This is a genomic window from Curtobacterium sp. VKM Ac-1395, from assembly GCF_015350975.1.
In the GTDB taxonomy this organism is placed as follows: domain Bacteria; phylum Actinomycetota; class Actinomycetes; order Actinomycetales; family Microbacteriaceae; genus Curtobacterium.
The window spans coordinates 565,343-680,685 of record NZ_JADKRX010000002.1; the positions used below are offsets into that span (position 1 = coordinate 565,343).

Here is a 115,343-nt window from a genome sequence, read left to right on the forward strand (position 1 = left end):
CGGGCACGGTGAGGTCGTCCTGCTGGAAGTACAGTCCCGGCTCGATCGTGAAGACCATGCCGGCCTCCACCACACCGTCGATGTAGAGCTCGCGGCGGGCCTTCGCGCAGTCGTGGACGTCGAGCCCGAGGTGGTGGCTCGTGCCGTGCACCATGTAGCGGCGGTGGAACTGGTTGTCCGGCTGCAGGGAGTCCTCGGCCGAGACGGGCAGGAAGCCCCACTCGGCGGTCTTCCGCGCGATGACCTCCATCGCCGTGGCGTGCACCTGGCGGAAGGTGATGCCGGGCTTGACGATCGCGAACGCGGCGTCGGCGGCTTCGAGCACGGCCTCGTAGACCATGCGCTGCACGGGGGTGAACGTCCCGCTGACGGGCAGCGTGCGGGTGATGTCCGCCGTGTAGAACGAGTCGACCTCCACCCCGGCGTCGATCAGGATGAGGTCCCCGGGCTGCACGGCGCCGTCGTTCCGCGTCCAGTGCAGGATGCACGCGTGGTGGCCCGAGGCCGCGATCGTGTCGTACCCGACCGTGTTGCCGTCGGCGCGGGCACGGCGGTTGAAGGTGCCCTCGACGATGCGCTCGCCGCGGGGGTGTGCCAGCACGGCATCGAAGTCGGCGATGACGTCCGCGAAGCCGTGCGCGGTGGCGTCGACGGCCTTGCGGAGCTCGTTGACCTCGTACGCGTCCTTGACCAGGCGGAGCTCGGACAGGTCGCGCGACAGGACGTCCGCGGTCGCAGGAACGCCGTCGGTCTCGCCGGCACCGCCGACGGGGGAGCCGAGGCGCTCGTCGAGGGACCGGGTGAGTTCGGCGTCGGCGTCACGGACGAGGAGCGCCGTGTCGTCGAGGGCGTCGAGGACGGCGGGGAGCTCGGCGAGGTCGGCGGTCGCGACCCCGAGGTCCGCGGAGACCTCCTGCAGGGACGGACGCGGCCCGACCCAGAACTCGCCGATCTCCGGGTTGGCGTAGAACTCCTCGGAGTCCCGGCCGGCGGTGGCACGGAGGTACACCGTGGCGTCGTGCCCGTCGGCGGTCGGCGTCATCACGAGCACGGAGCCGACGACGGTGTCGGTGCCCCAGCCGGTGAGGTGCGCGAACGTGGAGTGCGGGCGGAACGGGTAGTCGCAGTCGTTCGAGCGGACCTTGCCGGTGCCGGCGGGCACGACGACCGTGCGGCCGGGGTGCAGCTCGGACACCCGGGCCCGACGCGCGGCGGCGAAGGGCGCCTGCTCGCGCTGTGCGGGCAGGGGGCGGTCGTGCTCGGCCCACTGGGACCCGATGAAGTCCTTGAACGTGGCGGATCCGGGAGTGGTGGAGCGGTTGCTCGTCGCGCGGGGAGTGGTGTCGGCCATGGACCCATCATCGCATCGAGGCCGGTCGGCGGTCCGTGCTTCCGTCGACCTGTGGATAGGATCAGCGGCGTGCCTGATCCGTTCATCGACCTGCACACGCACTCGAGTGTCTCCGACGGCACCGAACCGCCCGCAGCACTCGTCCGGGCAGCCGTCGCCGCCGGTCTCGACGGCGTGGCGCTCACCGACCACGACACCACGTCGGGGTGGGACGAGGCCGTCGCCGCCGTCCGCGAACTGCCCCTGACGCTCGTCCCGGGCCTCGAGCTGAGCACGCGCGTCGGCCACCGCAGCGTCCACGTCCTCGGGTACCTCGTCGACCCCGCTGACCCCGGCCTGGCCGCCGAGACCGGACGGATCCGCGAGGGTCGACTGTCCCGCGCGCGGCGCATGGTCGAACGCATCGGGCAGGACCACCCGATCACGTGGGACGACGTCCTCGCGCAGGCCCGCACGGGCGCGACGATCGGCCGGCCGCACATCGCCGACGCCCTCGTCGTGCTCGGCCTCGAGCCCGACCGGAGCGCGGCGTTCCGCGGGATCCTGCACCCGGCTTCCGGCTACTACGAGCCGCACGACGCTCCGTCGCCCCTGCGCGGCGTCGAGCTCATCCGCGCTGCCGGCGGCGTTCCCGTGATCGCACACCCGGCTGCGTCGTCCCGCGGGGTCGTCATGGACGAGGACGACCTCCGCGAACTCGTCGACGCCGGCCTCGGCGGTGTCGAGGTCGACCACCGCGAGAACGTCGCACACGGCAAGCGCACGCTCCTGGAGTGGGCCGACCGCTACGGTCTGTTCGTCACCGGGTCGAGCGACTACCACGGCACGGGCAAGCCCAACCGTCTCGGCGAACACCGCACGGCTCGGCGCTCCTTCGACGCCATCGTCGCGCAGGCCACCGGCAGCGCGCCCGTGGTCGGCCCCGGCTCGCGCCTGTCCTGACCCGACCGGGACCCGGCCCCGCGGACACCGTGCGGGCCCCGGCCCGCGTGCTCTGCCCGCCTGGGCGAGACTCGGTGCGCGTGGGGACGACGAAGGGCCCGTCGCGTCAGCGACGGGCCCTTCTGCCGGGAGGCGCTACTCGCCGTCCGACGCCGGCTGCGGCGACGAGGCGGTCGCCTCGCCCCCCGCGCCGGCTCCGCGACGACGGCGGCGGCGACGCCGCTTGGTGGCGGCTGCCTCGCCGTCCGTGCTGTCCGGACCGGTGCTCTGGGCTTCCGGCTTCGACTCCGGGGCCGACGCTGCGGGCCGGTCCGAGCCTCCTGAGCGGGTCCGACGACGGGGACGCGAGTCGCTCGACTCGCGCGACTCGCGCGGTTCCCGGGGCGGACGCGCGCTCCCCGTGCGCTGCGCGGGTGCACCGGCGGTGGCGGCGTGCGACGACGCGCCGGGCAGGCGGCCCTTCGTGCCGGCGGGGATGTCGAGCTCCTCGAAGAGGTGCGGCGACGACGAGTAGGTCTCGACGGGCTCGGGGATGCCGAACTCGAGGGCCTTGTCGATGAGCGTCCACTTGTGCAGGTCGTCCCAGTCGACGAACGTGACCGCGATGCCGCTCTTGCCGGCGCGGCCGGTGCGGCCGGCGCGGTGCAGGTACGTGTCGGGGTCGTCCGGGATCGTGTGGTTGATGACGTGCGTGACGTCGTCCACGTCGATGCCACGGGCGGCGACGTCGGTCGCGATGAGCACGTCGTGCTTGCCGGCCTTGAAGGCGGCCATGGCGCGCTCGCGCTGCTCCTGGTTCAGGTCGCCGTGGACGGCTGCGGCGTTGAAGCCGCGGTCCTTCAGCTCCTCGACCAGCTTCGCCGCCGCACGCTTGGTGCGGGTGAAGATCACGGTCTTGCCGCGGCCCTCGGCCTGGAGGATGCGGGCGATGACCTCGTCCTTGTCGAGCGAGTGCGCCCGGAAGACGAGGTGCTTGATGTTGGCCTGCATGAGGCCCTCGTCGGGGTCCGTCGCGCGGATGTGCACCGGACGCGACATGAACCGACGTGCGAGCGCGACGATCGGCGCCGGCATCGTGGCCGAGAACAGCATCGTGTGGCGCACGTCGGGGACGGCCTGGAAGATCCGCTCGATGTCCGAGAGGAACCCGAGGTCCAGCATGCGGTCGGCCTCGTCGAGGACGATCTCCTGCACGTGGGAGAGGTCGAGCATCCGCTGACGCTGCAGGTCGATGAGGCGCCCGGGGGTGCCGACGACGATCTGTGCGCCGGCCTTGAGCTGTTCGACCTGGCCTTCGTACGCCTTGCCGCCGTAGATCGCGGCGACCGCCGTCGGGCGGTTCGAGGTCGCGAGCTCGAGGTCCTCGGCCACCTGCACCGCGAGTTCGCGGGTCGGGACCACGACGAGGGCCTTGACGCCGTGCGCGGGGTCGGCGCCGAGGCGCTGGATGAGGGGGAGGCCGAACCCGAGGGTCTTGCCGGTACCGGTCTTGGCCTGGCCGATGATGTCCTGGCCGGTGAGGGCGAGCGGGATCGTCTGCTCCTGGATCGGGAAGGGCTCGATGATGCCCTTGCCGGCCAGGGCATCGACGATGTCCTGCTCGATGTTGAGGTCTGAGAAAGTCAAAAAGGTCACCCTGTCCTATCGGGGAGTCCCGGGCAGTCTACCGGCGCGCAGAGCCCTCCGGTCGTTCCCCCTATGCTGGTGGCGTGGTGTCGTGGTGGAACCGGAAGCGCGCGGCGCAGCTCGCGGCCGCGTGGCTCGCGTCGCGGAACCCGAAGAACACCTCCCAGGTGGAGCGTCTGCAGCTCGACGACGTCAGCCCCGAGCTCGACGTCTTCCTCGGCCAGGCCGCCTACCTCCAGCTCTCGCTGTACGAGACGATGGGCCGCGCCGGAGCCGGCGCCCCGACGCTCTCCGGCCGCCTGGTCACCGGCGTGCTCGCGACCACGGCGCTCGAACGCCACCGGTCGATCGTCGCCGAGATCGAGCAGATGGGGCAGGACCCCGCCGAGCTGATGGCGCCGCACCGGCAGGCCATCGACCGCTTCCTCGAACGGACGAGCGGCGCGGACTGGTACGAGTCGATGCTGACCGGGTACGTCACGGCGGGCATCCTCAACGACCTGTTCGCGAACCTGCTGCGGTCGTTGCCGGCCGACGTCCGCCAGCGGCTGCGTACGGTGTTCGACTCGCGCGAGGCCGCCGCCGTCGTCGAGGAGCTGAGCGCGCGCATCGACGAGGAGCCCCAGGTGGCGTCACGCCTGGCGATGTGGGGACGACGGCTGGTCGGCGACACGTTGCTCGTCGCCCGTTCGGCCCTGGCGTCCCACGCCCGGGAGGACCAGGAGCGGCTCGAGCCGGTCTGGACCGAGCTGATCGCGGCGCACACGCGCCGGATGGACGCCCTCGGGCTCACCGCGTAGGGCGGTCTGGCGCGCCGACAGCCGGGTCGCGGCCGACAGCTGCGTCACGGCCGACAGTCGCGTCGCGATCGACAGCTGCGTTGCGATCGTCTGTGACGGGTCCGTCAGGCGGTGCTGGCGCCGCGGGCCTTGGCGGCCTCGTAGTACGCGACGTCAGCAGCGATGCGGCGGCGTCCGAGCAGCCACTCCGCGCCGAGCGCGACGACGCCGGAGCCCACCAGCGCAAGGACCCAGATCCAGGTGGCGTCGTACCGCCACCCCGCCCAGGTCAGGACCTCCCAGAGGACGGCGGCCGTGATGCCGCCGACCACCGGGCCGAGCAGCTGTCCGCGCGTCGAGTGCCACGGCAGCACGAGGTGCGCGACGGCACCGCAGATGACACCACCGAGGACGGCGAAGAGGAGCTCCATGGGTCAGGCGGGGTCGGTCAGGCGACGAAGCCGATGCGACGGGCCTCTTCCGAGCCGAACTCGACGTAGGCGAGGGCTGCAGCGGCCACGACGTACTTGCGGCCCTTCTCGTCCTGGAGGGCCAGGTGCGTCTGGGAGGTGAGCGCCTCGGAGACGGCCTTCTCGATCTCCTCAGCGGTCTGCTTCGACTCGAAGGCGATCTCGCGGGGGCTGTTGATGATGCCGATCTTGATGTCCACGTGCTCACCATATCCGAGCACCTCCGACCGGTCCCGCACGTTCGCCGCGGGCGCACGGCAGGGCTCGTCACGGCCGTGGCGCGGTGCCCGGGGATGTCGGTCGCGCTCGGTACCGTACGCATGTGCCCACGACCACGCTGACGCCAGCTCCCGCGCCGACGCAGGTGTCGCGCGCGCTGGTGGACGACCCCGCACAGGCCGAGGTGCTGGCCCTGCCCGACGGGGTCCACGCGGCGGTCATCGGTGCCCCGGGGACGGGCAAGACCTCCACGCTCGCCCGGCTCGTCGCCGCCCGGCTCCGTCGTCCGGACGCCGTCAGCGCCGACGGCCACGCGACCGTGCTCGCACTGACGTCCGCACGCACCGCGGCGACCGGGCTGCGTGACCGACTGGCCGCCACGGTCGAGCGCGTGACCCCCGGCGCACTCGCCCGCACCGTGAACTCCCTGGCGTTCCAGATCGTCACCCACGCCGCCGCGCAGCAGGGCCAGCCGGCCCCGACGCTGCTGACGGGTGGGGAGCAGGACCGGATCCTCGGCGACCTGCTCGCCGGGCACGACGCCGACGGCACCGGACCGCACTGGCCGGACCCGATCACCGCGGTCGTCCGCGAGCGGGCCGGGTTCCGCACGGCGCTCCGCGACGTGATGATGCGCGCCGTCGCCGCCGGGGTCGAGCCGGACGACATGCGGGAGCTCGCGGACGACCACGGCCGACCCGAGTGGCGTGCCGTCGGGGACCTCGTCGACGAGTACCGCGCGGCGCTCACGGCCTTCCGGACGACCAGCCTCGACGCCGCGGAGCTCGTGGCCTTCGCGACCGCCGCCGTGCTCCGTGGGGAGCTGCCGCCGGCCGTCGCCGCACTGCGGCTGCTCGTTGTCGATGACACCCAGGAGCTCGTGGAGGGCGAGGTCGCGCTCCTCGGCGCGCTGGCCCGTGCCGGCGTGCAGGTCGTGGCGTTCGGCGACCCCGACATCGCGGCCTCGGCCTTCCGTGGCGCCGAGCCGGACGTGCTCGGTCGACTGGCGTCCCGCCTCGGCGTCGACCACGTGCAGGACGTCGTGCTCGGGACCGTGCACCGACACCCCGCGCCGATCCGCACGCTCGTCACGGGCATCACCGGGCGCGTGGGCGCGGCGGCGGCCGGGCGACAGCGCACCGCCCTCGCCAGCCGGACGGACGGTCGTGGGGACTCCGTCCTGCACCTCGAGGGCGGCAGTCGATCGGCGCTCGTCGTGGCGGTGGCCCGGCGGCTCCGTGAGCACCACCTGCTCGACGGGGTCCCGTGGCACGAGATGGTCGTCGTCACCCGCAGCGGTGCGGCGATCCCCGAACTCGTCCGGGCCCTCTCCGTGGCCGAGGTCCCCGCCACCGCCGGGTCCGCCCCCACCCGCCCCCGCGACGACTCCGCCGCGCGGTCGCTCCTCGACGCCGCCGGTGTCGCACTTGGCGTGCTGCCCCTCGACGCCGACCTGGCCACCGCGTTCGCGACGGGTCCGCTCGGTGGGCTCGACACCCTCGCGATGCGCCGACTCCGGCTCGCCCTGCGGCGCGAGGAGCTCGCGGGCGGCGGCACCAGGACCGCCGACGAGCTGCTCGTGGACGCACTCGGCGCCCCGGAACGACTCGCCACGGTGGACGCCGCCTTCGCCCGTCGTGCCACCCGGCTGGCGCGCAGCCTCGTGCAGGCCAGGACGGACGCCGACACCGGTGCGAGCATCGAGGAGATCCTCTGGGGCCTCTGGGAGCGCAGCGGCCTGGCGAAGGTCTGGGGCGGGCAGTCGCTCGTCGGCGGGGTCGGTGCGGCCGAGGCCGACCGGCACCTCGACGCCGTCGTCGGGCTGTTCACCGCGGCGAAGCGGTTCGTCGAGCGCACACCCGACGCCCCCGCCCGCGTGTTCGTCGACGACCTGCTCGGTGCTGACCTGGCCGAGGACAGCATCGGCCCCGACCGGACGGCGGGGCGGGTCCGCGTGCTGACGCCCTCCGCGACCATCGGTGTCGAGTGTGACGTCGTCGTGGTCCTCGGGCTGCAGGACGGCGTCTGGCCGAACACCCGCGTGCGCGGCAGCCTGCTCGACCCGGACGGCCTGGTCCGTGCCGCCGACGGGCTGGAACAGACCCCGGTGGACGACCGCGCGGCCGTCGTCGCCGACGAACTCCGACTGTTCGCCCGCGCCGTGTCCCGCGCCACCACGCAGGTGGTCATCGGCACGATCGCGAACGACGACGAGAGCCCGTCGCCGTTCGTCCGCCTGGTCCCCGTCCCGCCGGACCGGCAGCCGTCGGCCCACCCGCTCTCGCTCCGCGGCCTCGCCGGCACCCTCCGCCGACGTGTCGTCACGACCGGGGACCACGAAGCGGCGTCGGCCCTCGCCCGGCTGGCGGCCGAGGACGTCCCGGGGGCCTCACCCGACGACTGGTACGGCACGGCGGAGCCCACGACCGAGGACCCGCTCGTCGACCTGACCGCCGACCCCGAGCAGGACCCCGTGACCGGTGAGGACGTCGCCCCGACCGTCTCCGTGTCCCCGTCGCGGATCGGCACGTTCGAGGAGTGCCCGGTGCACTGGTTCGTGCAGACCTTCGGTGGCGGTGCCCCGAGCCCGGCGATGGGCATCGGCACGATCGTGCACGAGGCCATGGAGCACGCGACCGAGGTCGACGTCGAGTCGCTCTGGGAGCGCGTGGAGTCCCGCTGGGGCGAGCTGACGTTCGAGTCGCCGTGGATCGCCGACCGTGAGCGCGCCAGGACCCGACGGATGATCGAGGGCCTGAGTGACTACCTCCGGACCTTCGCCAGCGTCGGTCGTCGGCTGCTCGGCGCGGAGACCTCCTTCGCGCTCGTCACCGGCCCCGCCCGCATGCGCGGCAGCATCGACCGGATCGAGATCGACCCCGACGGCCGGGTGAGCGTCGTCGACCTGAAGACCGGCCGCGGCATGCCGAGCGAGAAGAACGACATGCCCGAGCACCCGCAGCTCGGCGCGTACCAGCTCGCGGTCGAGGACGGTGCCGTCGAGGGCGTGCCAGCCCGGTCGCCGATGGCCGATGCCCGCCTGGTGTTCGTGCAGAACCCGAAGGGCGGCCACGCCTACTCCGAGCGCACCCAGCAGGCCTTCGACCCCGACGCACGCCAGGCCTACCGCGAGCGCCTGCACGAGGTCGCCCGGGGCATGGCCGACCGCACCTTCATCGCCAACGTCGACGACCACTGCGAGAAGGCCCGCACCGGCGTCGAGTGCCGCATCCACGTCGTCGGGGAGGTCACCTGGTGAACGAGGACCTGGTCGTGACGACCGCAGCGACAGCCACGGAGTCGGAGACGACGACACCGCCCACGCGCGACGCGGACACCATCGCCGACGCACTCGGCCGCCCCCGCCCGACCGCGCAGCAGCGGGCCGTGATCGAGTCCCCCCTGGCGCCGGCGCTCGTCGTCGCCGGAGCCGGCAGCGGCAAGACGGAGACGATGGCGTCCCGCGTCGTCTGGCTCCTGGCGAACGGCCTGGTGCGCCCGGACCAGGTCCTCGGGCTGACGTTCACCCGCAAGGCCGCCGGCGAGCTCTCGATCCGCATCAACGACCGGATCCGCGCGCTCGAGGACGCTGGCCTGATCGCCCCGGGCGACGCCTTCGAAGCGCCGACGGTCTCCACCTACAACGCCTTCGCGAACAGCGTCTTCCGTGAGAACGCGCTGCTCGTCGGCCGTGACGGCGAGTCGCAGGTGCTCACCGAGCCGTCGGCCTGGCAGCTCGCACGCCGCGTGGTCGTGGCGGCGCGGGACGACCGCCTCGCCGGACTCGACCGGAACGTCGACACCATCACCGCGGCGGTCGTGTCGCTCGCCGGCGCCGCGTCCGAGCACCTCGTCGAACCCGAGCAGCTGCGCCGGTTCGCCATCGAGTTCTCCGAGCTGCTCGAACTGCCGGGCAACCGTGGCAAGCCCTACGCCGCGGTCACCGCTGCCGTCTCGGCGATCGGCGCGCTCGAGCCCCTGACCGACCTGGTCGCGGAGTTCCGACGGCAGAAGGTCGACCGGGGCTTCGTCGAGTTCTCCGACCAGATCGCCCTCGCCCTCGCCGCTGCCGAGGCGGCCCCGCGCGTCGTGTCGGACCTGCGGCAGCGCTTCCGCGTCGTGCTCCTCGACGAGTACCAGGACACCTCGGTCGTGCAGACCCGGTTCCTCGCCCGGCTCTTCCGCGAGCACGCGGTGATGGCGGTCGGCGACCCGCACCAGTCGATCTACGGCTTCCGCGGGGCGAGCGCCGCGAACCTCGCCCGGTTCCCCCGTGACTTCGGTGGTGACGGGGAGCAGACGGCCCACACGTTCGCGTTGTCGACGAGCTGGCGGAACCCGGTCGACGTCCTCGCCGCCGCGAACGCCGTCGTCGCACCGCTGTCCGAGGCCTCAGAGGTCGACGTCGAGCGCCTGTCCCCGCGGCCGGGTGCCGACGACGGCACGGTCGACGTCGTCTTCACCGAGACCCTCCCGGACGAGGCACTCGCGGTGGCCGCGTGGTTCGAGGACCACCGACGGCGCAACCCGTCCGGGTCGATGGCGCTCCTGCTGCGGGCGCGGAAGGACCTGGCCGCCTTCACCGCCGCGTTCACGCACCGTGGCGTGCCGTTCCACGTCCTCGGTACCGGTGGGCTGCTGCAGCGACCGGAGATCGTGGACCTGGTGGCGTGCCTGCGGGTCCTCCACGACCCGGCTGCCGGCAACGACCTCATCCGGTTGCTCGCCGGGGCCCGGTGGCGCGTCGGCGCTGCTGACGTGGCGGCGCTGCACGCGCTCGCGAGTTGGCTGTTCAAGCGCGACCACACCCAGCAGCGCCTCGACGACGACGTGACCGCCGCGTTCCGGGCCTCGGTCGCGGCGGGGGAGCACGGCTCCGTGGTCGACGCGCTCGACTTCGTGGCCGTCGCCCCCGACGACCACGGCGCCCTGCAGGGCATCACGGACGCCGGGCGTGACCGCATGCGTCGGCTCGGCCAGCAGCTCGCGGCGCTCCGGTCCCGCGCCGCGGGGGACCTCGTCGACTTCGTCACGCTCGTGATCCAGGAGATGCACCTCGACATCGAGGTCGCAGCGCACGAGCAGGGCAGCAGCGCCTACCTCGACGCCTTCGTCGACGAGCTCGCCGGGTTCGTCGGCACGGACGACCGTGCGGACCTCGGCGCCTTCCTCGGCTGGGTCGACGCCGCCGCGCGCCGCGACGACATGGGGCCGCGGTCCGAGGAACCCGAGGGCGGCACGGTGCAGATCCTGACGATCCACGGGTCGAAGGGCCTGGAGTGGGACGCCGTCGCGGTCCCCAGGATGGTCGAGGGCGCGCTGCCCGCCCGGCCGCAGGAGGGCTCCTCCGGCTGGATCGGGTTCGGACGCCTGCCGTACGAGTTCCGCGGCGACGCCGACGAGCTCCCACGACTGGCCTGGCGCGGGCACGACTCGCAGAAGGACGTCACCCTGGCGATCGAGGCCTTCAAGGACGAGGTCAAGGCCCGCAACGAGGACGAGGAACGCCGCCTGACCTACGTCGCCCTGACCCGGTCACGGCACGAGCTCCTGGTCAGCGGTTCGTTCTGGGCCGGCGGCGTGAAGCCCACGATGCCCAGCCGGTACCTCGCGGACCTCGTCGAGGCCGACGTGCTGCCGTCGTCGGCGATCCCGGAGACCACGACCCACGAGTCCAACCCCCTCGGGGACGCCGGCGCGACCCAGACCTGGCCGCACGTGCCGTTCGGCGACCGGGCACCTCGCGTGCTGGCCGCTGCCGACCGGGTGCGGAACGCGAACCCGGGCGCGTCCGGCCGGTACGCGGCGGACATCGACCTGCTGCTCGCGGAGCGCCGCGCGGCCCGGTCCGCCAAGCACCGGGTCGTGGTGCCGCACCGTGTCCCGGCGTCGGGCTTCAAGGACTACCTCACCGCCCCGGACGCGGTGGCCGAGCGGCTCCGGCGCCCGATGCCCGAGCGTCCCTACCGCGCCACCCGTCTCGGCACGCTGTTCCACCAGTGGGTCGAGACCCGCGGTCGGTCCGGCGGTGCGCTCGAGACCCTCGACGTGTGGGACGGCGAACTCGACCTCGACCCGGACGAGGGCACGACGACCCCGACGGACGCGGTCGTCAGTGACGACGACGCCCACCGGCTCGGCGAGTTCCAGGCCACGTTCGCCCGGTCGCGCTGGGCGGCGCTGACGCCGGTCGAGGTCGAGCGCGAGATCCACATCCCGTTCCTCGGCCACAGCGTCGTCTGCAAGCTCGACGCCGTCTACGAGATCGACGGCCGCATCGAGGTCGTCGACTGGAAGACGGGGACGGCGCCGTCCGGGGTGGCAGACCTCGAGCAGCGGCAGCTCCAGCTGGCGCTGTACCGGGTCGCGTACGCCGAGTTCACCGGACGCCCGATCGACCAGGTCGACGCCGTGTTCTACTTCGTGGCCGACGACCTCGAGGTCCGGCCCCGGGAACTGCTCGACCGCGCCGGACTCGAGCGGGCCTGGCAGCAGGCCGTGGGCTGACCGGACCGGCGGGGCGGACGCGCCCCGGGCCTCCAGGCCGTGCCAGCCGGACGGAACGTGTCAGCCGGAGGAACGGCGTCTAGCCGTGCCGACGCTCCGTCGACGTCAGCAGCTGCTCGACCTCGCCGATCTCCATCGTCTCGGGGGAGACCGACTGCAGCGGCGCCGCCGAGGGCGCGTGCACGGCGTCGACCAGGCGGTGCATCATCGCGACGGCGTCGTCGACCACCTCCGTGCTCTTCGCCTGCACCCCGTGCAGCAGCCACTGCGCGGTCTCGAGCTCGTGGTACACCCGCGCCCGCTGGGCGAGCTGGCGGTCGCGACCGCCACCGTTCGCCTCGTACGCGGCGAGGACGGTGGCGAAGGCCTCACGCCGGCCGGGGAGCACCCAGGCCAGGTCCTTGGCCGGGTCGCCGAGCCGCAGTTCGCCCCAGCCGAGCACGCCGGTGACCTCGTCGCCGTCGACGAGCAGGGCCTCGGTGCCGAGGGCACCGTGCACCACGGTCGGGGTGAACTGCCAGAGCTGCTGGTCACGGGCTGCGCCCTCCCAGCGCTCCTGCAGGGCGGCGGGGACGAGCTTGGTCGCGACCGCGCGGTCCATCACGGACACGGCGGAGCGCAGGACCTCGAACGGGGTGAGGGACGGCAGGCCGGCGTCGGTCACGAAGCTGGTGGGCAGGACGTGGACGGCGGCGATCGCGCGTCCGACGCTGGTCGCGAGCTCGGGACGCTCCGCGAGCGTGCCGAGGGCGGGGTGCGCGCCGGGGACGTACGTGGTGAGGATGGCGCGGGTCGACCCGACGGGCGCCTGTCCGCGGTACTCCGGGACGGCGAACGGGAGGCGCGACCTGATCCCGGCGCTCAGCGCCCGGATCGCGAGGAGGTCGGCTGACTGCCGGGCCTCCGCCCGCTGGTTGCGCGGACGCCGGATCACCGACGCGCGGCCCTCGGAGTCGTGGAGGAGCGCCGACTCGTAGTCGCCAGAGGCGACCGAGCCGAGCGTGCGTGTGCCCGTGACCTCGAGTCCGGGGACGGTCGTCGTCGCCAACGCCGCTAGAGTGAACTGGGATCCCGCCATGCCCCACAGGGTAGGTCCGCCGGCGTCACGAACGGTGCGCGCCACGCTGGCCCGACCGGATGCCCGCCGTCGGCTCGCCGAGTGCGAGCCGCTTCGATCCCGACCCGAGGAGCCACCCTGTGACCGAGGAGTTCGCCGCCCGGCTGCCGCTCGCCCGCAACGAGCTCGACCGCGATGCCGAGTACCGCAGCACCCCCGACCTCGGACGGGTCCTGCGCGAAGACCCCTCGACGCAGTTCCTGCCCGTGCACGGTGCCGCGATGCTGCGCAACGCCGACGGCACGCTGCGGTTCGTCCCCGCCGAGTCCGTCCCGGAGTCCGCGCCGCTGGTCTACCTCGGACGCTCCCTGTCCGACGCGGCCGACGCCCCCGCGGGCACCCGCTTCGTCGCCGCGCTCGTCGACGCCGACACCGCTGCCCGGATCGAGCCGGACACTGACGTCTGGGAGAACCTGCGGATGTTCGGCACGGAGCTGTCCGCTCGTGACCAGGGCCTGGCGGTCGAGGCCGTGGCGATGGCGAACTGGCACGCGGTGCACGGCTTCTCGCCCCGCACCGGCTCCGACACCGAGGTCGTCACCGGTGGCTGGGTGCGCCGCGACGACCAGGGCCACGAGCTCTTCCCGCGCACCGACGCCGCGGTGATCGTCGGCGTGACCGACCGTGACGACCGCATCCTGCTCGGCTCGAACGCCGCGTGGGACGACGACCGCTACTCGCTGCTCGCCGGCTTCGTCGAACCGGGGGAGTCGCTCGAGGACGCCGTCCGCCGCGAGGTCCACGAGGAGTCCGGCGTGCACGTCGAGGAACCCGAGTACCTCGGATCGCAGCCCTGGCCCTTCCCGGCGTCGCTGATGGTCGGCTTCCGTGCCAGGGCCCTCGACGGCGACCCGTCCACCGTCCGCCCGGACGGCGTGGAGATCCTCGACGTCCGGTGGTTCTCGCGGGACGAGATCCGCGAGCGCGCCGGGACCACCCTGATGCTGCCCGGTCGGACGTCCATCGCGCGGGCGATCATCGAGGAGTGGTACGGCGCCCCGCTGGACCTGCCGTGAACCCAGGCCCACCGTCGGGCGCGCAGCCGCAGTCCCAGCCGCGCCCCCTGCCACAGCCGCCGTCGCCCGAGGCCCTGCTCGCCGCGCTCGACGCGGAACAGCGCACGGTCGCGACGACCCTGCTCGGCCCGGTCGCGGTCCTCGCGGGTGCGGGCACCGGCAAGACCCGGGCGATCACACACCGGATCGCGTACGGGGTGGCGACGGGCACGTACTCGCCGAACCACGTCCTGGCGCTGACCTTCACCACCCGCGCCGCCGGTGAACTGCGTTCGCGCCTGCGGGCCCTCGGTGCCGGAGCGGTGCAGGCGCGCACCTTCCACGCGGCCGCGATGTCCCAGCTCAGCTACTTCTGGCCGGACACGGTCGGCGGGCACGCCCCGAAGATCGTCGAGTCGAAGGCGCGGATCATCGCCCACGCGGCGGACACCGTCGGCATGCGCGTCGACAAGCCCGTGCTGCGCGACCTGGCGGGGGAGGTCGAGTGGCGCAAGGTGCAGCGCCTGACGTACGACGAGTACGAGGCCGCCGCCGCCGACCGGGTGATGCCCCGCGAGACCTCGCCGTCCCGGGTCATCGACCTGATGCGCGCGTACGAGCGGTTGAAGGACGACCGCCGTCAGCTCGACTTCGAGGACGTGCTGCTCGCGACGCTCGGCATGGTCGAGTCCGAGCCGCGGGTCGCCAGCTACGTCCGGCAGCAGTACCGGTTCTTCGTGGTCGACGAGTACCAGGACGTCTCGCCCGTGCAGCACGACCTGCTCCGCGCCTGGCTCGGCGACCGGCAGGACCTCTGCGTCGTCGGGGACGCCAGCCAGACCATCTACTCGTTCGCGGGGGCGTCGAGCCGGTACCTGCTCGGGTTCGGCTCCGAGTTCCCGCGCGGGTCCGTCCTGCGCCTGGAACGGAACTACCGCTCCACGCGCGAGGTCGTGCACGCCGCCAACGCCCTGATGCGCGGGCGTCCCGGTGCGCTCGACCTCGCCGCGCAGCAGACCGAACCGGGCCCGGCGCCCGTCGTCCTGCCCTGCGTGCACGACGGCGACGAGGCCGCCACGGTCTCCCGGCACATCACCGAGCTCGTGCAGGCCGGGTCGGCGTACGGCGACTGCGCGGTGCTGTTCCGCGTCGGGGCGCAGTCCGCCGCGCTCGAGGCAGCGCTCGGTCGCGCCGGGATCCCGTACCGCGTGCAGGGCGGCACCCGGTTCTTCGACCGACCCGAGGTCAAGCTCGCCGTGCACCACATGCGCGGCGAGGCGATCCGCCAGACGGACGACGAGCTCACGCGCCGCGTCGGCCTGGTGCTGCAGGTCAGCGGATGGACCCCCACCGCACCCGAGGGCACCGGCGCCGTCCGCGAGCAGTGGGAGGCCCTGCAGGCGATCATGGGCCTCGCCGAGGACGCCCCCGCCGGTACGAGCATGCAGGAGTTCACGCAGGACCTGGTCGACCGCGCCGCGACGCACCACGAGCCCGAGCTCGACGCCGTCACGCTCGCGACGCTGCACTCGTCCAAGGGCCTGGAGTGGGAGAACGTGATGATCGTCGGCGCCGCCGAGGGCCTGCTGCCGATCTCGCACGCCACCACCGAGGACGAGGTCGACGAGGAACGCCGTCTGTTCTACGTCGGCCTGACCCGAGCGCGTCGCACCGTGACCGTCACGTGGTCACGGCAGGGGTCGTCGCGCGGGGGGTCCCGGGCGCCGAGTCGGTTCCTGGCAGCGCTCGACACGCACACCGCGGGTGCGGGCGCACCGGTCGGCGGCTGACCGACAGGTCGTCCCGCTCGAACACGAGCTGGTCGGTGCCCGGGGCCACCGTGGCGCGCGGCAGGAGCTCGACCACCGACCGCGTGACCGCCGCCGCGACCGCTCCGGAGCGCCACGGGGACAGCGGCGCCGCGGGACGTCCCCAGACCTGCGCGGCGATCGCGGGCCACGCCGGGTCGTCGTCGACGTGCGCGTACTCCAGGCACTGCAGGCACGGGCCGCTGCCCGGCACGACGAGCGGCCCCACGCGGACCCGACCGTCGCCCACCACGACCGGCAGGTGCGGTGTGCCGCGTCGTGTCCAGGCCGAGCGGAGGGCCGGGTCCACGACGTGGTCCGCGACGACGACGGCGACACGCGGTTCCGGGTCCGGCAGCGCGACGGGACCGCCGCGGGGAGCAGCGGTGCGGACGACGGTGATGCCCTCGCCCGTGAGGAAGGCGTCGAGGGTCGACGCGAGGTCACCGGTGCCGTGGACCTCCACCCGGGTGAGCGGCTCCGGCAGCATGTCGAGCACCGCCGGGGACGCCGCACCGAGCACCTGCGCCGCCACCTCGGGTCGACACCGGACACTCGCCGCGAGGCCGGAGAGGGCGTCTCGGCTGGTCTCCCGCCGGAGGGCGCAGAGGAAGCGCTCCTCGGCCGTGGTCGGCACGCCGATCACGGCACGCGGCGGGTCGACGCCGAGCTGGACGGTCGCCGGGTCACGCCAGACGAACTCGAGCGACGGGTCGATGCGGATGCCCATGCGTCCACCGTGGCGGACGCGAGGAGCCGACGGGCGGTCGCCGGGGGATCTGTGGAGAACCCGCCGGACCACCAGCCGACCGCCGGAGCCGACCAGGGCCTCCCGGTCGGGTCAGCGCGAGCCGGTGTCGGGCGCCGGACCGGTCGCGTCCGGACCGGTCGCGTCCGGACCGGTCGCGTCCGGACCGTCGCCGGGCTCGTCGTCGATCCCGCCGGACTCGTCCTCACGCGGACGGGAGCCGGTGGCGTCGTTCAACAGGTCCTCGAGCGCCCGGTCGAACTCGTCGTCCTCCTGGGTGTGCCCGGGGTTCCGGAGCCGCGCGACGAGCGCGTCCGGGGCATCGACGTCCTCGGACGTCGGCACCAGGTCGAAGTGCTCCCACAGGGCGTCCCGCTGCTCGGCGCCGAGCTCGTCGGTGACCCGCTGCCACATCGCCGCGGCCTCGCGCAGTCGACGGGGGCGGAGTTCGAGGCCGACCAGCGTGGCGAACGCGGACTCGGCCGGGCCGCCTGCTGCCCGGCGGCGGCGGACGGTCTCGGCGATCGCGCCCGACCGGGGCAGGCGCGCCGTGGCCGCGGCGGTGACGGTGTCGACCCAGCCCTCGACCAGGGCGAGCATCGTCTCGAGGCGGGCCAGCGCGGCGTCCTGCTCGGGGGTGCGCGGCGGGATCAGCGCGCCGGACGCGAGGGCGTCGCGGAGCTGCTCCTGGTCGGTGGGGTCGATGTCGGCCGCGAGCTCCTCGACCCGGTCGAACGGGATCTGGATGCCACGGGCGTACTCGGTGATGGAGGAGATGATGTGCAGTCGCAGCCAGCGCGCCGAGCGGAACAGCCGGGCGTGGGCGAGCTCGCGGACGGCGAGGTAGATGCGGACCTCGTCCTCGGGGACGTCGAGGCCCTCGGCGAACTCGGCGACGTTCTGCGGCAGGAGCGCGGCGACCTGCTCGTCGAGGAGGGGCACGCCGACGTCACCGCCGGACACCACCTCTTTCGAGAGCTGGCCGACGACTTGGCCGAGCTGGATCGCGAAGAGCGCTCCGCCGACGCCGCGCATGGCCTTCGAGACGTCGCCGAGCATCGCCTTCAGCTCCTCGGGTGCGCGCTGGTCGATCGCCTCGGTCAGGGCACCGGCGATGCTCGCGGCCACGGGTTCGGCGATCTGCGTCCACACGGGCGCGGTCGCCTTCGCCCACTGCTCGCGCGTGAAGAGGCTCGGGGTGGCGGTGAGCTCCGCGACGGTGGTGACCTCGTCGAGCCACAGCGCCGCGACCTGGAAGGCCTGCACGCTCGCCTGGCTGGTCGCCGGGTCGATGCCGTGGGCGCCGTCCTTCGCGATCGCGGTGGCGCGTTCGGCCGTCACCGTGAAGTCGATGCCGTCGCCGCCGTTCTGCGCCGCGCGCTGCAGCTGGCTCATCAGGTTGGCCACGAAGGCCGGGTCGTTCGGCAGGCCAGCGGCACCCGCGAGCTGCGACGGGTCGATCTGGCCCTCTCCGGCGAGGAGCTTGCGGAGCATCTCCTGGAAGTCGTCGTCCGGCCCCGGCTGCGGTTCATCAGGCATGCCGACTACGCTAATCGCTGCTCGTGGGACCGCGCCTGGGACGGCCCCGTGGGAACGCTCCTGCGGGTGCGCCCAGGGCGAACAGCCCGTCGACGACCGGTCGGTGACGACCGGGCCGACAGCTCCCGAGCACCCTGCCGGAAGGACCCCGTTGACCATCTTCGCGACCGCTCCCCGCCGCCGCTCCCGCCGTCGGACCATCGGCTGGACGTTCGTCGTCGGCGCCGTCGTGCTGGCGATCGTGGCGAGCGTGCTGCCGAGCCCGTACGTCATCGAGCTGCCCGGCCCGGTCTTCAACACGATCGGCACGCAGGAGCAGGGGACCGGCAAGGACGCGAAGGACGTCGAGCTCATCGAGGTCGACGGCCACCAGACCTACCCGACCGCCGGCGCGCTCGACATGCTCACCGTCAGCGTCCAGGGCACGGCGACACAGCGACCCCCGTGGACGAGCGTCATCCGCGCGCTCTTCACGAAGTCGCAGGCAGTGGTCCCCGCCTCGGCGATCTACCCGCCCGGCACGACGACCGAGCAGGTCGACAAGCAGGACGCCGCCGACATGACGAACTCCCAGCAGTCCGCCGTCGCCGCGGCCCTCATCCACCAGGGGGAGCGGATCCCCACCACGCTCGAGGTCGGCACCGTCGCAGAGGGCTCCCCGGCGGACGGCCCGATCCGCAAGGGCGACGTCATCACCGCGTTCGACGGCACGCCCCTGACGACGAACGCGGACGCCACGACGCTCCGCGGACTCGTCGCCGACCACGGGACCGCCAGCCCGGCCAGCGTGACGGTCCGTCGCGGCGACGCCACCCGCCAGGTCGAGGTCACCCCGGTCGAGCAGGACGGCACCGCCCTGCTCGGGGTCGGCGTCGTGGAGCGGTACGACTTCCCGTTCGACGTGACCATCAAGCTGCAGGACGTCGGCGGCCCGAGCGCCGGCATGATGTTCGCCCTCGGGATCATCGACGAGATCACCCCGGGCAAGCTCAACGGCGGCAAGCACGTCGCCGGCACCGGCACGATCACCGCCGGCGGCGAGGTCGGCCCCATCGGCGGCATCCGCCAGAAGCTCTACGGCGCGAAGGCGGCGGGAGCGACCGTGTTCCTCGCCCCGGCGTCGAACTGCGACGAGGTCGTCGGTCACGTCCCCGACGGACTCGACGTCTACGCCGTGAAGACCCTGGACCAGGCGGTCTCCGACCTCGGCACGATCGCGAGCGGGAAGAGCACGGCCGGCCTGGCCACCTGCGGTCGCTGACCGCCGGTCCCAGGCCGCGGGTCCCGTCGACGGGACCGGCGTCGGTGACATGCACCGAGCCTCCAGACCGGAGGGGAGGATCGGGGGGCCTTCCTGAGGTCGGGTACAGGTTCTCTGTCGGTGACGTCCCATAGGATCGTGGGACTGACGGCCCGGTGCGCCGGGCCGGCCGGTCCGACACGTCTGGAGCACATCACGTGACGACAACCTCGTCCACCTCGTCCACTGCGGGCCGGCGTTCGCCGCGTGTCCCGATCGTGGTCACGATCATCGTGCTGGCCGCACTGGTGATCGCCTTCTTCATCTTCGCCAGCCTGTACACCGACTACGCGTGGTTCGCGCAGCTCGGCTTCCAGCAGGTGCTGACCACGCGGTGGATCGCGGGGGCGGTGATGTTCTTCGCCGGGTTCCTGGGCATGGCCGTGCCGGTGTACCTGAGCATCCTGTTCGCGTTCCGGTTCCGACCGGTCTACGCCAAGCTCGGGTCCCAGCTCGACCGCTACCAGCAGGTCATCGAACCGCTGCGCCGTGTCGTCATGATCGGCATCCCGGTCGTCCTCGGCATCTTCGCCGGACTCGCGACCGCTCCGCGCTGGAGCATGGTCCTGGAGTACTTCAACCGGACCCCCTTCGGCAAGAAGGACCCGCAGTTCGGCCTGGACATCGGCTTCTACGTCTTCGAGCTGCCGTTCTGGCGCTCCGTCGTGGCCTACTCGTCCGCGGTGGTCCTCATCGCCGGGCTCGCCGCGCTCGCCGCGTGCTACCTCTACGGCGCCATGCGCTTCGGGGGGCGAGAGGTCCGGATCTCCCGCGCCGCCCGCGTGCAGCTCGCGATCACGGCCGCGCTGTACATCGCGCTGCAGGCCGTCAGCCTGTGGCTCGACCAGTACGCCGCCCTGACCAAGAACAACTCGCTCATCACCGGTGCGCAGTACACCGAGGTCAACGCCACGATCCCCGGTCGCGAGATCATGGCGGGCATCGCGGCGATCGTCGCCCTGCTCTTCATCGTCACGGCGGTCATCGGCCGCTGGCGCATCTCGATCGTCGGCACCGGGCTGCTGCTCGTCTCCGCGATCGTCATCGGCGGCATCTACCCGTGGATCGTCCAGCGCCTGCAGGTGGCCCCGAGCGAGCGGTCGTTCGAGTCCGCGTACATCCAGCGGAACATCGACGCCACGCGAGACGCCTACGACGTGTCCGGGGTGAAGGAGTCGAACTACGACGCCACCACCTCGCCGTCCACCGGAGCCCTCGCGCAGGACGCCCAGACCACGGCGAACATCCGCCTGATCGACCCGAAGATCGTGTCCGACACGTTCAGCCAGCTGCAGCAGTCGCGGCAGTACTACAAGTTCCCGTCGGAGCTCGACGTCGACCGCTACCAGATCAAGGGCCAGACCGAGGACACCGTGATCGCGGTCCGCGACATCGACCTCGACGGCCTGAGCGCCAAGGCGAACACGCAGTACAACCGCACGTTCGTCTACACGCACGGCTACGGCGTCGCGGCGGCCTACGGCAACCAGCGCGCCAGCGACGGCAAGCCGGTGTTCCTCGAGTCCGGCATCCCGTCCACCGGGGCCCTCGGCGACTACCAGCAGCGCGTGTACTTCGGCGAGACCTCGCCCGGCTACTCGATCGTCGGTGCGCCCGAGGGTTCGAAGAACGTCGAGCTCGACTACCCGTCCGGCTCGGACGACGACAACGGCGGCAACGCGACGACGACCTACAAGGGCGACGGCGGGCCGTCGATCGGCAACTTCTTCAACCGGCTCGTCTACGCGGCGAAGTTCCAGTCGGAGCAGATCCTGCTCTCGAACGCGGTGAACAAGGACTCGCAGATCCTGTACGACCGCAACCCGATCACCCGTGTGCAGAAGGTCGCGCCGTACCTGACGCTCGACAGCGACGCCTACCCGGCGATCGTGAACCACCGCCTGCAGTGGATCGTCGACGGCTACTCGACCTCGGACGCGTACCCGTACTCGCAGAGCCAGAGCCTCGCCGACAGCATCAACGGCACCGAGTCCTCGACGTTCCGCACCGACCAGGTCAACTACATCCGCAACTCGGTGAAGGCCACGGTCGACGCCTACACGGGCAAGGTGACCCTCTACACGTGGGACACGAAGGACCCGGTCCTGAAGACGTGGCAGAAGGTCTTCCCGACGTCGCTCAAGCCGGTCTCCGCGATGAGCGCCGACCTGCTCGACCACGTCCGGTACCCGACCGACCTGTTCAAGGTGCAGCGCTCGATCCTCGGGACGTACCACGTCACCAACGCCAACTCGTTCTACTCGGGTGACGACGCCTGGACGACGCCCACCGAGCCGACGAGCGGGTCGAACGACGCCGACACGACGGCGGCGAACACCACGACGACGACGACCGCGTTGGGCACCCAGACGTCCGCGGCACGGGCCAACCTGCAGGACCCGTACTACCTGACGATGAAGGTGCCGGGGCAGGGGACCGCGTACTCGCTCTACACGACGTACATCCCGCAGCAGACGGGCTCGAACGCGCGGAACGTGCTGACCGGGTACCTCGCCGTCGACTCCGACGCCGGCGGCGCCGGCGAGGGCAAGCGGGCGTCGGGCTACGGCAAGCTCACGCTGCTGACGATCCCCAAGACCGACAACATCCCGGGTCCGCTGCAGGTGCAGAACCTGTTCAACTCCGACACCACGGTGTCGCAGGAGCTGAACATCCTGAAGCGCGGCAACAGCACCGTCAAGCAGGGCAACCTGCTGACGCTGCCCGTCGGTGGTGGGTTCCTCTACGTGCAGCCCGTCTACGTGCAGTCGACGTCCAGTGGCTCCTACCCGCTGCTGCAGAAGGTCCTGGTGGCTTTCGGCGACAAGATCGCGTTCGAGGACACCCTCGACGAGGCGCTCAACCAGCTGTTCGGTGGTGACTCCGGTGCGGCCGCAGGTGACCAGGGCGCGGCTGCGGGCGGTTCCGACACCGGCACCGACAACGGTTCGGACAACGGGAACTCGGACTCCGGTTCGGGTTCGTCCTCGGGCACCGGTTCGACCGGCGGGTCGGCGTCCGACTCGGACAACCCCGCCGTGCAGAAGGCGCTCGCCGACGCCAGCGCTGCCCTGCAGGACCGCCAGCAGGCCTACGCCGACAACGACCTCGTCGCTGCCGCCGAGGCCGACCAGCGCCTGCAGAACGCGATCCAGGCCGCGGTCGAAGCCGAGGAATCGGGCTCGTCCGGCAACTGACGACACGGGCGGGGTGGCCGATTTGGCACCCCGCCCGTTGCCGTGTAGGCTTATCAACGTGCCGCGGGGTGGAGCAGTTCGGTAGCTCGCTGGGCTCATAACCCAGAGGTCGTAGGTTCAAATCCTGCCCCCGCAACCAGCGCGACACGAGAAGCCCCGGTCCTCACGGACCGGGGCTTCTTCGCGTTGTGGGGCGTGTTGCGTCCGGACGCCGTTCCGGACGGGAGGCTCCCTGCCAGCTGGTGGGGAGCCTCCCGTCCGTCTCCTGGTCGCGTCGCGCCTCGGTCTGTGGCTCAGCCGGTGGCGCGCCTGCCGCGGACCCCGTGCCCGAGCGTCGTGATCCGCTCGAGGTCCTCTGCGGTGAAGGTCACGGCTGCTGCGGCGACGTTCTCAGCGACGCGTCCGGGGTTCCGCGATCCCGGGATCGGGACGATGTCGTCCCGCTGCGCGAGGATCCAGGCCAGCGCGAGCTGTGAGAGCGAGATGCCCTTCGCGTCGGCCAGTTCGGTCAGGCCGGCGATCGGGTGGACCGCGTTCGCCCGCCGGATGTTCTCGGCGGCGTGCGGTCGTGGACCCCGGGCGTCGCGCGCGGTCGTGGCCCCGGTTAGCCTGGCTCGGTGACGACACTGACCATCGCCGCGGCGCAGTTCGCCCCCGTGGACGACCCCGCCGTGAACCTCGAGACCGTGCGGGCGGCAGCGGAGGACGCGGCGGCCCGTGGCGCGCAGCTCCTGGTGACGCCCGAGTACACGTCGTACTTCACGGCGGACATCGACGACCGGTTCGTCGCGGCAGCGCAGCCGCTCGACGGGCCCTTCGTCACCGGGCTCCGGCGGATCGCGCGGAGCACCGGGGTGGCGCTCGTGGTCGGGGTGGCCGAGGCCGGCCCGGACACCGCGCGGTTCCGCAACACGCTCGTCGCGATCGACCCCGAGGGCTCGCTCGTGTGCACGTACCGGAAGGTGCACCTGTACGACGCGTTCGGGTCGCGGGAGTCCGACCGGATCGAGGCGGGGGACCCCGAGCAGCTGCCCGTGTTCGAGCTCGGCGGCGTGCTGGTCGGTCTCGAGACCTGTTACGACCTGCGGTTCCCCGAGGTGACCCGGCGGCTCGTCGCAGGGTCGGCCGGTGCCGGTGCCGGTGCCGGTGCCGGTGCCGGTGCGGATGGCGTGCTCGCCGGTGGTGCCGCTGCCGACGTCGTGCTCGTGCCCGCCGAGTGGGTGCGTGGGCCGGGCAAGGAAGACCACTGGCGGACGCTGCTCACGGCACGCGCGATCGAGAACACCGTCTGGGTCGTCGGTGTCGGCCAGGCGCCGCCGATCGGCATCGGGGGATCGGTGGCCCTCGACCCGTCGGGTGTCGCCGTCGCCGCGCTCGGGTCGACCCCGGGGCTGCTCGTCACCACGGTGGACACCGACGTCACGGACGGGGTGCGGCGGACGAACCCCTCGCTGTCACTGCGGCGGTACGACGTGACGGTCCGAGGCGCCGCGGACGTGACCGCCGGGGCACCGCGGACGTGACGGTCCGGGGCGCCGCGGACGTCACGCCCGGCTGAGGGTGGCGAGGCGGCTGGCCGCGTCCTCGAGCACGGAGCGCTTCTTGCAGAACGCGAAGCGCACCAGCGACCGGTAGCCGGCGGCGTGGTCCGGGCGGACGAACGCCGACACCGGCACACCGACGACGCCCGCCAGGTGCGGCAGCTCGAGGCAGAAGGCGCGCGCGTCCTCGTACCCGAGCGGGGCGGTGTCCGCGATGACGAAGTAGCCCCCGTCGGGCCGGTGCACCCCGAAGCCCGCTGCGGTGAGTCCTGCCGCGAGCACGGCGTGCTTGGCCGCGAGGTCCGCGGCGATGCCGGCGAAGACCGTGTCCGGCAGGCGGAGGCCCGCGGCGACCGCCGGCTGGAACGGCGCTCCGTTGACGAAGGTCAGGTACTGCTTGACGGTCGTGATCGCGGTCACGAGCGCCGGGGGAGCGGTGAGCCAGCCGATCTTCCAGCCGGTGGTGCTGAAGGTCTTCCCGGCGCTCGACACCGTCACCGTCCGCTCCCGGGCGCCGGGCAGCGTGGCGATGGGCACGTGCGGCACGTGCGGCGCGTGCTCCGTCTCGAAGGTGAGGTGTTCGTAGACCTCGTCGGTGATGATGACCGCGTCGTGGCGCTCGGCGAGCTCGACGACGACACGCAGGACCTCGGTCGGCAGCACACGTCCGGTCGGGTTGTGCGGGGTGTTGACCAGGACCGCGCGGGTCCGGTCCGAGAACGCCGCGCGGAGCGTGGACTCGTCGGGCAGGAAGTCCGGCGCGGTCAGCGGCACCGTCACGTGGGTGGCACCGGCGAGGCGGATCAGGGCACCGTAGGCGTCGTAGAACGGCTCGAACGTGACCACTTCGTCGCCCGGCTCGACCAGCGCGAGGAGTGTCGCCGCGAGCGCTTCGGTCGCGCCGGCGGTGACGAGGACCTCCTGGTCGGGATCGACCTCGAGCCCGTACCAGTGGCGCTGGTGCTCGGCGATAGCCAGACGCAGGTCGGGGGTCCCGCGCCCCGGCGGGTACTGGTTCACGCCGTCGCGGATGGCCCGCACCGCGGCGTCGAGGACCTCGACGGGACCGTCCTCGTCCGGGAAGCCCTGCCCGAGGTTGACCGCACCCGTGCTGGCCGCCAGCGCGCTCATCTCGGCGAACACGGTGGGGGCGGGGACGCCGTCGGGGCCGAGGAGCATCGCGCCCTCCGCCGCTCGCAGCCAGGGTCCGGTGTGCCGCATGGGGTTCCCTCCGACGGGCGCTCGCGCTGGACGGTCCCCAACCTAGTGCGTCGGCGCTGCCGCTCCCGGGAGTGCGTCCACAGGTGACGCATAAGCTCACCTCAAGGCACTTGCAGGGTCGTCATCAGGACTGCCCAGGCTCGTGCGACAGACTGCACGAGCTTGAAAGGAGCACGTCCAGCATGACCGACACCACGCCCAACGGGCACGGCGACGACATCCGTCCGGACGACACGACCTCTGAGGTCGCCGCCGACGATGCCGCGCAGCAGACGGGCGACGCCGGCGCGTCGACGCCGAACGACGCACCGACCAGCGCGAGCGGGCAGGAGGCCCCCGGCGCGAGCACGGATGCCGACCACACCGACGTGATCCACCCAGCTTCCTCGGCCGGCGACACCGACCGCTACACGGCGCCGTACCCCACGGCGCAGTACGGCAGCGACCAGCAGTACGGGTCCGGCCAGCAGTACGGGTCCGACCAGCAGTCCGGGCAGGGCCAGTACGGACAACAGTCCGGGTACGGCCAGTCCGGGCAGCAGTCGCCGTACGGCCAGCAGTCGCAATACGGCCAGGGCAACACCGGACAGTACGGGCAGAGCCAGTACGGGCAGAGTCAGTACGGCCAGGGCAACTCCGGTCAGTACGGTCAGCAGTCGCAGTACGGTCAGCAGTCGCAGTACGGTCAGGCTGACCAGTACGGCCAAAGCCAGTCCGGCCAGCAGGACCGTCCCCGCTACGGCGAGTACGCCCAGGGCTCCGCGCAGGCTCCGACCTCCGCGTACGAGCAGCCGACGAACAGCCAGTACGGCTACGGCCAGTCCGCACAGGCGCCCACCTCGAGCGCCTACGCCGACCAGGACGGCGCATCCCGCAACGGCCACTACTTCTCCGGCGCCACCGCTGCCGGTGCGTCGGGCGCAGCGGCAGGCACCACCACCGAGCCGAAGCGCCGGTCGCGTCTGGTGCTGCCGATCGTCGGAGGCCTCATCGCCGCCGCCCTCGTCGGTGGCGCTGCCGGCGGCGGTTGGGTCGCGGCCACCTCGAACGGCGGCTCGATCGTCAGCTCGTCGGGCTCCGGCGGCGGCAACCTCACGGTCAACGACTACGACTCGGCGACCGTCGTCACCGCGGTGGCCGCGGCGGCGACACCCTCGGTCGTGACGATCAACGTCTCCGCCTCGAGCGAGGCCGGCACCGGCTCCGGCGTCGTCCTCACCAAGGACGGCTACATCGTCACGAACACCCACGTGGTGACGCTCGACGGCGACAGCTCTGGCGGCACCATCAAGGTGACGACGTCGAACGGCGAGATCTACACCGGCAAGCTCATCGGCACCGACCCGACGGTCGACCTCGCCGTGATCAAGATCGACGCCACCGACCTGAAGCCGATGACCTTCGCGGACTCGTCGGACCTCAACGTCGGTGACACCGCCGTCGCGATCGGCGCCCCGCTCGGGCTCTCGAACACGGTCACGGACGGCATCGTCTCGACCCTGAACCGCAGCATCCAGGTCACGTCGAGTGACCCGAAGGCCGGCGGCGACTCGAACGAAGGCCAGGGCAACAACGGCAACGGCCCGTTCGACTTCTGGGGCAACGGCGACAACGGCTCGAGCTCCGGCGCCTCCGCGACCGTCTCGCTCCCGGTCATCCAGACCGACGCGTCGATCAACCCCGGCAACTCGGGCGGTGCGCTCCTGGACTCCAAGGGCAAGCTGATCGGGATCAACGTCGCGATCGCCAGCGCCGGTGCCTCGGAGTCGTCCGGGTCGCAGGCGGGCAGCATCGGCGTCGGGTTCTCCATCCCCTCGAACCTGGTCAAGCGCGTCGCGAACGAGATCATCGACAAGGGCTCGGCCACGCACGGCCTGCTCGGTGCGACGGTCGGCGACGCGAACGAGGACACCAACGCCACCCAGATGGGCGCCCTCATCAAGTCCGTCTCCTCGGGCGGTGCCGCCGCCGGCGCCGGTCTGCAGAAGGGCGACGTCGTCACGAAGATCGGTGACGCCACCGTCGCGGACGCGACCGACCTCACCGCGCAGGTCCGGTTCTTCGCCGGAGGCGCAAAGACCACCATCACCTACGTCCGGAACGGCGACACCCGCCAGGCGGACGTGACCCTCGGGACGTACGACAGCAAGAGCTGACGCACCCCACCACAGACGGGAGGCACGGTGCCAGCTGGCACCGTGCCTCCCGTCTGTCTGCCCCTGCGCCGCCATGTGCCCGTTCCCGTCGTCGTCGCCGCACCGCCCACACACGAACGGGCGAAATGCCGGCGTGCGGGCCGGCCCCGACCCCGCGCTCCCGCCCGCTCGCCCTCGGAAAGTCGAACGGGCGAAATGCCGTGGTGCCCGCCGGACCGGACCCTGCGCTTCCGCCCGCTCGGCGGTGGCCGGGCCGAGCGGGCGAAATGCCGGCGTGCGGGGCGGACCGGACCCCGCGTTCCCGCCCGCTCGCCCTCGGGAAGCCGAACGGGCGGAATGCCGGCGTGCGGGACGGACCCGACCCCGCGCTCCCGCCCGCTCGCCCTCGGGAAGGCGAGCGGGCGCAATGTCGGCTTGCGGGGTGGACCCGACCCCGCACTTTCGCCCGCTCGGCGAGGGGGAGAGCGAGGGACGAACGGCGGGACCGGTGCCCAGGGCGGCGACAGGTGGGGGAGTCCGGGGATTGATAGGCTGCAGGTCGCTCACCGCCAGGACCCCGAGGGATCGCATGCAGACAGACGGACAGCGCCTGCCGGGCGTCTCGTACGTGATGCCCGTCCTGAACGAGGTGACCGAGGTGCGCGCTGCGGTCGCGAGCCTCCTCGACCAGGACTACGCGGGACCGTTCGAGGTCGTGCTGGCGCTCGGCCCCTCGATCGACGGCACGAACGAACTCGTCGCCGAGATGAGCGCTGCCGACCCCCGCATCCGCGCCGTCGACAACCCGGTGGGCTCGACCCCCGCCGGCCTGAACGTGGCGATCCGCGCCTCCGAGCACCCCGTCGTGGTCCGCGTCGACGCGCACTCCGTGTTGCCGCGGGACTACACGCGCATCGCCGTCCGGACCCTGACCGAGTCGGGCGCGGACAACGTCGGCGGCATCATGCGCGCCGAGGGTCGGACGCCGTTCGAGAAGGCGGTCGCCCTCGCGTACGGCAGCCGCGTCGGCCTCGGCGGCACGCCCCACCACGTCGGCGGCCAGGCCGGACCGGCGGAGACGGCCTACCTCGGTGTCTTCCGCCGTGACCGCCTGTTCGCGGTCGGCCTGTTCGACGAGGGCATCAAGCGTGGCCAGGACTGGGAGCTGAACCGGCGGCTGCGCACCACCGGTGGAACCGTCTGGTTCACGCCGGAGCTCGTCGTCACCTACCGGCCCCGGCCGAGTCTGAAGCGTCTCATTCGACAGTTCGTCGCCACGGGGCTGTGGCGTGGCGAACTCGCACGACGGTTCCCGGCGGGCAACGGCCTGCGCTACTTCGTGCCCCCGGTGATGGTCGCGGGGCTCGGCCTCGGGCTCGTCGCGGGGATCGTCGGCATCGTCGGCGCGGCTCTCGGCAGCGGTGCCGCCTGGGCGCTGCTCGGCTTCGTCGTCCCGGCGGTCTACCTGGTGTTCGTCGTCGTCGGGGCCCTCGCGGTGTCCCGACGTTCGGACGCGGCCACACGCGCGTGGCTGCTCGTCGTCCTGCCCTGCATCCACATCGGCTGGGGGGTCGGGTTCATCGTCGGGTTCCTGACGCGGACCTCCGAGCTGACGACCCACACCGGACGGTGACGCACGTGAGCGACCCCCAGCACGACCGCGGCGAACGCGGCTACGCCCACCCCACCTCCATCGCCGAGCTGCGGGCGGTCGCGCAGCCGGACGAGGTCCGAGCGCGCGCCAACGCGGAGCACTGGACCGCGTCGCTGTACCTCCGGGACATCTCGCCGTACCTGACGTGGGTGCTGCTGAAGACCCGTGTCAGCGCGAACCAGGTGACCGGCTTGATGATCCTGGTCGGGTGGTCGGTCGCCGCGGCACTGCTGATCCCGGGGTTCTGGGGCGCCGCACTCGCGCTCGTGCTCGGGCAGCTCCAGATGCTCGTCGACTGCTCGGACGGCGAGGTCGCCCGGTGGCGCGGCACCCGGTCGCCCGCAGGCGTGTTCCTCGACAAGGTCGGGCACTACACGACCGAGGGGCTCATCCCGATCGCCCTCGGTGTCCGTGCGGCGACGTGGCCGATCCACGGCGCGGACTGGATGTGGACGACGATCGGGTGCGCGCTCGGCCTGGTCATCGTGCTGAACAAGGCGCTGAACGACATGGTGCACGTGGCACGCGCCAACTCCGGCCTGGAGAAGCTGGTCGACCGTCGGGACGCCTCGACGGCACCGTCCGGACGACGCCTCGCCTCGCTGCGCAAGGTCGCCCGCTTCCTGCCGTTCCACCGGCTGTACCACTCCGTCGAGCTCTCGATCCTGGCGTTCGTCTTCGCACTGATCGGGCTCGTCGTCGGCCACCCGCTGATCGACCGGGTCCTGGTGGGCGCGCTCCTGCCGCTGGCCGTCATCGCCACCGCCGGACACTTCCTGGCGATCATCTCGTCGAAGCGGGTCCGCGCGTGACCCCGGCCACCGCCAGACGCCACGCGGTCCCGCACCGCGAGCGCCCGCGCATCGGGGTCGTCAGCCTGTCCCAGGGCACCCGGCCCGCAGACCTGCGACGCGGCCTCGACAGCGTGCTCGCGCAGCAGGGCGTCGAGCTCGACGTCGTCTGCGTCGGCAACGGCTGGGAACCGACGGGGCTGCCGGAGGGCGTCCGGTCGCTGGCCCTGCCGGAGAACGTCGGGATCCCGGCCGGCCGGAACGCCGGCGCCGAGGTCGTCGACGGCGACTACCTGTTCTTCCTCGACGACGACGCGTCCATCCCGTCGGCGACGTTCCTGGTGGACGCCGTCGCGCTGTTCGAGCGGGACCCCTCCCTCGGGCTCGTGCAGCCGCGCGTGGTCGACCCGTCCGGCACGGCGAGCCCCCTGCGATGGGTGCCTCGTATCCGCAAGGGCGACCCCACCGAGTCGTCGCCGGTCTTCTCCGTGTGGGAGGGCGCCGTCGTGCTGCCGATGGACGTGTACCGCGCCGTCGGGGGCTGGGGCGCGCCGTACTTCTACGCACACGAGGGCATCGAGCTCGCCTGGCGCGTCTGGGACGCCGGCCGTCGGACCTGGTACGCCGGGGACCTCGTCGCGCACCACCCGGCGATCGACCCGGCCCGCCACAGCGAGTACGTCCGGTTGAACGCCCGGAACCGTGTCTGGCTCGCACGGCGCAACCTGCCGGCGCCGCTCCGCCCGGTGTACGTCGGGTCGTGGGCCGTGATCCAGGTCCTGCGTTGGTGGCGGCACCCCCGCCGACTGCGGGTGTGGTTCGACGGCGTCCGCGAGGGCTGGACGAGTGACTGCGGTCCGGTCCGACCCATGGGCTGGCTCACCATCGCCCGGATGACCCTGTCCGGCCGTCCACCCGTCGTCTGACCCGATCCCGACCGCACCACGAGAGAGCAGCGCAGCATGTCGATCCTCCGCGACGCCCGCACTGCCGTCCGGCTCGTCCGACGGCTCCTGCGGTCCCGATCGAGCCGCCGGGCCCTGGCACGCCGGCTCCCCACGCAGGAGCGGCTGGCGCCGGGCAGCATCGAGGTCGCGGTGTACTTCGCCGACGGGCCCGTGAACATGTACCAGGTGCGGCAGTGGTACGAGCCGCTCGCCGAGCTCTCCCGCACGCACCGGGTCGCGATCGTCTCGCGGAACCCGGGGACGATGCTCACCCTGCTCGACGAAGCGCCCGTCGCCGCGGTGTATGCCCGACAGGTCGTCGACCTGGAGCGGTTCGTCGACGAGCAGGCGCCGAAGCTGGTGCTGTACGTCAACCAGAACGCCCGCAACTTCCAGATGATGCGGTACGGGCGCATGTGGCACGTCTTCGTGAACCACGGCGAGAGCGACAAGATGTACATGACGACGAACCAGTTCAAGGCGTACGACTACGCCCTGATCGCTGGTGAGGCCGCGCGTGACCGGTTGTCCGAGGCGCTCTGGGACTACGACGTCGAGCACCGGGCGATCGCCATCGGGCGCCCACAGGCGGACCACTTCGCGGGGAAGCCGCCGTACCCGGCTGACGACCGCACCGTCGTGCTCTACGCGCCCACCTGGGAGGGGGACCGGGAGGCCGCCGCCTACGGGTCGATCGCGAGCCACGGCACCACCATCGCCGACCGGGTGCTCGCGTCGCCCCGCCACCGGCTCGTGTACCGCCCGCACCCACGCAGCGGCGTCGTCGACCCGGCGTACCGGGCCGCGCACGAGCGCATCGTCGCCGCCATCGCAGCCGCCAACACCGCGGACCCGTCGGCGCACCACGTGCACGACGACGGGCCCGCGCTGGGCTGGCAGCTCGCCGACGCGGACGTCGCCATCACGGACATCAGCGCGATGATCTACGACCGACTGGCGGTGGGGAAGCCCCTCATCGTCACCCGCCCGGTGGCGCCGGGTGCCGACGTCGACGAGCGCGGCTACCTGACCGCGGCGAACTGGTTGCTGGCGGAGGACGCGGACCAGGTGGTGGCCCGCGTGGACGCCGCGGCACACGACGCGAGCCAGCTCGCGGACCTGCGACGGTGGGTGGAGCGGTACTTCGGGGACACGACGCCCGGCACCGCGACGGCCCGCTTCCACGACGCCGTCGAGCGGCTCATCGCCCGCTGGCACGAGGTCGCGCGGGACCGCGGCACCGCCTGACGCACAGCGCGCCACCACGACCGGCGTCGGTCGTCGTCAGGGCGCCATGCCGGGCCCGACGAGCGACATGCGCCACAGGTACTCGGAGCGGTCGGGCCGGCGCCAGCGGACGATGACCACGCCGGTCTCGTCGGGTGCGGCGCCGAACACCGCGATGCCGAGACTGCGACCGGGGTCGAGCCGACGGACGACCAGCGGCGGGCAGTACCCGGTGCCGAGGTGGGTGAGGCTGAGTCCGTCGACGGGTTCGTCGCCGATGTTGACGAGGTCGTAGCGGCGGGGTGCGGCCGTGCGGTCGACGGCGAAGGGGACAGCGTAGGCGGTTGGTGTGGTGGGCATGGTGGTGAGGGTAGGGGGAGGGTCCGACGGTGGCGGCGCGGGGACGGCCCCGGGGGCACGGGGTTGTGGAGGGGGTGCGGGGTGGGCGGGTTGTGGTGGGGAGGGGAGGCAGGACGCCGCCGCGCTCAGACCCCGTAGTCCGCCGAGTACCGCGCCAGCGCGTCCTCGATCGGGCCGTCCAGCTGCAGACGGCCCTTGTCCAGGTACAGCCCGCGGTCGCAGAAGCGTCGCAGGTCCTTGTCGCTGTGGGACACGAAGAACAGCGTCCGACCGCCGGCGAGCAGCTCCTCGATGCGCTTGTAGCACTTCTCGCGGAAGGCCTTGTCGCCGACCGCCAGCACCTCGTCGACGAGGATGACCGGCTCGTCCAGCCGGGAGATCACGGCGAACGCGATCCGCACCTTCATGCCGCTCGACAGGTGCTTGTACGGGGTGTCGACGAAGTCGCCGATCTCCGCGAACTCGATGATCTCGTCGAAGTCGGCACGGATCTCCGCACGGGTCATGCCGTGCAGCCCGGCCGTCAGGTAGACGTTGTCGCGCACGGAGAGGTCGCCGACGAACCCGCCGGTGATCTCGATGAGCGGCGCGACACCCGCACCGACGTGGACCCGGCCCTCGTCCGGCAGCATCACCTGGGCGACGAGCTTCAGCAGGGTCGACTTGCCCTGACCGTTGCGTCCGACGACCCCGATGGCCTCACCGGGGCGGACGTCGAACGAGACGTGACGCAGGGCCCAGAACTCGTCGCCGCGCTTGCGTCGCGTCCGACCGGCGAACAGGTCCTTGAAGCTGCGGCTGGCACGACGGTTGCGCTTGAACCGGATGCCGGCGTCGCGCACGGAGATGACCGGGGCGCCGGCCGTGGTCGACGGGCTGGACTGGGTGGCGGTCATCAGAGCTCCTTGAGGACGCGGTGCTCGCTGCGCCGGAAGACGACGAGGCCGACGACGACCACGACCGCCGTGATGACGACCGAGACGAGGACCTCGAACCAGTCGAGCTGACTCGGGAAGAAGGCCGATCGGTAGATCCCGAAGATGCCGGTCAGCGGGTTGACCGCCGCGAGGTCGTGCAGGGAGTCGGGGAGCGCCTGGGTGCTGTAGATGATCGGGGAGGCGTAGAACGCGAACCGGAGCACCAGCTTCACGGCACGCTCGAGGTCGCGGAAGAAGACGACCAGGGGAGCCACGATGAGCCCGAGCCCGTAGACGAGCGCGCACTGGAGCACGATCGCCAGCGGGTAGAGCACGACCTGCCAGTGCACGTGGGCACCGGTCCCGATGACGAAGACCGCGAGCACCGGGATGCTCAGGAGGAACTCGATCCCCTTCGACGCGACGATCCTGGCGACCCAGATGCTCCGCGGGATCGTCGTCGAGCGGATGAGCTTCGACTCCTTGATGAACGCGCGCGTGGAGTCGGAGACACTGCCCGTGAACCACATCCACGGCAGCAGGGCCGCCAGGAGGAACACGATGTACGGCTCTTCGCCCACCGAGCCACGGTGGAACACCTGGGTGAAGACGAACCAGTAGATCCCCGACATCACCAGCGGGTCGAGGATCGACCAGACGTAGCCGAGCGCCGACGTCGAGTAGCGGACGCGCAGGTCGCGCTTGGTCAGCAACCAGAGCGCATGACGATAACGCCGACCTGCACCGCGTGACGCCGGCGGTGCGGCGGTCACCGGTGCGGTCGGCGCACTCGCTGTCGTCATGGGGTCCTTCCGGCCGGGATCACCGAGAGGAGACCGATGCTCAGGCGAACAGCTCGTTCGCGCGCTCGAGGTCCTCGGCGAAGTCGATCTCGACCGCGTACAGGTCGGAGATGTCGATCGGCGTCCAGCGTAGACCGTCCTCGGCGATGGCTGCCTCGATGCCGCCCTCGAAGTACTCCTGGTCGTCGACCCGGCCGAGGTGGTGGATCAGGGCCTGCTTGTCCGCCGCGGCGACGTAGTTGATGCCGACGGCTTCACCGAGGCCACCGACGACCTGCTTCGAGAGCTTCTGGATGAAGCCCTCGGCGTCGACGGTGTACTTGACCTCTTCGTCGGAGACCTTCTCGGTGTTCACGCTGACGAAGGACCGCTTCTGGTCCATCATGTCGGCGGCGCGGACCAGGGCGCGCGGGTCGAAGACCACGTCGCCGTTCATCCAGAGGACGCCGTCCTTGCCCGTGGCCTTGAGGGCACGGAGCAGGCTCTTCGAGGTGTTGGTGGAGTCGTAGGACTCGTTGTGCACGAAGGAGGCCTCCGGGAAGGCCTCGATGATGTACTCGGACTTGTAGCCGACGACGACGGTCACCTTGGCGCTCGAGCCGAACGCTGCGCGGATGTTGTCGAACTGCTGCTGCATGATGGTGCGGCCGTCGCGGAGCTCGGTGAGCGGCTTCGGCAGGCTGCGCCCGAGGCGGCTGCCCATCCCCGCTGCGAGGATGACGATCTGCGTGGTCATGGTGGTCCCTTCCGGTGTCCGCCCGCGCGCCCTGGGGCACGGGCGGGCCTCGTCGAGTCTGCTCCGGATGCATCCGAATTGTCCGTGAGCCGCGCCGGACGGTGCGTCAGGCGGCTGTGCGGTGGTGGAGCCGGGCAGGTTTCCAAGTGGTGAACACTCCGTCGTGCCCCGGTGAATCATACGGAAAGTCCTGCCCAGAGCGCCCTTCCGTGACGGATCGTGGTCAATTCGTGACCCTGGGAAGTCCGCTTCGTCGATGGCCCTCCGGCGTTGGTACGGTTGGCGCGTGGTGGCTGCTGGGGACGACGAGGACGTGTACACGACGTCGGATGCTGCCTGGATGACGGAGACGACCGAGATCGACGACGCGGCCGACGCCGCGGAGGCGGCCGCGGATCGTGAGGCCGTCGGGGGCATGACGGACGACATGGTCGGGGGCGACCCGGCCGCGCACGACACGGGTGAGATCGACACGGGGGAGAACGATGCGGACGACCGCTCTGGACAGGACGGCATGACCGACGACGACGCCCCGACGGACGTCCGCGAACCGGCAGTCCTGCCGGCCGTGGTCGCCCCGAGCACGAACGTCGCCCCGAGCACGAAGGGGAAGCCGCGGGCCAAGCGTCCCGTGCGCGCGACGCGGCCGCAGGGCGCGGCAGCCGCGACCAGGCCGGAGCCGGCCACGGACGCGGCGCAGGCCGACGACGGCAGCCGTGGCGAGCCTCCCGTCCGGGACGGAGCGACCGGTCCCGACGATGCGACGCGCGATGCCGGGAGGCCCGGTGACGGTCCACGGGACGAGCACGGGACCGGCGCGGCGTCGCGACCGACCAAGAAGGCGACCGGGGCGACCGCGAAGAAGCGGGCCCCGAAGCAGACGTCCACCCAGCGTCCGGGCACGTCCGCCCCGCAGCAGCCCGTCGTGCTCCGCGCGGACGGCCTGGTGAAGCGGTACGGCCAGACCCTCGCCGTCGACGCCGTGGACCTCGAGATCCGCCGTGGCTCGCTCTTCGGCGTCGTCGGCCCGAACGGCGCCGGCAAGACCACGACGCTCTCGATGCTCACCGGCCTGCTGCGTCCCGACGCCGGCACCGCGACCGTGCTCGACCACGACGTGTGGGCCGACCCCGCCGCCGCGAAGCGCAGCATGGGCGTGCTGCCCGACCGGCTGCGGCTGTTCGACCGGCTCACCGGGGCGCAGCTGCTGTACTACTCGGCGACCCTCCGCGGGCTGGACGGCCGGACCGCCCGTGCCCGGAGCGCGGACCTCGCCGAGGCCTTCGGGCTCGGGGACGCGCTCGGACGCCAGGTCGCGGACTACTCCGTCGGCATGGCGAAGAAGATCGCCCTCGCCGCCACCCTGATCCACTCGCCGCGCGTGCTCGTGCTCGACGAACCGTTCGAGTCCGTCGACCCGGTCAGCTCGGCCACCATCGTCGAGGTCCTCCGCCGGTACACGCGGGGCGGCGGGACCGTCGTCCTGTCGAGTCACTCGATGGAGCTCGTCCAGCGCACGTGCGACTCCGTGGCGATCATCGTCGGCGGCAAGGTGCTCGCGTCGGGGACCATGCCGGCGGTCCGCGGGCGGAAGAGCCTCGAGGACAAGTTCGTCGAACTCGCCGGCGGACGCGTCGTCGCAGAGAGCATGGAATGGTTGCACAGCTTCTCCGGCTGAGGGCCGACCTGCTCGCGGGCGAGGTCCGCGGCGGCGCCAGGCGCTCGGTGCTCGTGGTCCTCGGCAGCCTCGTCGGACTCCTCGTCGCCGTCCTGGTGGCGATGGCCGTCATCGACCTCCGGACCGTCGACCCCGTCGCGGCCCGTGCCGTGATCGTGCCCGTGGGCATGCTCGTCACCCTCGGGTTCACCTTCGTCCCGTTCGCACTCGGGGGCGCCGACCAGTTCGACCCCCGACGGTTCGCGGTCTTCGGGCTGGGTCGGCGCGAACTGACGACCGGGCTCGCCCTGGCGGGACTGCTCGGCGTGCCGGTCGTCGGCGTCGCGGTCGTCGCGGTGGCGCAGTCCGTCGCCTGGATGCGCGGGGCCGGCAGCGGGGTGCTCGGGATCGTCGCGGCGCTGCTCGTCATCGCCACGTGCGGGCTGCTCGTCCGCGTCGGGTGCACGCTCGGTGCGTGGCTGATCGGGTCGCACCGACCGGGTCGCGACGCCGGCTGGTTCGTGGCGTTCGTCGTGGTCGTGCTGCTCGTGCCGGCCGTCCCCCTGCTGCTCGGCGCGGACTGGCTCGACCCGCGGAGCGCCGAGCTCCAGCGCATCGCCGACGTCGCCGGGTGGACGCCGTGGGGCGCCGCCTGGGCAGCACCGGCCGACGTCGCCGCCGGGCACGCGGGCCAGGGCGTGGCGAAGCTCCTCATCGCAGTCGGGGTCGTCGCGCTGCTGGCGTGGGCGTGGTGGGCACTCGTCGGGCGCCTGACGCGGACCGTCGACGACCGCACGACCGCGCGCACCCACCGTGGGCTGGGGTGGTTCGACCGTCTGGGCTCCGCACCGGTCGCCGCCGTCGCGGCCCGCGCGCTGACCTACTGGGGGCGTGACCCGCGGTACCGCACGTCCTACGTGATCCTGCTCTTCGTGCCGATCGTCGTCGTCCCGCTCGGGGTCGCCGGGGTCCCCTGGCACTGGACGGCACTCGTCCCGCTGCCGCTCATGGCCGTGATCGCGGGCTTCCTGCCCCACAACGACGTCGCCTACGACAACACGGCGGTCTGGCTGCACGTGGCGTCGGGCGCTCCCGGGTGGAGCGACCGGCTCGGACGGCTCACCCCGCTGCTCGTCGTCGGTGTCCCGGTCGTCGTCGCCGGCTCGTGGCTCTCCGCGTGGCTCTTCGGCGACCTGGCGGCGTTCCCGGTGCTGGTTGGCGTGTGCGTGGGGGCGCTGCTCATCGGGCTCGGGATCTCCAGCGTGGTGTCCGTCCTGCTGGCCTACCCGACGGTCCGACCGGGCGACCGACCGTTCCAGCAGCCGCAGGCCGCCGGCGTCAAGTCGACGGTGTCGCAGGCCGTGACGATCATCGGGATCCTGGTCTTCTCGGTGCCGGCCGGCTGGCTCGCGGTGCTGGCGTTCGTGGACGACTCCCGGTCCTCCGGCGTGCTGACGCTGGTCGTCGGACTCGCCGTCGGGGTGGTCGTGCTCGTGGTCGGGGTGTTCGCCGGTGGACGGGCCTTCGACCGCCGCGGGCCCGACCTGCTCGCAGCGGCGCTGCGCAACTAGCGCGGCTGGCTCTCCGCCCCCACACGCGCACGACGCACCATGCGGGACCGTCGTACTCTTGGAGCATGAGCATGACGGAACCCGGCGGCGGCGGACTCGACGTGATGGACCGCGAGCTCGAGAAGCTCCTCGAGGAAGAGGCGATCGAGCCCGGCGACCACGAGCGGTTCTCGCACTACGTCAAGAAGGACAAGATCCTGCAGTCGGCCCTGAGCGGCAAGCCCGTCAAGGCCCTGTGCGGCAAGAAGTGGATCCCGGGCCGCGACCCGGAGAAGTTCCCGGTCTGCCCCGACTGCAAGGCCATCTACGAGAAGATGAAGTCCGAGTAGGCGCTAGTCGATCAGGGTCGGGATCGCCGGGTCACCCCGGCCGATCCGGGCCGCGTCCGCGGGCAGCTCGGCCTTGGCGCCCTTGTGGTGGGCCCGCGCGGCCTCGACCCCGCGCTCACCGAGGAACGCCGGGTCGACCTCGCCGTGCGTGACGACGGGCACCATGAGCGCCCGCTCGTCCGCGCCGAGGGAGCCCGACGTCCGGACGACCTCGGCCGTCGCGATGCCGTTGCGGAGTCGCCGTCCGGCGTCCTTCCGGCCACCGACGGAGGCCTTCTCGGCGGACTTCTTCGCCACCGACACCCACTCGCCGGCCTCGGTCTGGTGCGCGACGAGCTTGAACACCATGCCGGCGGCCGGGTGACCGGAGCCGGAGACGACCGACGTGCCGACGCCGTACGAGTCGACGGGGGCCGCTCGCAGGGCAGCGATCGTGTACTCGTCGAGGTCGTTCGTCACGGTGATCTTCGTCGACGTCGCGCCGAGCCGGTCGAGCTGCGCACGGACCGCGGCCACGACCGAGGGCAGGTCTCCGCTGTCGATCCGGACGGCCCCGAGCCGGCCGGAGGTCAGGCGGACGGCGGTGTCGACGGCCGCCTCGATGTCGTAGGTGTCGACGAGCAGGGTGGTGCCGTCCCCGAGGGCGTCGAGCTGCGACCGGAAGGCCGTCTCCTCGGAGTCGTGCAGCAGGGTGAACGCGTGCGCCGCGGTGCCCATCGTCGGGATGCCCCAGGTGCGCCCCGCCTCGAGGTTGCTCGTCGCACCGAACCCGGCGATGTACGCGGCGCGGGCAGCGGCGACCGCGTTCCACTCGCCCGTGCGGCGGGAACCCATTTCGGCGAGCGGGCGACGGTCGGCGGCGGACACCATGCGCGCGGCAGCCGAGGCGATGGCGGAGTCGGCGTTGAAGATCGACAGGGCGAGGGTCTCGAGCAGCACGGACTCGGCGAAGGTGCCCTCGATCTGCAGCACGGGGGAGTTCGGGAAGAACACCTCGCCCTCGCGGTACGCCCGGACGTCGCCGGTGAACCGGTAGTCGGCCAGCCACGAGGCGGTGCCCCCGTCGATGACGCCACGACCCTGCAGGAACGCGATCTCGTCGTCGCCGAACCGGAAGTCGGTGAGCGCGGTCAGGAAGCGACCGAGCCCCGCCGCGACGCCGTAGCGACGCCCGTCGGGCAGTCGCCTGGCGAACACCTCGAAGACGCAGCGCCGGTCGGCCGTGCCGTCCTTCAGGGCGGCGTCGACCATGGTGAGTTCGTACTGGTCCGTCAGGAGCGCGGTGGTCACGCGATCGACACTACAGAAACCCTGACTGTGGGCCCACGCCGCCGGTTCCGGGGCGACGCGCCAGCGGCGGCCCGGCCGTGCCGGTGGGGAGGCTCGGGTGACGCCCGGCACGTCGGCGCGCGTCGGTAGGCTGGTCGCCGTGACGGATGCACCGATCGGAGTCTTCGACAGCGGCGTCGGTGGCCTGACGGTCGCCCGCGCGATCATCGACCAGCTCCCGCGCGAGAGCATCCGGTACGTCGGGGACACCCTGCACTCCCCGTACGGCCCGAAGCCGATCGCCGACGTCCGCCGCTACGCCCTGCAGGTCATGGACGACCTGGTCGAGCAGGGCGTGAAGGCCCTCGTGATCGCGTGCAACACGGCGTCCTCCGCGGTGCTCCGCGACGCCAGGGAACGCTACGAGCAGGCGTACGGCATCCCCGTGGTCGAGGTCATCCAGCCCGCGGCCCGTGCCGCCGTCAAGCAGACCAGGACGGGCCGGATCGGCGTCATCGGCACGGTCGGCACGATCGCGTCCCGCTCGTACGAGGACGCCTTCGCGGTCGCCGCCGACGTCACCCTGTCGCTCGCCGCCTGCCCGCGGTTCGTCGAGTTCGTCGAGGCCGGGGACACCTCCTCGCCCCAGCTCCGCGAGGTCGCCGCCGGGTACCTCGCGCCGATCCGGGCCGCCGACGTCGACACCCTCGTGCTCGGGTGCACCCACTACCCGCTGATGTCCGCGGCGATCCAGTACGTGATGGGGCCGGACGTCACGCTGGTGTCGAGCGCCGAGGAGACCGCGAACGACGTCTACCGCCGCCTGGTCGAACACGGCCTGGAGCGAACCACCACCGAACCCCCGAGCTACGCGTTCGAGGCCACCGGCGACGACGAGGACGCCTTCCTGCGGCTCGCCCGCCGATTCCTCGGCCCCGAGATCGTCAACGTCGGCCACCTCGAGACCGGCGCCATCACGCTTCCCCGCGGGCGGCTCTGAGCGGCGACCAGCCGCCTGCCGCTGCCCGCCCCGACCACCCGCACCGAGCCTCCAGGCCGGACCGAGAGGAACACCATGACCACCCGCATCGACGGCCGCCAGGCCGAGGAACACCGTCCCGTCACGATCGAACGCGGCTGGAGCACCCAGGCCGAGGGCAGCGCACTCATCTCGTTCGGCAACACGAAGGTGCTCTGCACCGCGTCCTTCACCAACGGTGTGCCGCGCTGGATGGCCGGCAAGGGCAGCGGCTGGGTCACCGCCGAGTACTCGATGCTGCCGCGCTCGACGAACGAGCGCATGCAGCGCGAGTCGATCAAGGGCAAGGTCGGGGGTCGGACCCACGAGATCTCGCGGCTCATCGGGCGCTCGCTCCGCGCGGTCGTCGACATGAAGGCGCTCGGCGAGAACACGCTCGTGCTCGACTGCGACGTGCTCCAGGCCGACGGTGGCACCCGCACCGCGTCGATCACCGGGGCCTACGTGGCGATGGCCGACGCGATCGAGTGGGGCCGGGGCAAGGGCTTCATCGCGAAGAAGGCGACGCCGCTGACGGACAGCGTGCAGGCCATCTCCGTCGGGATCGTCAAGGGCGAGCCGATGCTCGACCTGGCCTACACCGAGGACTCCAGCGCCGACACGGACATGAACATCGTCACGACCGGTTCGGGGAAGTTCATCGAGGTGCAGGGCACCGCGGAGCACGCGCCGTTCGACCGTGACGAGCTGAACGTGCTGCTCGACCTCGGGCTCGCCGGCAACACCTCGCTCGCGGCCATCCAGAAGACCGCACTGGGGCTCGCGTGAGCCGCGCCGTCGTCCTGGCCACCCACAACCAGGGCAAGGTCGTCGAGCTGCGGGACATCCTCGGCGACGCCCTGGGCGACGGCGTGGAGCTGCAGGGCTACGACGGGCCCGAGCCCGTCGAGGACGGCGACACCTACGCCGCGAACGCGCTGATCAAGGCGCGGGCAGCGGTCGCGCACACGGGGCTGCCCGCGCTGGCGGACGACTCCGGCATCGCGGTCGACGTGCTCGGCGGAGCGCCGGGCATCCACTCGGCGCGCTACGCGGGCACCCGGTCGGACGCGGACAACATCGCGCTGCTGCTGACGAACCTCGAGGGCGTCGTGGAGCGCACGGCGGCCTTCGTCTGCGCCGCGGCGTTCGTCACGCCCGCGGGGGTCGAGCACGTGGTCGAGGCCGTGTGGAACGGCGAGGTCCTCACCGCGCCCGTCGGCGACGGCGGCCACGGGTACGACCCCGTCTTCAAGCCGGACGACGCGGACCGCTCCTCGGCGGAGCTGACGCGGGCGGAGAAGAACGCGCTCTCGCACCGGGCCAAGGCGTTCCGGGGGATCGCCCCGATCGTGCGGGAGTACTTCACGGAGTAGGGGCGGCGGCGGCGCCGGCGGTGTCCGCTGGATCCGCACAACAGAAACCGCCTCGCGCCCCGGAAGTCCGTGGTGCGAGGCGGTTCGTGTTGTGCGGGGTCGGTCGGCGCTACTCGGCGGTGGAGATGCCCTGCTCGTGCTTCTTCGCCTTGCGCACGTTCCGCACGTAGGTGAGCACCATCGGCACGACCGTGACGACGACGGCGGCGAGCAGGATCACGTCGATGTACTCGCGGACGATGTGCGCCACGAACGGGATGTGCCCGATGAAGTACCCGAGGAACGTCACGCCGACGCCCCAGATGACCGCGCCGACGGCGTTGTACAGCGAGTACTTCTTGTAGTTCATGCGCCCGACACCGGCGGCGATCGGCGCGAACGTGCGCACGACGGGCACGAAGCGCGCGAGGATCACGGCGAGGGCGCCGAAGCGGTGGAAGAAGGCGTTCGTGCGGTCGACGTTCGCCTTGGAGAACAGACCGCTCTCCTTGCGCTCGAAGATCGGCGGCCCGGCCTTCTTGCCGATGAGGTAGCCGAGCTCACCACCGAGGAACGCGGACGCGCCGATCATCAGCGCGGCGACCCAGATCGGGATCCCGCCGATCTCCCCGCCGCGGTCGAACGCGAACAGGCCGGTGATGACGAGCAGGCTGTCGCCCGGGAACACGAAGCCGATCAGCAGGCCGGTCTCGGCGAACACGATCGCGCAGACCACGAGCACGGCCACGGCCCCGAAGTGGTCGAGGATGTACTGCGGATCCAGCCATGGGATCAGGGCGAGTGCGACGCTGTGCATGCTTCTTCCGTCGTGCTGGTGCGGAGACGGGAGGGTCACCCGCAGGACGAGGGTACAGCGCGGGCGTGTCCGGCCGGTCCTCCGATCGGACGAGATGCGGGAGGACGCAGCACTGGTGCGGAAGGAGGGACTCGAACCCTCACGCCTGAGCACAGGAACCTAAATCCTGCGTGTCTACCGATTCCACCACTCCCGCGAGCACCGACAGCGTACCGAGCCGGGGCCGCCGAGCGCTCAGCGCTCCGGGGTGGCCGAGCGCTCAGCGCAGGCGACGGGGGAGGTACCGCGGCACGTAGCGGAGCAGGACGCCGGCCCCGACGAGTCCGAGCACGCCCATCACCCCGCTGGCGACGGCGATCGTGGCCACGGCCGTGATGCCCGAGATGAGGAGCGGTGCCGCGGCCTGCCCGAGGTCGCCGGTGAACCGCCACGCCCCGAGGAACGGTGCCGGGTTCCCCCGCGGGGCGAGGTCCGCCCCGAGGGTCATCAGGATCCCGGACCCGACGCCGTTCGCCAGCGACATGCCCATGGCGATCCCGACGAACCACCCCACCCGCGCGTCGAGGTGCCCGCTCCACGCGAGCAGGAAGTAGCTGATGCTGAGCCCGAGCATGCACGGCAGGGCGCTCGCGAGCCGTCCCCACCGGTCCATGATCTGGCCGCTCGTGTAGAACAGCGCGAAGTCGACGGCACCCGCGATGCCGATGACCAGGGCTGCGGTCGCGTCGTCGAGCCCGACACTGACCGCCCAGAGCGGCAGGATCACCTGCCGCCCGGCACGCATCGCACCGATCAGGCCCGCCCCGCTGCCGAGTCGCAGCAGCACGGCCCGGTTCGCGGCGATGGTGCGGAACAGGCCGTGCGACTCCTGCTGCACCAGGACCGCGCCCGTGTCGGTCGCGTCGCCGGCGGCGGTCGACCCGTCGTCGCGCCCGTCCTGTCGGTCCGGACGGGAGGCTCGGTTCGGCCGTCGCAGACCGCGCACGCCCGTCGCGGGGTCGCGCAGCACGAGCAGGGTCACCGCCGCCGCGAGGCAGCAGACGACGTGGATCCAGAACGCGCTCTGGGTGGTGCCGGTGAGGTGGACGACGCCGGCGGCGATGAACGGGCCGACGAAGTACCCGAAGCGGAAGACGCCGCCGAGGCTCGACAGCGCCCGGGCCCGGACGGCGAGGGGGATCGCGGTGGTCATGTAGGCGTGCCGGGCCAGGGCGAACACGGCGGTGGACAGCCCGACGAGGAACACCCCGACCGCGAGCACGACGGGGTTCGGCGCGACCGTGCAGACGACCAGGCCGACGACGGAGACCAGCGCGGCGCCGATCATCGCGTTGCGCTCGCCGATCCGCGCCACGACGACGCCGGACGGCACGTCGCCGATGAGCTCGCCGACCAGGATGAGCGACGCGACGAACCCGGCGATCGCCAGGCTGGCCCCGAGGGAGTCGGCGGCGATCGGGATGATCGGGATGATCGCGCCCTCGCCGATCGCGAAGAGCGCGGCGGGCAGGAACCCGGACAGCAGGACGGCCTTGAAGTCGAAGGGGGAGGGCTCGGCAGTCGTCATCGCGGACTCCACGGTACGCCCGGGGCGGAGTTACCCTGGACGCATGCGTGTTCTGGCGGCGATGAGCGGTGGTGTCGACTCGGCGGTGGCCGCGGCCCGGGCGGTCGATGACGGCCACGACGTGGTCGGGGTGCACCTGGCGCTGAGCCGGATGCCCGGGACCCTCCGCACCGGCAGCCGTGGGTGCTGCACCATCGAGGACTCGATGGACGCCCAGCGCGCCGCGTCGGCCCTCGGGATCCCGTACTACGTGTGGGACTTCTCGGCACGGTTCAAGGAGGACGTCGTCGACGACTTCGTGGCCGAGTACCAGGCCGGTCGCACCCCGAACCCCTGCATGCGCTGCAACGAGCGGATCAAGTTCGCCGCGCTCCTCGAGAAGGCACTGGCCCTCGGCTTCGACGCCGTCTGCACCGGGCACTACGCCTCGATGGTCACCGGGCCCGACGGCTCCCGCGAGCTCCACCGCTCGGCGGCGTGGGCGAAGGACCAGTCCTACGTGCTCGGCGTGCTGACGGCCGAGCAGCTCCAGCACGCGATGTTCCCCCTCGGGGCCACCCCGTCCAAGGACGAGGTCCGAGCCGAGGCCGCGGCCAGGGGCCTGACGGTCGCGCAGAAGCCCGACTCCTACGACATCTGCTTCATCCCCGACGGTGACACCCGGGGCTGGCTCGCCGACCGCGTGGGGCCCGCCCCCGGTGACGTGGTCGAGCGCGACGGCACGGTCGTCGGCGCGCACGACGGCGCCACGGGCTACACCGTCGGACAGCGCCGCGGGCTGGCGCTCGGTCGGCCGGCACCGGACGGCAAGCCCCGGTTCGTGCTGGAGATCCGCCCGAAGGACAACACCGTCGTCGTCGGACCGAAGGAGGCGCTCGCCGTGTCCTCGATGGCCGGCTCCCGGTTCACCTGGGCGGGCTCTGCTCCCGCCGACCCGACGACCCCCTTCGCGTGCGACGTGCAGATCCGCGCGCACGCCGACCCGGTGCCCGCGACCGCCCGGGTGGACGACGGCACGCTCGTCATCGACGTCGACGAGCCGCTGCACGGGGTGGCCCCCGGCCAGACCGCGGTGGTCTACGTCGGCACGCGGGTGCTCGGCCAGTGCACGATCGACACCACGGTCAGCGCCGTCCCCGTCGAGGCCTGACCCGGGGCGTGTCGCTGGGTCCGAGCCGCCGCTCCCGGGGTGCGTGGCCGCTGACGCCAGGGTCGGTGGCTCCCTGTAGAACTGTTGCATGAGCGAGACCGACGCCACGTTCGAGACCATCGACCCCGCCGAGCTCGACGCCGCCCAGGGGCAGCGCGAGGTCGACCGGCTGCGGGCGCTGGTCAACGAGCTGCGGCACGGGTACTACGAGGACAACGCCTCCCCGGCGAGCGACGCCGAGTACGACGCGCTCATGCACCGGCTCGCCGCGATCGAGCAGCGCTTCCCGGAGCTCCTGACCGAGGACAGCCCCACGCAGACGGTCGGCGGGCAGGCGCAGACGACGCAGTTCGCCCCGGTCGAGCACGCCGAGCGGATGCTGAGCCTGGACAACGTGTTCAGCCCGGACGAGCTCACCGACTGGGCGGTCAAGGTGCAGCGGGACGCCGGCGCCGAGCGCGTCCGGTTCCTCACCGAGCTGAAGATCGACGGCCTGGCGATCAACCTGCGCTACGAGCACGGTCGGCTCGTCACGGCGGCCACCCGCGGCGACGGCGTGGTGGGCGAGGACGTCACGGGCAACGTGCGCACGATGGGCACGATCCCCGACCGCCTCAGCGGCACCGGGCACCCACCCCTGGTCGAGGTCCGTGGCGAGATCTTCTTCCCCGTCGAGCAGTTCGACGAGCTGAACGCCCGGCAGCGCGACGCGGGGGAGCGCCTCTTCGCCAACCCGCGGAACGCCGCCGCCGGGTCCCTCCGCCAGAAGGAAGAGGGCAAGTCCCCGGCGAAGCGCGAGCTGATGGTGGACCGGTTGCGGCGCCTCCGCATGCTCGTGCACGGCATCGGCGCCTGGCCCGTCGCCGAGCTCGAGCGGGACACCGACGTCCGCTCCCAGTCCGAGGTCTACGAGCTCCTGCACACGTGGGGGCTGCCGACCGGCACGCACCACCGGGTCTTCGACGGCATCGACGACGTGCTCGCCTTCGTGCAGGACTACGGCGAACGGCGGTCGGCCGTGGAACACCAGATCGACGGCATCGTGATCAAGGTCGACGACCTGGGGCTGCACGAGGAACTCGGCTCGACCTCCCGGGCGCCCCGCTGGGCGATCGCCTACAAGTACCCGCCAGAAGAGGTCCACACGAAGCTCGTGGACATCGTCGTCAGCGTCGGTCGCACGGGCCGTGCCACCCCGTTCGCCGTGATGGCGCCGGCCGAGGTCGCCGGGTCCGTCGTGCGCCAGGCCACGCTGCACAACCAGCAGGTCGTGAAGGCGAAGGGCGTCCTGATCGGGGACACCGTCGTGCTGCGGAAGGCCGGGGACGTCATCCCCGAGGTCCTCGGCCCGGTGGAGGAACTCCGTGACGGCACCGAGCGGGAGTTCGTGATGCCGACCGAGTGCCCGGAGTGCGGCACCACGCTCGCCCCGGCAAAAGAGGGGGACATCGACCTCCGCTGCCCGAACGCCCGGAGCTGCCCCGCGCAGGTCCGCGGTCGCGTCGAGCACATCGCGTCCCGCGGGTCGCTCGACATCGAGGGCCTCGGCGAGGTCGCCGCGTCAGCCCTGACCCAGCCGCTCGCGCCCGAGGACCCGCCGCTCGACACCGAAGCCGGGCTGTTCGACCTGACGATGGAGGACATCGTCCCGATCGAGGTCATCGTCCGCGACGCCGAGACCGGCATGCAGAAGACCGACGACGCCGGCGTCCCCAAGCGCGTGACGCCGTTCAGTCGTGCGCGCAAGAAGACCGACCCGCCCTTCGACCCGGACGCCCGCGGTGCGGACTACACCGGCGAGCCCAGCCGGTACCCGTCGAAGAACGCCTTCGAGATGCTCGCGAACATCGACGCCGCCAAGACCAAGCCCCTGTGGCGCATGCTCGTCGGGCTGAGCATCCGGCACGTCGGCCCGGTCGCGGCCCGGGCGCTGGCGAACCACTTCGGGTCGCTCGACGCCATCCGGTCGGCCTCGCGCGAGGACCTCGCGGCCGTCGACGGCGTCGGCGGCATCATCGCCGACGCCCTCCTCGACTGGTTCGCGGTCGACTGGCACCGCGACATCGTCGACCGGTGGACCGCGGCCGGCGTGCAGTTCACGACCCCGGGGCACCCCGGTCCGGGCGCTGCGACGACCGACGGCGGCGTCCTCAGCGGCGTCACGGTGGTCGCGACGGGTTCCCTGGAGGGGTACACGCGCGAGGGCGCGCTCGAGGCCATCATCGCCGCCGGCGGCAAGGCGGCGTCGAGCGTGAGCAAGAAGACGGACTTCGTCGCGGCCGGTCCCGGCGCCGGCTCGAAGTTGACGAAGGCGGAGCAGTTGGGCCTGCGGATCATCGACGCTGAGCAGTTCGCACTGCTGGTGACCGAGGGGCCGGCGGCACTCGGCGACCCCGTCGAGCCCGAGGCCGACGACTCTGCTGACACGCCCGAGCAGGACTGACCCGCCGGACAAGCACGTTCCGGCCTCGAGCGCACGCTTCGACGCGCCGGAACCCGGTCCCCAATTCGGGGTACAAGTTGCAACGAGCACGGGCTGATCTGCCCGATTCTCCGTAGACTCGACAGAGCATCACCTGTCGTCTGCAGGGAGACGACAGGATGGCCTTCCCGGGGGAGACCGGTTTGCTGTTCGTCGCCGCTGCTTTGTTCACCGCCTCGATCCACTCTCTCGGAGTGCTCGAGACGTCCATCGCGCCCGTGGTCACCGCGCACTCCGCAGTGCACGTGGCCGCCGATCCGCATGATCCAGGAACCGCGCCCGGGCTGGTCATGACCGGGGGACGAACGACGCTCGCCGACCTCGCAGGTTCGCGCGGCCGTCCGTACCTCGACGACCTCGTGTCGCTCGCCCCGGACACCCTCGCCGCCGCCGACCGGGACGACCGTGTCGTGGCGACGGCGATGGACGACCCGCCCGCGCCGGCGACGGTCGCGACGTGGTGGTCCGGCCTCCGCGGTGCCGACCAGACGCGGCTCGAACAGGACGCACCCGTCGTGGTCGGGAACCTCGAGGGGGTCCCGTACGCCGTCCGCGGCCGGGCGAACCGCGCCGTGCTCGACGCGGGGCTGCGTGACCCGCACGCGGACGCGTCCCGGGTGGCGATGCTCGGACAGGTCCGTGACGCCCTGGTGCAGGAGGCCACCGGTGCCCGTCGCTCCCTCATCACCCTCGACACGCGTGGTGCCGGGCGCGCGGCGATCGCGATCGGTGACCTCGACACCGCCGCCGACGTCACGGTGGTCGTCCCCGGGATGTTCTTCACCGTGACCGGGCAGATGGCCGACTTCACGAACACCGCGAACACGCTCTGGGGCGAGCAGGCGACCCTCGCGCCCGTCGCGGCCCCGGCAGCGGGCACCGGCGTCGCGGTCGTCGCCTGGATGGGCTACCGCACGCCCGACCTGTCGAACATCCTCTCGCTCGACCTCGCCAGGAGCGGCGCCGTCCGGCTCGAACGGGCGGTCGGCGGTCTCCGGGAGGTCCGGGACGGCGCCCAGCCCCGGCTCGGGATCGTCGCGCACTCGTACGGGTCGACGACGGCCCTCATGGCGCTGGCGTCCGGACGGATGAGCGCGGACAGCCTCACCGTGCTGGGGTCCCCGGGCAGCGACGTCCGGAACGCCTCCGACCTCGCCGTCGCCGCCGGGCAGGTCTTCGTCGGGGGAGCGCACTGGGACCCCATCGCCGGGTCCGGGTACTTCGGCACCGACCCGGGCTCCGCCGGGTTCGGCTCCACGGTGCTCGACCTGGCCGGGGGCGTCGACCCCGAGGACGCCGGGGACGCGTTCCGCCGACCGGTCGGCCACAACGACTACCTCAAGCCCGGCACGGCGTCGCTGCACGACGTCGCCCTCATCGCCGTGGGGCGTGGCGACCTGGTCCGCGACGGCGTGCGGCACGGCGGCGGCCGCGGCGACGGCGTCGTGCAGGCCTCACCCGACATGTACCTCGTCCGCCCACAGGACCTGCAGCCCCGCGACTGACCTGCGCTGACCACCCCTCCGGCGGACGTGACCCGATCGTGACCGCACGCGGCGGGACGGGCCCGAGCCCAGCCTCCAGGCCGATCCGCGGGGGGTGACGGACCGCACCTGGAGGAGAACCTGAGCGGCGGTGCAGCCAGGGCGGCCGATGGAGCGGCCCCGACCCAGGACCGCTCCCTACCGTGCGGACCATGCGTGTAGTCCAGTGGCCCGGCGCCCTCCTGATGTTCGTCGTGATGTCCGCGCTCGCCGGTCTGCTCGTCGCGGTCGCGGTGACCCCGGCGGTCGCCGTCGCGGGCGAGGGGACGTCGGGTGCGGCGGCGTTCTTCGAGGACCTGCCGAGCTACCTCGACGTCCAGACACCGCAGCAGGTGTCGTCGGTGTACGCCGAGCAGGGCGGGCAGCAGGTCAAGATCGCGTCCTTCTACGCCGAGAACCGCACCATCGTGCGTGCTGACCAGATCGCGACGAGCCTGAAGCAGGCCGCGATCGACACCGAGGACCCGCGCTTCCACGACGAGGGCGGCATCGACGTGATCGGCACCCTCCGTGGCGCTGCTGCCACCGCGGTCGGCGGGGACGTCCAGGGCGGCTCGAGCATCACCCAGCAGTACGTCAAGAACGTGCTCGTGCAGCAGTGCGAGCAGCTGACCGGGAAGGACGCCGCGGCGACGCAGGCGAAGATCGACGCCTGTTACCACGACGCCGCCGGGGTCACGCCCCAGCGCAAGCTGCAGGAGATCCGCTACGCGATCGCGGTGAACAAGAAGTACACGAAGACGCAGATCCTGACCGGGTACCTCAACATCGTCGGGCTCGGCGGGCGGGTCTACGGCGCGGAGGCCGGCGCCGAGTACTACTTCGGCGTGCACGCGAAGGACCTCTCGCTGGTGCAGTCGGCGACCCTCGTCGCGATCCTCAACAACCCCGCGAACCTGCGCATCGACCAGCCGTCCGACGCGGACAACGGATCGGCGAACGGGTACGAGGCCACCAAGCAGCGTCGCGACTACGTGCTGCGGCGGATGGCCGCGCACCACTCGATCACCGCGGCCGCGGCACGGCAGGCGATCGCGACGCCGGTGCAGCCCCACGTCACGCAGACCGCGAACGGCTGCTCCGCCGCCGCGACGGACCACGACGCCGGGTACTTCTGCGACTACGTCCGTGCCCAGGTGCTGCGGGACCCGGCCTTCGGCACGACGGCGGCTGACCGCATCGCGACCCTCGACACGAAGGGGCTGCAGATCCACACCTCGCTCGACCTGGACCTGCAGGGGCAGGCGCAGAACGCGCTGTCCTCGTACGTCCCCACGACGATGGCGGGCGTCGACGCGGGCGGGTCGAACGTCACCGTCGAGCCCGGCACCGGTCGGATCCTGTCGATGGTGCAGAACACGACCTACACCCAGTCCGACTCGGCGACGCGTGGCCAGACCGCGGTGAACTACAGCGCCGACGAGGGCTTCGGCAACTCGACCGGGTTCCAGACCGGGTCGACCTACAAGGTGTTCACGCTCGCCGAGTGGCTGGCGAGCGGGCACACGCTGTCCGAGTCGGTGCCGACCACCGAACACACCTTCCAGAACTCCGAGTTCACGAACTCGTGCGAGAACGTCTCCGGCGGCACCTGGCCCGTCGCGAACGCCGAGAACGTCCCCGCATCGATGACCGTGCAGGACGCGACGACCGAGTCCATCAACACCGCGTTCGGCGCGATGGGCAAGCAGCTCGACCTGTGCAAGATCGCCGAGCTCGCGAAGTCGATGGGGATCCACCGGGCCGACGGTGCCGCGCTCGGCCAGACCCCGTCCTCGATCCTCGGCGTGAACGAGCTGTCGCCGATCGACCTCGCCGAGGCGTACGCCGGGTTCGCGAACGGCGGCACCGTGTGCACCCCGACCGCGATCGACTCCGTCACCACCGCCGACGGCACGAAGATCACCCCGACCCCGGCGTCGTGCACGCGGGGCGTCTCGGCCGAGGTCGCCGGCACCGTCGACTACGCGCTGCAGGGCGTGCTCAGCGGGAAGGGCACCGCCGCGACCGCGAACCCCGGGGACAGCACGCCGAAGTTCGCCAAGACGGGCACCACCGACGGCGACGTGCAGAACTGGCTCGTCGCGTCGAGCACGAAGTACACGAACGCGACCTGGATCGGCAACGTCCTGGGCTCGGTCCACCTGGCGAACTGGCCGTTCCTGCAGGGCACCACCGGGTACAGCGCGAAGTTCGGGGTCGCGAAGTCGATGATGGGCTACCTCGACGCGCACGTCGGCGGGGACGCGCTGCCGGCTCCGGACCAGGCGCTCATCGGGACGCCGGCGCACGCGAAGGCCGCGCCCGGGGCAGCCGCGAGCGGCGGAGCGGCCGCGACCGGTGCTGCCGGCGGTGCTGCTGCTGGTGGTGCGGCAGACGGTGCTGGTGCGGCCGGCGGCGCCCCGGCTGCCGGGGCCACCCCGGCCGGTGGCACCACCCCGGCCGCCGGGGCCGCTGCGGGCGCAGCCCCGGCTCCCGGATCCGCTGCCGCAGCCGTCGCCGGTGCGGTCGCCGGTGCCGGTTCCGGGCACTGACGGCGACCGCCTGGAGGTTTCGACACCCGTCCGGTGGACCGGCACCGGGCCTCCAGGCGGTCCTCCCCAGGGCACGGGTCGGCCCCGTCGTCCACAGGCGTCCGGACCCCGCTCGGCCCGCCCAATAGACTGGTGCGCACATGACGAACCGATCGACGGAGCACCATGCCTGACATCACGAGCGAGCAGGTCGCCCACCTGGCGAACCTCGCACGTATCGCACTCACGCCCGACGAGATCGAGAAGCTGACCGGGGAGCTGTCGCACATCGTCGACAGCGTCGCGAAGGTGACCGAGGTCGCCACGCCGGACGTCCCCGCGACCAGCCACCCGGTCACGCTGCCGAACGTCCTCCGACCCGACGTGGTCGGCGAGACGCTGACCCAGGAGCAAGCGCTGTCCGGCGCCCCCGACTCCGACGGCGAGCGGTTCCGCGTGACGGCGATCCTTGGAGAAGAGCAGTGACCGACGACATCACGAAGCTGAGCGCCGCGGCGCTCGCCGACGCCCTCGTGGCGCGCGACGTCTCCAGCGTCGAGGCCACCCAGGCCCACCTGGACCGCATCGCCGCCGTCGACGGCGACGTGCACGCGTTCCTGCACGTCAACCAGAACGCCCTCGGCGTCGCGAAGTCGATCGACTCCCGCCGCGCCGCCGGTGACGACCTCGGCCCCCTCGCCGGCGTGCCGGTCGCCATCAAGGACGTGCTCTGCACCATCGACATGCCCTCGACCTCCGGGTCGAAGATCCTCGAGGGCTGGGTGCCGCCGTACGACGCCACCACGGTGCTCAAGCTCCGCCGCGCCGGCCTGGTGCCGCTCGGCAAGACCAACATGGACGAGTTCGCGATGGGCTCGACCACCGAGTTCTCCGCGTACGGCCCGACGCACAACCCGTGGGACCTCGACCGGATCCCCGGCGGGTCCGGCGGTGGGTCGGCCGCCGCGGTCGCCGCGCACGAAGCCCCGCTCGCCCTCGGGTCGGACACGGGCGGCTCGATCCGCCAGCCGGGTGCCGTCACGGGCACCGTCGGCGTCAAGCCGACCTACGGCGGGGTGAGCCGCTACGGCGCGATCGCGCTGGCGTCCAGCCTCGACCAGGTCGGACCGGTCGCCCGGACCGTCCTCGACGCCGCGCTCCTGCACGACGTCATCGGCGGGCACGACCCGAAGGACTCCACCTCGATCCGCGACGCATGGCCCTCGTTCGCCGCTGCCGCGCGTGACGGGCTGCAGGCCGACACCCTCCGGGGCCTGCGCGTCGGCGTCGTCAAGGAGCTCGCCGGCGGCGACGGCTTCCAGGCGGGCGTCGTGCAGCGCTTCCAGGAGTCCGTCGCGATCCTGCAGGCAGCGGGTGCCGAGGTCGTCGAGATCGACGCCCCGAGCTTCGCGTACGCCATCAGCGCGTACTACCTGATCCTCCCGGCCGAGGCCTCCTCGAACCTCGCCAAGTTCGACTCCGTGCGCTTCGGCCTGCGGGTCACGCCCGAGGGCGGCGCCACGGTCGAGGACGTCATGGCCGCCACGCGTGAAGCCGGCTTCGGACCAGAGGTCAAGCGCCGCATCATCCTCGGCACGTACGCCCTGAGCGCCGGGTACTACGACGCCTACTACGGCAGCGCGCAGAAGGTCCGGACGCTCGTGCAGCGCGACTTCGACGCAGCGTTCGAGCAGGTCGACCTGCTCATCAGCCCGTCGGCACCGACCACGGCGTTCCCGCTCGGCGAGCGGATCGACGACCCGCTGTCGATGTACCTCAACGATCTCACCACGATCCCGGCGAACCTGGCCGGCGTCCCCGGGATGAGCATCCCGAACGGTCTGGCTCCAGAGGACGGCCTGCCGACCGGCATCCAGCTCATGGCCCCGCAGCGTGAGGACGCCCGGCTCTACCGCTACGGCGCCGCCCTCGAGCGCCTGCTCGAGCAGCAGTGGGGCGCTCCGCTCATCTCCCGGATCCCCGACCTCGACCTCGGTCAGCAGTCGGCAGCAGAGGAAGGTGTGGTCTGATGGCCGCCAAGGACGCACTCATGGACTTCGACGAGGCGCTGAAGCGCTTCGAACCGGTCCTCGGCTTCGAGGTCCACGTCGAGCTCGCGACCGCGACGAAGATGTTCTCCGACGCCCCGAACTTCTTCGGTGGCGAGCCGAACACGAACGTCACGCCGGTGGACCTCGGGCTGCCCGGGTCGCTCCCCGTCGTGAACGAGCAGGCCGTGCGGTTCTCGGTCAGCCTGGGCCTGGCCCTCGGCTGCTCGATCGCCGAGTCCTCGCGGTTCTCGCGGAAGAACTACTTCTACCCGGACAACCCGAAGAACTACCAGATCTCCCAGTACGACGAGCCCATCGCCTACGAGGGCGAGGTCGAGGTCGAGCTCGCCGACGGCACGCTGTTCCAGATCCCGATCGAGCGCGCCCACATGGAAGAGGACGCCGGCAAGCTGACGCACGTCGGCGGTGCCACGGGCCGCATCCAGGGCGCCGAGTACTCGCTCGTCGACTACAACCGCGCCGGTGTGCCGCTCGTCGAGATCGTCACGAAGCCGATCGTCGGGGCCGCCCACCGCGCGCCGGAGCTCGGCGCCGCCTACGTCCAGGTCATCCGCGACCTGGTCCGTGCCCTCGGGGTGTCCGAGGCCCGCATGGAGCGCGGCAACCTGCGCTGCGACGCCAACATCTCGCTGCGTCCGTGGGGCCAGGAGAAGCTCGGCACCCGCACCGAGACGAAGAACGTCAACTCCTTCCGTGCCGTCGAGCGGGCCATCCGCTACGAGATCCAGCGCCAGGCGGCGATCCTCGCCGACGGCGGGACGATCACGCAGGAGACCCGGCACTGGCACGAGGACACCGGGCGTACGTCGGCCGGACGCCCGAAGTCGGACGCCGACGACTACCGCTACTTCCCCGAGCCCGACCTGTTGCCGGTCGTCCCGGACCCCGCGATGATCGAGGAACTCCGTGCCGCCCTGCCCGAGGCCCCCGTGGCCCGGCGCCGTCGGCTCAAGGGCGACTGGGGCTTCGCGGACCTGGAGTTCCAGGACGTCGTCAACGGCGGGCTGCTCGACGAGGTCGAGGCCACCGTCGCCGCCGGTGCCGCACCGCAGTCGGCGCGCAAGTGGTGGACCGGCGAGATCAGCCGCGTCGCCAACTCCCGCGACACCACCCCCGCCGAACTGGTGTCGCCCGCGCACGTCGCGGAGCTCATCACGCTCGTCGAGTCCGGCGAGCTGACCGACCGACTCGCACGCCAGGTGCTCGAGGGCGTCATCGCCGGAGAGGGCTCCCCGTCCGCCGTCGTCGAGTCCCGCGGGCTCAAGGTCGTCTCGGACGACTCGGCCCTCACCGCCGCGGTCGACCAGGCACTCGCGGCCCAGCCCGACGTCCTCGCGAAGATCCGCGACGGCAAGGTGCAGGCCGCCGGCGCGATCATCGGTGCGGTCATGAAGGCCATGCAGGGCCAGGCGGACGCCGCCCGCGTCCGTGAGCTCGTGCTCGAGCGCGCTCAGGCGTAGCGGCGGACACCACAGGAGGCACCCGGCGACGCGCCGGGTGCCTCCGTCGTTCCTGAGCACCTGGACACGACCCGGTGACAGGATGAGGCGTGTCAGCAACCATCCGCGCCATCGGGACCGCCGTCCCCACCACGACCCTCCAGCAGGACGCCGTGCGGGACCTCTTCTCCGCCCAGCCGGGCCTCGGACGACTCGGCAGCCGGATCGTCCCCGCCGCGTTCGACGCCTCCGCGGTGGAGCACCGGCACACTGTCCTCGGGGAGCTCGACAGCGCCGCTGCGCCCGGCACCTTCCGCGACGCCGACGGGGTCCTGCACTCGCCGTCCACCGGCACGCGGAACGACCGGTACCGCGAGCTCGCACCGGCGCTGTTCGTCGAGTCCGCACGGGACGCCCTCGAGCGTGCCGGGGTCGACGCCGCCGACGTGACCCACGTCGTGACCGTCTCGTGCACGGGCTTCACCCAGCCCGGCCCCGACCTGGCGATCGTCGCGGAGCTGGGTCTCCGCCGCACGGTCTTCCGGCACCACATCGGGTTCATGGGCTGCTGCGCCGCGTTCCCGGCGCTGCGGAGCGCCGCCGCGTTCGCCGAGGCCGACCCGACCGCCGTGGTGCTCGTCGTGTGCGCCGAGCTCTGCACGCTGCACGTCCGCGCGTCGGACGACCCCGACCAGATCGTCGCGAACAGCGTCTTCGGTGACGGTGCGGCCGCTGCCGTCGTGACCGCGGACGGTGCCGGGCTGCGGCTCGACGCGTTCGCCACGACCGTCGTGCCCGAAGGCGCCTCGGAGATGGCGTGGAACATCGGGGACGAGGGCTTCGAGATGGTCCTCAGCACCGCGGTCCCGAAGCTCGTCGGTGCCACGGTCGCCGAGGCCGTCGGTCCGCTGCTCGACGGTCCTGCCGCCGACGTCCCCGTGTGGGCGGTCCACCCCGGCGGACGCGCGATCCTCGACCGCACGCAGGACGCCCTCGGGCTGCCCGACTCGGCGATGGTGAGCAGCCGCGCCGTGCTCCGCGACCACGGCAACATGTCGAGCGCCACCGTGCTGTTCGTAATCCGCCACGCCCTCGACGCCGGCATCGAGGACGGGACCCCCGTCGTCGCGCTCGCGTTCGGCCCCGGTCTCACGGTGGAGAGCGCCGCGCTCACCGCGGTCGGGACGTCCGTCGCGGTGGCGAGCGAGGCCCTGGACCTGGCCACGGTCGCGTCGTGAGCCGACCGGACGACGGCGGGGCGAGCCTCCTGGCCGTCGACCTGCGCGTCCGCGACCTGGAGCTCCGCGAACTCATGGACGACCCGGACTGCGATCCGCGAGCGCTCGCGCGGACCTTCCGGCGCTTCGCCCTGGTGAACGCGCTCGTCAGCGGCTGGCGGTCGGTGTGGCGGACGCACGTCGTGCCCGCGCTGCCGGCGGACGGCCAGGGACGCGTGCTCGATCTCGGCTGCGGTGGCGGCGACCTCGCCCGCGCAATCTCGCGGTGGGCGGCGAGCGACGGCTTCGACGTCGAGGTCGTGGGCGTCGACCCGGACCCGCGCGCGATCGACGCCGCGACCCGTCGGGCACCCCGGGGCGTGACCTTCCGCGAGCAGTCCAGCGGCGACCTGGTGACGTCAGGGGAGCGGTTCGACGTCGTCGTGTCGAACCACGTGCTGCACCACCTCGGGGACGAGGAGCGCGCCGGGTTCCTCGCCGACTCCGAGGCCCTGGCGACCACTCGGAGCCTGCACTCCGACATCCGTCGGTCGGCTGCCGCGTACCGGGCCTACGCGCTCGGGTCGACCCTGGTCTCCGCGGGCACGTTCGTCCGCGTGGACGGGCTGCGTTCGATCCGGCGGAGCTTCACGGTGCCGGAGCTCAGCGCTGCGCTGCCGTCGGGATGGCGTGCGGAGCAGGCGGCCCCGCACCGCGTGCTCGCGATCCGCGACGCCTGAGCCGAGCGCGAGCGCGCTCCCGGCGCGCGCTGTCGCGACCGCAGCCGCGCCGAGACTCGGTCATGCGGACAGGTCGCGGCGTTCGTACGCCGAATCGTGTCCGCATGGCCGAGACTCGGGCAGCGCGGGCCGGGCCGGGCCGGGCCGCGCCACGCACACCGCACATCGCGGGCCGCGGGCCGGGCCGCGCGGCTCCCGCACCGCGGCCCGCTCAGCGGATGAGGGACGTCGTCGACGCGAACTCCTGCGAGAGCACCGCCGCGCGGTACCGCTCGAGCGCCGCGGCCCCCGCGCCGACGGACTCCAGCGCCGCGAACCCCGCACCGAGCACCGGCGGGACCGTCACCCAGGTGGGCACCGCGCCGGGGACCCGGGCGGCCAGGCCGTCCACGACCGCGTCGACGAGCAGCGGGTGCCGCGCCGCGAGCACGCCACCGCCGAGCACGACGGGCACCGGCACCGCTGCCGACCCGCCGAGTCCGAGCCGTTCGAGCGCGACGGCCGCCAGCAGGACGATCTCCTCCGCCTGGCGGGCCACGACCCCGGCGGCGACGGCGTCACCGGCTCCCGCGACCGCGAACAGCACGGGGCAGAGCCGGTTCACCACGCCCGGGTCGAGCCGGCCGAAGTGGATGCCCTCGGTGACCGCGCGCACGGTGTCGAGCCCGAGTGCCGCCGGCACCGCGGCCTCGAGTGCCGTCGCCGGGCCACGACCGTCCTCGGCGCGTGCCGCGTGCCAGAGCGCCCGGTTGCCGAGGTAGGCGCCGCCACCCCAGTCGCCGGAGACGTCGCCGATCGCCGGGAACCGGGAGGTCTCGCCGTCAGCACGGACCGCGAGGGCGTTGATGCCCGTGCCGCACACGACCGCGGCGGCGTCCGGCGACAGGGTGCCCGCCCGCAGCAGCGCGAACAGGTCGTTGTCGAGGACGTCCGGCGCGCCGCCGTCGTCGGCCCAGTGAGCCAGGGCCGCCTCGGCCGCGACGAGTTCGTCGTGCAGGTCGAGCCCGGCCAGGTACACGTGCGTGGTCAGGATCCGGGCACCGCCGAGCGAGCGCACCACCCGTCCGCGCACGTCGTCGAGGATCGGCCCCGCCAGCTCCCACCCGCGTGTCTGCGGGTTCGAGCCAGGGCCGCGCGCGTGGCCGACGATGGAGCCGTCCAGTGCGACCGCGACGACGTCGGTCTTGCTGCCGCCGCCGTCGACGGCGAGCACGACGTCCGCCGCCTGCGGTGCGGCGGTCCGTGGGGGAGCCGCCGGACGGGAGGCTCGGGCCGTCCCCGCCTCGCCGGCTCGGCTCAACCCGCCCACGAGACCTGCTCCGATCGCGCCCACGGGATGTGGTCCGCGTTCGCGGCCAGCAGCAGGTCGGTCAGCTTCTCGGCCTTGTCGAGCTGCCCGACGAGCGGGTGCGCCCACATCGCGCGGAGCACCCGGTCGCGGCCGCCGTGCACGGCAGCGTCGAGGGCCAGGCGCTCGTAGCCGGCGACGTGGGCGACGAGCCCCGCCATGTCGGGGTCGAGCGGGCGCACGGGCAGCGGGGTGATCGCCTGCCGGGTGACGCGCGCCGGGACCTCGATGACGTGGTCGTCGGGGAGGAACGGGAAGGTGCCGTCGTTGCGGACGTTGAGCACCTGCACGTCGCCGCGGTCGCTGAGGATCGAGGAGAGCACGTCGATCGCGGCCTCGGAGTAGTACGCACCGCCGCGCTGCTCGAGCTCGACCGGCTTCGTGACGACGGACGGGTCCGCGTACTTCGCCAGCAGTGCCCGTTCGGTCTCCATCACGGCCTCGGCACGGGTGGGCTCGTGGAGCTGTTCCTCGAGCACGACGTCGTGGCTGTAGAAGTAGCGCAGGTAGTACGAGGGGATCGCGTGCTGGAGCCGGATGAGGTCCTCGCCCATGTGCACGCTCTCGGACATCCGGGCGAGGGCGCCGCCGTCCGGGCTGAGCAGCTCGTCGATGACGTCGCGCGAGGACCCGTCGGCACCCGTGACGTGCACGCCGCGCTCCCACGTCAGGTGGTTCAGCCCGACGTGGTCGAGTCGCACGTGGTCCGGGGCGACGCCGAACTCCTTCGCGAAGCGCCGCTGGAAGCCGATCGCCACGTTGCACAGCCCGACAGCGCGGTGCCCGGCCTCGAGCAGTGCCCGCGTGACGATGCCGACCGGGTTCGTGAAGTCGACGATCCAGGCGTCGGGCTTGGCGTGCTTGCGGACGAGCTCGGCGTACTCGAGCACCACGGGCACGGTGCGCAGCGCCTTCGCGAAGCCGCCGGGCCCGGTGGTCTCCTGCCCGATGCAGCAGGCCTCGTGCGGCCAGGTCTCGTCCTGCTGCCGTGCCGCCTGCCCGCCGATGCGGAGCTGGAACATCACGGCGTCGGCGTCGGTCACGCCCGCGACGACGTCGTCGGTGACGTGCACGGTGCCCGGGTGGCCGGCGTGGGCGAACATCCGCTTGGCCACACCGCCGACGAGTTCCCGGCGGACGGGGTCGGGGTCGACGAGCCAGAGCTCGTCGATCGGGAGCTGGTCGCGGAGCCGGGCGAAGCCGTCCACGAGTTCGGGGGTGTAGGTGGAACCGCCACCGACGACTGTGAGTTTCACTGGTGCTTATCCCTTCACGCCGGTGAGCGCGATGCCCTCGACGAATGCCTTCTGTGCGAAGAAGAAGATGACGACGACCGGGACCATGACGACGACGGTCATCGCCATCGTCATCGACCAGTCGGTGCCGTGCTGTCCGCGGAACGTGGCCAGTCCGTACGCCACCGGCCAGGCGGCCTGGTTCTCGGACGCGTAGAGGAGCGGGCCGTAGTAGTCGTTCCACGAGTGGAAGAACATGAAGATGGCGGCGGACGCGATGCCCGGTCGGGCCATCGGCACGATCACGCGCCAGAGCACCCGCCACTCACCGCAGCCGTCGATGCGTGCGGCGTCGCCGTACTCCTTCGGGATGGTCATGAAGAACTGCCGGAGCAGGAAGATGCTGAAGGCGTCCCCGAGCAGGTTCGGCAGGATCAGCGGCCACAGCGTGCCGGTCAGGTGCAGGTGCGACCACATCACGTAGACCGGCACCGCGGTGACCTGCGGGGGCAGGAGCATCGCGACGATGATCACGGTGAAGACGAGGTTCGCGCCCTTGAACTTGATCTGGGCGAGCGCGTACGCCGCGGGCACCGAGCTGACGAGCATGAACGCGGTGGCGAGCACGGCGTACAGCGCCGAGTTGCCGAACCACTGCGCGAGCGGCAGCTGCGTGAAGACCTTGCCGTAGTTGCTCAGGTCGAACGGCTTCGGGATGATCGACGCCGTCAGGGCCTGGTTGCTCGACATCAGCGACGTCAGGACCACGAACAGGATCGGCGCGATCGTCAGGACACCGACCGCGACGAGTGCGGCGTGCTCGGCGACCCACAGGAGCGCGTTGCGGCGGGGCTTCCCGGTTCGGGGAGCGGCGCCGCGTGGTGCTCGGGCGAGCGGGGACTGGGAGACGGCGGTCATCAGGACTCCTCGGGACGGGCAGTGCTCATTGGTCGGCCTCCGGCCTGAAGACAGAGATTCGTCGCAGCGTGAACACGAGCACGACGGCGGTGACCACGAACAGCACGACGGCCATCGCGGAGGCGTACCCGAACTGGAAGTTCGCGAACCCGTGCTGGTACAGCAGCTCGGTGTAGGTCAGCAGCGACGTGCCCGGGTACCCGAGCAGTGCCGCCGTGCCACCGCCGATCGTGGCCTTGCCGGACGCGACGCTCGACGCGACCGCGGCCTCGGTGAAGTACTGCAGGGCGGCGATCACCCCGGTCACGGCCGCGAACCCGATCACGGGCGAGATGGTCGGCAGCGTGATGTGTCGGACCTGCTGCATCCCGGTCGCGCCGTCGAGCGACGCGGCCTCGTACAGGTCGCGCGGCACGTCGAGCAGGGACGCCAGGAAGATGATCATGATGTCGCCCATCACCCAGACGCCGAGGATCACGAGCGAGGGCTTCGACCACGACGGGTCGTTGAACCACAGCGGACCGTCGATGCCGAAGACCCGCAGGATCTGGTTCACCGGCCCGGTGCCGGGGTTGAACAGGAACACGAACGCCACGACGCTCGCCACCGGCGGCACCAGGGCGGGCAGGTAGAACAGCGTCCGCCAGAACCCGGTCATGGTCTTCGCGCGGCTGAGCAGCCCCGCGACGAGCAGGCCGAAGACGATGCGGACCGGTACCAGGATGACGACGAACCAGATCGTGTTGAGGACCGCCGGGCCGATCTGCGGGTCCTGGGTGAACAGGAACCGGTAGTTGAGCAGTCCGACGAACTGCGGTTCCTGCAGCTGGTTGTACCGCGTGAACGAGTAGAAGACCGATGCCACGAGCGGGTAGGCGAAGAAGACCGCCAGGCCCGCCAGGGCCGGTGCCAGCATGCCGAGTGCGACGAGACGGCGGCGCGACTCGGCGGAGCGGCGCCGACGGGGCGGTGCCGGAGTGGGCGCTGCACCGGACCCCGTCGGGTCCGCGGGCCGGGAGGAGCGGCCGAGCCGAGCCTCCCGGCCGGAGGCGGTCCTGGTGGGCGCGCTCATCACGGACCCGCCAGCTGGTTCGCGTTGTCGATGTCCGAGTCCAGCTTCTTCAGCTTGGCGTCGAGGTCCCCGCCGTTCTGCTGGTACGCCTGCCAGAACTTCGTGAAGGTGCCGATGTAGGCGGCGCCGTCCGCGGTCGCGGGGGAGGTGATCGTCTTCGGGTCACCGGCGACGTCGACGAAGGTCTTGTAGTTCGCGTCCACCTCGAGGTCGGGGGACTGCAGGGCGGACGTGATGGTCGGGATGTTCTTCAGCCCGTTGCCGAGCGTGACCTGCGCGTCCGTGTTCGTCGACAGGTACTTCAGCAGTGCCCAGGCGAGCTCGGGGTTCTTCGAGCCCTTCGCGACACCCGCCACGTTGCCGGCGATGTAGGTCGAGCCGTAGTTGCCGACACCCTCGAGCACCGGGGTGGGGGCGGTGCCGTAGTCGAGGTCCGGCTTCTGGTCCTTGATGAACGCCGTGCGGTACTCGCCGTCGATCTGCATCGCGACCTGGCCGGTCTGGAACGCGTTGTCCGCGGCGAACTCCTGCCCGAGGCCGGAGGTGAAGGCCTTGAGCTTGTCGTAGCCGATCGCGTCGACGTAGCCCTTCTGCCACGTGATCAGCTTCTTCCAGGCGGCGGAGGTCCCGATCTCGCTGTTGCCCTGCTTGTCGAGCCAGGTGCCGTTGATCATCGGGGCGAAGTGCTCGGGCGAGTTCTCGTAGAAGTCGATGAGCGGGTTGAAGCCGAGCTGCTTGATCGAGCCGTCGGCGTTGTACGTCGTCAGCTTCAGGCCGTCCGCCTTGAGCTCGTCGAGGGTCTTCGGCGGCGTGGTGATCCCCGCCTTCGCGAACGCCGCCTTGTTGTACATCAGCGCGCTGACGTCGGCGAGGGCCGGGAGCGTGCACCGCTTGCCCTTGTAGGCCGTGTAGCCCTGCACCGCCTTCGGGATGTCGGAGAGGTCCACCTTGTCGCGCTTGATGTACGGCGACAGGTCGCGGAAGGCACCGGAGGAACAGAAGCTGCCGACGATCGCGGTCGAGTACGACAGCCCCACGTCGATGTTCTGGCCCGAGGAGATCGCCTTCTGCAGCTTCTCGTCGTCCTGCCCCGCGTGGATGTCGACCGTCACCCCGGGGTTGGCCTTCTCGAAGCCGTCGACGGCGCTCTTCACGACGCCGGCCTCGCGACCGGTGAAGAAGTGCCACAGGGACACGGTGCCCTTGAGTTCCTTGGGCGCGGACTCGTCGATCGACGCCGCGCTGCTGCCGGAGCTGCAGCCGGCCATCACGAGGGCGCCGGTGGCGGCGACGGCGGTCGCGGTGACGATCCGCCGGATGGTGGGACGGGGGAGTGACATGCGGTACTCGCTCTCTGGTCTCGCTCCGCGTGCCCGGGTGGCGCCCGCCGCACGGACGTCGTCCGTGCGGCGGGCCCGGTTCCGGGCGCGACGAAGAGCCCTGTGACAGGGCTGGGGTGGATGTGCCTCGAGTGGTGCGGGTGGGAGTGGTGCTGGTCTAGGTGCGCCGGACGGTGTCCGGCTCGGGCGCATCGTCGGTGATGGTCTCGAGTCGGTCGCCGAGCGCGGACCGCACGACGTCGATGAGGACGTGTCGTGCGCCGTGGAGGACGGGGGTGTCGGGGACGCCGGGTGCCACCACGGCCGTGGACCAGCGCGAGCGGGTCCGGAGCCAGGCGGTCACGGCGGCGGCCAGCGCGGGGCCGCCCGCGATCCCGGTCGGGCCGTGCAGCACGACCGTCTCGGGGTCGGCGACGGCGAGGGCGGGGAGCACGTTGTGCCCGACGCGCTCGCCGAGGGCGGTCGTGAAGGGGTGCTGCGCGGGGAGTCCCGGCAGCTGCGGGAGCACCTGACGCCAGTCGGCAGCACTGCCGTCCGGTGCGGTGATCCCGTGTTCGGCGGCGAGGGCGATGATCGCGGACTCGGAGATGAGGTCCGCGACGATCGTCGCCGTCGGGTCGAGGGGGAGCGCGTCGGCGGGCACGCTCAGGTAGCCGATCTCGCCCGCGGCGCCGGAGGCCCCGGCGTGCAGGCGGCCGTCGAGGTCGAGCGCCATGCCGAGGCCCTCCGCCATCCAGAACAGCGCGAAGGAGCCGGGGGTCCGGCCTGCGCCCATGTTCCGCTCGGCGATCGCCGCGAGGTTGGCGTCGTTCTCGATGACGACCCGCACGCCGAGGGCGTCCGACAGGGTCCGGGAGACCTGCTCGCGCGGCCACCCGGGCAGGCCGTCGGTGAAGATGAGGGTGTCCGTTGCGTGGTCGACGCTGGCCTGCACGCCGACGGCCACCGCGGTGACCAGGTCGGGGTCGATGCCGGCGGCCGCGGCGGCACGGCTGACGGCAGCCGCGACGATGTCCTCGCCGGGAGCGCGCATCTCGTGCTCGTCCATCCGGTGCTCGGCCACCGGGTAGGACCGGCCGCTCGCGTCCACGACGGTGGAGCGGACGTCCACGAGCTGGACGTCCACGGCGACGGCGAGGTCGCGGTCGGTGATGGCCTCGTACACGACGGCGCTCGGGCCGCGGCGGCCGGCCTGGGAGGCGGTGCCGGCTTCGCGGAGGAGCCCGGCGGCTTCGAGTCGGCGGATGATCTCCGCGGCGGTCGGCTTGCTGAGGCCGGTGCGCTGGGCGATCTCGTTGCGGGTCATCGGGCCGTCGTCGAGCAGCAGGCTGAGGGCGGCTCGGTCGTTGAGCACGCGGAGGAGGGCCGGCTGCCCTGGGGTGCGTCCTCGTGGTGTCATGTCGAGGACTGTAACGGACAACCTTCTTTACTGAAAGGTTTGTTCACAGTTCCGAAACACGCGTTCCGCTGGGCGAAACACGGGCGCTGCGCCCCGCGACGGCGGTGGGTGGTCGTTTCGCGCGCGGCGGGTCGTTTCGCGCGTAGGAGGTCGTTCCTTCCGACCCGCTACGCGCGATCCCGCCTGCCAGCGCGCGCGTCGCTCCACCATGGGAACGTGATGAGTTGGGTCGCCGGGGAAGAGCGAGTCGAGCGGATCGCGCAGTTCGGCATCCGGCAGCGGGTGGACGACGACCCGGAGCGTGACACCAAGACCGTCGTCTGGGGCGGGCGGTCGTCGATCGACGCCGACATCGACGATCTCCTGGCGGATCTGCCGGCGCATCTCGGGTGGCACGTGACGATCGACGTCGATGTCCTTGATCCCGCGTACATGCCGAGCACGGGCACTCCCGTACCCGGAGGGTTCAGCACCCCCGAGCTCATCGACCTCGTGTGTCGGCTGGTGTCACGACGCCGGATCGTGGGCGTCGACATCGTCGAACTCATCGGCGAGGGCGAGGGCGCTCAGCGATCGGCGCTCGCAGCCGCGGACGTGCTGGCTCGGACGCTCGACGCCGCGCTCAGGCCGTCAGCGCATCGTCTGACAGGAACGGCGTGGTCGTCCCACTGAGGTGGTCCTCGCGGAGGATCCCGTACGCAACGGAGTCCCTCGGCGCCCCGTCGTCCACCGGCCACGTCCGCCGGTAGTGCGCCTCCTTCACCCACCCGTTCCGTACGAGTGATCTGCGCATGGCGACGTTGTCGTCGCGGGTCTGGGCCTCGATCCGTGTCACGTCGGGGAACGCAGCGAAGACGTGGTCGGCGAGCACGCGGATGAGTACGGTGCCGATGCCCTGCCCACGCGAACGCTCTGAGAGGCGGACGTCGATCATCGGAGCGGAGTCGTCGAGGTCATCGAGCACCACGATGCCGGTGAACGCCCCGTCCACGTCGACCCGGAGCAGCGCATGCTCGGGCGCGGAGAACGCACCGTCGTCGATCCGCCTCTCGATGGCGTCGCGCGTCGGCGTGGAGGACACGTGGAACGGGAACCGGTTCGTGGTCAGGAACTCGATGAGGACGGCTCGGTCCGATGGGCCGGTCGTGTCCATCGGGTGGAGTTTCAGTTCCATGCAATGACCGTACAGGCATCGCGCGAGGACGACGGGCGCTCCGCTCGTGCGGGTGGACGAGGACCGGTACGGCGGCGCCGTGCTCTCGGGCGACTGGCGCTCGCGGGGCGTGAAGAAGGTGCGGCAGGTGCCGCTCGAGCGGGACATGGTGCTCGAGGACCCGGCCTCCGGCTGGGCCGGCGCGGCGGCTCGGTCGTCGAGCACACGGAGGAGGGCCGGCTGCCTGGGGCGCGTCCTCGTGGTGTCCTGTCGAGGACTGTGACGGACGACCTTCTTCACTGAAAGGGTTGTTCACAGTTCTGGATCACGCGTTCCGCTGGGCGAAACACGGGCGCTGCGCCCCGGGACGGACAGGAGGCTCGGTGCCGGCTGGCACCGAGCCTCCTGTCCGTCACCTGGTCGCGTCGGACGCGACCGCTACGGGCGCAGCAGCACCTTGATCGCGCGACGCTCGTCCATGGCGGCGTACGCCTCGGCGGCCTGCTCCAGCGGCAGCTCGAGGTCGAAGACCCGCCCCGGGTCGACCGCACCGGAGAGCACGTCGGGGAGCAGCTCCTCGATGTACGCGCGCGCCGGGGCCATGCCACCGCCGACCGTGATGTTCTTCGCGAACAGGAACGGCATCGGCAGCTCCGGGTCGCCGGCGGGCACGCCGACGTAGCCGACCGCACCACCGGGGCGGACGACGCGGAGGGCCTGGTCCATGCTCTCCGCGGTGCCGACGGCCTCGAGGGCGCAGTCGGCCAGGTCGCCGTCGAGCAGGTCGCGGACGGCCTGCACACCCTCGTCGCCGCGGGTGTCGACGACGTCGCTCGCGCCGAAGTCGCGGGCCAGTGCCTGCCGGTCGGCGTGCCGGCTCATCGCGATGATGCGCTCGGCGCCGAGCCGCTTCGCCGCGAGGACCGCGGACAGCCCGACCGCGCCGTCGCCGACCACGACGACGGTCTTGCCCGGGCCGACGCCCGCCGAGACCGCTGCGTGGTGGCCGGTGGAGAACACGTCGGAGAGGGTGAGGAGCGAGGGCACCAGCGCGTCGTCCACCGGGCCCGGCACGACGACGAGCGTCGCCGCGGCGTCCGGCACGCGGACGTACTCGGCCTGGGCGCCGCCGAGGGGCAGGCCGTACGCGTCCGGCGTCACGCCGAACGTGGAGCCGTGCTCGCACCCGGACGTCATGCCGTGGGCGCAGGCCTGGCAGGTGCCGTCGTTCGTGGTGAACGGCGCGATCACGAAGTCGCCCTGACGGAGCGACCCGGCCGCGTCGCCGACCTGTTCGACGACGCCGACGAACTCGTGGCCGATCGCCCGGGGCTCCTTCGTGTCGCGGACACCGCGGTAGGGCCAGAGGTCGGAGCCGCACACACAGGCGGCGACGACGCGGACGACGGCGTCGGTGGGAGCGAGGAGCTGGGGGCTGTCGCGGTCCTCGACACGGATGTCACGAGGGGCGTGGATGACTGCTGCGCGCACGGGAGTTGCCTTTCAGTTGCGGTGTTCGTACCGGCGCGTGGGGACGCGCCGGGTGACGGAGCGTGGGGAACGCGCCGTCTGCCGGCGCCGTTGCGGGACCACTCGACAGTACGCTCGTGCGGGTGGACGAGGACCGGTACGGCGGCGACGTGCTCTCGGGCGACTGGCGCTCGCGGGGCGTGAAGAAGGTGCGGCAGGTGCCGCTCGAGCGGGACATGGTGCTCGAGGACCCGGCCTCCGGCTGGGCCGGCGCGGTCGTCGGGCTCGAAGCCGGGAACATCGCGCTCGAGGACTGGAAGGGCCGCACCCGCGCCTTCCCCTTCGAGGGGCAGTTCCTGCTCGAGGGCGAACTCGTCACGCTCGGCCGTCCGCAGGCCCCGGTCGGGCGGTCTGCCGCCGCTGCTGCTGCTCGCGGTGGTCCCGCTGGGCCTGTCGGTTCCGTCCATGCGGACTGGAGGCCCGGGGCTGCGCCGGCTGTCCGGCAGGCGTCCGACGGTGGTCGCCTCCGCACCGCGTCGGGGTCGTTCGCGGTCGAGCAGCAGCGCGCCCGCGTGGCGCTGCCCTCGCGGATCATGGTCGAGGGCAAGCACGACGCCGAGCTCGTGGAGAAGGTCTGGGGAGCGGACCTGCGCGTGGAGGGCGTCGTCGTCGAGGAGCTCTCCGGCGTGGACAACCTCGCTTCCGTGCTGGACGACTTCCAGCCCTCTCGCGAGCGTCGGGTCGGGGTGCTCGTCGACCACCTGGTGCCCGGGTCGAAGGAGTCCCGCTTCGCCGACGCCGTGATGCGCGGGAAGTGGGGTGCGCACGTGCTCGTCGTCGGGCACCCCTTCGTCGACGTCTGGCAGTCGGTGAAGCCCGCGCGCGTGGGCCTGCAGGCGTGGCCGACGATCCCGCGGTCGATCGAGTGGAAGGCCGGCATCTGCCAGGCGCTCGGGTGGCCGCACGCGGAGCAGGCCGACATCGCCAGGGCCTGGCAGCGGATCCTCGGGCAGGTGCGCACGTTCGCCGACCTCGAGCCGCAGCTGCTCGGCCGGGTCGAGGAGCTCATCGACTTCGTCACCGAGCCGGTCACCTAGCCCCGTGCCGAGCCCGCCGTCCGTATCGTTGGACCATGGACGGCATCGACGGACGCGTGCGGGGCGCCGTCGACGTGTGGCTGCGGTGGCTGCCGCGGTGGCAGATCGGCACCGCACGCCCGCGCACGCGGATCTGTCGGAAGTGCACCGGGTCCCCGATCGCGAGCGCCGCCGGCTTCGGGCCCGACGTGCCGCACCCCGTCCAGCACGCGTTGATCGGCCGGATGTCGGCGATCGTCGAGGACGCCGTCGACGACTACACCGCCAAGAACCTGCCGCTGCTGCACCGGGAGCTCGAGCGGGCCGCGGCACGGAAGCGGCACGCGGGGTACCAGCCCGCCGAGGGGCTGTCGCCGGAGTTCCAGGGCCTCGACGTCGATCCGCAGCCGCAGGACGGGTCGCCGTTCCTGTTCACGCTCGAGGGACTCGCGGGGACCGGGGCGTCGTCGGACACCGTGCCGCGTGAACCGTTGTCCGACGAGGCCAAGGCCGCGCTCCGACACGAGATCGAGCTGTCCGACGAGTGCGCCAGGGCGACGGGGACGGCGGTGTGCCTCGCGCTCATCGACCACCGGCCGCGGATCGCCGAGGCCGTCGAACGGCTGGTCGAGCCGCAGATCGAGGCCCTGGTGTCGGACATGTTCCGCGGGCTCGACGGCGACGAGCCGCGCGGCGGGTTGTTCTAGCGGAGGCACGGCGGCCTGGTGCGGAGGGGGGTGTCAGGCCTCGCGGGTCGACGGCGTCCGGCGGGTGCGGAGCCGGATGACGCCCCGCGCGACGGCGCGCCACCCGAGCAGGAACACACCCAGAACGATGGTGGCGACGATGAGGAACGAGATCGGCAGCGGGTTGCCGTCGACGACGCCCTGCCCGGTCGCGACGCGGATCGCCATGCCGACGAACACGGTCAGGATCCACGCGACGACGCCGGTCGGCCAGAACCGCAACGGACGTGCCCAGGCGCCGCTGGTGACGTAGGCGATCGCCCAGCCGGCCAGGAACGGGTACGCGGTGGTCCAGAGGGCCAGCGGTGCGTTCGCCTCGCCGTGCGAGGACCGCCCGATGAGCGCGAAGACGACGATGAGCACGACGTCGATGACGGCTGCGAGCCAACCCCAGGTGCGTACGGTCACGCCTTCCATTGTCGCAGGCACGGCGGCACGCTCGGGCAGCGTTCACCCGGAGGACACCGGGGGTTCGCGCAGGGACGGGAGCATGACCGGATGACGACGACGGTCCGGACCTCTGACGCGCCCGTGCTCGACACCGACACCGACGCCGACACCGCCGCCCGCCGCACCACCGATGCCGCGCCGACGTCCCGGCAGCCGCGCCTCGTCGCCCACCGCGGGGCACCCCGGGTCCGGCGCGAGAACACCCTGCCCGCCGTCGCAGTGGCCGAGGCCCTCGGCGCGGACGTCATCGCGGTCGACGTCCGCCGCACCGCGGACGACGTCGCCGTGTTGCTCCACGACGAGACCCTGGGCCGGATGTGGGGCGACGCCCGCCGGGTCCGGGACGTGGCCTGGTGCGACGTCGCCCGGCTCGGCAACGGCCTGGACCGCATCCCGCGGCTCGACGGCGTCTTGGAACGACTCGACGGCTGCCGGTCCTCGCTCCTCGTCACCGTGGTGGACCCGCTCGACGCCGTCGTGGCCGCGCAGACCGTGTCCGCGTCGCCGTGGGCCGTCGCGGTGGCCTGGTGTGGTGACCCCGAGGCCGTCGCCGCGGTCCGGACCGTGCTGCCGGAGGCCGACGTGTGGCTGGCATGGGAGTCGCTCGAGCCCCCGACCGCCGAGGCCGTCGCCGCGCTGAGCCCGTCCACGCTGCACCTCGACGTGGCGTTCCTCACCCCGAGGACCGTCGCCGCGGCGCACGCACTTGGGCTGCAGGTGGCCGTGTGGACGGTCGACGACCCCGAGCCCGCGCTGTGGGCGGTCCGCCTCGGTGCCGACCTGGTCACGACGAACGACGTCGCCACGATCCGCGCCGCCCTCGCCGCCGCAGAGCGCGACGGCTGGCCGCAGCCCGACCGTGAACCGACCGAGGCCGAGGTCGCCGGACGCGCCCAGGCCCTCGCGCACCGCATCGCGCACGAGGTCATCGCCTTCACCCGGGAACACCCGGTCGGCTCGGTGTCGACGAAGACCCACCCGGCCGACCTCGTCACGGACGTCGACCGCCTCGTCGAGCAGCACGTCCGCGGCCGGGTCCGCGCCGCGTTCCCGACGCACGGCTTCTCGGGCGAGGAGTACGGCGACGCCCCGGGCGACCGACACCGCTGGTACCTCGACCCCGTCGACGGCACGACGAACCTGGCGAACGGCATCCCCTGGACGAGCACGTCGCTGTGCCTCACCCGGAACGGCGCACCCGTCGTCGGGGTGGTCGCGGACCCGTGGCGGGGGGAGGTCCTCGAGGCCCGACGCGGCCGGGGTGCGAGCGTCCGCGACCGGCAGCTCCGACTCGACGACGCGCCGCGTGCGCTCGCCGGTGCGGTCGTGGGCACCGAGCTCGACGGGCACCGGCCGTGGCCGGGCTTCGGCGCGTTCCTCGACGCCCTCGCGGCCCGGTCCTGCACGGTGCGCGTCCAGGGGTCGAGCACGCTGACCATCGCCCAGGTCGCCGCGGGCCGGGGGATCGGGGCGTGTGTGCCGACCTTCGACCCGATCGACCACGGCGCCGCGGTGCTGCTCGTGCACGAGGCCGGCGGGGTCGTCATGACCGAGGCCGGACCGGTGTCCGGCTTCCCGGACCTCGGCGCGCCGTTCCTGGTGGCGCACCCGGGGGCTGCGGACGAACTGCACCAGGTGTGGACGGGCGCGTTGCGCGCCGGCCGCTGACGCGTCGGACAGGAGGCTCGTGGCGGCGCCGCGACGAGCCTCCAGTCCGCTGGTGGGTGACGTCCACCGCATTCTGTGCGGCCACACAGTCATCGCCCGCCGCGCGACCATACTGTGGCAGTCCACGGACACGGTGTCCGTGCCGAAGGAGCAACGACATGGGATTCCTCGACCGCCTGCTCGGCCGTGAGGACCGACAGCAGCCGCAGGGCTGGAACGCGCCCCGGCAGCAGCAGCAGCCCCAGCAGCAGGGCTACCAGTACGGCCAGCAGTCCTACAACGCCCCGACCCCCGGGTACGGCGCGCCGCAGGGCCAGTACGGCGCGCCGCAGGGCGGCGACGGCCGGTCCCAGGACCAGCAGGCCGTCGACCGCTACCGCTACCTGCTCCGGACGGCACCGCCCGAGCGCATCGAGGAGGTCCACGCCGAGGCCTTCGAGCGACTGACCCCCGAGCAGCGCCGGATGGTCTACGACGAGTTCACCCGCACGGCCCCGACGGGTGAAGCACCCCGCGGGGACGACGCCCGCTCGCTCGCCCAGGCCGCGACCCGCTCGGAGATCCGGCAGCCCGGGTTCATGGAGCGCTCGCTCGGCGGCATGAACGGCGGTGGCATGAACGGCGGCATGGGCGGCCGCGGAGGCTTCGGCGGCCGCCAGGGACCGTCGTTCGGCGGCATGATGGGCGCCTCGATCCTCGGCACCGTGGCCGGCTACGTCATCGGTTCGACGCTGATGAGCGCCTTCCTGCCGGACCCGTCGTCCTTCGACGGCGGAACGGACGCATCGGGGGATGCGGGTGACGGCGGTTCGGGGGACACTGGTGCTGACTCCGGTGACGGCGGCGCAGCCGACGGCGGCGGGTACGAGAACGCGGGCTGGGACGACGCCGGGTCAGACACCGGTGGCGGCTTCGGCGACTTCGGTGGCGACTTCGACGTGTGACCCACGTCGGGCCGTGCCGGTCACCTGACCTGTTGAGTCGCGACCAGGGAGCGACATGGCCATCATCGAGGCCTCCGGCCTGACCAAGACCTACCGATCCAAGTCGGGACCCGTCCACGCGCTGGCGGGTCTCGACCTCTCCGTCCCGCAGGGCACCGTCACGGCGCTGCTCGGCCCGAACGGTGCCGGCAAGACCACCACCGTCAAGGTGCTGACGACGCTCGTCAAGCCCGACAGCGGCACGGCGTCCATCGCCGGCGTCGACGTCGTCGCGGACCCCCAGGCGACGCGTCGCTCGATCGGCGTCTCCGGGCAGTACGCCGCCGTCGACGAGAACCTCACCGGGTTCGAGAACCTCGAGATGATCGGGCGGCTCTACCACCTCGGTGGCCGGGCCTCCCGAGCCCGGGCCCGGGAGCTCATCGACGTGTTCGACCTGGCCGAGGCCGGGGACCGACCCGTGAAGGGGTTCTCCGGCGGCATGCGGCGGCGGATCGACCTCGCCGGGGCCCTCGTGATGAACCCGAGCGTCCTGTTCCTCGACGAGCCGACGACGGGCCTCGACCCCCGGAGCCGACTGGCGCTGTGGGGGATCATCGAGCACCTGGTGGCCGACGGGGCCACGGTGCTGCTGACCACGCAGTACCTCGAAGAGGCGGACCGTCTCGCCGACGACATCGCGGTCATCGACGACGGCCACGTCATCGCCGAGGGCACCGCCGACCAGCTCAAGGCGCAGGTCGGCGGACACCGGGTGGTCGTGACGCTCGTCGACGACGCCGACGGGGACGCCGCCACGACGGTGCTCCGGCGGTACGGCGTCGGGGACGTGGAGACCTCGGGGGACGGCCGCACCCGGGCCGTCGCGGTGGAAGCCGGCCCGGCCGCGCTGCAGCACGTGCTCGCCGACCTCGGAGACGCCGGCATCGAGCTGCACGACGCCGGCATGCGCCGCCCGACGCTCGACGACGTGTTCCTCCGGCTGACCGGACACGCGGCCACAGACGACGACGACGACGCCGGTGCTGGCGGCGCCCGCGGCGGCTCGTCCGTCGTCGCCGAGCAGCAGGAGCCGGTCCGATGACCGCCACCGCGACCACACCCGGCCGCCAGCTGCCCGTCGTCGTCACGGCGCCGCTCGCCGTGTGGTTCGAGGACGGCTGGACCGTCACCAAGCGGAACCTCATCAAGATCAAGCGGTCGCCGGACATGCTCGTCTTCGCGGTCCTGCAGCCGATCATGTTCGTGCTGCTCTTCAGCCAGGTCTACGGCGGCGCGATCGCGGTCCAGGGCACGGACTACACGCAGTTCCTGATGGCCGGCATCTTCGCCCAGACGGTCGTCTTCGGGGCGACGTTCTCCGGGTCCGCGATGGCGCAGGACCTCAAGGAAGGGCTCATCGACCGCTTCCGAACGCTGCCGATGTCGGCGTCGGCGGTGCTCGTCGGACGGACGAACAGCGACCTCGTCCTCAACACGATCTCGATGGTCATCATGATGGCCACCGGCTTGGCGGTCGGGTGGCGCGTGAACTCGTCGCCGCTGGAGTTCCTGGCCGGCGTCGCCCTGCTGCTGCTGTTCAGCTACGCCTTCAGCTGGGTGATGGCGTTGCTCGGGATGAGCGTGAAGACCCCGGAGGTCATCAACAACGCCTCGTTCATGATCCTGTTCCCGCTGACGTTCATCTCGAACGCGTTCGTGCCGAGCGACACCCTGCCGCTCGTGCTCCGCGTGTTCGCCGAGTGGAACCCGGTGTCCTCGCTCGTGCAGGCCGCGCGCGAGCTGTTCGGCAACGTGGGGTCGGCGCCCGTGCCCGACATCTGGACGATGCAGCACCCGGTGGTGACGGTGCTCATCGGCATCGCGGTGCTGCTGGTCGTGTTCGTGCCGTGGGCGGTGAACAAGTACACGCGGATCAGCTCGAAGTAGCCCGCTGTCCACCGGGGCGTCCGGGGAGTGCGTCGCCGCCACCCGGACGCCCTACGATCAGCGTGTGACCGCGACAGATGCCCGGATCAGACGCTGGATGCTCCAGGACGACAGCGGCGCCGACCACCAGGGCCCCCACCAGGTCGAGGTCGACAAGACCCACCCGTGGTGGCGGGTGATGTGCCTGACGGGCGTCGACTACTTCTCCACCCTCGGCTACCAGCCCGCGATCGCCGCGCTCGCCGCCGGGCTGCTGTCCCCGATCGCGACGATCGTGCTCGTCCTCGTGACGCTGTTCGGCGCCCTGCCCGTGTACCGCCGGGTGGCGCAGGACAGCTTCCGCGGCGCCGGGTCGATCATGATGCTCGAGAAGCTGCTGCCCTGGTGGGCGGGCAAGCTGCTCGTGCTGGTCCTGCTCGGGTTCGCCGTGACGGACTTCATGATCACGATGACGCTCTCCGCCGCCGACGCGACCGCGCACATCGCCGAGAACCCCTTCACCCCGCACTGGTTCACCGAGATCCCGGTGCCGATCACCCTCGTGCTGCTGCTCCTGCTCGGCGTCGTGTTCCTCCGCGGGTTCAAGGAGGCCATCGGCATCGCCACGGGGCTCGTCGCGGTGTTCCTCGCGCTGAACGCCGTCGTGGTCGTCGTCGCACTGCTCCACGTGGCCGAGCGCCCGACCGTCGCCAGTGACTGGTGGAGCGGCCTGACCGCGCAGCACAGCAGCCCGCTCGCCATGGTCGGCATCGCCCTGCTGGTCTTCCCGAAGCTCGCGCTCGGCCTGTCCGGGTTCGAGACCGGCGTCGCGGTGATGCCGCAGGTCCGGGGGGACGCTGCCGACGAGGGGCAGCCCCGACCGCTCGGGCGCATCCGCGGCACGCAGCGGCTGCTGACGGTCGCGGCCGTCATCATGAGCACGTTCCTCATCACGTCGTCGATCGCGACGACGTTCCTCATCCCGCAGCACGAGTTCCAGCCGGGCGGCCAGGCGAACGGGCGCGCCCTGGCGTTCCTGGCGCACGAGTACCTCGGGCCGGCGTTCGGCACCGTGTACGACGTCTCGACGGTCGCGATCCTGTGGTTCGCCGGCGCGAGCGCGATGGCCGGGCTCCTCAACCTCGTGCCGCGCTTCCTGCCGCGGTACGGCATGGCGCCGCAGTGGGCCCGGGCGACCCGACCGCTCGTGGTCATCTTCACGCTCATCGCCTTCGTGATCACGCTCATCTTCCAGGCCAGCGTCGACGCGCAGGGCGGCGCGTACGCCACGGGTGTCCTCGTGCTCATCACCAGCGCAGCCGTCGCGGTGACGCTGTCAGCGCGTCGTCGGCAGCAGCGGAAGCGCACGATCGCCTACGCCGTCATCGCGGTCGTGTTCATCTACACGACGATCGCCAACGTCATCGAGCGGCCCGACGGCGTCCGGATCGCGGCCGTCTTCATCGTCGCGATCGTCGTCGTGTCGCTGGTCTCGCGGGTCCGGCGGTCGTTCGAGCTGCGGGCATCGTCGATCGAGCTCGACGCCACCGCACGGCAGTTCGTCGAGGCCGACGCCGACCAGTTCAGTTCCGTGTGCATCATCGCGAACGAACCCGGAGCCGGCACCGCGGCGGCGTACCGGGCGAAGGGGCGCGAGGAACGCCGCGACTCCGGCATCCCGGCCCGCGTGCCCACGATGTTCCTCGAGGTCCTGCCCGCCGACTCGTCCGACTTCGAGGAGGACCTGGTCGTCGAGGGCCACGTCGTGCACGGGCACCGCGTGCTCCGGGTCCGCTCCGGCAACGTGCCGAACACGATCGCGTCGACGCTGCTGGCCATCCGCGACATCGCCGGGGTCGTCCCGAGCATCTACTTCGAGTGGAACGAGGGCAGCCCGATCCGCAACGCGATCCGCTTCGTCTTCACGGGCGTCGGGGACGTCGCCCCGGTGACACGCGAGGTCCTGCGCGAGGCCGAACCCGAGGTGGGCCGCCGGCCGAGCGTCCACGTGTCCTGACGCCCAGCCCAGCCCAGCCCCGGACGGGGCGCGCGGTGCCCTGCCAGCGCGGGGCGGGCCTCCCGTCTGGACTACTTGCCCAGGATCTGGTCCCGCACCTTGCGCCGCAGGACCTTGCCGATCATGGAACGGGGCAGGTCCTCGACCACGACGACCCGGCGCGGCACCTTGTACGCCGCCATGTGCTCGCGGGCGTAGGCCCGGAGCGCGTCGGGGTCGAACGTGGCGGGGTCGGTCGGCACGACCGCGGCGACGACCTGCTCGTTGCCACCGGTGGTGATGCCGACGACGGCGACCTCGCGGACGCTGGGGTGCTTGACGAGGGTGTCCTCGACCTCGGTCGGGGCGACGTTGAAGCCGCCCGTGATGATGAGCTCCTTGAGGCGGTCGACGATGTGCACGAAGCCGTCGGCGTCGATCGCGACGATGTCACCGGTGCGGAACCAGCCGTCGGCGGTGAAGACCTCGTCCGTCGCCTCGGCCTTGCCCCAGTAGCCGCTGAACACCTGCGGGCCGCGGACCTGGAGCTCGCCGGCCTCGTCGGTGCCGAGGACCTTGGAGGCGTCGTCCGGGTCGACCACACGGGCCTCGGTGGAGGGCAGCGGCAGCCCGACCGCGCCGAGTCGTCGGGAGTCGGCGACGGGGTTGGCCATGAGCACGGGGGAGCACTCGGACAGGCCGTAGCCCTCCACGAGGTAGCCGCCGGTGCGGGCCTCCCACGGTTCGATGACGTCCTGGGAGAGCGGCATCGCGCCGGAGATGCCGATGGCGATGCCCTTGAGCGAGACCTTCTTCGAGTCTGCGGCGTGCTGCAGCCGGGTGTAGATCGGCGGCACGGCGGGCAGGAACGTCGGCGGACGCTTCTTGATCGCGGCCAGGACGAGGTCCGGGTCGAACGCGGGGAAGAGCACGAGGCGTCCGGCGATGCTCATCGCGAAGGTCAGGCAGAGCGTCAGGCCGTAGGCGTGGAACATCGGCAGGACCGCGTGCACGACGCTGTTGTCACCGGCCTGGATCTGCGGGATCCAGGCACGCGCCTGTGCGGCGTTCGCCATCAGGTTGCCGTGGCTGAGGACCGCGCCCTTCGGGGTGCCCGTCGTGCCGGAGGTGTACTGGATCAGCGCGACGTCGTTCGTCGTCGGGCGCGGGTGGCGCTTCGGCAGGCGGCGGGTGTACACGAGGTCGTCCCACGTCGTCGTCCCGCGGACCTTCGTCGTGAGCTTCGCGCGGGACTCGCGTGCCTTCGCGACCGGCAGCGACAGGGCCAGGCGGGTGGTGCGGGGCATCGCACGGGTCAGGTCGACCGACACGACGGCGTCGAGGGCGACGTCGGCGGGGAAGTCCTGCAGCGTCGCGACGGACTTGTCCCAGACGACGGCGACACGTGCTCCGTGGTCCTCGAACTGGTGGCGGAGCTCGCGCGGCGTGTAGAGCGGGTTGTGCTCGACGACGATCGCCCCGAGCCGCAGGATCGCGTAGAACGCCACGACGTGCTGCGGGCAGTTCGGCAGGACCAGGGCCACGCGGTCACCGGCAGTCACGCCGAGCTTGCGGAGGCCGTTCGCCGCGCGGAGGACCTGCTCCTCGAGGTCGGCGTACGAGGTGGTCCGGCCGAAGAACTCCAGCGCGACGAACTTCGGGAACCGCGTCGCGGAGGTCTCCACGAGGTCGAAGAGCGACCCCGTCTGCTCCTCGATGTCGTCCGGGACCCCGGAGGCGTAGGCGGCAAGCCAGGGACGGTCGTTGTCGATGCTCACAGGTCCAACCTAGCGGCGGGGCCCGCGGCAGGCTGTGAGCCACGGCCCGTCATCCGGGGCACGCGTCGCGTGCGGCCCGCTGTCAGGGGTCGGACGGACGATGGGAGCATGTCCTTCGTCACCGGTGCGTTCCGCTCCCGCCTCCAGGCCACCTTCACGGGCAGCGACCAGGGCAGCCCGGCATGGGTCGACGAACTCGAGCAGGGCACGGACGCGGGCTTCTTCGGCCCGGGCAGCGCGACGTGGTCGGTGCACGGCGGCCAGCAGACGATCGTCGCCGGCGTCCGCGCGCTCCTCGTGCAGGCCCTGCACCCCGGTGCCCTCGCCGGCGTGGCCGACCACTCCCGCTACCGCGAGGACCCCTTCGGCCGCCTCGCCGGCACCATCCGCTGGATCTACACGGTCTCGCACGGCGACACCGCCACGGCGACCGGGGCGAGCAACTGGGTGCTGCGCCTGCACGAGCGTGTCCGCGGGCAGTACGTCGACGGCCACGGCGTGACGAAGGACTACGCCGCGAACGACCCCGACCTGGCCCGCTGGGTCCACCTGGCCTTCACCGACGCCTTCCTCCGCGCCGCGCAGCAGTGGGGCGAACCGATCCCCGGCGGCGCCGACGCCTACGTCCGCGAGTGGGCGATCGCCGGACGCCTGATGCACGTCGAGGACGCCCCCGAGTCCGAAGCCGAGCTGCGCGCCCAGATGGACGGGTACCTCGACCGCGGCGAACTCGCGGTCACGCCCCGCACGCGCGAGGTCGTCCGCTTCATCAGGAACCCGCCGCTCGCCCGCATGCTCCGGCCGGGCTACCAGGCGCTGTTCCAGGGTGCCGTGTCGACGCTCGACCCGCGGCACCGGTCGATGCTCGGCCTGCGGTCGCCCGGTGTCGGTCCGGTCGAGTTCCCCGTCGCCAGGACGACGGGCCTGGTCCTCGACGGCATCGGCGCCGTGCTCGGCAACCAGACCGGCACGGAGCGCGCAGCGCTCACGCGCATCGCGCGGCTGGAACGCGAGGCGGGGAGCCCGGAGCAGCCGGCGGCCTGACACGCCCACAGACGGACGGGAGGCCCGGTGTCAGCTGACACCGGGCCTCCCGTCTGCTCCGTGGTGGCGTCAGAAACCGGACGGCACCCGAGGCGTGTAGGCGGACTCGAGTCGCGTGACCTCGTCCTCGGTGAGCTCGATCGCGGACGCGGCGACCGCGTCGTCGATGTGGTGCTCCTTGGTCGCGCCGATGATCGGCGCGGTGACGGCGTCCTTGCCGGCGACCCAGGCGAGTGCGATCTGCGCCATGCTGACGCCCCGCTCCGCGGCGATCGACTCGACGGCGCCGACGATCGTGCGGTTGGCGTCCTCGTCCTGGCGGTAGAGGGTCTTGCCGAACTCGTCGGTGGTGGACCGCGAGCCGGAGCCCTCGGCGTCCCAGGGGCGGGTGACCTTGCCGCGGGCCAGGGGGCTCCACGGGATCACGCCCACACCGGTGGCGGCGCAGAAGGGGTGCATCTCGCGCTCCTCCTCGCGCTCGAGCAGGTTGTACTGGTCCTGCATGCTCACGAACTTGGTCCAGCCGTGCAGCTCGGCGGTGTGCTGCATCTGGGCGAACTGCCACGCCCACATGCTGCTGGCACCGATGTAGCGCGCCTTGCCGGCCTTGACGACGTCGTGGAGGGCCTCCATCGTCTCCTCGACCGGGGTCAGCGGGTCGAAGCGGTGGATCTGGTACAGGTCGACGTAGTCCGTGCCGAGGCGGGTCAGCGAGGCGTCGATCTCGTGCATGATCGCGACGCGGGACAGGCCGGCACCGTTCTTGCCGGGGCGCATCCGGTTGAAGACCTTCGTGAAGACCTGGACGTCCTCACGCGGGGCGAGCTCCTTGAGGAGCGTCCCGGTGATCTCCTCGCTCGAGCCGTCGGAGTACACGTTGGCGGTGTCGAACGTCGTGATGCCGGCGTCGAACGCACGGCGGACGAAGGGCCTCGCGGCGTCGATGTCCACGCTCCAGGCGTGGGAGCCGCGGTCCGGGTCGCCGTAGGACATCATCCCGAGGACGACGTTGCTGATCTCGAGTCCGGTGTGGCCGAGGCGCACCGTCCCCGCCGTGGTGCTGCTGTCGTTCGTGGTGCTGGTGGTGTCGTTCGTGGTGCTGGTGGTGTCGTTCGTGGTGGTGCCTGCGCTTCCGGGTGTCGTGTCGCTCGTGGAGGTCATGCAGCCACTCTGGCATCGCGCCCTGTGACGGCGAGCAGGCGGACCTGGAGCGGGGCGTCCTCGCCGACCTCGACCGGCGCGGCGTACAGCCCGGTCTCCGCGAGGGACTCGATCTGCGGTTCGAAGTGGTGCCACACCGCGCGGACGAGTTCGTCCGGCAGGGTCTCGTCGCTGCCGGTTGCCCGGGCGAGGTCCCACGTGTGGATCGCGATGTCCGAGGTCTGCTCCGCGAGGTACTCACCCGCCGGCACCACGTCCGTCGCCAGGTGCACGGGGGTGTCCTGCGGTGCCTTCGCCCAGGCCTCGGTCGCGGCGCTCGCGAAGCGCTGCCACTCGGCCACGAGGTCCTCGCCCACGGGCTCCAGGTCCGCCTTCGCCTGCTCGTGGTCGCACCCGGTGAGCAGGTGCGGGATCCACCGCTGCTCGTCGATGACGTGCGTGACGAGGTCCCTGGTGGTCCATTCGGAGTCGGGCGTCGAGGCGTCCCACGCGGTGACGGCGGCGACGCGGCGGCCGAACTCGGCTGCCGCCAGTGCTTGCAACGCGATCCAGTCGGTGGCCATGGGGGTGCTCCTGTTCGTCATGGTGTGGCGTGCAACCGGCCTGGCGCGCTGCGGATTCCCGCGCCCGGCCGTGGTGCCACGGTAGCGGGGTGGGCGCGGGCGCGGCGCGCGGGCGGTTGCGGGTGCGGCGGTCGCGGGTGCGGGGGCGCGGCGCGCGGGCGGTTGCGGGTGCGGCGGGGTCCGGGCGCGGGCGCGCGGGCGGGTGGGGGTGCGTGGGTGGGCGGGCGGGTGCGGGTGGGTGAGTGCCCCGGGCCCGCGAGCGGGCGAAACACCGTGGTGGGTTGGATGAGCGACCCGGCGGTTCCGCCCGCTCACCCGGCCGGGTCAGGCAAGTGGAGGCCCAAGCGCGGAATCGGGCAGGTGACGCAGGCGGATGAGGGCGGCCGCGGCGCGGCGCACCCGGACGCGGGAGACCGTGGCACACGTGGCACCCGCGGCACCCGTGGCACCCGTGAGCGGGCGAAATACCGCGGTACGCGGGCGGGCTGACCCTGCACTTCCGCCCGCTCACCCGTTGGGTGGTGCCGCCTGGAGGCTCGGCTCGGCTCCCCGACGCCGGCCCGCGACGATCGTGCGTCTCCCGCGGAAGCGAGTGATCGAGCGGGTGAGCGGGTGAGCGGGCGGAAGAGCGCAGTGCGTTGACCGAGCGACCACGGTGTTCCGCCCGCTCGCCCAACCGCAGGAGGGCCCACGGGGTACGTCATTGTGGAAGCGGTCGGAGTACCGGCGTGCAGAACGACCTTGCTCGCTCAACGCCTGGCAGCGCATCCGGACACGACGAAGCCCCGGCGCCGCAAGGGCGTCGGGGCTTCGTCGTGCTGGGTGAGGAGTGTTCGTGCTCTCAGTCAGCGAGTGGATCCGAGGACTACGCCGCCTGGAGGACGAACTGGACGTCGAGGTTGATCGTGACGTCGTTGCCGAGGGTGAAGCCGCCGGCCTCGAGGGCCGCGTTCCAGTTCACGCCGAACTCGGTGCGGTCGATCTTGGTGGTCGCCTCGGCGCCGAGCTTGGTCTGGCCGTAGCCGTCGGTGGTCACGCCGCCGAACTCGGTCTTCAGGGTGACGTTCTTGGTGACGCCGCGCAGCGAGAGCTCGCCGTCGATGAGCATGTCGTCGCCGTCCTCGCGGATGCCGGTGGAACGGAACGTCATGTGCGGGTGCTCCTCAGTGAGGAAGAAGTCACCGGTGGCCAGGTGCTGGTCGCGCTGCGGCTGGTTCGTGTTGATGCTGGAGACGTCGATCGAGGCCTCGAGCGTGGTGTCGAGGGGGTTCTCGGCGGTGACCAGGGTGGCGTCGAACTGCTCGAACTTGCCCTTGACCTTGCTGATCGCGAGGTGGCGGACCGAGAAGCTGACCTCGGAGTGGGTCGGGTCGACCTTCCAGGTGCCGGTGACGTAGCCGGGGATGGCGGAAGCGGTGAGAGCCATGGTGTTGTCCTTCCGGGACGACGGAGTCTGAGCGACGCGAGCGAACCGGAGGCCGATCCATGCGCCCGCATCGAGGTGATGCTACGCCATTCTGCACCTGTTTAGTTGAAGCGTCAACCATTGTTCACGCAAGCGTGGCCAGACGTCTGTCGTGGGGCCCCCGCCGACCAGCCTCGAGCAACCGACGGACGCGCCACACGAAGCGTTCGACACCGCGTCCCACATCGTCCCCGGTCGTCCGGACCAACCACCAGTCGACGTCCTTCAGGTGCTCACCGCGCGTGAGGTCCTTCTTGAACGTGTCCGGATCGGTCCGGTGGAGGTCGCTCTCGTACTCGATCGCCACTCGGGCCTCGGGATACGCGAGGTCGACGCACGCGATCCACTGTCCGTCGACCACGACGTCGTGGTTGAGCACGGGCTCCGGGAGCCCACGGCGGACCAGCGCCAGCCGCGCACGAGTCTCGCCGGGCGACCTGGACCCGACTCGGATCTCCTCGAGTGCCGCACGGAGGTTCACGATCCCTCGGATCCCGCGCCGCCGCCGGACTGCCGCCACGAGCTCGTCCAGTGTCACCCAGCGGAGCCAACCGACGAGCGCGTCACCGGCGATGACCAGTTCGTCGAGTGTGAGCATCGCGCCGAGCGCGACGAACGTGTCCGCCGGGCTGCTGATCGGGACGCCTCTGGCCTGCGAGCGGCGGACTGTCCCGGATCGGGCCCGATGCCCCTTGGCCCCCCGGACGCGCAGTGCCTGGTCGACGCCGATGGTGGTCACGTGCAGACGGAGGTCCCGCTCGATGCGCCGGGGGAGCGGCACGCCGAGGATCGCTGCGGCAGTCGTGTGGCTGAAGACCTGGTCGGGACGGAGGCGCGGTGCGAGTGCGCGGGCACGTTCGTCCACGGCGGTTGGTTGCGTCGCGGAGCGGGTCCCGTGGAATGCCCGGACGAGGTCCTTCGCCTCGAGCCGGCCGCGCGAGACGCCTCGGTGGAGTGCGTCCCGAACCCGGAACGAGGCGTCTCGCAGCACCATCGGGAGCGGTCGTCGTGCGGTCATCACCACATGCTCGTGCCGAGCCGTCGTCGGGAGGCCGGCCCGAGCCTCCCGAGTGCATGACTGTTGACGCGACCTGGCTGTGGAGGAACGCCGGCTCGCGCGAGCGGGCGCTTCCTCGGGGTCGCTCCGAGGACCGCCCTGGTGTTTCGCCCGCTCGCGGGAGACGCACCCCGCACCCCGCACCCCGCACCCCGCACCCCGCACCCCGCACCCACCCCCGCACCCCCCTCCGCAACCAGGCACCCGCAGGGCCCCGCAGCCCCTCGGTGGAACCACTAACGTCGGAGCCATGGAATTCAGGTACCTGGGCAACTCCGGACTCAAGATCTCCGAGATCACCTACGGCAACTGGCTGACGCACGGCTCGCAGGTCGAGAACGACGTCGCCACCCAGTGCGTGCGGGCAGCGCTCGATGTCGGCATCACGACGTTCGACACCGCCGACACGTACGCCAACACGGCCGCCGAGACCGTCCTCGGCGAAGCGCTCAAGGGGGAGCGCCGGCAGTCCCTCGAGATCCTCACGAAGGTGTACTGGCCGACCGGGCCGATGGGGCACAACGACGTCGGCCTCAGCCGCAAGCACGTCATGGAGTCGATCAACGGCTCGCTCGAGCGTCTGCAGACCGACTACGTCGACCTCTACCAGGCCCACCGCTACGACTACGAGACCCCGCTCGAAGAGACCATGCAGGCCTTCGCGGACGTCGTCCGACAGGGCAAGGCGCTCTACATCGGCGTCAGTGAGTGGACCGCCGAGCAGATCCGCGCGGGTGCCGCACTGGCGAAGGAGCTCGGCTTCCAGCTCATCTCGAACCAGCCGCAGTACTCGATGCTCTGGCGTGTGATCGAAGGCGAGGTCGTCCCCGCCTCGAAGCAGCTCGGCCTCTCGCAGATCGTCTTCTCGCCGATCGCGCAGGGCGTGCTCACCGGCAAGTACAAGCCCGGTCAGCCGCTCCCCGAGGGCTCCCGCGCCACGGACGAGAAGGGCGGCGCGGACATGATCAAGCGGTACATGCGCGACGACGTCCTCGAGGCCGTCCAGCGCCTGCAGCCCGTCGCCGACCAGGCCGGCCTGACGCTGGCCCAGCTCGCGATCGCCTGGACGCTGCAGAACGACAACGTCGCGTCGGCGATCGTCGGCGCCTCGCGTCCGGCGCAGGTCACCGACAACGTGAAGGCGGTGGGGGTGAAGCTCGACGCCGACGCCCTCGCGGCCATCGACGACGCCCTGGGGGACATCCCCGAGCGCGACTCCTCGAAGAGCGTCAGCCCCACGAGCCGCCCCGCGTAAGCGAGCAACACGCACAAGCAACACGCAACACGCAAGAACCTCCGGACGGGAGGCGCGGTGCCAGCTGGCACCGCGCCTCCCGTCCGTCGTTCCCGAGCCGCTTACACGACGCACCGCGTTCCTGCGCCGGAACGTCCGCAATGCGCCGGAACCAGGCCGTCGGACGTACCCCTCGTGAACGGCAGGAGTCCGGGACCTGGCAGACGGCTGGGCAACCGTGTACCCCACCCAAACCACCGAGGCGACACCCCCGAATCGGGGGCATGACCTCGACCGACACCCTCGTTGTGGTGCCACCCGAACGGGTGGTCCCCACCGGCCGTCTGACGCGGCTGATCGCGACCTCGCGGCAGCTGGTGTCCTTCGGCGCCATCGGCGCGTTCTGCTTCCTCGTCGACCTGGGCGTCTACAACCTGCTGCGCATCACGGTCCTCGACGACAAGCCGATCGCGGCGAAGGTGGGGTCCGCCGTGATCTCGACCGCGGTGGCGTGGGTCCTCAACCGGTCCATCACGTTCCGGGCGGAGCGCACCTCCGGACGCCGCGAGACGCTCCGCGAGGGTGCCCTCTTCGCACTCACGAACCTGATCGGCCTCGGCATCGCCGCCGCCTGCCTGTTCGTCTCGCACTACCTGCTCGGTTTCACCAGCACCCTCGCCGACAACGTCGCCGGCAACGGGGTCGGTCTCGTCCTCGGCACCGTGTTCCGGTTCGCCGCGTACAAGGCCCTCGTCTTCCGTTCCCGGGACGCACGTCGCACGAAGGAGCTCACAGAATGACCATGTTGACCACGCTGGTCGCGGCCGCCGGGCCGCTGCTGCAGCCGAACGACCCCACCGGTCCCCGGGGCGGCGTCCCGAACCGGGGCACCACCGACGTCCCGACGGGAGGCTCGGGCCAGGCCGCGCAGGCCGCCTGGTCGGTGGGCGAGTGGATCGGCTACTCGGCCCTCGTCGCCATCTCGGTCCTGCTCACGCTGGTCGCGCTGAGCACCCTGTGGTGGATGCTGCACGCGTGGCGCTCCCGCTCGGCGCTGCGCGCCACGAGCTTCAGCCAGACGCCGCGCCCCGCCGCCCACCGCTTCACGCTGCTCGTTCCCGGTCGGCACGAGGAGGAGGTCATGGGGCAGACGCTCGAGATGCTCACCACGCAGGACCACCCCGACTTCGAGATCATCGCGATCGTCGGTGAGGACGACCCGGGCACCGAGCGTGTCGTGCGCGAGGCCGCTGCCCGCCACCCCGACCTGATCCGCGTGGTGGTCGACGACACCCTGCCGAAGAACAAGCCCAAGGCGATGAACCTGGCGCTGCAGTACGCGACCGGTGACATCGTGGGCGTGTTCGACGCCGAGGACGAGGTCTACCCGCGTCTGCTGAGCCTCGTCGACTCCCGCTTCCAGGAGACCGACGCCGACGTCGTGCAGGGCGGCGTGCAGCTGATGAACTTCCGCTCCAGCTGGTGGTCGCTCCGCAACGTGCTCGAGTACTACTTCTGGTTCCGCTCGCGCCTGCACTTCCATGCCGAGTCGAAGTTCATCCCGCTCGGCGGCAACACCGTCTTCGTGACCAAGGAGCGCCTGGACTGGTCGAACGGCTGGGACGCGCACTGCCTCGCCGAGGACTGCGAGCTCGGCGTCCGCCTGTCGGCCGACAACGCCAAGGTCGTCGTCGCGTACAGCCCCGAGGCGGTCACCCGCGAGGAGACCCCGCCCACCTTCGCGTCGCTCCTGAAGCAGCGCACCCGGTGGAACCAGGGATTCCTGCAGGTCCTCGGCAAGGGGGAGTGGAAGAAGCTGCCGACGTTCAAGCAGCGCTTCTTCGCCCGGTACCTGCTGACGATGCCGTTCATCCAGGCGGCCACCGGGCTCCTCATCCCGCTCAGCGTGATCATGATCGCGTTCGTCAAGGTCCCGACGGCCATCGCCCTGATCTCCTTCATCCCGCTCGCCCCGACGCTCATGCTCCTGGCGGTCGAGATCGCCGGGCTCGGCGAGTTCGGCCGGCTCTACAAGGAGAAGGTCCGCGTCCGCGACTACGTGAAGCTCGTGCTCGGCCTGGTGCCGTACCAGGTGTTCCTCGCCGCAGCAGCTGTCCGTGCCGTCATCCGCCACTCCCGCGGGCAGAACGGCTGGGAGAAGACCGAGCACACCGGCCAGCACCGCGGAGCCCAGCCCGAGGTCGTCGGCTTCCCGTCCGCGGTGACCGAGCCCGACACCGCGGCACAGCCGCAGACCCAGACCCAGACCCAGACGCAGACCCAGCCCGACTCCGAACCCGCCCTCGCGTCCGCAGGGGCCCCCTCGACAGGAGGTGACGACCGATGACCGCCAGCATCACCAACACGACCGGCATCCCGATCCGCGGTGCCAGGTCCTCGTCCGCCGCCGGCACGTGGTTCCGCGTGCACGCCAGGAGCCTCGTCTGGCTCCTCCCCGTCCTGGCCGTCGCCGTGGCCGTGCAGTCCTGGAACATGGGCGGCACCCCGCAGCGCATCGACGACGAGGGCACGTACACCGCCCAGGCGTGGTCGATCACGCACCTCGGCGAGCTCACCCACTACACGTACTGGTACGACCACCCGCCGCTCGGCTGGATCCAGATCGCCGGGTACACGCAGCTGACCGGCGCCTTCGCCCGCTACGCCTTCGCGGTCGAGGCAGCACGGGAGTCGATGGTGTTCTTCGCCGCCGTCTCCGCGGTGCTCCTCTTCGTGCTGATGCGTCGGCTCGGCGGCTCCCGCCCCACCGCCGCGGTCGCGGTCCTCGTCTTCGGACTCTCCCCGCTGGCGCTGCAGTACCACCGCACCGTCTACATCGACAACGTCGCGACGCCGTGGCTCCTCGCCGCGTTCGTCCTCGTGCTCAGCCGTCGCCAGCAGCTGGCCGGGTTCGTCGGTGCTGCCGCGTGCCTCGGGATCGCCGTGCTCAGCAAGGAGACCTACCTGCTGGCGCTGCCGTTCCTCATCTGGATGGCCGTCCGTCGGGCCGACCCGAGCACCCGCCGGTACACGCTCAGCGTCGCCGGAGCCGTCCTCGCCGTCATCGGTGGCGGGTACATCCTGCTCGCCGCGGTCAAGGGCGAACTCCTGCCCAGCGCCGGCAAGGTCAGCCTGCTCGAGGGCATCACGTACCAGCTCGGCAGCCGTCAGGCCAGCGGCTCGGTGTTCTCCGGCGGGAGCCTGGCGAACGACGCCGCTGCCCAGTGGTGGGCGCTCGACCCGGTGTTCATCGTGCTCGGCTCCGCCGCCGCCGTCGTGGGGCTGTTCCTGCGCCGGGTCCGCCCGATCGCCGCGATGCTCGTCTTCCTGCTCGCGTTCATGTTCCGCCCGAACGGGTACCTGCCCGTGCCGTACGTGATCATGCTCGTGCCGTTCGCCGCCCTGCTCGTCGCGTTCGTCGGGGAGCGTGCCGTGCTCGCCGTGTCCGGCATCACCGCCTTCCGGCCGAAGAGCCGGCTCCGTGGGGTCAGCCGCCGTGTCCTCGGTGGCACCTGGGCCCTCGTCACCGCCGCCGCCCTGGTCGTCGCGGTCCCGCTCTGGGGATCGCAGCTCCGTGGGTTCCTCATCACCGACCTGGACAAGCCGATGGCACAGGCGGAGAACTGGATCGGCGACAACGTCGACAAGAGCTCCCGGATGCTCGTCGACGACGCCATGTGGGTCGACCTCGTCGACGACGGCTTCGCCCGCGACAACGTGGTCTGGTACTACAAGCTCGACACCGACGGAGCCGTGCAGCGCCAGTCGCCGAACGGCTGGAAGGACTCCGACTACGTCGTCACGACGGACTCGATGCGCACCGGCGGCAACTCGTCGAAGGACGTGCGTGACGCGATCCAGAACTCCACCGTCGTCGCGTCGTTCGGCACCGGCAACCAGATGGTCGACGTCCGCCAGATCCACCCGCAGGGGCAGCAGGCCGCCGACCGGGAGATCACCGCGGCGAGCAACGTCCGCAAGACGCTCGGCACCCAGCTCGCGCAGAACCCCGCACTCCGGGCCGACGCCGGCACGAAGTCGCAGTTCCGCGCCGGCCAGGTCGACTCCCGCGCCATGATCGCCCTCGGGCAGGTGCTCGCCGACCGGTTCGTGCAGGTCGACCGCTTCACCCCGCTCACCGGCGAGGAGGGCCGCTCGTTCCGACGGGTCGTCCTGCACACCGCCAGCCCGACCGCCGCCGTGAACACCGAGAAGACCCTCGACGCTCTGGCGAAGGACTACCGCGCCGAGTCGGTCGAACGCGACGGCGACACCCTGACCGTCACCTGGTCGCCCATGGACCCGACGACGACCGCCGTCACCGCGTCCTGACCGCGCCGCCCGGCCAGCGCCGACCCTGCCGCTGGCCACCCCGACCGCACGACCAGCACCCGCACCACGATCGCCCTGATCGCACCAGCACCGCCCCGACCCGAAGGAGCACCATCATGACCGCCTCCCTCCGCACCCCTCGCCGCCGCATCGTCGTCGTCGGCGCCCTCGCCGCGACCCTCGTCGCCGCGACCGTCGGCCTCGCCCCGCAGACCGCCAGCGCCGCCACCGCCGCCCCGCAGGACGGCTGGCTCCGCGTCGGGCACCTCTCGCCGGACACGAAGGGCGTCGACGTCGAACTGTCGAGCCTGGCCGGCGGCAAGACCGTCTTCGAGCTCGACGACGTGACCTACGGCCAGGTCAGCCCCTACAAGGAGCTGCCGACCGGCACCTACGTGCTCTCGATGCGGGCCTCCGACGCACCCGACTCCACCCCGGTCATCTCCACCGACGTCACCGTGCAGGGCGGCAACGCCAGCACCGTCGTCGCCTACGGCAAGAACACCTCGCTGAAGACCGCCGCGTTCACCGACGACCTGCAGCAGCCCGGCGACGGCAAGGCCAAGCTCCGGCTCGTCCAGGCCGCCACCACGGCCAAGACGGTCGACGTCAGCACCTCCGAGGGCACCGCGATCGCCTCCGACGCGAAGTTCGGCACCGCGACGAAGTACGCCACGGTCGGCGCCGGCAAGTGGAACCTCGACCTCAGCGGCGGTGGACAGGTCGGCAGCGCCGACGTGGACCTCGCCGGCAACACCGTCTCCACCCTGTTCGTCCTCGACGACAGCAAGGGCGACCTCACGGTCGTGCCCGTCACCGACGCGGCCGCGACCGCGCAGACCCCGGCCGGCGGCGTGCAGACCGGCGGCGGCGGCACGGCCGCCGAGCGCCCCTCCACCGACGCGTTCCACGCCCTCGTCCGCACGATCCGCGGCCTCTTCAACTGACCGTCGCCTGACCGGCGGTCGTCCCGCCTGATCGAGGGATGTCTCGTCCGATCGGCGGTCGTCCCGCCTGATCGGAGGATGTCTCGTCCGATCGGCGGTCGTCCCGCCTGATCGGAGGATGTCTCGTCCGATCGGCGGTCGTGCCGCCCGACCCGGACTGGAGGCCCGCCCCACGTGCGCCGATCCGCGCACCTGGTCCGAGCCTCCAGTCCGCACGCCCCAGCCACCAGCAGAGAGCGAGCCCGCATGACCCGCAGGAACTGGATCCCCGTCACCGCCGTGGCGCTCGCCGCGGTCCTCGTCGCCGGCGGCATCGCCGTCGCCGCGGTCCGACCGTGGTCCGACCGCGCGCCGGACGCCGGCGGCGTTTCGACGCCGACCTCGACCACCGCCCCCGACGGCACCCGCACGCCGGCGCAGCTGCGCACCGCGTTCCTCGACCGGTACGTCGAGGACGGCCGCGTCGTCCGCAAGGACCAGGGCAACGACACCGTCAGCGAGGGACAGGCCTACGGGCTGCTCATCGCCTACGCCGCTGGTGACCGCGACCGCTTCGGCGACATCTGGTCGTGGACCAAGCGCCACCTGCTCACCGACGACCAGCTGCTCGCCTGGCGCTGGACCCCGGACGGCGGCGTCTCGGACGCACAGTCCGCGAGCGACGCCGACCTCGACACCGCCAGGGCCCTCGTGCTCGCGGGCGACGCCTGGGACGACGAGCGCTACACCGCCGCCGGCAAGCGGATGGCCGCGGCCGTGCTCGACCACGAGACGGCCAGGACGGACCTCGGGCTGATCCTGCTCCCGGGACCGTGGGCCGACTCCGAGCCGTACCGGTACAACGCCTCCTACGCCTCACCGGCCGCCTACCGGGTGCTCGCCGCCGCGACGCAGGACGACCGCTGGAAGGAGCTCGAGACGAGCTCCACCGCGGTGACCCGTGCCGTGCTCGAGAAGTCCGACCTGCCGAGCGACTGGTCGCAGGTGCACGCCGACGGCACCGTCGACCCGATGCCCGCCACCGGGGACGACGCCCGGGTGCTCTACGGGTACGACGCCATGCGGATGCCGCTGCGCTACGCCGAGGCCTGCACGGCTCCCGACCGCGCGCTCGCCGCGTCGATCGCGCCCACGCTCCGCCGGACGACGCAGCTCGCCGCGCAGCTCGACCTCGGCGGCACGGCCGTCACGGGGGACCGGAGCGCGCTGGCGTACGCGGCGCGAGCCGCTGCGGAGCAGGCGGCCGGGGCGACCGGTGCCGCGCGGGCCGACCTGGAGCGTGCTGACCGGACCTCGGCCACGACGCCGACCTACTACGGGGACGCGTGGGCAGCGCTCGGCGCGACCATGTTGACGTCGGACGTGCTCGGCGGCTGCGCGACCGCGGGCGGGGGTGCGTCGTGAGCGGGGAGCGCGGGCGGCGGTCGGCCGGGCGCGGCGGCGCTGGCGCGGCTGGTGGCGCTGGCCCGGCTGGCGGCGGCGGCGCGGCTGGTGGCGCTGGCCCGGCTGGTGGCGCTGGCGCGGCTGGTGGCGGCGAGTCTCGCTCTGGCGGACATGCTGCGGCTGCCGGAGCCCGCACGGTGTCCCTGGCGGCGAGACTCGGACGGCGCTGGGTCGTCGTCGGGACCGCGGCGGCCGTCGTGGTTGCGGCGGGAGCCGTGGCGACCGGGGTGGCCGTGGCCGTCGGGGACCGTGACGGTGCCGCCCTCCCGGCCAGCTCGGCGTCGTCGAGCGCCGGTGCCGCTGCCGGTGCTGCCGGTTCCGCGGCTGCTGGTTCCACGGCCGGTTCCGCTGCTGGTTCCGCGGCGGCCGGGAGCGGCGACCGGGACATCACCGGGTTCCAGGACCCGGCCGCTCCCGAAGCCCGCTCCGACGCCACCCCGACCCGGGTGACGATCCCGGCCATCGGGGTCGACGCCTCGCTCGAGGACCTGCACCGTGGCGCCGCCGGCGAGCTCGACCCGCCGAAGGGGTGGGACAACGCCGGCTGGTTCAGCGACGGCATCGTCCCCGGGCAGGTCGGTCCGTCGGTCATCGCCGGGCACGTCGACAGCCCCACCAGCGCCGCCGTGTTCTTCCGGCTCGACGAGCTGGTTGCCGGAGACCAGGTCCACGTCGCCATGACGGACGGCAGCAGCCGCACCTTCACCGTCGAGAAGACCGAACGAGCGTCGAAGTCGGCCTTCCCGACGAGCGACGTGTACGGCACCACCCCCACGCCCACGCTGCGGCTCATCACGTGCGACGGCACGTTCGACACGGCAACCGGGCACTACACCGACAATCTGATCGTCTTCGCAGACCTGTCGGACGGGTGAACCAGCACCCGACCGATATGTTCGATCGAACCATCCGAGGAGCACCATGAGCGACACCCTGGTCATCATCCCGACCTACGACGAAGCGGAGAACGTCCGCCCCATCGTCGAGCGCACCCTCGCCGCGACCGACGACCACGTCCACGTGCTCGTCGTCGACGACAACTCGCCCGACGGCACCGGTGACATCGCCGACGCGATCGCCCGCGAGACCGACCGGGTGCACGTGCTGCACCGGACGGTGAAGGACGGCCTCGGCGGCGCCTACCTGAGCGGCTTCGCCTGGGGGCTCGAGCAGGGCTACGACAAGCTCGTGGAGATGGACGCCGACGGCTCCCACCATCCCGAGTACCTGCCGTGGCTGATCGAGCTCGCGGACTCGAACGACCTGGTCCTCGGCTCTCGTTGGATCAAGGGCGGCGAGGTCGAGAACTGGCCCTGGTACCGCGAGCTGCTCTCCCGGGGCGGCAACCTGTACACGCGACTCGCCCTCGGCATCGCGGTGCGGGACGCCACCGGTGGGTTCCGGGTCTTCACGGCCGACGCGCTCCGGCGGATCGACCTGGCCGGCATCGCGTCGAAGGGGTACTGCTTCCAGGTCGACCTGTGCTGGCGGGCGCTCGAGGCCGGGCTCCGCATCGTCGAGACCCCCATCACGTTCACCGAGCGGGAGTTCGGCGTCTCGAAGATGAGCGGGAACATCGTCCGCGAGAGCCTGACCCTGGTGACGAAGTGGGGCATCGACCGCCGTGTGCGGGAGGTCCGTGCCCTGGTCCGGGACCACCACCCGCTGCCGTCGGTGCGGCGGAACGCGCACGCGGTGTCGAACCCGATCAACTGAGCACGCGAGTGGGCGCGGGCGGCGGGGGTCCGTGCCGCTGCTCCCGCTCGCCCCTCGGGACGCGACGATGCCCGGCCGGGTTCCCCCGGCCGGGCATCGTCGTGTGGTGCTGGTGTCGGCCCTAGCGGAGGACGACCACGCCGCGACCGTCGAACTGCACGGAGTCCGTGCCGTCCGGCACGGTGACGTCGCCGAACGCGTAGAGGACCTCGCCGGTGGTGTCCGGGACAGGGACCTCGGCAGTGCCGTCCGCAAGGTGGACGACCACGTGCACGGGGGCGGCCGTCGGACCGAGCAGCCCGCGCGTCAGCACGAGCCAGCGGCCGTCCTCGCTGAAGCGGACCGCGTTGGCCTCGTACCGGTGGTCGACGAAGGCCTCGTCCGTCCGACGCAGCGCGACGAGCACCCGGTAGGCCCGCAGGATCGCCATACCGCGCTCCGACGTGGTGTCGGCCCAGTCCAGCTTCGAGTTCTGGAACGTCGACGGGTCCTGCGGGTCGGGCACGGTGGACTCGTCCCAGCCGTGCTGCGCGAACTCCTTGATGCGACCCTCGGCGGTGACCTTGCCGAGCTCCGGCTCGGGGTGCGAGGTGAAGAACTGCCACGGCGTCGACGCCGCGAACTCCTCGCCCATGAACAGCATCGGCGTGAACGGGCCGAGCAGGGTCAGGGCCGCGGCGATGACGAGCCCTTCGTCCGACACCGTCGATGCCAGGCGGTCGCCGGCGGCGCGGTTGCCGATCTGGTCGTGGTTCTGGTTCGCGACGACGAGCGCCGTCGTGGGGGAGGTGCCGCGGTCGATGGGTCGCCCGTGCCGCCCGCCACGGAACGAGGACCACGTGCCGTCGTGGAAGAACCCGGACTCGAGCACCTTCGCGAGTGCCGACAGCGGGGCGAAGTCGGCGTAGTAGCCGTTCGTCTCCCCGGTGACGGCGACGTGCACCGCGTGGTGGAAGTCGTCGGACCACTGGCCGGCGAGCCCGTACCCGGCAGCCTCGCGCGGCCGGAACATCACCGGGTCGTTGAGGTCCGACTCCGCGATGAGCGACAGCGGACGCCCGACGAAGGCCGAGAAGGCGTCGGTCTCGCTCGCCATGTCCGCGAGGACGTGCGGGCGCGAGGTGTCGCGGATGGCGTGCACGGCGTCGAGCCGGAGCCCGTCGACGTGGTGGTCCCGGAACCACATGCGCACGTTGTCGAGCACGTAGCGACGCACCTCGGGGTCCTCGACGTTGACCGAGTCGCCCCAGGTGTTCGCCAGCCCCTGCACCAGGTACGGGCCGTAGAGCGGCAGGTAGTTGCCGCTGGGGCCGAGGTGGTTGTAGACGACGTCCTGGATGACACCGAGGCCGAGCGCGTGCGCGGTGTCGACGAAGCGGTCGTAGGCGTCCGGTCCACCGTACGGGGCGTGCACGGCGTACCAGGCGACCCCGTCGTAGCCCCAGTTCCACTCGCCGTTGACGCCGTTGACCGGCAGCAGCTCGACGAACTCCACGCCGAGCTCGACCAGGTGGTCGAGCTTGGCGGCAGCGGCGTCGAGCGTGCCCTCGGGCGTGAACGTGCCGACGTGCATCTCGTAGACAACGGCGCCGCGCGCGGGGCGACCGGTCCAGCTCTCGTCCGTCCAGGCGAAGCGCTCGGGGTCGACGACCTCGGACGGGCCGTGGACGCCCTCGGGCTGGAACCGGCTGCGCGGGTCCGGGCGGACCGCGTCGTCGTCGTCGATGCGGAACCCGTAGCGGGCGCCGACGACCGGCATCACCGCGTCGGTGCCCCACCAGTCGTCAGAACCGCGCTCGAGCGGGTACTCGGTGCCGTCGACGACCAGGCGCACGCGCTCCGGCTTCGGCGCCCAGACGGCGTAGCGGGCAGGTTCGGTCATGCGTGACCCTCCAGGATGTCGATGTCGGCCTGCGCGTCGGTCTCACCGGATGCGTCGGTCGTGGTGGTTGCGGCGGCCGGGTCGGCTGCGGTCGGAGTAGCCGGCCGGGAGTCCCCGCTCGCGTCGGTCGCGGTCGTCCCGTCCGCCGTGTGCCCGGTCGTGCCGGCGACGTCCGCCGGGACGAGCAGGGCCACCGGGTAGGTGCTCAGCAGGTCGGCCACGGCGATGCCGCGGTCCGCGGGCACGGCCCGCCCGGTCAGCAGGTCGACGCGGTCGAGGGGGACCGGGTGCACGAGCGTGTCGCCCCAGCCGCCGACCTGCTCGAGCCCGAGGGGCAGTCGCGTGGCGATGGTGACGGCGCCGCCGCGGTCGAACGCCAGCACGTGGTCCGCCGCGCTGCCGGTGGCCTCGAGCTGCAGGTACCGCGTGAAGAGCTCGGGGTGGTCACGGCGCAGGCGCAGCGCCCGGCTGGTGACGAGGAGCTTGACGCGGGCGTCGAGCCCGATCGCCGGGAGCTGCTCGGGGCCGTCGTCGTCGGGACCGTCGAGCGCAGCCAGTGCGTGTCGACGTTCGGTGTAGTCCACCGCGCGGCGGTTGTCGGGGTCGACGAGGGAACGGTCCCAGCCCTCGGTGCCCTGGTAGACGTCGGGGACGCCGGGCGCGGTGAGCTGGACGAGCTTGACCGACAGACCGTTCGACCAGCCCGCGGCGGTGATCCGCTCGTCGAGGGCGTCGAGGAGCGCCACCACGGCGGGGTCGTCGAACGCGGCGTCGACGAGGGCATGCATCTGCCCCTCGAAGGCCTCGTCCGGCTCGGTCCACGTCGTGCTGTTGCCGGCTTCCCGCGACGCCTTCTCGGCGTACGCGTGCAGCCGCTCGCGAGACGCCGGGCGGGCGCCGACGATGGCCTGCCAGAGCAGGTCGGCGAAGACGGTGTCCTCGAGCGGTGCCAGGGCCTGGAGCTGCTGGAAGGTCGCGTTCCACTCCTCCCCGAGCTCGGACAGGACCGCGATGCGGGCGCGGGTGTCCTCGCTCCGCTTGGTGTCGTGGGTCGTCAAGGTCGTCATCGTGTGCGGCCAGCTCGCGAGGCGCTCGCGTTGCGCGACGTGGAACTCGTCGGTGGTCACGGCGAAGACGCTCGGGTCGCCGCCGACCTCGCTCAGGGACGACAGGCGGGACACCCGGTAGAAGGCGGTGTCCTCGACGCCCTTGGCCATCACCATGCCGCTGGTCTGCTGGAGCCGGAGCGCCGCGGGGTGCGTCGGGTCGACCAGGGCCGGGGCGATGCGGTCGATGACGTCGTCGAGGTCCGGACGGGCCTCGGCCGCTCGCTCGAGCGCGGTGACCAGGTGGTGGACGCCCTCGGGCAGGTACGTGCGGTAGACGTCGAACGAGGCCACGATCTCGGCCACGGCGTCGACCACGCGCTCATGCGGGAGTCCGTCGGTCTCGGCGACGAGGATGCGGGCGAGCCGGGCGACCTCGCTGCCGAGGATGCCGTCGGCGATGCCACGGCGGGTGTCGTGCGTCAGGGCCTGCCAGTCGTGCGGCTCGGACCCGGAGGTCGCGCTGAGCGCCTCGGCGCCCGACGGGTCGACGAACACGCGGTCGACCACGCCGAGGGCGTCGTAGCCGGTGGTGCCGTCGACGGGCCAGGAGGACGGCAGCTGCTCACCGGGTTCGAGGATCTTCTCCACGAGCGTGTAGGCGCCGCCCGTCAGGTCGTGCAGGTCCTGCAGGTACCCGGCGGGGTCGAAGAGCCCGTCCGGGTGGTCGATGCGCAGCCCGTCGACGAGGCCGTCGCGGAACCAGGCCCCGACGAGCTCGTGCGAGGCGTCGAAGAACTCCTGGTCCTCGACCCGGATCCCGGCGAGGGTGTTGACCGCGAAGAACCGTCGGTAGTTCAGCTCGTGGTCCGCACGCTTCCAGTGGACGAACTCGTAGCGCTGCCGCGCGTGCACGGTCTCGACGTCGTCGCCGTTCTGGACCGTGCCGGGCGCGGTGGGGTAGGCGGTCTCGCCGACCAGCAGCCGGTCACCCTGCAGCACGACGGCGTCGAGCAGGCGGTCGTCGAGCACCGGGATGCGGAGCTTGCCGTCGCCGGCGTCCCAGTCCACGTCGAAGGCGGCGGCGTACGGGGAGTCCTTGCCGTGCTCGAGCAGGGACCACCACCACGGGTTGACCTCCGGGGTGGCGACGCCGACGTGGTTCGGGACGATGTCAACGAGCACGCCGAGACCGGCCGCGTGGGCGGCTTCGGCGACCGCCCGGAAGGCGTCGTCCCCGCCGCGCTGCGAGTCCACGTGCGAGTGGTCCACGACGTCGTAGCCGTGGTCGGAGCCCGGCTCTGCCTGGAGCACGGGGGAGAGGTAGACCCAGTCGGCGCCGAGGTCGCGGACGTAGTCGACGACGTCCTTCGCGGCGGTGAGGTCGAAGTCGGGCGAGACCTGGAGCCGGTAGGTCGAGGTCGGGATCCGGCGGTTCATCGGGAGGTTCCGTTCGGGTTGGGGTCGTTCGAGGAGGGGCCGGTCGTCCCACGGGCGGGCGCGGTGCCGCTCGGTGCGTGCGATCCGGCCGGGTTCACCGGGCTGACGGCGTCCTGCGGCGCGTCGGGTCCGGGCGCTGCTGCGTCCTGGACCTCCGCCGGGGTGGTCGTGACCACGTGGTCGGGCTCGGCGCGGAGCACGATCATCGAGCGCGCCGGCACGTCGAGCGGGGACCCGGCGTCGAGCACCTCGTCGCGGGCGCCCGGAGCGGCGGTGTCGATCCGGACCGTCCAGCCCGGGGAGTACTCCTCCGGGGGCAGGGTGAAGGTCACGGTGTCGTCGTGCGCGTTGAAGTACGTGATGAAGGCCACGTCGGTGACCCGGTCACCGCGGGAGTCACGTCCGCGGATGCCGTCGCCGTTGAGGTACATGCCGACGCTCTTGCCGAAGCCGGAGTCCCAGTCCTCGGGCTCCATGGCCTCGCCGGACGGGGTCAGCCAGACCACGTCGGGCAGGGGCTCGTCCTGACCACGGCGGACCGGGCGCCCGTTGAAGTAGCGCGTGCGACGGAAGGTCGGGTGGTCGTGCCGGAGCTTCACGACGTCGGCCGTGAACTGCACGAGGTCGTCGTCCGCCGCGGCCCAGTCGATCCAGCTCAGCTCGGAGTCCTGCGCGTAGACGTTGTTGTTGCCGTGCTGGGTGCGCCCGAGCTCGTCGCCGTGCGCGATCATCGGCACGCCCTGGCTGAGCAGCAGCGTCGCGAGGAAGTTCCGGCGACGCTGCACCCGCAGCGCGTTCACGGACTCGTCGTCCGTCGGGCCCTCTTCCCCGGAGTTCCAGGACCGGTTGTGGCTCTCGCCGTCGTTGTTGTCCTCGCCGTTGGCGTCGTTGTGCTTCTCGTTGTAGGCCACCAGGTCGTACAGCGTGAAGCCGTCGTGCGCCGTGATGAAGTTGATGCTGGCCTTGGGCGTCCGGCCGTCGTGCTCGTAGAGGTCAGCCGACCCGGAGATCCGCGACGCGAACTCGCCGAGGGTCGAGGGCTCGCCCCGCCAGAAGTCCCGCACGGTGTCGCGGTACTTGCCGTTCCACTCCGACCACTGCGGCGGGAAGTTGCCGACCTGGTAGCCGCCGGGGCCGACGTCCCAGGGTTCGGCGATGAGCTTCACCTGCGACACGATCGGGTCCTGCTGGACGAGCTCGAAGAAGGCCGACAGGCGGTCCACCTCGTAGAACTCCCGCGCGAGCGCCGCGGCCAGGTCGAAGCGGAAGCCGTCGACGTGCATCTCGGTCACCCAGTAGCGCAGCGAGTCCATGATGAGCTGCAGCGAGTGCGGGTGGCCGACGTTGAGCGAGTTGCCGGTGCCCGTCACGTCCATGTAGTACCGCTTGTCGTCGTCCATCAGCCGGTAGTACGCGGCGTTGTCGATCCCGCGGAACGACAGCGTCGGGCCGAGGTGGTTGCCCTCTGCCGTGTGGTTGTAGACGACGTCGATGACGACCTCGATGCCGGCACGGTGGAGCTCGCGCACCATCGTCTTGAACTCCTGCACCTGCTGTCCGCCGTCGCCCGAGGACGAGTAGTGCGAGTGCGGCGCGAAGAACCCGATGGTGTTGTAGCCCCAGTAGTTCGACAGCCCCTTGTCCTGCAGGGTCGAGTCGTTGACGAACTGGTGCACGGGCATGAGCTCGAGCGTCGTCACGCCCAGCCGCTTGAGGTGCTCGATGACGGCCGGGTGCGAGACGCCGGCGTAGGTGCCGCGCTGCTCCTCGGGCACGTCGGGGTGCGTCTGCGTGAGGCCCTTGACGTGGGCCTCGTAGATGACGGTCTCGCCGTAGGGGGTCCGCGGAGCGCGGTCGCCCTGCCAGTCGAAGAAGGGGTTGATCACGACGCCCTTCACCATGTGCGACGCGGAGTCCTCGTCGTTGGTGGAGTCCGGGTCGCCGAACGTGTAGGAGAACAGCGACTGGTCCCAGTCGATGTCACCGCTCGTCGCCTTGGCGTACGGGTCGAGGAGCAGCTTCGCCGGGTTCGAGCGGACGCCGTTCGCCGGGTCGTACGGGGCGTGGACGCGGAAGCCGTACCGCTGTCCCGGGCCGATGTTGGGCAGGTACGCGTGCCAGACGTAGGCGTCGACCTCGACGAGGGGGACGCACTCCTCGGTGCCGTCCTCGTCGAAGAGGCAGAGCTCCACGCGGTCGGCCACCTCGCTGAACAGGGCGAAGTTCGTCCCGCTGCCGTCGTAGGTCGCGCCGAGCGGGTAGGGGTTGCCGGGCCAGGTGTGCAAACGTTCCTCCGTAGGTGGTTGCAGCAAACGTATCGGCGGGTCCCTGTGCTGTCCGCCGTGCCGGAGCCGTCAGTGGACAGCGTCCGGGCGTGCTCCGGGGTGTGGACAGCACGCGCGGTCGCCAGGACCGCGGGAGTAGCCTCGCGCCATGACCAACATCGTCACGCAGATCGCAGACAAGGTCCGCCCCGTCGGGGTCTCCACGAACTACGGGGACCCGGTGGAGGTCGGCGACCAGACCCTCATCCCGGTGTCCGTCGGATGGTTCGGCTTCGGGGGCGGCGGCGACGACCAGAACGGTGGCGGCGGTGGCGGCGGGGCGACCCTCCCCGTCGGCGCGTACGTGCGTCGTCCCGGCAAGGACCTGGAGTTCGAGCCCAACCTCATCTCCCTGCTGGTCGTCAGCATCCCCGTCATCTGGGTGACCGGCACCGTCCTCCGCAAGCTCATCCGCGTCCTCAAGAAGTAGGGCTCCGAAGCAGTACACTGCTGGGACACACACGGGAGTCCGGGATCGCCGGGCTGAGAGGGAGCGAGCAGCGCTCCGACCGTCGAACCTGATCCGGGTCATGCCGGCGCAGGGAGGAGTCTCGAATGATGCCGTCCGGCACGCCCACCACCACCACCGCCCACTCGACGGCGGCGACGTCCGCGCCCAGGCGCTCCCTGCGCTGGCGGGTCGTCGACATCGTCGTCGCGAGTGTGCTCGCCGTCGCTGTCGGCGTCGTGTTCAAGCTCTGGGAGTTCGGCTACGAGCCGCTCTCCGCCGCGGTCGCGCTCCTGCTGCCCGGCACCCAGGCACTGTTCGGCGGGGTCTGGCTCCTCGCCGGGCCGATCGTCGCGATCATCGTGCGGAAGCCCGGTGCCGCGCTGTACGCCGAGATCGTCGCCGCGAGCGTCGAGGCCCTTCTCGGCACGCAGTGGGGGTGGAGCACGCTCGAGGCCGGCCTCGTCCAGGGCCTCGGCGCTGAGCTCGTCCTCGCGCTCTTCCTGTACCGCGTCTACCGCCTGCCGGTCGTCATGCTCGCAGGCGCTGCCGCCGGCCTCGCGCTGGGCATCAACGACTCGGTCCTCTGGTACGCGGGTCTCGACGGCGCCTTCAAGGCCGTCTACATCGTCTGCGGCACCATCTCCGGCGCCGTGATCGCCGGCCTCGGCTCCTGGCTCGTCGTCCGGGCACTCGCCCGCACCGGCGTGCTGTCGTCCTTCGCGGTCGGCCGCGAGCACGCCAAGCGCCGTCCGTCGTCGGCAGCCTGAGCATGGCGGGCGCCCACCCCGCCCGGATCGAGTTCCGCGACTGGGGCTGGCGGTACGCCGAGCGTGACACCTGGGCCGTCCGCGGCGTCGACCTGGTCGTCGAGCCGGGGGAGCGCGTGGCCGTCGTCGGTCCGTCCGGCGCCGGCAAGTCCACGCTCCTCCGGGCCGTCGCAGCGGTCCTGCCCGACGAACCCGACCCCGACGACGACACCGCGGCCGAGGTCCGGGGCAGCGTGCTCGTCGACGGTGCCCCGCCCGAGTCCGTCCGCGGCCGGGTCGGCCTCGTCATGCAGGACCCGGAGGCGCACACCGTCATGTCCCGCATCGGCGACGACGTGGCGTTCGGGTGCGAGAACACCGGGGTTCCACGCGCTGAGACGTGGGAGCGCGTCCGTTCCGCGCTGGACGTCGTCGGGCTCGACCTCGAGCTCGACCGGTCCACGACGATGCTCTCCGGCGGTCAGCGGCAGCGACTCGCGCTCGCCGGGGTGCTCGCGATGCGACCGGGCGCCCTGGTGCTCGACGAGCCGTGCGCGAACCTCGACCCGGACGGCGTGGAGCAGGTGCACGACGCGGTCCGGGCACTCCTCGAGGACACCGGCGCCACGCTCCTGGTCGTCGAACACCGGATCGGCACGTGGCTCGACCTGGTCGACCGACTGGTGCTGCTCGAACCCGCCGGCGGTGTCGTCGCGGACGGCACCCCTGCCGAGGTGCTCCGGACCCACGGCGACGCCCTGACCGCCGCCGGCGTGTGGGTCCCCGGCTCCGAACCCGCCAGGGGCTCCGCCCGCCGCCCCCGCCCCACCCCGCGTCGAGCGGGCGAAATGCCAGCGCCGGAGGATCCACCAATCACGGTATCCCGCCCGCTCGACCAGGACACGCTCCTCCGCGCCGAGCGCCTCGCCACCGCCCGCGGACGCCGCCAGCGCGTCGGCACGGGCATCGACCTCACCGTCACCCGCGGCCAGGTCCTCGCCGTCACCGGCCCGAACGGCGTCGGCAAGTCCACGCTCGGCCTGACGCTCGCCGGGCTCCTCCGCCCCGCCGACGGCACGCTCCTCGCCACCGAGGCCCTGTCGGACGGAGCCGGACCAGCACCCCACGCCTGGACCAGCCGCGCCCTCGCCGCGCGGATCGGCACCGTGTTCCAGGACCCCGAGCACCAGTTCGTCGCCCGCACCGTGCGCGCCGAGCTCGAGGCCGGCCCCCGCGCCCTCGGCCTCCCCGACGCTGCGGCCCGCGCCGACGACCTGCTCGACGCCTTCGCGCTCCGACACCTGGCGGACGCCAACCCCTTCACGCTGTCCGGCGGCGAGCAGCGTCGCCTCGCGATCGGCACCGTCGTCGCCACCCGCCCGCCGGTCGTGGTGCTCGACGAACCGACCTCCGGGCAGGACCGCGCCACCTGGCAGGCCGTCGTCGACCGTCTCGGTGCCCTCGCCGACAGCGGCACCGCGATCGTCGCGGTCACCCACGACCGTGACCTGGTCCGCGCGCTCGACGCGGACGAGGTCGTCATCACCCCGACCGGCGCGCGACACGCACACGACGACACGGGCGTACCTGACGAGACGGGTGCACCAGGCGAGCCAGGCGCACCAGGTGAGACGGACGCGACCACGGGAGGCGCGTGGTGACCGCCCCGACGACGCCAGCGTCCCCGTCGTGGCGAGGTGAGCCTCCCGTCCGGCATGCCCGCGGTGTGCACGCCGTCCAGCCGGTGGCCATGCTGCTCGGTGTGCTCGGACTCGGCGTCTGCCTCGTGCTGAGTCTCGACGTCGTGTCCGCTGCGGTCGCCCCGGTGATCGAGCTCGCACTGCTGCCGCTCCTGCGGATCCCGGTGCGGACGCTGGTGCTGCGGACGTCGCCGGTGCTGCTCGCGGTGCCCCTGACGGGTCTGAGCATCGCGCTCTACGGGCGCGCCTCCGGCCGGGAGTGGTTCGACCTCGGCTTCGCCCACGTCACCGACGGCTCCCTGGTGCTCGCGCTCGCGACGATGCTGCGCGTGCTCGCCGTCGGGATCCCGTCGGTCGCGCTGTTCGTCCGCGTGGACCCGACGGACCTGGCGGACGGGATGGGGCAGGTGCTGCGGCTGCCGGCCCGCTTCGTCCTCGGTGCGCTCGCGGCGATCCGGATGATGACGCTCCTCGGTGAGGACTGGCGACAGCTCGGCATGGCCCGGCGAGCCAGGGGACTCGGCGACACCGGACGCCTGCGTCGGGGTGCGTCGATGGCGTTCGCCCTGCTCGTCGTGGCGTTGCGTCGCGCGACGACGCTGGCCGTGGCGATGGAGTCTCGGGGCTTCGGCGCGCCCGGCACGCGCACGTGGGCGCGCCCGGCGCGGTTCGGCGGACCCGAGTGGGCGACGGTCGCGGTGCTCGTGGGCATCGGGTTGGTGTCGATCGCGGTGGCCGTCGCAGCGGGGACCTGGCGTGCCTGATCGGGCAGGTGTCGGTCCGGTCGCATCCTCCGATCAGGCGAGGTCGTCCGATTGGGTCGCGTCGCCTGCATCCAGCCGGGAGGCTCGGCTCAGTTCCGTCGTGGAGCTGGCCGGCCGCGCACGGGTCGCCTCCGCCGCCTCCGGCCGACGCTCCGTCGTCCTGGTCGATGGCCGTTCCGGCACCGGGAAGACCACGCTCGGTGGCGCCCTGGCGGCCGAACTCGGAGCGCAGCTCGTCCACCTGGACGATGTCTACCCCGGCTGGGACGGGCTGCTGGCAGCATCGACGGCCGTGGTGGACGATGTGCTCGGTGCGCCGTCGGGCTACCGGCAGTGGGACTGGGAACGGTCGGAACCCGCGGCCTGGGTGTCGCTCGACCCGGCCGCGCCGCTCGTGGTCGAGGGCTGCGGCGCACTGTCCCGCGCGTCGGCACCCCTCGGGACCCTCCGCATCTGGATGTCGGCGGACGACGCGGAGCGGAAGCGCCGGGCGATCGACCGCGACGGTGCGGTGTTCGCGGCGCAGTGGGACCGGTGGGCCGCGCAGGAGGACATCTTCATCGCCACGGAGGACCCCGCGTCACTGGCGGACGTGGTGATTCGCTCCTGACCCTGCCCGATCGGAGGATGCGGAGGTCAGGCCCAACCGAGTTCGTGCAGGCGCTCGTCGTCGATGCCGTACCAGTGCCCGATCTCGTGCACCAGGGTCGTGTGGACCTCGTCGCGGAGTTCCTCCTCGGTGTCGCACTCCGCCAGGTGCTGCTTCCGGAACACCACGATGCGGTCGGGGAGCTCGCCGAAGCCGTACTGCCCGCGTTCCGTCTGAGCGACGCCGTCGTACACGCCGAAGAGCTCGGAGCCGTCCTCGGGTTCGTCCTCGACGACGAACACCACGTTGTCGAGCCCGTCGACCATCTCGTCCGGCAGCAGGTCGAGCTCATCGGTCACGAGGGCCTCGAACGCCTCGGCGGACATCTCCATCACGGGCTCGATCGTGACACACCCGCCCGGACGTCAGCCGGGCCCAGCGGTGGAGCCGTGGAACGACGAAGGCCCCCGTCATCCGACGGGGGCCTTCGACCATGGGGTGAGTAACGGGGCTCGAACCCGCGACCTCCTAGACCACAACCAGGCGCTCTACCAGCTGAGCTATACCCACCATGTCTGTCGCCCTGACCTGCGGGGCAACCACTCAATAGTAGTACACGCGAGCGGGTGTCCGGGACACTACTCGGCGGTCGGGCTCGCGAGCCGGGGTGCCCAGGCCTCGACGACCTCGGCGGCCACGGCGCGGACGTCGTCGGTCGAGGGGCCGGGCTCGGCGACGAAGCCCGCGCGGCGGTAGTACTCGAGCTCACGGATGGACTCGAGGATGTCGGCGAGGGCACGGTGCCCGCCGTGCTTCTCCGGCGCGTTGAAGTACACGCGCGGGAACCAGCGGCGGCAGAGCTCCTTGATGCTCGACACGTCGACGCTGCGGTAGTGCAGGTGGCCGTCGACGCGGGGCATGTACTTCGCCAGGAACGCGCGGTCCGTGCCGATGGTGTTGCCTGCAAGGGGAGCGCTGCCCTCGGCGGGGACGTGGGCGAGGATGTACTCGAGCACCTGGTACTCGGCGTCCGCGAGGGAGACGCCGTTCGGGATCTCGTCGCTGAGGCCCGACGTCGCGTGCATGTTCGTCACGAACTCGTTCATGTTGTCCAGCGCCGACTGGTCGGGCTTGATCACGATGTCGAACCCGGGGTGCACGGGGTTGAGGTCGAAGTCGGTGATGACCACGGCCACCTCGACGAGTTCGTCGACCTCGACGTCGAGGCCCGTCATCTCGCAGTCGATCCAGACGAGGCGGTCATTCGCGGTTGCCATGCCCCGATCCTATTGCCGGGCGCCGACACCCCAGACCGCGGCCACCGCCGGACGCGCTCGCCCTGCTCCCGCGCGGCTCCGACTCCCTGGCGGGCGCCCCTCCGTTCACGAGATGGGCCCGGCCAGCCCGAGCGGGCGGAATGCCGCGGTCGGGTCCGCGACGGACGCCGGCATTTCGCCCGTTCGACTCGGCGCGCGGATGCCCCCTCGTTCACGAGACGGGCCCGGGTGCCGAGCGGGCGGAATGCCGCGGTCGGGTCCGCGGCGGACGCCGGCATTTCGGCCGTTCGACGCGGCGGGCGGATGCCCCCTCGTTCACGAGACGGGCACCGACGCCGAGCGGGCGGAATGCCGCGGTCGGGTCCGCGGCGGACGCCGGTATTTCGCCCGCTCGACGCGGCGGGCGGGTGACCCTCGTTGATGAGACGGGCCCGGGTGCCGAGCGGGCGGAATGCCGCGGTCGGGTCCGCGGCGCAGGCGGGTATCCCGCTCGCTCGACGCGGCGGGCGGTCGCCCCTCGTTCACGAGACGGGCCCGGGTGCCGAGCGGGCGGAATGCCGCGGTCGGCTCCGCGGCGCAAACCGACATTTCGCCCGTTCGACGCGGCGGGCGGTCGCCCCTCGTTCACGAGACGGGCCCGGGTGCCGAGCGGGCGGAGTGCCGCGGTCGGCTCCGCGCCGGACGCGGGTATTTCACCCGCTCGACGCGGCGGGCGGGCGGGCGGGCGGCGGGCGGAACCACGAGGTGGGGCCGCAACCGCCAGGAGGCCCGATGGCGGTCCGACGGACCGGCACCGGGCCTCCTGGCAGTGGAGCCCGGGACGAGCCGAGGCTCAGACGGCCTCGCCGGCGGAGATGGCCTCGGCCTCGACGCGCGCGCCTTCCGGGCCGTCGTCCACCCGCCGGAGCGCCCGAGCGGCGACGATCGTCACCACGAACGCCACGGCCACGGACGTCCCTGCGAAGACGTAGGCGGCGCTCGGGGAGTACGCGTCAGCGAGCAGCGTGGCCACGGGCGGGGCGATCGCACCGCCGATGAACCGGACGGCCGAGTACGCGCTCGACGCCACGGAGCGGGGGAGGTCGGTGGCCTCCATGACGCATTCGGTCAGCACGGTGTTGAGCACACCGAGCACCAGGCCGCCCACCACGACGGAGACGATGAGCCCGGGCTGCGACGTCACGACCACGGCCGCGGCGAACAGGTCGAGCGCCAGCAGCGGCAGCGCGATCCGGAGCACGGTCGTCCGTCGCAGCCGGGCGGTGAGCATCGGGGCGACCCACACCGAGGTGATCGCGAGACCGACGCCCCAGCCGAAGAACGTGAACCCGATGCCGAGCGCCCCGAACCCGAGTGGGAACGGCGTGTAGGCCAGCAGCACGAAGAAGCCGATGTTGTAGAAGAGCGCGGTGGCGGCGAGGGCCGCGAGCGTCGGGTGCGCGAGGGCACGGAACGGCGCGGAGAGCTTCGTCGGCGTGGGCTTCTCGAGCCCGGAGGTCTTCAGGAGCACGACGACCGCGATGAAGGCGATCGCCATCAGGGTCGTGACACCGAAGAAGGGCCCGCGCCAGCTGACAGACCCGAGCAGGCCGCCGACGAGGGGGCCGATCGCGATGCCGAGGCCGAGTGCCGCCTCGTAGAGGATGATCGCGGACGCGGTGCCACCCGAGGCAGCGCCGACGATCGTCGCGAGCGCGGTGGAGATGAAGAGCGCGTTGCCGAGACCCCAGCCCGCGCGGAAGTCGATGATCGTCCACACGTCGTTCGACACGGCGGCGAGCACGGAGAACACCACGATGAGCGCGAGCCCGATGAGCAGGGTGCGCTTGGCGCCGATGCGGCTCGACACCCAGCTGGTGAAGAACATCGCGACGCCGGTGACCGCGAGGTAGCTCGTGAAGAGCAGCTCGGTCTGCGCGGGCGTCGCCCGGAGCGAGGCGGCGATCGCGGGCAGGATCGGGTCGACGAGGCCGATGCCCATGAAGGCGACGACGCAGGCGAACGCGATCGCCCAGACCGCCTTCGACTGCTTGAGGATGCTGCCCTTCTGGGCAGGTGCGTGGGCAGCCGCAGGACCGGCGGCAGCAGGTGCGTGGGCGTTCACGCGGGGATCTCCGTTCTGGTCCTCGTCGCGATGAGGGCCGATGCTTCGTGCAGGACGTCCCACTGGTCGTCGTCGAGGTCCGCGAAGACCGGGCCGACGGTGCGGGTGAGGGTGGCGCGCCACTCGATCAGGCGCGCGCGGCCGGCATCGGTGATCCCGATGTGCTGGCCGCGGGAGTCGTCGGGGTCGACGGACCGTGACACCAGGCCGTCGTCGAGCATCCCGGCGACGAGTCGGGTCATGGTCGGCTGCGACACGCGCGAGGCGGTCGCGAGTTCGCCGACCCGGAGTGGCTGGTCGGTCTCCAGGATCCCGAGGGTGCGCCAGACGGCGGGGGAGGTGCTGTTGCCGGTCGCCTGGACGGCCGTGCGGATCAGGCGGTTCACGGAGACGAGGAGCGTCTCTACCGTCTCGGCGCGCGATGATTCCATGCCTGAACTATATAGCAGGGCTATGGAACAGGCAACGAGGCCCCGGACAGCAGGCCCCTGGTAGACAGGAGGACATGAGCGACATCACCATCCACGAGGGCGACGAGTACACCGCCATCTACCACCAGGGTCCCTTCGACGGCACGACGGACACCCGCACCGCCACCGGCGACGGCATCGAGGACGAGGTGACGGTCTTCGCGGACGTGGAGGGCCTGCAGACGGCCTTCACCTACAAGGCCACGCACACCCGCCACGTGGTCGACCAGGTCTCGGTCGACTACACGTACGAGCCCGAGAAGTCCGACGACCTCGACGACCTGCAGGAGCGCGGCGACCGCAGCGGCGGGTTCGACCGGGAGTAGTCCCACCCGCCACGACGTTGCAGGACCACATGCAGCTCGACCTCTGGACGTCCGCCTTCTGCGCACCGTGTGCCGCCGCACGCCGGGTGGCTGCCGACGCGGCACGGATCGTCCCCGGGCTCGACGTGGTCGAACGCGACGTCGCGTCGTACCCCGACGACGCTGAAGACCTCGGCATCCGTTCGACCCCCACGATCATCGTGCGGCGGGCGGACGGTGCCGAGGTCTTCCGTTCTCCCGGCGTCCCGTCGCGCGACCAGCTGCTGCTGGCGGTCGCGAAGGCGGTCGACTAGCCGGACGGGAGGCCCGGCTGGGCCCCCCGAGACCGCTCCGGTTCAGCGAGTGGTCGCCACCACGGCCGTGGTCGCCGTCGCGGCCTCGGCTGCGTCCGGCACAGGGGCCTGCTGCCGCTGCGTGCGCGGTGCCCGCACGACGGCCGGTGCTGGCGGACGAACCAGTCGGACGACCTGTCGCACGAGGCGCTTCGCCGTGCGCACGGGGACCCCGGCCGCGAGGGCGACGAGCCCCAGCACTGACTGGTCGGCCGGTCCGAGGGCGTTCTTCCGTTCCCACGCCCGACGGAACACCCCGCCGCGGCTCCGTCGTGCGGCTGGTCGGTCGACGAGGGCCCCGACGTCCCGCAGCGCCATCAGCCGATCGGTCCGGATCGCCCAGTCGTCGTCCGACTCCTGGTGGAAGTAGTTGTCCCTCCTCCAGTCGGGCCGGACCGTTCCGAAGACTCCGCCCACCAGGTCGATGGCGTCGCCCTCGAGTCCACTGTCGACGAAGACCTCGTTGATGAGCGGCCGGCTGATCCCGAAGTCCGTCAGGGTGAGCGCCGGGATGCCGCGGGCGACGGCCTCGAGCACGGCGGTCGAGCTGATCGTCACCAGGGCCACCGCGCGGTCGAGGTGCGTCGCCATCGGCCCGGTCGCCACGACGAGGTTCGGCGGCGCGTCCGCGGGGACCAGGTCGGCGTAGGGGAATGCCTCCCGGTGGGTCTGCTGCTCGCCAGCGACCGCCCGGGTCTTCACGACGACGCGCCACTCCGGGTGCTGCCTGGCCGTCTCGGCGAGCCACTGCACGACGCGGGCGCGTTCCTCGCGGGTGGGCGGCACGCTCGGCTGCGCGGCGAACACCACGGAGTCCGGTGTCCGAGCGGGGCTGCGCGAGGCGGTGCCGTTCGGGGCGGTGCGGGCGGGTGCGGCGGCGAAGGGCAGCGTGGCCAGCGCGAAGAACGGTTCCACGCCGTCCTCGGTGGCCAGGGCCTCGTAGTCGCGCACCTCGCGGTGGCTGTGCAAGACGAACAGGTCGGCCCGGGCGCGGGAGAACACGCCCTTCCACTTCGCCGGGAACGAGATCCCGGGCAGTCCGGTCACGAGGACCGGACGACGAGGGACCCGGCGGTGGACCTCCTCGATCAGCAGCTCGGCGACCGGACCGATCACCGACACGAGCACCGCGTCCGGCGGGTCCTGGCGGAGGCGTTCCACCACCGCGTCGACGTCGAGCGGTGCGGGCGGCTCAGTGGTCAGGTGTGCGAGCCGGTCGTCGAGCCCGCGGAACGCCGACCGGAGCTGCGCCGGGCTCGCCGTGCGAGGGGTGTGCACCACGAGGAGCTCCAGCGACCAGTCGGCGGGCGCTGCCGCGAGGAGGTGGGCGCCCCACTTCGCGAAGGAGTCCGTGTCCACGATCCCGACCACGAGCCTCCCGGCCGTGCCGTCGCGGTCATGCGACCGCGCCGTCGTGACCGGACCGTCCGCCCTCACGCGTCGACGCGACGCAGCTTCGCCAGCGGTGCCAGCTCGCCCGGCATGACCCGCTTGACCCCGTCGCCGAGGGCGGTCTCGATGATGCGGACGTCGCGCGCGAGGGTCTTCAGGCCGTGCGGCTCGAGCGACGCGGCGTGGTCGGAGCCCCACATCGTGCGGTCCAGCGTGATGTGGCGCTCGACGGCCGTCGCGCCGAGGGCGACGGCGGCGACCGAGATCTGCAGGCCGGGCTCGTGGCCGGAGTAGCCGACCGGCACGCCGCTGTAGCGCTGGGCGAGGGTGTCGATCATGCGGAGGTTGGCCTCCTCGGGCGGCAGCGGGTACGTCGACGTCGCGTGCATGAGGACGAGCTGCTCCGTGCCGAGGGCCGCGACCGCGCGGTCGATCTGCTCCAGCGTGGACATGCCGGTCGACAGGATCACGGGCTTGCCGGTCGCGGCCACCGCGGCGAGCAGGCCGAGGTCCGTGACGGAGGCCGAGGCGATCTTGTACGCGACGACGTTGAGGTCCTCGAGGAAGTCCACCGACGGCTCGTCCCACGGCGACGCGAACCAGTCGAGGCCGCGGAGCGTGGCGTGGTCGCCGATCTCGATGTACTGGTCGCGGTCGAACTCGACGCGGTAGCGGTACTCGAGGTAGGTCATCTCGCCCCACGGGGTGCTGCGCGGGGTCTGCTTCATGTGCTCGGGCGTGGAGATCGCGGGCGTGCGCTTCTGGAACTTGACCGCCTGGAGCCCGGCGTCGGCCGCGACGTCGATGAGCTGCTTGGCGATGTCGACGTCGCCGTTGTGGTTCAGGCCGATCTCGCCGATGAGGTAGGCGGGGTGCCCGGCGCCGATCGTGGACGTGCCGATGTGGACGGTCATGGTGCTCCGTTCGTCGTGGCGAGGTGCCACCACTGGGGGTCGAGTGGCTCCGGCAGGGTCGCGGTGTGGTGGGGGTCGAGCGGGTGGTGCATGGCCTGCGCGTTCTGCGCCTGGTGCGTGGCGTGCGCTTCGTGCGCTTCGGCCTGGGCCAGGTCGGACTCGTCGTCGATGTCGATCGCACCGCTCGGGTCCACGGAGACGATCTCCACGCGGCCGAAGAACCGGTGCTGGTGCTGCCGGAACCCGTCCGTGCGGAGGGCGTAGAACGCACCGGTCTCGCGGTGCTCCGGCTCGCGGTCCTGACGGCGGGGGCGGACGGCTGCGTCGTGGTTCACCGCGACGGCGTGCCCGGCAGCGTCGACACGCCAGAGGAAGGCGTGCGAGGGCGTCGCCGCGAACACCGCGTCCGCCGAGCCGCCGATGACCCGGGCGACGGCGTCGTCGAGGTCGGCCGGGTCGATGAAGGGCGACGTGGCCTGGAGGAAGAGGAGCACCTGCGGCTCGTCGCCCGTGGCGTGCAGGGCGTCGAGGGTGTGCAGGAGCGCGGACTCGGACGAGGCCTCGTCGCCTGCGAGCTCCGGCGGGCGTCGGACCACGCGTGCCCCGGCGGCGACGGCCTCGGCGGCGATGTCGTCCCCGTCCGTCGAGACCACGACACCGTCCACGAGCCGGGCACGCTGGGCGGACTCGATCGCCCGCCGGAGCAGCGTGCGGCCGCCCACGGTGCGGAGGTTCTTGCCGGGGATGCCCTTCGAGCCGGCGCGTGCCGGGATGACGGCGACGACGCGCAGGGTGCTCATGCTCGAACGCTAGGGAGGCCGCGTGGCCGGGAGGCGAACGGCGGGCAAGCGCGCGCCCAACGCCGTGTTGCGGGGCCGGTCGGCGTGTGCGCACGGCCGCTCGCCCGAGCGGGCGGAATGCCCGCGTGCGCCGGGCACCCGACCGCGACATTCCGCCCGCTCGCCCGGCGGCGCCGCGGGCGCGGAACCGGCGGAGGGCCGAGCGGGCGAAATGCCGGGGTGCGCGTGCGGGGCGACCGCGGCAATCCGCCCGCTCGTCGCCGCGGGGTGGCAGGCGGGACGGGCGGAGGGCCGAGCGGGCGAATTGGCCGCGTACACCGGACGCCCGACCGCGGCATTCCGCCCGCTCGTCGCCGCGGGGTGGCAGGCGGGACGCGCGGACGGCCGAGCGGGCGAATTGGCCGCGTACACGGGGCGCCCGACCGCGGCATTCCGCCCGTTCGGCGTCGGCGACGGCGGGCGCGGGCCATCGGCCGGCGCCCGCACGGGTGGGTAGGGTCGACGGATGCTCAGCGCCGACGACGTCCTCGATCCGGTGCCCCGGCGCGTGCTCGTCGCGGGCACGACCGGCGTGGGCAAGACCACGACCGCGGGCCGGATCGGTCGGGCGCTCGGGATCCCGCACACCGAGATCGACAGCCGGTACCACGGGCCGGGGTGGGTGCCGCGGGCGGAGTTCGTCGCCGAGGTCGAGGCCTACACGGCGGAACCGGCCTGGGTCACCGAGTGGCAGTACCGCCAGGTGCGGGCGACGCTGGCCCAGCGCGCCGACACCCTGGTGTGGCTCGACCTGCCGATCCCGGTGGCCTTCTGGCGACTCCTGCGTCGGACGGTCAGGCGGCGAGTCGGACGGGTCGAGCTGTGGAACGGCAACGTCGAGCCGCCGTTCTGGACCTTCTTCACGAGCCGGGACCACATCGTCCGGTGGAGCCTCCGGACGCAGTGGAAGATGCGGCAGCAGGTGCCACCACTCGAGCGGTCCGCACCACATCTGCGCATCGTGCGCCTGCGTTCGCAGCGGGAGGTCGACGCGTGGGTCGACCGCCTCACCCGCGGTCCGGAATAAGATCGAGGGAGTCAGCCCCCGTAGCTCAGTGGATAGAGCAGGTGGTTTCTACCCACCGTGCCGCGGGTTCGATTCCTGCCGGGGGCACCGACGACGAGGGCCGCCATCCGATCGGATGGCGGCCCTCGTTCCGTGCACGGGGTGTGCGGGTGACTACTCGTCGTCCTCGGCGCGACGGCGGAGCTCGTTCGCGCTGATCGGCTGGGTGTAGGTCGAGTCGTCCGGATCTGCGGGGGCGTTCTCGGACGGGTTCGGCGCCGACGTCGGCGTGCCGGAGCTGGCGTCGGGAGCGTCCTGGTCGCCGTCGCTGGTCCGGGCGTCACGCAGTTCCGCGAGGCGCTCGGGGGAGACGGTGTCGTCCACCGCGTCGTCGTTGTCCGAGTCGGACGCCGACGTCGAGCTCGACGACGAGCCCCACGATTCCGACGAGCCCGACGAGTCCGACGAGCCCGACGAGCCCGACGAGCCCGACGAGCCCGACGATGCGGGGGATGCAGGCGACGACGCGGAGGACCACGACGGGATCGACGAGTCACGCGTGGAGGAGCCAGGGGTGCCGAGCGCCGGACGGATCGGCGCGACCTGGTCGTCACCGTACGGCCGGGTGACCCCGTCCGACGAGCCGGCGTACGGCCGGGTGACCCCGTCCGAGGAGTCCGAGTACGGCCGGGTGACCCCGTCGGAGTACGGCTGCGTGACGCCATCGGCGTACGAGCGCGTCGCACCGTCGGAGATCGGCGTGGTCTCGTTCGAGTCGGAACCAGAGCCCGACTCGTCACCACGTGACGGGGCGGCATCGGCGCGCGCGGCGGCGAAGGCGGCGGCCGTCCCGCCGACCGCGGCAGGGGCGGTGGAGCCGGACGCGGCGGACGTGGGCTGCGCGGCGGGGGCAGGGGAGCCTCCTGTCCGCTGGGGGGCACGGAGCGACGTCGTGGTCGGCGTCGGCGCCGGCTCGGGGGCGCGCTTGCCGTCAGCCTGGTCGGCGCTCCAGTTCTGCTGGCGCTTGATCAGGTCCGCGTCGGGGTCGGGGGACTCGAACTTCCAGCGCTCGAGGTCGCTCTTGAACAGCTTCTTCGCGCGACCCGGGCGCGCCTGCCACTCGAGCAGTCGGTCACGGAACTCGGCGAGGGACTGGTCGGCCTGGAAGTTGAAGGTCGAGGAGTTCTTCTTGATGTCCGCGATCTCGTGCTGCGCCCAGGTGGCGGCGAGCGGTGCTCCGGTGGTGGGGAGCAGACGCAGGCGGATGTCGGCGTCCTCGGCGAGGTGGTCCGTGTAGTTCCGCTCGTCGTGGCCGAGCGAACCCCAGGTCGCGGCCTTGCGAGCAGCGCTGATGATCGCCGCGACGGCGGCGTTCTTCGACTCGCGTTCCTGCAGGGCGACCACCCGCTTGGTGGCGCTGCGGCCGATGAGGGCGGCGACGATCCCGGCGACGATGATCGCCACGAAGGGGATCACCGCTCCCGAGAAGACCCGCCAGCCCGTGTCCGACGAAGTCCAGTCGATGAAGTCGTTCCACCAGTCCATGCGCGCACCATATCCAGGAGCGAGCGCCTTCTGAGGGACCTTCGGCGGCGTTCCCCGCATCCCACGGGCGGCAGTGCTGCCGAGCAGGCAGCGGTGGCAGTGCTGCCGAGCAGGCAGCGGCGTCAGCGCTGCCGGGTCCGCACCGGCGTCACCAGCGGAGGCAGTCCACCGCGTCGTCGGCGGACCAGACGTTGGGCAGCTCCACGAAGCGCCGCTCCGCCGGGACGTAGCGACGAGCGCGGTACGCGGTGCCGCCGGCGATGTCGACCCGGTCGACGTACCCGACGATCTCGCCGTTGGTCCGGGTGACGCGGGAGAGGTCGTCACGGACGTCGAGGATGCGGAGGTCGCCGCGCGACCGGGCGACGGGGGAGACCGTGCGGATGTGCAGCTGGGGTTCGGTGCTCGTCAGCAAGGGGGTCTCCTTCGTTCGTCGGTGCGTGGTGCTGGGCGGTGGCTGTCCGTCTGGTGGAGACGCTACGGGCCACCACCGACACGCCGAGGGGGCGATGGTGCACTGGGGAACAGACGGCGCCGGACCGGTGTTGTGGAGGAGGTATCCCCCAGTCCGGTCTCCTCGGAGGCCAGGAAGATAGGTTGTGCCCATGACCACGTTCGTGCTCGCAGGTGGATGTTTCTGGTGTCTCGACGCCGTGTACCGCACGCTCCAGGGTGTGCAGGACGTGGAGTCCGGCTACATCGGTGGCCGGGTGGAGAACCCGTCCTACGAACTGGTGTGCACCGGTTCGACCGGTCACGCCGAGGCCGTCGCGGTGACCTTCGACGAGTCCGTCATCCCCGCCGACGTCATCCTCGACGTCTTCTTCACGCTTCACGACCCGCGCCAGCTCAACCGCCAGGGCGCTGACGTCGGCACGCAGTACCGCTCCGCGATGTTCCCCGCCGACGACGAGCAGCGCGCGCTGTTCGAGAAGGCGATCGAGCGCGCGTCGGACATCTGGGACGGCGGGATCGTCACGACGATCGAGCCGCTCACCACGTTCTTCCCCGCCGAGGAGTACCACCAGGACTTCTTCGCGAAGAACCCCGGTCAGGGCTACTG

Annotated in this window: 98 protein-coding genes, 4 tRNA genes and 1 riboswitch (2 of these 103 running past the window's edge); of the genes, 58 read left to right on the forward strand and 44 right to left on the reverse strand. The window is 72.0% G+C overall.

Annotated features, from left to right (window positions below; genetic code table 11):
- A protein-coding gene (locus ITJ68_RS07310) for an aminopeptidase P family protein (protein ID WP_194660600.1) crosses the window boundary here: on the reverse strand, positions 1-1,351 show its 5' portion. It extends 146 nt beyond the left edge of the window; the window shows 1,351 of its 1,497 coding nt (coding positions 1-1,351); it begins with the start codon at positions 1,349-1,351; its stop codon lies beyond the left edge, outside the window.
- A 69-nt stretch (positions 1,352-1,420) separates the two neighbouring features.
- On the opposite strand from ITJ68_RS07310, the gene ITJ68_RS07315 reads away from it, so the two are divergent.
- Entirely contained in the window at positions 1,421-2,293 is an 873-nt protein-coding gene (locus tag ITJ68_RS07315; RefSeq protein ID WP_194660601.1) for a PHP domain-containing protein, read from the forward strand.
- A 135-nt stretch (positions 2,294-2,428) separates the two neighbouring features.
- Here the strand turns inward: ITJ68_RS07315 and ITJ68_RS07320 are convergent, their stop codons facing one another.
- Complete coding sequence (locus ITJ68_RS07320; RefSeq protein ID WP_194660602.1) at positions 2,429-3,919, reverse strand: DEAD/DEAH box helicase; 1,491 nt, start codon at positions 3,917-3,919, stop codon at positions 2,429-2,431.
- Between the two features lie 83 nt (positions 3,920-4,002).
- Here ITJ68_RS07320 and ITJ68_RS07325 point away from each other — a divergent pair, with 83 nt between their 5' ends.
- Positions 4,003-4,719 carry a ferritin-like fold-containing protein gene (locus ITJ68_RS07325; protein ID WP_268096662.1) on the forward strand — a complete coding sequence of 239 codons (717 nt, stop codon included), beginning with the start codon at positions 4,003-4,005 and terminating at the stop codon, positions 4,717-4,719.
- Between the two features lie 104 nt (positions 4,720-4,823).
- Here ITJ68_RS07325 and ITJ68_RS07330 read toward each other — a convergent pair whose 3' ends face one another.
- Positions 4,824-5,129: a hypothetical protein gene (locus tag ITJ68_RS07330; protein WP_194660603.1), complete on the reverse strand. Its 306-nt coding sequence runs from the start codon at positions 5,127-5,129 to the stop codon at positions 4,824-4,826.
- A 17-nt stretch (positions 5,130-5,146) separates the two neighbouring features.
- Positions 5,147-5,368 carry a DUF3107 domain-containing protein gene (locus ITJ68_RS07335; protein WP_071271723.1) on the reverse strand — a complete coding sequence of 74 codons (222 nt, stop codon included), beginning with the start codon at positions 5,366-5,368 and terminating at the stop codon, positions 5,147-5,149.
- Between the two features lie 122 nt (positions 5,369-5,490).
- On the opposite strand from ITJ68_RS07335, the gene ITJ68_RS07340 reads away from it, so the two are divergent.
- Positions 5,491-8,646: an ATP-dependent helicase gene (locus tag ITJ68_RS07340; RefSeq protein WP_194660604.1), complete on the forward strand. Its 3,156-nt coding sequence runs from the start codon at positions 5,491-5,493 to the stop codon at positions 8,644-8,646.
- A 14-nt stretch (positions 8,647-8,660) separates the two neighbouring features.
- A complete protein-coding gene (locus tag ITJ68_RS07345; RefSeq protein ID WP_323743244.1) occupies positions 8,661-11,894 on the forward strand; it encodes an ATP-dependent DNA helicase in 3,234 nt (1,077 codons plus the stop codon).
- A 79-nt stretch (positions 11,895-11,973) separates the two neighbouring features.
- Here the strand turns inward: ITJ68_RS07345 and ITJ68_RS07350 are convergent, their stop codons facing one another.
- Positions 11,974-12,972 (reverse strand): phosphotransferase, encoded by a 999-nt coding sequence (locus tag ITJ68_RS07350; protein ID WP_194660605.1) that lies wholly within the window; start codon positions 12,970-12,972, stop codon positions 11,974-11,976.
- A gap of 119 nt (positions 12,973-13,091) precedes the next feature.
- On the opposite strand from ITJ68_RS07350, the gene nudC reads away from it, so the two are divergent.
- Positions 13,092-14,027, forward strand: a complete 936-nt coding sequence (gene nudC / locus ITJ68_RS07355) for an NAD(+) diphosphatase (RefSeq protein WP_194660606.1) — start codon at positions 13,092-13,094, stop codon at positions 14,025-14,027.
- Entirely contained in the window at positions 14,024-15,796 is a 1,773-nt protein-coding gene (locus ITJ68_RS07360; RefSeq protein WP_323743245.1) for an ATP-dependent helicase, read from the forward strand. The genes nudC and ITJ68_RS07360 overlap by 4 nt, the downstream gene beginning before the upstream one ends.
- Here ITJ68_RS07360 and ITJ68_RS07365 read toward each other — a convergent pair.
- The gene (locus ITJ68_RS07365) at positions 15,687-16,544 is read right to left on the reverse strand and encodes a TOMM precursor leader peptide-binding protein (protein WP_194660607.1); all 858 of its coding nucleotides are present in this window, start codon (positions 16,542-16,544) and stop codon (positions 15,687-15,689) included. The genes ITJ68_RS07360 and ITJ68_RS07365 overlap by 110 nt on opposite strands.
- A 111-nt stretch (positions 16,545-16,655) precedes the next feature.
- Positions 16,656-18,101, reverse strand: coding sequence for a zinc-dependent metalloprotease (locus ITJ68_RS07370; RefSeq protein ID WP_194660608.1), 1,446 nt, complete (start codon positions 18,099-18,101; stop codon positions 16,656-16,658).
- Positions 18,102-18,252: 151 nt separating this feature from the next.
- Between ITJ68_RS07370 and ITJ68_RS07375 the strand changes: the two genes are divergently transcribed.
- The 3 genes from ITJ68_RS07375 (at position 18,253) to ITJ68_RS07385 (ending at position 22,737) form a co-directional block, all read left to right on the forward strand.
- On the forward strand, positions 18,253-19,362 hold the full coding sequence (locus ITJ68_RS07375) for a PDZ domain-containing protein (RefSeq protein WP_194660609.1): 1,110 nt from the start codon (positions 18,253-18,255) through the stop codon (positions 19,360-19,362).
- Positions 19,363-19,619: 257 nt separating this feature from the next.
- The gene (locus ITJ68_RS07380; RefSeq protein WP_194660610.1) at positions 19,620-22,598 is read left to right on the forward strand and encodes a UPF0182 family protein; all 2,979 of its coding nucleotides are present in this window, start codon (positions 19,620-19,622) and stop codon (positions 22,596-22,598) included.
- 62 nt (positions 22,599-22,660) lie between these two features.
- Positions 22,661-22,737, forward strand: a tRNA-Met gene (locus ITJ68_RS07385).
- Positions 22,738-22,891: 154 nt separating this feature from the next.
- Here ITJ68_RS07385 and ITJ68_RS07390 read toward each other — a convergent pair.
- Positions 22,892-23,326 carry an aldo/keto reductase gene (locus ITJ68_RS07390; RefSeq protein WP_194660834.1) on the reverse strand — a complete coding sequence of 145 codons (435 nt, stop codon included), beginning with the start codon at positions 23,324-23,326 and terminating at the stop codon, positions 22,892-22,894.
- Between ITJ68_RS07390 and ITJ68_RS07395 the strand changes: the two genes are divergently transcribed.
- A complete protein-coding gene (locus tag ITJ68_RS07395; RefSeq protein WP_194660611.1) occupies positions 23,216-24,121 on the forward strand; it encodes a carbon-nitrogen hydrolase family protein in 906 nt (301 codons plus the stop codon). The genes ITJ68_RS07390 and ITJ68_RS07395 overlap by 111 nt on opposite strands.
- Positions 24,122-24,142: 21 nt before the next feature.
- Here ITJ68_RS07395 and ITJ68_RS07400 read toward each other — a convergent pair whose 3' ends face one another.
- Entirely contained in the window at positions 24,143-25,360 is a 1,218-nt protein-coding gene (locus ITJ68_RS07400; RefSeq protein WP_194660612.1) for an aminotransferase class I/II-fold pyridoxal phosphate-dependent enzyme, read from the reverse strand.
- 182 nt (positions 25,361-25,542) lie between these two features.
- On the opposite strand from ITJ68_RS07400, the gene ITJ68_RS18980 reads away from it, so the two are divergent.
- From ITJ68_RS18980 to ITJ68_RS07425, 5 genes are all read left to right on the forward strand, one after another.
- Positions 25,543-27,516, forward strand: coding sequence for a S1C family serine protease (locus tag ITJ68_RS18980; RefSeq protein WP_228504846.1), 1,974 nt, complete (start codon positions 25,543-25,545; stop codon positions 27,514-27,516).
- 568 nt (positions 27,517-28,084) lie between these two features.
- On the forward strand, positions 28,085-29,128 hold the full coding sequence (locus ITJ68_RS07410) for a glycosyltransferase family 2 protein (protein WP_194660613.1): 1,044 nt from the start codon (positions 28,085-28,087) through the stop codon (positions 29,126-29,128).
- A gap of 5 nt (positions 29,129-29,133) precedes the next feature.
- A complete protein-coding gene (locus tag ITJ68_RS07415) occupies positions 29,134-29,961 on the forward strand; it encodes a CDP-alcohol phosphatidyltransferase family protein (RefSeq protein WP_194660614.1) in 828 nt (275 codons plus the stop codon).
- Positions 29,958-30,866 (forward strand): glycosyltransferase family 2 protein, encoded by a 909-nt coding sequence (locus ITJ68_RS07420; RefSeq protein WP_194660615.1) that lies wholly within the window; start codon positions 29,958-29,960, stop codon positions 30,864-30,866. The genes ITJ68_RS07415 and ITJ68_RS07420 overlap by 4 nt, the downstream gene beginning before the upstream one ends.
- Positions 30,867-30,902: 36 nt before the next feature.
- The gene (locus ITJ68_RS07425) at positions 30,903-32,135 is read left to right on the forward strand and encodes a CDP-glycerol glycerophosphotransferase family protein (RefSeq protein ID WP_194660616.1); all 1,233 of its coding nucleotides are present in this window, start codon (positions 30,903-30,905) and stop codon (positions 32,133-32,135) included.
- Positions 32,136-32,171: 36 nt separating this feature from the next.
- On the opposite strand, the gene ITJ68_RS07430 is transcribed toward ITJ68_RS07425, so the two are convergent.
- The 4 genes from ITJ68_RS07430 to ITJ68_RS07445 all read right to left on the reverse strand — a co-directional run bounded on the left by ITJ68_RS07430 (position 32,172) and on the right by ITJ68_RS07445 (position 34,930).
- Positions 32,172-32,474, reverse strand: a complete 303-nt coding sequence (locus ITJ68_RS07430; protein WP_071271762.1) for a hypothetical protein — start codon at positions 32,472-32,474, stop codon at positions 32,172-32,174.
- 125 nt (positions 32,475-32,599) lie between these two features.
- Positions 32,600-33,370, reverse strand: a complete 771-nt coding sequence (locus ITJ68_RS07435) for an ABC transporter ATP-binding protein (protein ID WP_194660617.1) — start codon at positions 33,368-33,370, stop codon at positions 32,600-32,602.
- Complete coding sequence (locus tag ITJ68_RS07440; RefSeq protein WP_194660618.1) at positions 33,370-34,194, reverse strand: ABC transporter permease; 825 nt, start codon at positions 34,192-34,194, stop codon at positions 33,370-33,372. The genes ITJ68_RS07435 and ITJ68_RS07440 overlap by 1 nt, the downstream gene beginning before the upstream one ends.
- Positions 34,195-34,234: 40 nt before the next feature.
- The gene (locus ITJ68_RS07445) at positions 34,235-34,930 is read right to left on the reverse strand and encodes an NTP transferase domain-containing protein (protein ID WP_194660619.1); all 696 of its coding nucleotides are present in this window, start codon (positions 34,928-34,930) and stop codon (positions 34,235-34,237) included.
- A gap of 340 nt (positions 34,931-35,270) precedes the next feature.
- Here ITJ68_RS07445 and ITJ68_RS07450 point away from each other — a divergent pair, with 340 nt between their 5' ends.
- From ITJ68_RS07450 to ITJ68_RS07460, 3 genes are all read left to right on the forward strand, one after another.
- Positions 35,271-36,608 carry an ABC transporter ATP-binding protein gene (locus ITJ68_RS07450; RefSeq protein WP_228504848.1) on the forward strand — a complete coding sequence of 446 codons (1,338 nt, stop codon included), beginning with the start codon at positions 35,271-35,273 and terminating at the stop codon, positions 36,606-36,608.
- A complete protein-coding gene (locus tag ITJ68_RS07455) occupies positions 36,584-38,158 on the forward strand; it encodes an ABC transporter permease (protein ID WP_194660620.1) in 1,575 nt (524 codons plus the stop codon). Before ITJ68_RS07450 ends, ITJ68_RS07455 begins: the two co-directional genes overlap by 25 nt.
- Positions 38,159-38,223: 65 nt before the next feature.
- Positions 38,224-38,487, forward strand: coding sequence for a DUF3039 domain-containing protein (locus tag ITJ68_RS07460; RefSeq protein WP_194628889.1), 264 nt, complete (start codon positions 38,224-38,226; stop codon positions 38,485-38,487).
- A gap of 3 nt (positions 38,488-38,490) precedes the next feature.
- Here ITJ68_RS07460 and ITJ68_RS07465 read toward each other — a convergent pair whose 3' ends face one another.
- Positions 38,491-39,777, reverse strand: a complete 1,287-nt coding sequence (locus ITJ68_RS07465) for a nicotinate phosphoribosyltransferase (protein ID WP_194660621.1) — start codon at positions 39,775-39,777, stop codon at positions 38,491-38,493.
- A gap of 139 nt (positions 39,778-39,916) precedes the next feature.
- Between ITJ68_RS07465 and murI the strand changes: the two genes are divergently transcribed.
- The 3 genes from murI (at position 39,917) to rdgB (ending at position 42,150) form a co-directional block, all read left to right on the forward strand.
- Entirely contained in the window at positions 39,917-40,756 is an 840-nt protein-coding gene (gene murI, locus ITJ68_RS07470; protein WP_194660622.1) for a glutamate racemase, read from the forward strand.
- Positions 40,757-40,831: 75 nt separating this feature from the next.
- Positions 40,832-41,563 carry a ribonuclease PH gene (gene rph / locus ITJ68_RS07475; protein ID WP_194660623.1) on the forward strand — a complete coding sequence of 244 codons (732 nt, stop codon included), beginning with the start codon at positions 40,832-40,834 and terminating at the stop codon, positions 41,561-41,563.
- Positions 41,560-42,150, forward strand: coding sequence for an RdgB/HAM1 family non-canonical purine NTP pyrophosphatase (gene rdgB, locus ITJ68_RS07480; protein WP_194660624.1), 591 nt, complete (start codon positions 41,560-41,562; stop codon positions 42,148-42,150). Before rph ends, rdgB begins: the two co-directional genes overlap by 4 nt.
- A gap of 109 nt (positions 42,151-42,259) precedes the next feature.
- Here rdgB and ITJ68_RS07485 read toward each other — a convergent pair whose 3' ends face one another.
- From ITJ68_RS07485 to ITJ68_RS07495, 3 genes are all read right to left on the reverse strand, one after another.
- Entirely contained in the window at positions 42,260-42,946 is a 687-nt protein-coding gene (locus ITJ68_RS07485) for a DedA family protein (RefSeq protein ID WP_194660625.1), read from the reverse strand.
- A 113-nt stretch (positions 42,947-43,059) separates the two neighbouring features.
- Positions 43,060-43,142, reverse strand: a tRNA-Leu gene (locus ITJ68_RS07490).
- Positions 43,143-43,205: 63 nt separating this feature from the next.
- Positions 43,206-44,513: an MFS transporter gene (locus tag ITJ68_RS07495; protein WP_194660626.1), complete on the reverse strand. Its 1,308-nt coding sequence runs from the start codon at positions 44,511-44,513 to the stop codon at positions 43,206-43,208.
- A 43-nt stretch (positions 44,514-44,556) separates the two neighbouring features.
- Here ITJ68_RS07495 and mnmA point away from each other — a divergent pair, with 43 nt between their 5' ends.
- The 9 genes from mnmA (at position 44,557) to ITJ68_RS07540 (ending at position 57,670) form a co-directional block, all read left to right on the forward strand.
- The gene (gene mnmA / locus ITJ68_RS07500) at positions 44,557-45,663 is read left to right on the forward strand and encodes a tRNA 2-thiouridine(34) synthase MnmA (RefSeq protein ID WP_194660627.1); all 1,107 of its coding nucleotides are present in this window, start codon (positions 44,557-44,559) and stop codon (positions 45,661-45,663) included.
- An 88-nt stretch (positions 45,664-45,751) separates the two neighbouring features.
- Positions 45,752-48,106: an NAD-dependent DNA ligase LigA gene (ligA, locus tag ITJ68_RS07505; RefSeq protein ID WP_194660628.1), complete on the forward strand. Its 2,355-nt coding sequence runs from the start codon at positions 45,752-45,754 to the stop codon at positions 48,104-48,106.
- A 233-nt stretch (positions 48,107-48,339) separates the two neighbouring features.
- Positions 48,340-49,650 (forward strand): alpha/beta hydrolase, encoded by a 1,311-nt coding sequence (locus ITJ68_RS07510; protein ID WP_194660629.1) that lies wholly within the window; start codon positions 48,340-48,342, stop codon positions 49,648-49,650.
- 191 nt (positions 49,651-49,841) lie between these two features.
- Positions 49,842-52,223 carry a transglycosylase domain-containing protein gene (locus ITJ68_RS07515; protein WP_228504850.1) on the forward strand — a complete coding sequence of 794 codons (2,382 nt, stop codon included), beginning with the start codon at positions 49,842-49,844 and terminating at the stop codon, positions 52,221-52,223.
- A 165-nt stretch (positions 52,224-52,388) separates the two neighbouring features.
- Positions 52,389-52,688, forward strand: coding sequence for an Asp-tRNA(Asn)/Glu-tRNA(Gln) amidotransferase subunit GatC (gene gatC / locus ITJ68_RS07520; RefSeq protein WP_071271805.1), 300 nt, complete (start codon positions 52,389-52,391; stop codon positions 52,686-52,688).
- Positions 52,685-54,232, forward strand: a complete 1,548-nt coding sequence (gene gatA, locus ITJ68_RS07525) for an Asp-tRNA(Asn)/Glu-tRNA(Gln) amidotransferase subunit GatA (RefSeq protein WP_194660630.1) — start codon at positions 52,685-52,687, stop codon at positions 54,230-54,232. The genes gatC and gatA overlap by 4 nt, the downstream gene beginning before the upstream one ends.
- The gene (gene gatB / locus ITJ68_RS07530; protein ID WP_194660631.1) at positions 54,232-55,734 is read left to right on the forward strand and encodes an Asp-tRNA(Asn)/Glu-tRNA(Gln) amidotransferase subunit GatB; all 1,503 of its coding nucleotides are present in this window, start codon (positions 54,232-54,234) and stop codon (positions 55,732-55,734) included. The genes gatA and gatB overlap by 1 nt, the downstream gene beginning before the upstream one ends.
- An 89-nt stretch (positions 55,735-55,823) precedes the next feature.
- The gene (locus ITJ68_RS19520; RefSeq protein ID WP_194660632.1) at positions 55,824-56,951 is read left to right on the forward strand and encodes a type III polyketide synthase; all 1,128 of its coding nucleotides are present in this window, start codon (positions 55,824-55,826) and stop codon (positions 56,949-56,951) included.
- The gene (locus ITJ68_RS07540; protein WP_194660633.1) at positions 56,948-57,670 is read left to right on the forward strand and encodes a methyltransferase domain-containing protein; all 723 of its coding nucleotides are present in this window, start codon (positions 56,948-56,950) and stop codon (positions 57,668-57,670) included. The genes ITJ68_RS19520 and ITJ68_RS07540 overlap by 4 nt, the downstream gene beginning before the upstream one ends.
- A gap of 211 nt (positions 57,671-57,881) precedes the next feature.
- Here the strand turns inward: ITJ68_RS07540 and ITJ68_RS07545 are convergent, their stop codons facing one another.
- The 6 genes from ITJ68_RS07545 to ITJ68_RS07570 form a co-directional block, all read right to left on the reverse strand.
- A complete protein-coding gene (locus tag ITJ68_RS07545; protein WP_194660634.1) occupies positions 57,882-58,970 on the reverse strand; it encodes an N-acetylglucosamine kinase in 1,089 nt (362 codons plus the stop codon).
- Positions 58,967-60,274 (reverse strand): 6-phospho-beta-glucosidase, encoded by a 1,308-nt coding sequence (locus tag ITJ68_RS19525; protein ID WP_194660635.1) that lies wholly within the window; start codon positions 60,272-60,274, stop codon positions 58,967-58,969. Before ITJ68_RS19525 ends, ITJ68_RS07545 begins: the two co-directional genes overlap by 4 nt.
- 6 nt (positions 60,275-60,280) lie before the next feature.
- A complete protein-coding gene (locus ITJ68_RS07555) occupies positions 60,281-61,171 on the reverse strand; it encodes a carbohydrate ABC transporter permease (protein ID WP_194660636.1) in 891 nt (296 codons plus the stop codon).
- 25 nt (positions 61,172-61,196) lie between these two features.
- A complete protein-coding gene (locus ITJ68_RS07560) occupies positions 61,197-62,243 on the reverse strand; it encodes a carbohydrate ABC transporter permease (RefSeq protein ID WP_228504852.1) in 1,047 nt (348 codons plus the stop codon).
- Positions 62,243-63,583 (reverse strand): extracellular solute-binding protein, encoded by a 1,341-nt coding sequence (locus ITJ68_RS07565; RefSeq protein ID WP_194660637.1) that lies wholly within the window; start codon positions 63,581-63,583, stop codon positions 62,243-62,245. Before ITJ68_RS07565 ends, ITJ68_RS07560 begins: the two co-directional genes overlap by 1 nt.
- 157 nt (positions 63,584-63,740) lie before the next feature.
- Entirely contained in the window at positions 63,741-64,982 is a 1,242-nt protein-coding gene (locus tag ITJ68_RS07570) for an ROK family transcriptional regulator (protein ID WP_194660638.1), read from the reverse strand.
- A 108-nt stretch (positions 64,983-65,090) separates the two neighbouring features.
- Here ITJ68_RS07570 and ITJ68_RS07575 point away from each other — a divergent pair, with 108 nt between their 5' ends.
- Entirely contained in the window at positions 65,091-65,654 is a 564-nt protein-coding gene (locus ITJ68_RS07575; RefSeq protein ID WP_194660639.1) for an arginase family protein, read from the forward strand.
- Here ITJ68_RS07575 and ITJ68_RS07580 read toward each other — a convergent pair.
- Positions 65,605-66,156, reverse strand: a complete 552-nt coding sequence (locus ITJ68_RS07580; RefSeq protein ID WP_194660640.1) for a GNAT family N-acetyltransferase — start codon at positions 66,154-66,156, stop codon at positions 65,605-65,607. The two genes, ITJ68_RS07575 and ITJ68_RS07580, sit on opposite strands and share 50 nt — an antisense overlap.
- A gap of 52 nt (positions 66,157-66,208) precedes the next feature.
- Between ITJ68_RS07580 and ITJ68_RS07585 the strand changes: the two genes are divergently transcribed.
- Positions 66,209-66,418, forward strand: coding sequence for a hypothetical protein (locus ITJ68_RS07585; protein ID WP_194660641.1), 210 nt, complete (start codon positions 66,209-66,211; stop codon positions 66,416-66,418).
- A 155-nt stretch (positions 66,419-66,573) separates the two neighbouring features.
- Here the strand turns inward: ITJ68_RS07585 and ITJ68_RS07590 are convergent, their stop codons facing one another.
- Positions 66,574-67,626: a zinc-binding dehydrogenase gene (locus ITJ68_RS07590; RefSeq protein ID WP_194660642.1), complete on the reverse strand. Its 1,053-nt coding sequence runs from the start codon at positions 67,624-67,626 to the stop codon at positions 66,574-66,576.
- 122 nt (positions 67,627-67,748) lie between these two features.
- On the opposite strand from ITJ68_RS07590, the gene ITJ68_RS07595 reads away from it, so the two are divergent.
- Positions 67,749-68,702, forward strand: a complete 954-nt coding sequence (locus tag ITJ68_RS07595) for a DUF3097 domain-containing protein (RefSeq protein ID WP_194660643.1) — start codon at positions 67,749-67,751, stop codon at positions 68,700-68,702.
- A 35-nt stretch (positions 68,703-68,737) separates the two neighbouring features.
- Positions 68,738-69,388, forward strand: coding sequence for a spermidine/putrescine ABC transporter substrate-binding protein (locus ITJ68_RS07600; RefSeq protein WP_194660644.1), 651 nt, complete (start codon positions 68,738-68,740; stop codon positions 69,386-69,388).
- Positions 69,389-69,421: 33 nt separating this feature from the next.
- Here ITJ68_RS07600 and ITJ68_RS07605 read toward each other — a convergent pair whose 3' ends face one another.
- Positions 69,422-69,835 (reverse strand): DUF3054 domain-containing protein, encoded by a 414-nt coding sequence (locus ITJ68_RS07605; RefSeq protein WP_268096701.1) that lies wholly within the window; start codon positions 69,833-69,835, stop codon positions 69,422-69,424.
- Positions 69,836-69,925: 90 nt separating this feature from the next.
- On the opposite strand from ITJ68_RS07605, the gene ITJ68_RS07610 reads away from it, so the two are divergent.
- The 5 genes from ITJ68_RS07610 (at position 69,926) to ITJ68_RS07630 (ending at position 76,414) form a co-directional block, all read left to right on the forward strand.
- Positions 69,926-71,545 (forward strand): inositol monophosphatase family protein, encoded by a 1,620-nt coding sequence (locus tag ITJ68_RS07610; RefSeq protein ID WP_194660645.1) that lies wholly within the window; start codon positions 69,926-69,928, stop codon positions 71,543-71,545.
- A 158-nt stretch (positions 71,546-71,703) separates the two neighbouring features.
- The gene (locus ITJ68_RS07615) at positions 71,704-72,489 is read left to right on the forward strand and encodes a hypothetical protein (protein WP_194660646.1); all 786 of its coding nucleotides are present in this window, start codon (positions 71,704-71,706) and stop codon (positions 72,487-72,489) included.
- Positions 72,490-72,544: 55 nt separating this feature from the next.
- Positions 72,545-73,573, forward strand: coding sequence for an ATP-binding cassette domain-containing protein (locus ITJ68_RS07620; protein ID WP_194660647.1), 1,029 nt, complete (start codon positions 72,545-72,547; stop codon positions 73,571-73,573).
- Positions 73,570-74,418, forward strand: a complete 849-nt coding sequence (locus ITJ68_RS07625; protein WP_194660648.1) for an ABC transporter permease — start codon at positions 73,570-73,572, stop codon at positions 74,416-74,418. The genes ITJ68_RS07620 and ITJ68_RS07625 overlap by 4 nt, the downstream gene beginning before the upstream one ends.
- Positions 74,419-74,515: 97 nt before the next feature.
- The gene (locus ITJ68_RS07630) at positions 74,516-76,414 is read left to right on the forward strand and encodes an amino acid transporter (protein WP_194660839.1); all 1,899 of its coding nucleotides are present in this window, start codon (positions 74,516-74,518) and stop codon (positions 76,412-76,414) included.
- A gap of 71 nt (positions 76,415-76,485) precedes the next feature.
- Here the strand turns inward: ITJ68_RS07630 and ITJ68_RS07635 are convergent, their stop codons facing one another.
- The gene (locus ITJ68_RS07635; protein WP_194660649.1) at positions 76,486-78,171 is read right to left on the reverse strand and encodes a long-chain-fatty-acid--CoA ligase; all 1,686 of its coding nucleotides are present in this window, start codon (positions 78,169-78,171) and stop codon (positions 76,486-76,488) included.
- Between the two features lie 108 nt (positions 78,172-78,279).
- On the opposite strand from ITJ68_RS07635, the gene ITJ68_RS07640 reads away from it, so the two are divergent.
- Positions 78,280-79,215, forward strand: a complete 936-nt coding sequence (locus ITJ68_RS07640; protein ID WP_194660650.1) for an oxygenase MpaB family protein — start codon at positions 78,280-78,282, stop codon at positions 79,213-79,215.
- A gap of 69 nt (positions 79,216-79,284) precedes the next feature.
- On the opposite strand, the gene ITJ68_RS07645 is transcribed toward ITJ68_RS07640, so the two are convergent.
- The 4 genes from ITJ68_RS07645 to ITJ68_RS07660 form a co-directional block, all read right to left on the reverse strand.
- Complete coding sequence (locus ITJ68_RS07645) at positions 79,285-80,211, reverse strand: aldo/keto reductase (RefSeq protein ID WP_228505134.1); 927 nt, start codon at positions 80,209-80,211, stop codon at positions 79,285-79,287.
- A gap of 161 nt (positions 80,212-80,372) precedes the next feature.
- Positions 80,373-80,939, reverse strand: a complete 567-nt coding sequence (locus ITJ68_RS07650) for a TIGR03086 family metal-binding protein (protein WP_194660652.1) — start codon at positions 80,937-80,939, stop codon at positions 80,373-80,375.
- A gap of 865 nt (positions 80,940-81,804) precedes the next feature.
- Positions 81,805-82,365, reverse strand: coding sequence for a YceI family protein (locus ITJ68_RS07655; protein ID WP_071271877.1), 561 nt, complete (start codon positions 82,363-82,365; stop codon positions 81,805-81,807).
- 124 nt (positions 82,366-82,489) lie between these two features.
- Complete coding sequence (locus ITJ68_RS07660; protein ID WP_194660653.1) at positions 82,490-83,422, reverse strand: hypothetical protein; 933 nt, start codon at positions 83,420-83,422, stop codon at positions 82,490-82,492.
- A 289-nt stretch (positions 83,423-83,711) separates the two neighbouring features.
- On the opposite strand from ITJ68_RS07660, the gene ITJ68_RS07665 reads away from it, so the two are divergent.
- The 8 genes from ITJ68_RS07665 to ITJ68_RS07700 all read left to right on the forward strand — a co-directional run bounded on the left by ITJ68_RS07665 (position 83,712) and on the right by ITJ68_RS07700 (position 93,133).
- Complete coding sequence (locus ITJ68_RS07665) at positions 83,712-84,716, forward strand: aldo/keto reductase family protein (RefSeq protein WP_194660654.1); 1,005 nt, start codon at positions 83,712-83,714, stop codon at positions 84,714-84,716.
- Positions 84,717-84,979: 263 nt separating this feature from the next.
- Positions 84,980-85,495, forward strand: a complete 516-nt coding sequence (locus ITJ68_RS07670; RefSeq protein ID WP_194660655.1) for a GtrA family protein — start codon at positions 84,980-84,982, stop codon at positions 85,493-85,495.
- The gene (locus ITJ68_RS07675) at positions 85,492-87,042 is read left to right on the forward strand and encodes a glycosyltransferase (RefSeq protein ID WP_228504856.1); all 1,551 of its coding nucleotides are present in this window, start codon (positions 85,492-85,494) and stop codon (positions 87,040-87,042) included. Before ITJ68_RS07670 ends, ITJ68_RS07675 begins: the two co-directional genes overlap by 4 nt.
- On the forward strand, positions 87,039-89,027 hold the full coding sequence (locus ITJ68_RS07680) for an ArnT family glycosyltransferase (protein WP_194660656.1): 1,989 nt from the start codon (positions 87,039-87,041) through the stop codon (positions 89,025-89,027). The genes ITJ68_RS07675 and ITJ68_RS07680 overlap by 4 nt, the downstream gene beginning before the upstream one ends.
- 116 nt (positions 89,028-89,143) lie before the next feature.
- A complete protein-coding gene (locus tag ITJ68_RS07685; RefSeq protein ID WP_194660657.1) occupies positions 89,144-89,974 on the forward strand; it encodes a DUF4397 domain-containing protein in 831 nt (276 codons plus the stop codon).
- 246 nt (positions 89,975-90,220) lie between these two features.
- Positions 90,221-91,378 carry a glycosyl hydrolase family 8 gene (locus ITJ68_RS07690; protein WP_194660658.1) on the forward strand — a complete coding sequence of 386 codons (1,158 nt, stop codon included), beginning with the start codon at positions 90,221-90,223 and terminating at the stop codon, positions 91,376-91,378.
- Between the two features lie 254 nt (positions 91,379-91,632).
- Positions 91,633-92,292: a class F sortase gene (locus ITJ68_RS07695; protein ID WP_194660659.1), complete on the forward strand. Its 660-nt coding sequence runs from the start codon at positions 91,633-91,635 to the stop codon at positions 92,290-92,292.
- 46 nt (positions 92,293-92,338) lie between these two features.
- Positions 92,339-93,133, forward strand: coding sequence for a polyprenol monophosphomannose synthase (locus tag ITJ68_RS07700; RefSeq protein ID WP_194628957.1), 795 nt, complete (start codon positions 92,339-92,341; stop codon positions 93,131-93,133).
- A gap of 121 nt (positions 93,134-93,254) precedes the next feature.
- Here ITJ68_RS07700 and treZ read toward each other — a convergent pair whose 3' ends face one another.
- Genes treZ through glgX form a run of 3 tightly spaced genes read right to left on the reverse strand, consistent with a single transcriptional unit; the run spans position 93,255 to position 99,786 of the window.
- On the reverse strand, positions 93,255-95,015 hold the full coding sequence (treZ, locus tag ITJ68_RS07705; protein ID WP_194660660.1) for a malto-oligosyltrehalose trehalohydrolase: 1,761 nt from the start codon (positions 95,013-95,015) through the stop codon (positions 93,255-93,257).
- The gene (gene treY / locus ITJ68_RS07710) at positions 95,012-97,501 is read right to left on the reverse strand and encodes a malto-oligosyltrehalose synthase (protein WP_194660661.1); all 2,490 of its coding nucleotides are present in this window, start codon (positions 97,499-97,501) and stop codon (positions 95,012-95,014) included. The genes treZ and treY overlap by 4 nt, the downstream gene beginning before the upstream one ends.
- On the reverse strand, positions 97,498-99,786 hold the full coding sequence (glgX, locus tag ITJ68_RS07715) for a glycogen debranching protein GlgX (protein ID WP_194660662.1): 2,289 nt from the start codon (positions 99,784-99,786) through the stop codon (positions 97,498-97,500). Before glgX ends, treY begins: the two co-directional genes overlap by 4 nt.
- 148 nt (positions 99,787-99,934) lie before the next feature.
- Between glgX and ITJ68_RS07720 the strand changes: the two genes are divergently transcribed.
- The 5 genes from ITJ68_RS07720 to ITJ68_RS07740 all read left to right on the forward strand — a co-directional run bounded on the left by ITJ68_RS07720 (position 99,935) and on the right by ITJ68_RS07740 (position 104,096).
- Positions 99,935-100,255, forward strand: coding sequence for a hypothetical protein (locus ITJ68_RS07720; RefSeq protein WP_194628965.1), 321 nt, complete (start codon positions 99,935-99,937; stop codon positions 100,253-100,255).
- Positions 100,256-100,276: 21 nt separating this feature from the next.
- Positions 100,277-100,388, forward strand: a riboswitch (TPP riboswitch).
- Positions 100,384-101,043: an ECF transporter S component gene (locus tag ITJ68_RS07725; protein ID WP_194660841.1), complete on the forward strand. Its 660-nt coding sequence runs from the start codon at positions 100,384-100,386 to the stop codon at positions 101,041-101,043. Its footprint overlaps the riboswitch before it by 5 nt.
- Before the next feature lie 2 nt (positions 101,044-101,045).
- Positions 101,046-102,683: an ABC transporter ATP-binding protein gene (locus tag ITJ68_RS07730; RefSeq protein WP_194660663.1), complete on the forward strand. Its 1,638-nt coding sequence runs from the start codon at positions 101,046-101,048 to the stop codon at positions 102,681-102,683.
- Positions 102,684-102,748: 65 nt separating this feature from the next.
- Positions 102,749-103,486: an energy-coupling factor transporter transmembrane component T gene (locus tag ITJ68_RS07735; protein WP_323743246.1), complete on the forward strand. Its 738-nt coding sequence runs from the start codon at positions 102,749-102,751 to the stop codon at positions 103,484-103,486.
- A 100-nt stretch (positions 103,487-103,586) separates the two neighbouring features.
- Positions 103,587-104,096, forward strand: a complete 510-nt coding sequence (locus ITJ68_RS07740) for an ATP-binding protein (protein WP_323743247.1) — start codon at positions 103,587-103,589, stop codon at positions 104,094-104,096.
- 26 nt (positions 104,097-104,122) lie between these two features.
- Here ITJ68_RS07740 and ITJ68_RS07745 read toward each other — a convergent pair whose 3' ends face one another.
- The 5 genes from ITJ68_RS07745 to ITJ68_RS07765 all read right to left on the reverse strand — a co-directional run bounded on the left by ITJ68_RS07745 (position 104,123) and on the right by ITJ68_RS07765 (position 107,887).
- Positions 104,123-104,467 carry a metallopeptidase family protein gene (locus ITJ68_RS07745; protein WP_194660844.1) on the reverse strand — a complete coding sequence of 115 codons (345 nt, stop codon included), beginning with the start codon at positions 104,465-104,467 and terminating at the stop codon, positions 104,123-104,125.
- A gap of 102 nt (positions 104,468-104,569) precedes the next feature.
- Positions 104,570-104,645 (reverse strand) — tRNA-His (locus tag ITJ68_RS07750).
- A gap of 68 nt (positions 104,646-104,713) precedes the next feature.
- Entirely contained in the window at positions 104,714-105,352 is a 639-nt protein-coding gene (orn, locus tag ITJ68_RS07755; protein ID WP_194660664.1) for an oligoribonuclease, read from the reverse strand.
- Between the two features lie 832 nt (positions 105,353-106,184).
- On the reverse strand, positions 106,185-107,390 hold the full coding sequence (locus tag ITJ68_RS07760; protein ID WP_194660845.1) for an MFS transporter: 1,206 nt from the start codon (positions 107,388-107,390) through the stop codon (positions 106,185-106,187).
- Between the two features lie 62 nt (positions 107,391-107,452).
- A complete protein-coding gene (locus ITJ68_RS07765) occupies positions 107,453-107,887 on the reverse strand; it encodes a MarR family winged helix-turn-helix transcriptional regulator (protein WP_194660665.1) in 435 nt (144 codons plus the stop codon).
- Between the two features lie 74 nt (positions 107,888-107,961).
- Here ITJ68_RS07765 and ITJ68_RS07770 point away from each other — a divergent pair, with 74 nt between their 5' ends.
- Both ITJ68_RS07770 and ITJ68_RS07775 read left to right on the forward strand, forming a co-directional pair.
- Positions 107,962-108,252 (forward strand): hypothetical protein, encoded by a 291-nt coding sequence (locus tag ITJ68_RS07770; RefSeq protein ID WP_071272016.1) that lies wholly within the window; start codon positions 107,962-107,964, stop codon positions 108,250-108,252.
- A 29-nt stretch (positions 108,253-108,281) separates the two neighbouring features.
- On the forward strand, positions 108,282-108,545 hold the full coding sequence (locus ITJ68_RS07775) for a thioredoxin (protein WP_194628976.1): 264 nt from the start codon (positions 108,282-108,284) through the stop codon (positions 108,543-108,545).
- 42 nt (positions 108,546-108,587) lie between these two features.
- Here ITJ68_RS07775 and ITJ68_RS07780 read toward each other — a convergent pair whose 3' ends face one another.
- From ITJ68_RS07780 to ITJ68_RS07790, 3 genes are read right to left on the reverse strand one after another with little or no spacing between them, the layout of a single operon-like run.
- The gene (locus tag ITJ68_RS07780) at positions 108,588-110,021 is read right to left on the reverse strand and encodes a DUF6716 putative glycosyltransferase (RefSeq protein ID WP_194660666.1); all 1,434 of its coding nucleotides are present in this window, start codon (positions 110,019-110,021) and stop codon (positions 108,588-108,590) included.
- On the reverse strand, positions 110,018-110,890 hold the full coding sequence (locus ITJ68_RS07785; RefSeq protein ID WP_194660667.1) for an N-acetylneuraminate synthase family protein: 873 nt from the start codon (positions 110,888-110,890) through the stop codon (positions 110,018-110,020). Before ITJ68_RS07785 ends, ITJ68_RS07780 begins: the two co-directional genes overlap by 4 nt.
- Complete coding sequence (locus tag ITJ68_RS07790) at positions 110,887-111,690, reverse strand: cytidylyltransferase domain-containing protein (protein ID WP_194660668.1); 804 nt, start codon at positions 111,688-111,690, stop codon at positions 110,887-110,889. Before ITJ68_RS07790 ends, ITJ68_RS07785 begins: the two co-directional genes overlap by 4 nt.
- A gap of 505 nt (positions 111,691-112,195) precedes the next feature.
- On the opposite strand from ITJ68_RS07790, the gene ITJ68_RS07795 reads away from it, so the two are divergent.
- Both ITJ68_RS07795 and ITJ68_RS07800 read left to right on the forward strand, forming a co-directional pair.
- Positions 112,196-112,756, forward strand: a complete 561-nt coding sequence (locus ITJ68_RS07795) for an AAA family ATPase (RefSeq protein WP_194660669.1) — start codon at positions 112,196-112,198, stop codon at positions 112,754-112,756.
- 14 nt (positions 112,757-112,770) lie between these two features.
- Positions 112,771-112,843: transfer RNA gene (locus tag ITJ68_RS07800), tRNA-Arg, on the forward strand.
- A gap of 66 nt (positions 112,844-112,909) precedes the next feature.
- Here ITJ68_RS07800 and ITJ68_RS07805 read toward each other — a convergent pair.
- Both ITJ68_RS07805 and ITJ68_RS07810 read right to left on the reverse strand, forming a co-directional pair.
- The gene (locus ITJ68_RS07805) at positions 112,910-114,280 is read right to left on the reverse strand and encodes a hypothetical protein (protein WP_194660670.1); all 1,371 of its coding nucleotides are present in this window, start codon (positions 114,278-114,280) and stop codon (positions 112,910-112,912) included.
- Between the two features lie 148 nt (positions 114,281-114,428).
- Positions 114,429-114,695, reverse strand: a complete 267-nt coding sequence (locus ITJ68_RS07810) for a hypothetical protein (protein ID WP_194628986.1) — start codon at positions 114,693-114,695, stop codon at positions 114,429-114,431.
- Between the two features lie 190 nt (positions 114,696-114,885).
- Between ITJ68_RS07810 and msrA the strand changes: the two genes are divergently transcribed.
- On the forward strand, positions 114,886-115,343 hold the 5' portion of the coding sequence (msrA, locus tag ITJ68_RS07815; RefSeq protein ID WP_194628988.1) for a peptide-methionine (S)-S-oxide reductase MsrA. The gene runs 70 nt beyond the window's last position; 458 of the gene's 528 nt are visible here — the first part of the coding sequence; the start codon lies at positions 114,886-114,888; its stop codon lies beyond the right edge, outside the window.

What these genes read in the sequence shown, in the direction of transcription:
- ITJ68_RS07330 (WP_194660603.1), bottom strand. Translation starts at nt 5,129, where the DNA reads ATGGAGCTCCTCTTCGCCGTCCTCGGTGGTGTCATCTGCGGTGCCGTC.
- ITJ68_RS07350 (WP_194660605.1), bottom strand. Translation starts at nt 12,972, where the DNA reads ATGGCGGGATCCCAGTTCACTCTAGCGGCGTTGGCGACGACGACCGTC.
- ITJ68_RS07365 (WP_194660607.1), bottom strand. Translation starts at nt 16,544, where the DNA reads ATGGGCATCCGCATCGACCCGTCGCTCGAGTTCGTCTGGCGTGACCCG.
- ITJ68_RS07370 (WP_194660608.1), bottom strand. Translation starts at nt 18,101, where the DNA reads ATGCCTGATGAACCGCAGCCGGGGCCGGACGACGACTTCCAGGAGATG.
- ITJ68_RS07400 (WP_194660612.1), bottom strand. Translation starts at nt 25,360, where the DNA reads ATGCGGCACACCGGACCCTGGCTGCGAGCGGCGGAGGGCGCGATGCTC.
- ITJ68_RS18980 (WP_228504846.1), top strand. Translation starts at nt 25,543, where the DNA reads ATGACCGACACCACGCCCAACGGGCACGGCGACGACATCCGTCCGGAC.
- ITJ68_RS07410 (WP_194660613.1), top strand. Translation starts at nt 28,085, where the DNA reads ATGCAGACAGACGGACAGCGCCTGCCGGGCGTCTCGTACGTGATGCCC.
- ITJ68_RS07425 (WP_194660616.1), top strand. Translation starts at nt 30,903, where the DNA reads ATGTCGATCCTCCGCGACGCCCGCACTGCCGTCCGGCTCGTCCGACGG.
- ITJ68_RS07430 (WP_071271762.1), bottom strand. Translation starts at nt 32,474, where the DNA reads ATGCCCACCACACCAACCGCCTACGCTGTCCCCTTCGCCGTCGACCGC.
- ITJ68_RS07435 (WP_194660617.1), bottom strand. Translation starts at nt 33,370, where the DNA reads ATGACCGCCACCCAGTCCAGCCCGTCGACCACGGCCGGCGCCCCGGTC.
- ITJ68_RS07440 (WP_194660618.1), bottom strand. Translation starts at nt 34,194, where the DNA reads ATGACGACAGCGAGTGCGCCGACCGCACCGGTGACCGCCGCACCGCCG.
- ITJ68_RS07445 (WP_194660619.1), bottom strand. Translation starts at nt 34,930, where the DNA reads ATGACCACGCAGATCGTCATCCTCGCAGCGGGGATGGGCAGCCGCCTC.
- ITJ68_RS07450 (WP_228504848.1), top strand. Translation starts at nt 35,271, where the DNA reads ATGACGGAGACGACCGAGATCGACGACGCGGCCGACGCCGCGGAGGCG.
- ITJ68_RS07455 (WP_194660620.1), top strand. Translation starts at nt 36,584, where the DNA reads ATGGTTGCACAGCTTCTCCGGCTGAGGGCCGACCTGCTCGCGGGCGAG.
- ITJ68_RS07460 (WP_194628889.1), top strand. Translation starts at nt 38,224, where the DNA reads ATGAGCATGACGGAACCCGGCGGCGGCGGACTCGACGTGATGGACCGC.
- rph (WP_194660623.1), top strand. Translation starts at nt 40,832, where the DNA reads ATGACCACCCGCATCGACGGCCGCCAGGCCGAGGAACACCGTCCCGTC.
- ITJ68_RS07485 (WP_194660625.1), bottom strand. Translation starts at nt 42,946, where the DNA reads ATGCACAGCGTCGCACTCGCCCTGATCCCATGGCTGGATCCGCAGTAC.
- ITJ68_RS07495 (WP_194660626.1), bottom strand. Translation starts at nt 44,513, where the DNA reads ATGACGACTGCCGAGCCCTCCCCCTTCGACTTCAAGGCCGTCCTGCTG.
- mnmA (WP_194660627.1), top strand. Translation starts at nt 44,557, where the DNA reads ATGCGTGTTCTGGCGGCGATGAGCGGTGGTGTCGACTCGGCGGTGGCC.
- ligA (WP_194660628.1), top strand. Translation starts at nt 45,752, where the DNA reads ATGAGCGAGACCGACGCCACGTTCGAGACCATCGACCCCGCCGAGCTC.
- ITJ68_RS07515 (WP_228504850.1), top strand. Translation starts at nt 49,842, where the DNA reads ATGCGTGTAGTCCAGTGGCCCGGCGCCCTCCTGATGTTCGTCGTGATG.
- gatC (WP_071271805.1), top strand. Translation starts at nt 52,389, where the DNA reads ATGCCTGACATCACGAGCGAGCAGGTCGCCCACCTGGCGAACCTCGCA.
- gatB (WP_194660631.1), top strand. Translation starts at nt 54,232, where the DNA reads ATGGCCGCCAAGGACGCACTCATGGACTTCGACGAGGCGCTGAAGCGC.
- ITJ68_RS07555 (WP_194660636.1), bottom strand. Translation starts at nt 61,171, where the DNA reads ATGACCGCCGTCTCCCAGTCCCCGCTCGCCCGAGCACCACGCGGCGCC.
- ITJ68_RS07560 (WP_228504852.1), bottom strand. Translation starts at nt 62,243, where the DNA reads ATGAGCGCGCCCACCAGGACCGCCTCCGGCCGGGAGGCTCGGCTCGGC.
- ITJ68_RS07565 (WP_194660637.1), bottom strand. Translation starts at nt 63,583, where the DNA reads ATGTCACTCCCCCGTCCCACCATCCGGCGGATCGTCACCGCGACCGCC.
- ITJ68_RS07570 (WP_194660638.1), bottom strand. Translation starts at nt 64,982, where the DNA reads ATGACACCACGAGGACGCACCCCAGGGCAGCCGGCCCTCCTCCGCGTG.
- ITJ68_RS07580 (WP_194660640.1), bottom strand. Translation starts at nt 66,156, where the DNA reads ATGGAACTGAAACTCCACCCGATGGACACGACCGGCCCATCGGACCGA.
- ITJ68_RS07600 (WP_194660644.1), top strand. Translation starts at nt 68,738, where the DNA reads ATGGACGGCATCGACGGACGCGTGCGGGGCGCCGTCGACGTGTGGCTG.
- ITJ68_RS07610 (WP_194660645.1), top strand. Translation starts at nt 69,926, where the DNA reads ATGACGACGACGGTCCGGACCTCTGACGCGCCCGTGCTCGACACCGAC.
- ITJ68_RS07615 (WP_194660646.1), top strand. Translation starts at nt 71,704, where the DNA reads ATGGGATTCCTCGACCGCCTGCTCGGCCGTGAGGACCGACAGCAGCCG.
- ITJ68_RS07620 (WP_194660647.1), top strand. Translation starts at nt 72,545, where the DNA reads ATGGCCATCATCGAGGCCTCCGGCCTGACCAAGACCTACCGATCCAAG.
- ITJ68_RS07625 (WP_194660648.1), top strand. Translation starts at nt 73,570, where the DNA reads ATGACCGCCACCGCGACCACACCCGGCCGCCAGCTGCCCGTCGTCGTC.
- ITJ68_RS07630 (WP_194660839.1), top strand. Translation starts at nt 74,516, where the DNA reads ATGCTCCAGGACGACAGCGGCGCCGACCACCAGGGCCCCCACCAGGTC.
- ITJ68_RS07640 (WP_194660650.1), top strand. Translation starts at nt 78,280, where the DNA reads ATGTCCTTCGTCACCGGTGCGTTCCGCTCCCGCCTCCAGGCCACCTTC.
- ITJ68_RS07645 (WP_228505134.1), bottom strand. Translation starts at nt 80,211, where the DNA reads ATGATGTCCTACGGCGACCCGGACCGCGGCTCCCACGCCTGGAGCGTG.
- ITJ68_RS07650 (WP_194660652.1), bottom strand. Translation starts at nt 80,939, where the DNA reads ATGGCCACCGACTGGATCGCGTTGCAAGCACTGGCGGCAGCCGAGTTC.
- ITJ68_RS07655 (WP_071271877.1), bottom strand. Translation starts at nt 82,365, where the DNA reads ATGGCTCTCACCGCTTCCGCCATCCCCGGCTACGTCACCGGCACCTGG.
- ITJ68_RS07660 (WP_194660653.1), bottom strand. Translation starts at nt 83,422, where the DNA reads ATGACCGCACGACGACCGCTCCCGATGGTGCTGCGAGACGCCTCGTTC.
- ITJ68_RS07665 (WP_194660654.1), top strand. Translation starts at nt 83,712, where the DNA reads ATGGAATTCAGGTACCTGGGCAACTCCGGACTCAAGATCTCCGAGATC.
- ITJ68_RS07670 (WP_194660655.1), top strand. Translation starts at nt 84,980, where the DNA reads ATGACCTCGACCGACACCCTCGTTGTGGTGCCACCCGAACGGGTGGTC.
- ITJ68_RS07675 (WP_228504856.1), top strand. Translation starts at nt 85,492, where the DNA reads ATGACCATGTTGACCACGCTGGTCGCGGCCGCCGGGCCGCTGCTGCAG.
- ITJ68_RS07680 (WP_194660656.1), top strand. Translation starts at nt 87,039, where the DNA reads ATGACCGCCAGCATCACCAACACGACCGGCATCCCGATCCGCGGTGCC.
- ITJ68_RS07685 (WP_194660657.1), top strand. Translation starts at nt 89,144, where the DNA reads ATGACCGCCTCCCTCCGCACCCCTCGCCGCCGCATCGTCGTCGTCGGC.
- ITJ68_RS07690 (WP_194660658.1), top strand. Translation starts at nt 90,221, where the DNA reads ATGACCCGCAGGAACTGGATCCCCGTCACCGCCGTGGCGCTCGCCGCG.
- ITJ68_RS07700 (WP_194628957.1), top strand. Translation starts at nt 92,339, where the DNA reads ATGAGCGACACCCTGGTCATCATCCCGACCTACGACGAAGCGGAGAAC.
- treZ (WP_194660660.1), bottom strand. Translation starts at nt 95,015, where the DNA reads ATGACCGAACCTGCCCGCTACGCCGTCTGGGCGCCGAAGCCGGAGCGC.
- treY (WP_194660661.1), bottom strand. Translation starts at nt 97,501, where the DNA reads ATGAACCGCCGGATCCCGACCTCGACCTACCGGCTCCAGGTCTCGCCC.
- ITJ68_RS07720 (WP_194628965.1), top strand. Translation starts at nt 99,935, where the DNA reads ATGACCAACATCGTCACGCAGATCGCAGACAAGGTCCGCCCCGTCGGG.
- ITJ68_RS07725 (WP_194660841.1), top strand. Translation starts at nt 100,384, where the DNA reads ATGCCGTCCGGCACGCCCACCACCACCACCGCCCACTCGACGGCGGCG.
- ITJ68_RS07730 (WP_194660663.1), top strand. Translation starts at nt 101,046, where the DNA reads ATGGCGGGCGCCCACCCCGCCCGGATCGAGTTCCGCGACTGGGGCTGG.
- ITJ68_RS07745 (WP_194660844.1), bottom strand. Translation starts at nt 104,467, where the DNA reads ATGGAGATGTCCGCCGAGGCGTTCGAGGCCCTCGTGACCGATGAGCTC.
- orn (WP_194660664.1), bottom strand. Translation starts at nt 105,352, where the DNA reads ATGGCAACCGCGAATGACCGCCTCGTCTGGATCGACTGCGAGATGACG.
- ITJ68_RS07765 (WP_194660665.1), bottom strand. Translation starts at nt 107,887, where the DNA reads ATGGAATCATCGCGCGCCGAGACGGTAGAGACGCTCCTCGTCTCCGTG.
- ITJ68_RS07770 (WP_071272016.1), top strand. Translation starts at nt 107,962, where the DNA reads ATGAGCGACATCACCATCCACGAGGGCGACGAGTACACCGCCATCTAC.
- ITJ68_RS07775 (WP_194628976.1), top strand. Translation starts at nt 108,282, where the DNA reads ATGCAGCTCGACCTCTGGACGTCCGCCTTCTGCGCACCGTGTGCCGCC.
- ITJ68_RS07785 (WP_194660667.1), bottom strand. Translation starts at nt 110,890, where the DNA reads ATGACCGTCCACATCGGCACGTCCACGATCGGCGCCGGGCACCCCGCC.
- ITJ68_RS07790 (WP_194660668.1), bottom strand. Translation starts at nt 111,690, where the DNA reads ATGAGCACCCTGCGCGTCGTCGCCGTCATCCCGGCACGCGCCGGCTCG.
- ITJ68_RS07795 (WP_194660669.1), top strand. Translation starts at nt 112,196, where the DNA reads ATGCTCAGCGCCGACGACGTCCTCGATCCGGTGCCCCGGCGCGTGCTC.
- ITJ68_RS07805 (WP_194660670.1), bottom strand. Translation starts at nt 114,280, where the DNA reads ATGGACTGGTGGAACGACTTCATCGACTGGACTTCGTCGGACACGGGC.